The following is a 115,343-nucleotide window of genomic DNA, read 5'->3' as shown; positions in this document are numbered from 1 at the left end:
CCTGTGCGCGGCCGCTGACCCAGACCAGGCCGAAGTTGCGCACCGAGGCGCCGCGCGCCTCGGTCTCGCGCTCCAGGTGGACGACCTCGTGACCGCGTTCGACGGCCTGCCAGGCGTGCATGGTGCCGAGCACGCCTGCTCCTACGACGATGACTCTCATGCGGCCAGGCTGGTGCGCCCAGGTGTCCCGAGGGCGTCCCGGCAGCGTCCCGCAGATGAATCACCCGAAAAGTTGTACAGACAACACGGGGAGAACCGGCTCCCGGAGCCTAGGACCGCAGCACCCGCGCCCGCAGGTAGTTGCGCCGCCCGAAGTTCGGCTCGTCCACCGCCGTCAGCTCCTCCACCTGGAACCGGTACAGCGCCGCCGCCCCGCCCCCGGTGAGGAACTGCCGCCGCACCTGCTCGTCCTGCGCGAAGGACGGGTACCGCCCCTGGTAGGCCGCCAGCGCCGCCTCGGCCTGCCGCCCCCAGGCCTCCCTCGCGCCGCCGGTCAGTTGCAGGCCGCGCAGTTGCTCGCCGAAGACCGGCGGCGGGAGGAAGACGGTGGCGGCGGCCCGGGCCTCCTCGGCGAGGTGGTGGCTGTGCCGGGTGGAGCGCTCGCTGACGAAGTACAGGACGAGGTCGTCGTCGTACGCGAAGAAGGCCAGGTTGGCGTGCGGGCCGTGCTCGTGGCCGGCGGTGGCGAGGGTGAGCACCATGGCCTCGGCGAGCAGGCCCTCGACGCCCTTGTGCGGCGACTCGCCCGGCCAGTCCCCCTGCGTGATGTCGAGTCGGTACGGCATTGGCACTCCCTCCGCTGGCACGCCCGGCGCTCCCGCGCCCCGGCACGACTGAGCCGGGCGGGTTCCCCGCGAAGGGGCCCCACGCCCGGCTCACATGCTCTACCCGCCATCCCGGCCAGACAAGGGTCGGACGGGCTACGGGGAGGCTACGGAATCAGCGCCGTCGGGTCTCGCCGTCGGCACGGTCGGCTCGCGCCGTCAGTGCTGCCGCGTCCCGTACGAGGCGTGGCGGCCACCGGCCATGGCCGGCACCGAGCCCGGCCCGAGCAGCGGGCGCAGCGCACCCGCCCGCATCCGGTCCACCAGCGGCCCGCAGCGGCCGGCGAGCGGCGCCAGCACCATCGCGACCAGGAGGCCGACCAGCGCGCCGACCGCCACGTCGTGCGGGTAGTGCACGCCGACCCAGACCCGGGAGGCGCCCATCAGCACCGCGAAGATCCCGGCGATCCAGCCGAGCCGCCGGTCGGCGAAGGCGAACCAGAGCGCGGTGGCGGCGGCGAAGGCGATCACGGTGTGGTTGCTGGGGAAGGACCAGTCACCGGCGCCCGGGCAGGTCTCCAGCGAGACGCTGCCGGGGATCTGGGCGCACGGCCGGACTTCTTCAACCATGCCCTTGAGCACCGAGTTGATGCCGTACGCGACGACCACGATCACCGGCGAGGCGAGCACCTTGGCCATCACGGCCGCGTCGGCGCCGCGCGCCCGCCACCAGGCGTAGACCATGAAGACCGCGAACAGGCCGAGGCCGAGCGCCGACCAGACCTTGATCAGCTCGTCGAGCCAGTGCGGGGCCGCTTCCGCCCACCCGTTGACCCGGGTGTAGAGGCTGCCGTCGATGCCACTGCCGTCGTAGACGGCGAGAGCCCGGGAGGGCGTCACTTGTCACCTCCGTGACGGCGCGCCCTACGGGCGCGGAACAGTTCGAGAACAATGGGGAGCACGGAGACAACTACTACCAGACCGATGATCGGGAGCAGATATCTGTCGATGCTGGGGATCGACGATCCGAGCCCGTACCCGGCGAGCACGACGCCGACGGTCCAGACGGCGCCGCCGGTCACCTGCCAGAAGGTGAACGAGCGGACCGGCACTTCGAGCACGCCGCAGAGCGGGTTCAGCACCGTTCGGACCACCGGGATGAAGCGGGCGAGCACGATCGCCTTGCCGTGGCCGTACGTGCCCAGCAGTTCCTCGGCCCGCTCGACGCCCTCCAGCAGGCTCTTGCGCTTGGTGCGGCGCAGCAGCGCGCGGCCGCCGCGCTTGCCGATCAGGTAGCCGACCTGGGCGCCGGCCAGCGCGCCGACCAGGGCGGCGGGCAGCACCTGGACGAGTTCCAGCTGCGGGCCCTTGGTGGCGCCGGGCACACACAGCAGGCCGGCGGTGAACAGCAGCGAGTCGCCGGGCAGGAAGAAGCCCACCAGCAGGCCGGTCTCGGCGAAGAGCACGACGGCGATGCCGAGTGCGCCGAAGGCGGCGAGGAGCGAGGACGCGTCCAGCGGGTTCACCGCGAGGTGAGCGGCCGGATCGGCGAGGAACTGGAGCAAGGCTGGCGGACCTCCCGTACGTTGGGGGGCGGTTCACAGCAGAACCCGCCCCGACCGTCTACAGTGACGTAGACGGTCTACATGACTGTAGACGAAACCTGGAGGAAGCGCCGCCATGTCCGACGTACCGTCCGCCCGCCGGCCCGCCGGGGAGCTGGCGGCCGAGGTGCTGGCCGCGCTCTGGTCGGCCCGGCAGCCGATGACCCCGCAGGACGTCCAGTCGGCACTCGGCGGGGACCTCGCCCGCACCACCATCGCCACGATCCTCGCCCGGCTGCACGACAAGGGCACCGTGGAACGCACCCGGGCCGGCCGCGCCTACGCCTACACCCCGACCGTCCAGGACACGGCGGGCCTCGCCGCCCGCCGGATGCACACCGAGCTCGGCCGCGAGGCCGACCGCTCCACCGTGCTCGCCCGCTTCGTCTCCGACCTCTCCGCCGAGGACGAGCAGCTGCTGCGCGACCTGCTCGGCGACGGCGCCCCGGGCGTCGGCGACGGCCTTCCGGGCCTCGGCGACGCCATCCCGGGCCTCGACGCCACCCCAGACCTCGACGCCATCCCGGGCCTCGACGCCATCCCGGGCCTCGGCAACGCCACCCCCGCACCCGGCCACCGCGCCCCCGGGGCGGCCGGGTCGTGATGGTCGCCGTCTGGGCCCCGCTGCTGCTGCCGTTCCTGGCCGCCCCGCTGGCCCGCCGCCTCGCCGACGCGCTGCCGCCCCGGGCCGCCGCCTGGATGCTCGCCGGGACGGCCGCCGTCCTGGCCACCGGCACGCTCTGCTCGCTCGGCCTGCTCGCCGCCGCCGGGCTGCTCCAGCTCCCGCCGGTCGCCGCGATCGGCCACCTGTCGCTGCCCTGGCTCACCGCCGCCGCGCCCGCCGCCCCGGTGGCGGCCGCCGTCGCCGGACTGGTGCTCACCGCGCTGAGCGCCCGGGCCATCCGCACCGCCCGCCACCACCGGTCGGAACTGCGCGAGGCCCGGTCCGCCCTCCCGCCCCGCCCCGCACCGGCCGGGGACCGGCATCCGGACACGCGCCCCCGGCCCGCCGCCGTGCGCCGGACGCGCACCCCGCAGGCCGTCCTGGCCTGCGCCCACGCCCTGCTCCAACCGGGCGAGCACCCGCTCGCCGTCCTCGACGACGAGCGCGCCGACGCCTTCGCCCTGCCCGGGCGCCTGCCCCGCCCCGGCCGACCCGGCGAGCCCGGCCGGATCGTGGTCACCTCCGGCATGCTGCGCATCCTCACCGGGCCCGAGCGGGCCGCCCTGCTCGCCCACGAGCGCGCCCACCTGACCGCCCGCCACCACCTCTTCCTCGCCCTCGTCGAGCACGCCGCCGGCCTCCACCCGGCGCTGCGGCCGCTGCGCGCGCCCCTCGGGTACCACCTGGAGCGCTGGGCCGACGAGGTGGCGGCCGCCCGGGTCGGCGACCGCGCCGTGACCGCCCGCGCGGTCGGCCGGGCCGCCCTGGCCGCCGGCCGCTCCCCGTGGCCGGGCCGGCCCCGGCTGGTCCCCGCCGCCCACTCCGGGCCGGTCCCGCGCCGGGTCGCCGCCCTGCTCCAGCCCCGCCCGGCAGCCACCACCGGCACCCGCCTGCGCGCGGTCGCGATCGCGCTGGCGGCCTGCCTGGCGCTGAGCACCGCCGCCTCCCTGGAGGCCACCGCCGACCTGCACCACACCGTGGAGGCGGCCCAGCGCGGTACCGGCGCGGAACGCTGAGCGACACCGGCACGGAACACTGAGCGACACCGGCACGGAACGCCGCCCCCGGCAAGATCCACCAAGCCCTCACAAGGTTGGCGCCGGGCCCGCACCGAGCCCGCATCAGGGCCGCACCAGGCCCACGCCAGGACCCGCACCAGGGCCCGCGCTAGCCATCACACCTCGGCATGTCCACGGTCATGCCGTCCGGTATGCCGAGTTGGCAGACCCCGTCCCCAGACACCCACCACCCCCGTACGCTTTCGTCAGCGCGTCGACCCCGACGCGGCCTCGAACGGCGGCGAGGAGCAACGCGAGTGCGGCAGACCGGACGGCAGTCCCGACGACCAGAACGCCGCACCGCGCCGACCGCGGCCGAGCTGGCCAGGGTCCACGACCGCACCCTCGCCGAAGCCGCCGCCCGCGAACTCGCCCAGCCCCCCTACCCCGACCCCGGCGCCCCCGGCCTGCTCGAACCCCGCCCCGAGATCGGCGACTCCTGGGCCCGGCTGCGCCGACTCGGACTCGACCCCGACGCCGGCGCCGCAGCCGTCCACCTCGGCCCCGCCGAGATCGAGCAGCGCCGTCGCACCAGTGGCCTGGACGCGGTCATGCCGGTGCTGCGCGACACCCTGCTCCAGCCGGTCGGCCAGACCCCACTGATCCTCGCCATCGCCGACGCCGAGGGCCACGTGCTGTGGCAGGAGGGCGAGCGCGCCCTGCGCCGCAGCGCCGACCGGATCGGCTTCCTCACCGGCGCCCGCTGGATCGAGGAGAGCGTCGGCACCAACGGCATCGCCGTCGCACTGCGCGCCCAGCGCCCGATGCACGTCCACTCCGCCGAGCACTACCTGCGCAGCCACCACTCCTGGACCTGCGTGGCCGCCCCCGTGCACGACCCGGGCACCGGACGGCTGGTCGGCGCGATCAACCTCAGCGGCCCGGCCCGCAACGTCCGCCCGTACCTGCTGCAGCTCACCGCCACCGCCGCCCGGCTCGCCGAGACCGAGCTGCGCGCCCACCGGCTGGAGGCGCTGCACCAGCTGCGCACCCTGGCCGCCCCGATGCTCGCCCGGGTGGCCGGCCCGGCCCTGGTGGTGGACTCCGCCGGGTGGACCGCCGCCGCGGCCGGGCTGCCGCCGCCCGGCCGGCTGCGGGTGCCGGTCGACGGCTGGGGTGCCGCCTCCGTGCACTGGGTACCGGGCCTCGGCGAGTGCGCCCTGGAACCGCTCGCGGACGGCTGGCTGGTGCGGCCGGTCCGGCCGCCCGAGGCGGACGACTCCGGCACGGTGACCGCCGAACAGGCCGAGGGCGCCCGGCTCCGGCTCGACCTGCGCCGTCAGGACCGCCCGGAGCTGACCGTACGGGGCACGGCCGGCAGCTGGTCGCACCCGCTCAGCCCGCGCCACGCCGAGCTGCTGCTCCTGCTCGCCACCGGACGCGAGGGCAGCACCGCCGCGCAGCTCGCGGAGGCGCTGTTCGGCGACGCGGGCCGGACGGTGACGGTCCGCGCCGAGCTGTCCCGGCTGCGCCGCTACCTGGGCGGCCTGCTGGCCCACCGGCCGTACCGCATCACCGAGTCGGTGCTGGTCACGGTGGACGGGCCGGACGACCCGTACGACCTGCTGCCGGCCTCCTCGGCCCCGGCCGTCCGGCGGCTGCGGGCCGGGCTGGCCGCGGGGACGGTCCGGCTGCCGGGCGCGGTGCCCGTCCCGCAGCCGCGCGGGCCCGCCGACGCCCCGACCGGGCCTCAGCCGCCCGCGAGCAGCGCGGCCAGCTGGGCGTCGGTCGGGCCGCAGGCGCGCTCCGCCTCGGCGGAGACCAGCGCGTAGGTACGGTCCAGCCACGCCTGCACCCGGGGCTTGGAGGCCTCCAGCAGGGCGCTGCCGTGCGGCGATTCGAGCGCCAGGTGCAGCGTCGAGCCGTGGCACGGGCAGTACGCCGGCCACAGTTTGACGTCGCCCTGGCCGCTCAGCGCCTGTAGGCCGTCACGCAGCAGCTCGCGCGAGAACACCCAGTCGGCCTCGTCCGGCCGCCCCAGATGGAAGGTCAGCAGCACCTCGTACGGGCGCGCGGCATCGAACCGGAACCGGGTGCGCACCTCCCCGACCACCTCTTCCCCCAGTGAGATCCGCAGCGTCAGCACCTCCTCCACCGCCGCCGGAGCGGCGGTGGAGCCGTCCCCATCGCCGCCCGTGGGGGTGGCGGCGAGGGGTGCACTGGAGGCTGCGGACAGCGGGTCGGGCGGCATGACGGTCTCTCCGGGACGGCGTGGGATGACCTCAGCCTGGGCCACTTCCGGCCGGGCGGGCAAGGGTTGCAAGGAGGTTGCATTAATCCCCGTTCGGGCGAACCGCCCACCACCCGACACATCGGACGGACCGTCAATTTTCGTTCGTCGAACGGGTGTCCACGAAATGGATCGAGACCGTTCAGGATGCGCCGGGCCGCTGGTACGCTCTCCCCCTCCCGGCGCGGGCCCCACCCGGACCCCGGCCGACCGACCCCGGGCGGCTGATGCCGCCCCGGTGGCGGCGCGTGGGAGAATACCGCGACCGCTACGGCGACTTCGGGGAGGGAGGGGTCCGGTGGCTGTGCGCGAGGACACTGCGCGGGACGTGCGGCACGAGCCCGAACGGCACGGCCGGCACGGGCGGCCGCGCCCGTTCGGCGGCCGGTTCCGGCTGCCCACCCTGCGCTTCTCCGGTGCCGCGATGGCGATGTCCACCGTCGTCGGCATCAGCATCGCCACCACCCTCCTGCTCAACGAGCAGCAGGGCGTGGGCCGGCGGGCCGGGGTCGCCCGGGTCGGCACCACCCCGCCGCCCACCCCCGCCGCGGGCGACCAGGCCGAGGCCGTCGCCGACCAGGCCCCGACCGCACCGAACCCGACCTCGCCGAACCCCGCCGACCTCCCGGCCACCGGCCGACCGCCCGCACCGCACCCCTCGGCGCACCGCCCGGCGGCGGCGGAGGGCACGGCCACCGGAGCGGCCTCGCCCAGCGCGCCCCGCACCCGGTCGGCGCCCCCGGAGCCGGCCGGCGGACAGGCCGCCGCCGAACCCGGGTTCGGCCGCAACCCCGACACCCGACCGGCCGGCACCGGCCAGCCCGCCACGCAGGCCGACGCCGCGACCGGGCCCTCGCCGTCGGCCCAGCCCGTCGCGCCCGCCGCCGAGCAGCCGGCCGCCCCCTCCTCGACCTCCCCCTCGCCGACCACGCCGCACGCGCCCGGACCCCGCCCGGCCGCCCCGCCCCAGCCCGCACCGCCGCCCGGCGCGGCCACCCCGGACACCGACGGCCCGGCCGCCGGCACCCCCGACCCGGCCCCCGACCCGGACGCCGACCAGGCCCTGGCCGGCGTCGCCACGGTCACCCCGCTCGGCCGCGACGGCCTCCGGCACCAGCTCGACCTCGCCGTCACCGAGCCGCTCACCGCGCTCCAGGCCGAATTCCGGCTCGCCCCGGGCGAGTTGGCTCCCGGCAGCGGCACCGCCTGGACCGACCTGCCCGGCGCGGTCGTCACCGCGCAACAGGACCGCGGCACCCTGGTCTACCGCTTCACCACCCCGGCCGGCACCGACGTCCCGCCCGGCCACTACACCTTCGGCGTGCGCGGCACCCGCCCGGCCGCCGGACCCTCGGGGCCCACCGGCCCGTCCGGCCCCTCCATCCCGTCCGGTTCGTCCAGTTCGTCCGGCCTGTCCAGCTCGTCCGGCCTGGTCCGCAAGGCCGCGGCGGCGGAGACCTGGAGCGCCGCCGCCTTCGGCATCGACCGCCCCCGGGCGGTCGCCGCGCTCGGCTCCTTCGGCCCGGTCGCACCGCAGCCGGCCACACCCGAGGCGCCCGGGCTCCCGCCGCGCCCCGGCACGCCGCCGGCGGCCATCGCGCCCCGCTGACGTCCGGGCCCCCGTCCGGCCCGACCGTCCGGCCCCGCCGTGCAGACCCGCCGTCCAGACCCGCCGTCCAGACCCGCCGTGCAGACCCGCCGTCCAGCCGTACCGTCCGACGATCCGACAGGTCACCGCCCCGGACGGGCTCATCCCGACACGCCCGTTCGTTACTGTGGGCAGCACCCGGCCCGGCGGTCCCAGCGACCCCGGCCGGCCGCCGTTCCGCACCCGAGGAGGAGTCCGTGTCCACCGTCCTGACCCAAGGCGGCAACGCCCCGCTGACCGCCGCGCGGGTGACTGTCGAGGTCACCGCACCCAAGGCGCTGGACGTCTCCGGTCTGCTGCTGACCGACGCCGGAAAGGTGCGCTCGGACGACGACTTCGTCTTCTTCAACGCCCCGCACGGCCCCGGCGTCAGTCACCGTCCGGCCGCCGCCGGAGCGCCGGACGCGATCACCGTCGACACCCTGGCCGTCCCGGCCGGCATCACCAAGATCGTGGTGACCGCCAGCCCCGCCGACCAGGCCTCCACCTTCGCCGGGATGGAGCCGACCGCCACCGTCCGCGACGCCGACACCGGGCAGGTCCTGGCCACCTTCACCCCGCCGCAGCTGGGCCAGGAGACCGCGCTCATCGTGGTCGAGGTCTACCAGCGCGGCGGTGCCTGGAAGGTGCGCGCGGTCGGCCAGGGCTACGCCAACGGCCTGGCGGGCATCGCCACCGACTTCGGCGTCGCCGTCGACGACTCCCCCGCTTCGACCCCGGCCCCGGCCCAGGCCCCCGCCGCTCCCCCCACGGCCCCGCCCGCCCCTCCGGCCCCTCCGGCCGCTCCCCTGGCTCCCCTGGCTCCCCCGGCGCCCCCCGTCGACCCGCGGATCGCCCTCGCCGCCACCCCGCCCACGCCCCCGGCCGCTCCGCCGGCCCCGCCCGCCCCCGCCAAGGTCACCCTGGACAAGGGCCGGGTCAGCCTGGTCAAGGGCAGCTCGGTCTCCCTGGTGAAGAACGGCCGCCCGTTCCTCTCCTCGGTCCGGATGGCGCTCGGCTGGGAGCCCGCCGGCCGCGGCCGCAGCGTCGACCTGGACGCCTCCTGCCTCGCCTTCGACGCCCAGCGCAAGAAGCTGGAGACGGCCTGGTTCATGAAGCTGACCGTCTTCAAGGGCGCGATCGCCCACTCCGGCGACAACCTCACCGGCGGCGGAGCCGGCGACGACGAGTCGATCACCGTCCACCTGGACGGCCTGCCGGCCGAGGTCACCGGCCTGGTCTTCGTCGTCAACTCCTTCTCCGGCCAGCGGTTCACCGAGGTGAAGAACGCCTACTGCCGCCTGCTGGACGCCCGGACGGAGGAGGAGCTGGTCCGCTTCGACCTCACCCACTCCGAGCCGCACACGGGTGTGGCGATGTGCAAGCTGGTCCGGCAGTCCTCCGGCGAGTGGGTGATGACCGCGCTCGGCGAGTACGTCGACGCCAAGACCGCCCGGGCGATGGTCGAGCCGTCCGCCGCCCTGCTCTGACCGACCCCGACGCCCGACCCAGGGCCGATCGGCCCAACGTCACGGCCACGCACGCGAATTCACCCTCCCGAGGCATCAAGTCGTCCACCCGTCGACTCGATCTACCTCTAGGGGGGTGAATCGCGCTCTCCCGCGCACTCGTTGAGGGAGAGACCGTGCCACGCTTCCTGTCCCGCCTCGCCGTCGCCGGCACCGCCGTCGCGCTCACCGCCGGCCTGGTCACCCCGTCCGCCGCCCAGGCCGCCGCCGTGCCGTCCGGCCGCGTACGGGCCCTCGCCTGGGCCGCGCTGGGCGACTCCTACACGGCCGGCGTCATCGAGGCCACCGGAGACGAGACCGCACCTCGCGACGGCTGCGCCCGCACCACCGGCTCCTACCCCGAAGTGATCCGCCGCGACCTCGGCGGGCTGGTCGACCTGCGCAACGTCAGCTGCGGCGGCGCCACCGTCAAGGACGTCTACCAGACCAAGGGGGCCCCGTCCGGCCGCCCGCTCCCGCCGTTCGGCACCGACCCGGACGCCCCCTTCGCGCCGGTCCCGCCGCAGATCGACGCCGTCCCCCCGGGCGCCGACCTGATCACCGTCGGGATCGGCGGCAACACCCTCGGCTTCGCCGAGATCCTCAAGAGCTGCATCGAGCTCGGCGCGACGAACCTCGGCCGGGGCACGCCCTGCAAGGACACGTTCGACGCGAGCCTGCCCGACCGCCTCAACCAGCTGCGCGGCGACTACGACCAGATGCTCGGCGCCCTGCACGCCAAGGCTCCGTCCGCGCGGCTGCTGGCCGTCGGCTACCCGCACCTCGTCCCCGAGGACGCCACCCGCTGCACCTACGGCAGCCTGGAACAGTTCGCCACCTTCACCACCGGTGACCTCGCCTGGGCCCGCACCGCCATCCTGGAACCGCTCAACGCGATCATCGCCCAGCGGACCACCGCCCACGGCGACACCTTCGTCGACCTCTACCCCTCCACCGCCGACCACAGCGTGTGCGACCAGGACCACTGGCTGGACGGCGTGCTGACCAGCATCATCCCGCTGCACTACGCGCTGGTGCACCCCAACGCCGAGGGCCAGGCCCACGCGGCCGCCCTGGTCGAGGACGCCATCCTGGGCTGACCCGCCGTCCGGTGCGCGGGGCAGGCCCCCAACCGCCCCGCGCACCGGAAGACGCACGCCGGAGGACGTGCCCCGGAGGACGCACACCGGAGGACGCACACCGGAGGACGCGCACCGGAAAACCAGTGGCCCGCCCCGCCCGCCGTGGATCATGCTGAGCGGATGCTCATCCGCGAAGCCGCCCCCGAGGACTGGTCGGCCATCTGGCCCTTCTTCCACGCCATCGTCGCCGCCGGCGGGACCTTCCCCTACCCCCTCGACCTCTCCTCCGACCTCGGCCGGGAGTGGTGGATACTCGCCGCACCCAACCGCACGGTGGTCGCGGTGGACGAGGCCGGCACGGTCGTCGGCACCGCCAACATGACCCGCAACCGCCCCGGCAACGGCGCGCACGTGGCCAGCGCCAGCTACATGGTCGACCCGGCGCAGCACGGCCGCGGCCTCGGGCGGGCCCTGGCCGAGTACACCCTCGACTGGGCCCGCGCCAACGGCTACCGCGCCATGCAGTTCAACGCCGTCGTCGCCAACAACCACCACGCCGTGAAGCTCTACCGGTCCCTCGGCTTCGACATCGTCGGCACCGTCCCCGAAGCCTTCCACCACCCCGTCGACGGCTACGTCGGCCTGCACGTCATGCACCGGCCGCTGTAAGGCGGTTCCGGTCAGGGAGTTCGCTACTCCTCGATCGCCCCGCCGACCCGCCGCAGCGTGTCGCCGGAGGCGATCCGCCCGGCCTCGAACTCACGCCATCGAGTGAAAACCCACCGTGCACCGCTCTACCTCCTCATCGACCGCGAGAAGTCGCGGGTCAGCCTCTTCAGCAAGCCCCACCGCGAGGAGTACACCGAGGTTCACCTGGCCGCCTTCGGCGAGCCACTCCCGCTGCCCGACCCCTTCGGCTTCGAGCTGGACACCGAGCCGTTCCTCTGACACGCGAAACGGCCCGCACCCCCCTTCCTCCAGGAGCGCGGGCCGTCGTCGAGCGGGCGCGCGGGTCAGCCGCGGGTGGCCATGGCGCGCAGGAAGAAGGTGAGGTTGGCCGGGCGCTCGGCGAGGCGGCGCATGAAGTAGCCGTACCACTCCTGGCCGTAGGGCAGGTACACGCGCATGGTGTTGCCCTCGCCGGCGAGGCGCAGCTGCTCCTCGGGGCGGATGCCGAACAGCATCTGGTACTCGAAGGAGTCGCGCTTGCGGCCGTTCCACTGGGCGAGCTGGCCGGCGATCTTGATCATGTTGGGGTCGTGCGAGGCGATCATCGGGTAGCCCTCGCCGGCCATCAGGACCTTGAGCGCGCGGACGTACGCGAGGTCGACCTCGTGCTTGCCCTGGAAGGCGACCGACTCGGGCTCCTTGTAGGCGCCCTTGCACAGGCGCACGCGGGAGCCGGGGCCGGAGAAATCGCGGCAGTCGGCCTCGGTGCGGCGCAGGTAGGCCTGGAGCACGACGCCCAGCCAGGGGAAGTCGGCCCGCAGCTCGCGCGCGATGGCGAGGGTGGAGTCGGTGGTGGTGTGGTCCTCCATGTCGAGGGTCACCGTGGTGCCGGCGTCGGCGGCGGCCTCGCAGATGCGGCGGGCGTTCTCCAGCGCGATCTTCTCGCCGTCCACCGGGAGGAACTGGCCGACGGCCGACAGCTTGACCGACACCTCGGCGCCGGCCGCGAGGCCGGTCTCCTTGAGCGCCTTGAGCAGGTGCTCGTAGGCCTCGGCGGTGCCGGCGGCCTGGGCGGCGTCCTGGGTGTCCTCGCCGAGGTGGTCCAGGGTGACCTTGCGGCCGGTGGCGATCAGGTCGTCGGTCGCGGTGACGGCGTCGTCGAGGACGTCACCGGCGACGAAGCGCTCGACTATCGCGTGGGTCGGCGGGAACTTCTCGACCACGGTGCGGACCTGCGGCGACCGGGAGGCCGCGAGAAGGGCGGAACGGAGCATCGTGACTCCTGGAGCTGGTGCTTCTAAGGGTGGCAGAAGGGGGCCGGGGCGGCGGGCGGCGGGTGGGTGTGCACCGCCGCCCCGGCGGGCGACGCCCGGCTGCGGGGCCGGGCGTCGCGGGTGACCGAGTGGTCAGGCGACCGGAGTGGTCAGGTGACCGGCGCGGCCACGTGACCTGGACGGTCAGGTGACCGGAGCGGTCGGGAGGGGCACTCAGCCCATGTGCGGGTAGCGGTAGTCCGTCGGCGGGACGAAGGTCTCCTTGACCGAGCGGGTCGAGGTCCACCGCGCCAGGTTCTGCTTGGCACCGGCCTTGTCGTTGGTGCCGGAGGCCCGGCCGCCGCCGAAGGGCTGCTGGCCGACGACGGCGCCGGTGGGCTTGTCGTTGATGTAGAAGTTGCCGGCCGCGAAGCGCAGCTTGTGCATGGCGTCCTGGGCGGCCGCGCGGTCCTGGGCGATGATCGCGCCGGTCAGGCCGTAGGCCGACGCCGACTCCATCTGGGCCAGCATCTCGTCGTACTTGTCGTCCTGGTAGACGTGCACGGCGAGGATCGGGCCGAAGTACTCCTCGCGGAAGTACTCGGCCGCCGGGTCCTCGCAGACCAGGACGGTCGGGCGGACGAAGTAGCCGACCGAGTCGTCGTAGGTGCCGCCGGCCAGGACCTCGACCTCGGGGTCGGCCTGGGCGCGGTCGATGGCGGCCTTGTTCTTGGCGAAGGCGCGGTCGTCGATCACGGCGGACATGAAGTTCGCCAGGTCGGTGACGTCGCCCATGGTGAGGCCCTCGACCTCGGCGGCGAACTCGTCCTTGAGGCCGGCCCAGATCGAGGCCGGGACGTAGGCGCGGGAGAGCGCCGAGCACTTCTGGCCCTGGAACTCGAAGGCGCCGCGGGTCATCGCGGTCTTCAGCACGGCCGGGTCGGCGGACGGGTGGGCGACCAGGAAGTCCTTGCCGCCGGTCTCGCCGACGATCCGCGGGTAGGTGCGGTAGCCCGCGATGTTCTCGCCCACGGAGCGCCACAGGTGCTGGAAGGTGGCGGTGGAGCCGGTGAAGTGGATGCCGGCCAGCGCCGGGTGCTTGAGCGCCACGGCGGAGACGTCCAGGCCGTCGCCGGTCACCATGTTGATGACGCCCTTGGGCAGGCCGGCCTCCTCCAGCAGCTGCATCAGCAGGTGCGCGGAGTACTGCTGGGTCGGGGACGGCTTCCAGAGCACCACGTTGCCCATCAGCGCGGGCGCGGTCGGCAGGTTGCCGGCGATCGCGGTGAAGTTGAACGGGGTGATGGCGTAGACGAAGCCCTCCAGCGGGCGGTGGTCGCTGCGGTTCCACACGCCGTCCGAGGAGATCGGCTGCTCGGCCATGATCTGGCGGGCGAAGTGGACGTTGAAGCGCAGGAAGTCGACCAGCTCGCAGGGCGTGTCGATCTCGGCCTGCTGGGCGGTCTTGGACTGGCCGAGCATGGTGGCGGCGGCCAGGGTCTCGCGCCAGGGGCCGGCCAGCAGGTCGGCGGCCTTGAGGAAGATCGCGGCGCGGGAGTCGAAGGAGAGCGCCTGCCAGGCCGGGGCCGCGGCCAGGGCAGTGTCGATGGCCTCCTGCGCGTCGGCCTGGGTGGCGTTGCGCAGGGTGCCGAGCCTCGCCGCGTGGTTGTGCGGCTGGACGACGTGGATCTCGGCGCCGCCGCCCATGCGGCGCTCACCGTTGATCGTCATGGTCAGCTGGACCGGCTCCTGGCCGCCCAGCTCCTTCAGCTTGGCCTCCAGACGGGCCCGTTCCGGGCTGCCCGGGGCGTAGCTGTGGACCGGCTCGTTCACCGGCGCGGGGACCTGGGTCACAGCGTCCATAGAGCGCACGCTCTCCTTCGTTGATGCGGGGGGATGCCGGCGCGGGTCGCACGCCGGCCACAGCACGAACGCTATTCCTGCCCCAGGGGCCACTTGATTGGCCGGGCGGCTAAATTCCCCCGTACGGCGTTGTCCGGCCCGACGAAGGGGTCACGGCGCGGTCACAGCGCGCCCTTGACGGCCCGTCTCGCCGGAGGCCACCCGGTGGCACCCGCCGGTTCACGAAAGCCGGGCCGCGACGCTGTCCGCCCGGCTAAAATCAACCACACGGCATTGTCCGAGCGGATGAAGGAGGCCCGATGACGACCCCCGGCCTCCCAGCCACCTCCGGCCCCCCAGCCGCCCCCGGCCTCCCGCCCGCCTCCGGCCTCCCGCTCCGCCGGCTGCTGATGTCCCTCGGCGAACCCCTGGTCGAACTCCAGGCCGCCCCGCAGGGCCTGGACGTCCCGGTCCGCGACGTCGCGATCCTCGACCCGGAGGACCCGCCGACCGCCGCCCCCGGCGAACTCGTCCTCGCGATCGGCGCCCGCGGCCGCGCCGCCCTCCCCGCCCTGCGCGCCGCCGGACGGGCCGGCGCCGCGGCGGTCGCGGTCAAACTGGACGGCCCCGGCCAGGCGGACGCACTGCGCGAGGCCGCCACCGAGGCGGGCGTCGCCCTGCTCTCGGTCCGCCGCGAGACCCGCTGGGAGCACCTCGACTCGCTGGCCCGCGCGATCATCGCCGGCCCGGACGCCCCGGACACCCCCGGCTCCCCCGAACCCAACGCGGGCGACCTCTTCTCCCTCGCCCAGACCGTCGCCGTGCTCACCAACGGCATCGTCTCGATCGAGGACACCTCCAGCCGGGTGCTGGCGTACTCCCGCTCCTCCGACTCGGACGAGGTCGACGACCTGCGCCGGCTCTCCATCCTCGGCTGGCAGGGCCCCGAGCCCTACCTGTCCAAGCTCCGCGAGTGGGGCATCTTCCAGCACCTGCGCACCTCGGACGCCCCGATCGCCGTCGAGCCGCACCCCGAACTCGGCCTGCGCCGCCGCCTGGCGATCGGCATCCGGGCCGGGGCGCAACCGCTCGGCACCATCTGGGTGCAGGAGGGGGCGCAGCCGCTGGCGCCGCTCGCCGAACCGGCCCTGGTCGGCGCCGCCCGGGTGGCCGCCGCCCAGCTGGTGCGCCGCCGCCGCGAGCTGTCCGCCGACACCCGGCTCACCCGGACCCTGCTCACCGGCCTGCTGGAGGGCTCCACCGGCCCGCAGTCGCTCGCCACCCACCTGGGCCTGGACCTGCGCCGCCCGGCCACCGTGCTCGCCTACAGCGCGCACACCACCGAGGCGCTGCACCGCTCCGACGTCACCGGCCTGATCTCGGTGCACACCGCCGCCCGGCACCGCACCGCCCTGCTCGCCCCGATCGAGTCCCGGGTGTACGTGCTGCTGCCCGAACTCCCGCCCGGCCTGCCGATGGCCACCGTGCGCGGCTGGGCGGACGAGGTGGTGGCGGCCGCCCGGGAGCACCTCGGCGTCCCGCTGCGCGCCGCGATCGGCTCGACCGTGGACGGCCTGGCCCAGGTGCCGGAGTCCCGCGCGCAGGCGGACCGCATCCTGGACGCGATGGGCCGCGGCGGGGTGGACCTCGACGTGGCGGCGCTGATCGACGTCCAGGCCGAGGTGCTGGTCAGCGAGATGCTCGCGCTGCTCCAGGAGCGCTCCGGCCTGCGCGACCCCCGGCTCACCGCGCTCGCCGCGTACGACCGCCGGCACGGCACCCGGCTCGCCGAGTCGGTGCTGGCCTGGCTGGACGCGCTCGGCGAGGTCCGGGTCGCCGCGGACGCCCTGCACATCCACCCCAACACCCTGCGCTACCGGGTGCGCCGCGCCGAGCAGTTGACCGGCATCGACCTCGCCCAGCCGCAGCAGCGCCTGCTGGCGATGCTGCAACTGCGGCTGCCCGCGGACGAGTAGTCCGCGGGCAGCCTCGCTTCACGCGCTGCGGCTCACTGGCCGTAGCCCTGGCCCCGCTTGTGCTCGTTCAGCCGGCGCCACGGCCCGGTGATGGCCAGCTGGACGCCCGGCACCTGGATGTTGGCGAACAGCGTCTTGCCGTCGTCCGAGAAGGTCACGCCGGTGAACTCGCTGAACTCGGGCTTGGCCGCGCTGCCGATGTTCAGCTCGTTGCGCGCGATCGGGTAGACCAGCCCGTCCTCGGTGGCGCCGAACAGGTGCGAGATGCCGTCGCCGTCCTCGGCGATCACGATGCCGCCGTACGGCGAGACGGTGATGTTGTCCGGGCCGTCGTAGTTGTCGTGGTCGCCCGAGACGTCGTTGTTGACGCCGAGCAGCACCTTCAGGGTGATGGTGCGGCGGGCCGGGTTGAAGAACCAGACCTGGCCGTCGTGCTGGACCGGGCTCTCCGAACGGGCGTAGCTGGAGACGAAGTAGAAGCCGCCGTCACCCCACCACATGCCCTCCAGCTTGCGGGCCCGGGTGACCTCGCCCGCCTTGAACTGCTTGCGCACCGAGACGGTCTTCGCGTCCCGGTCCTGGACCTTCACCCAGTCCACGCCGTAGACGGTGCCGACCTTGTCGGCGCGGGAGAGGTCGTCGACGAACGTGCCGCGCGAGTCGAAGACCTTGAAGGCCTCCAGCACACCGGCGTCCTCGGCGAGCTTGCGCAGCTTGTACCGGCCGTGCTTGAACCCGGCCGGCGGGGTCCAGCGGAACAGCAGGCCGTTGGGGTTGGAGGCGTCCTCGGTCAGGTAGACGTGACCGCGCTTCGGGTCCACCACGACGGCCTCGTGCGCGTAGCGGCCGAAGGCCTTGACCGGCTGCGGGTCGCGGTTGTAGTCGTCGTCGAAGGGGTCGACCTCGAAGATGTAGCCGTGGTCCTTGGTGAAGCCGTTCTTCCCGGCCCTGTCCTCGGTCTCCTCGCCCGACAGCCAGGTGCCCCACGGGGTCACGCCGCCGGCGCAGTTGGTGGAGGTGCCGGCGATGCCGACCCACTGCTCGACCGAGCCGTCCCGCTTGGCGTGCACGATGGTGCAGCCGCCGGCCGCGCCCGGGTCGTAGACGTGGCCCTCGGTCAGCGGCACCGGGTGGGGCCAGCCGGACCGCGCGCCGGACAGCTCGTGGTTGACCACCATCAGGTTGCCGCCGCGCTCGTCCTCGAAGGCGGAGGTGCCGTCGTGGTTGCTCGGGGTGAACTCGCCGGTGCGCAGCTTGGTCTGGCCCGCCCGGTTGAGCACGCGGTACGAGAAGCCCTTCGGCAGCGACAGCAGGCCGGCCGGGTCCTGCACCAGCGGGCCGTAGCCGATCGCCGTGCCGGCGGCCGAGTTGGTCCCGGCGGCGTCGGCGGGCGCGGCCGGCAGCTCGCCACCGGCCGGGGCGGCGATCGCGCCCGGGGCGCTGGCCAGCACCTCGGCGCTGCCGGCGATCAGCACGCCGGCCCCGACGAGGGTGGAACGGTTGACGAAGTCCCGGCGGGACAGCGACATGGCAGCAACTCCTGAGCGGTGAGCAGGGGCGTCGAGACGGGGCGCCGACGCCCAGCAGACTCCGCCGCGGGGATGAACCCGGCATGACGCCCACCTCACGCCGAGGAGGCCATTTGCCAACCGATGACCGACACATGACCTTTGCTTTGCCCAAGGCCGCCCTGGCGGGGTCACCCCGACCGCGTCGTCCGCCACTGCTCCCAGGCCGACAGCCACAGCTGCTCGGTGAGCCGGTGCTCCTCCCAGACCTCCGGCCCGCCGCCGCCCGACCGCTCCCGCGAGAGCTGCTCCCAGGCCCGCTGCGCCGGCAGGCTCGCCACCTCGCTGGCGAACACCGTGTACCGGACGACCTCCTCGACGGCCGCCGCGCCCTCCGGCGTGCCGATCAGCCAATGCGTGTGCCGGGCAAGCCGGTTGAGGTGGTTGACCATCGCGGTCAACGCCGCCGTCGCCTCCTCCCGGGTCTCGGTGGCGAGCCGCATCTGCTGGCGCACCGCCACCTCCCAGCGCACCGCGGAGGCGTCCCCGCGCGGGCTCCGCGGCGTCCGCCCGGACCGGACCTGCGCCTCGATCGCGGCGGACTCGGCGATGCTCTGCGCGATCAGCTCCCGGTGCGCCTCCAGCCCGACTGCGGGCGGCAGTTCGCGCTCCTCCACCGGGACCTGCCGGGCCCGCCGGGCGGCCAGTGCGCCCAGCAGTTCGGTCCGGCCGCGCAGGTACGGCTCGAAGTCCGCGATCCCGCCGAGTTCCACGCCGCCGGGCGACACCCCGCGCCCGCACACCGTCACGGTCAGCCCGCCGATCCGCAGCCGCCCGGCCCAGACCGGGCCGGCCCCGTCGGCGGTCGGCGCGCCCGGCCAGAGCACCGGCCGGTCCTCGTGCACCTCCACCGGGTACGGCTCGCCGTCCACGGTGATCCACTCGCGCAACGCCCGCACCCGGCCGGGCCCGTCGCCCTCGTCGACCCCCAGGTGCTCGTAGACCCGGTCCCGCTCGTCCTCGACCACGTCCTCCAGCTCGGGCAGGTCCTCGCCGTGCTCGGCGCCCGGCCGGTAGGTGCGCACGGTCACGTACGGGCCGGCCGCCGAGCCCCAGTCGCCGGACTGCACCTCGACCCAGGCGAGTTCGCCGCCGGAGGTCTCGAAGGCGGCCAGCGCGTCCCCGCCACCGCCACGGCCCGGCGTGTCACCCCCGCGGTCCGGTGCCTCCCCGCCACGGCCCGGAGCGCCCCCGCCACCGCCACCGCCCGGAGCGTCACCCCCGCGGTCCAGTCCGGCGACCACGCCGTACACCGGGAAGTCGGCCGCGGCGAGGGTCCGTCGGGAGAAGTCCTCCACCGCGGCGAGACGATCCTCCTGGGCCCTCGGGTCCGGGACGCGCGCAGGCGCCGTCCGCCCGACGTTCCACTCCGGAGGCCTGCCGCCGCTCTCCCGCATCATCCTGTGCCGCACCCCCGAGTCCTCGCGCCCGCACCGCCGACGCCACCTTAGTGCCCGGGACCTGCCGGGTCATCAGCTCAGGTGCCGGGCACCGGCGCAGGCCGTGTCAGGACGCGCGGTTGTCAGCCGCCCTCCCTACCCTGGCGGCATGACAGCAGACAGCAGCTTCCCGGCCCGGATCAGCATCGTCACCCTCGGGGTCTCCGACCTCGACCGCAGCACCCGCTTCTACGAAGACCTGGGCTGGAAGCGGTCCTCCGCCTCCAGCCCGGAGATCGTCTGGTTCCGCACCGCCGACTCGGCGCTCGGCCTCTTCCCCACCGAGGAGCTGGCCGCCGACGCGGGCGTGCCCGCCACCGGCGAGCCCGCCTTCCGCGGCGTCACCCTCGCGGTGAACCTGGAGTCCCCCGCGCTGGTGGACGCCGCCCTGAAGACGGCGGTCGAGGCCGGCGCCGTGGTGGTCAAGCCGCCGGTCCCGACCAGCTGGGGCGGCTACTCCGGCTACTTCGAGGACCCGGACGGCCACCTCTGGGAGCTGGCCCACAACCCGTTCTTCCCCTTCGCCGAGGACGGCTCCCTCGATCTCCCGTAGGTCCCGTAGGCCCCGTGGGCCCCGTCGTCAGCCCTTGGACCGCGCCTTGAAGGCCGCCTTGCGCGCCTCCTTGGCCACCGCCCGGTCCAGGTGCAGCTCTCCGACGGCCTCCAGGACGTCCGCCGTGTACGGGTGGTCGACCCGCCAGAGCTCGCCGAAGTAGGACGCCGGATTGCCGGTCACCGGCAGGTCCGCGATCAGCTCGCGCAGCAGTTCGGCGTCGCCGCCGCTGTCCAGCAGCTGGGCGGCGAAGGTGTCGACCACCGTCCACAGCGCCATCGCCCGCTCCGGCACCGGCACGTCCGTCGCCCCCTTCGAGGTCAGCCAGGCCCGGGCGGCGCCGCCCAGCTCGGGGTCGTCCAGCACGTCCCGCACGGCCGGCTCGGCGGCCGCGCCCAGCATGTTCAGCGCCGAGACGCCGAGCATCCGCCGCATCGGGGCGTACGCGTCGTCACCGCGCGCCGCCGCCAGCAGCTCGCGCGCCGCCGCCACCGGCTCCCGGCCGGTGATCCAGACCCTCAGCTCCTCGTCCGGCAGCACGTTGGCGGCCTCGCACACCGCACGCAGCAGCTCGGCCGCGTCGCCCTGGGCCAGCTCGCCGACCAGCGGCGCGTCGTAGCCGTCCTCCAGCAGCCACTGCCGGATGCCGTACTGGCCGAGCGGGGTGAGCCGGACCAGCCCGAAGCGCGCCGACTCCTCCTCGTCCAGCGGCGCCTCGCCGACGAGGGCGGGCTCCTCGTCCTCCGGGCCCTCCTCCTCGTCGAACAGCTCCGGGTCGATCGGCCGGTACTCCAGCAGGCCCAGCTCGGCCAGGTCGCCCAGCATCGGGTCCAGTGCGACCATCACATCGGTGATGTCGCCCAGCAGCTCCTCGCTCGGCTCCTCGCCCTCCGGGACCACCAGCAGCGCGGCCAGCACTCCCAGCGGCACGGTCTCGTTGCCCGGATCGGCGAAGGCGGTGGTCTCGTACAGCACCTGCAACGCCTCGTCCAGCAGCTCGGCGGCGGCGTCCCGGGCCTCCTCGACCTCGCTCAGGGCGTCCTCGTCCTCCTCCCCGGCCTCCCCGCCCTCGGCGGCCCCCTCCTCGGCGGCCTCCTCCTCCGGCAGCGAGTCGGCCTCCACGGCCAGCTCCCGGACGATCCCGGCGGCGGTCAGCCACAGCTCCAGGACGGTCTCCGGGTCCCCCTGCTCGGCGGGCTCCAGATCCGGGCCCGGCACGGCGACGTGCTCACCGGCCGCCGTCGTCCCGATCTCCACCAGGTCCAGGTCGCAGGCCAGCGACCAGGCCCGCATCGCCTCGACCTCCGCCTCCTCCGGCACCTCCCCCTCGGCAGGGGCCAGGCCCAGCAGCTGCGCCGCGGGCGCCCGGTCCTCCTCCACCAGGTCGCCGAACTCGTCCACCACCCGGTGCGGGGCGGCCCAGCGGGCCAGCGCCAGCGCGTACCCGAACATCGGTACGGCCTTCGCCAGCGCGGCCAGCTCCTCCTCGGCGGGCAACTTCACCGGCGGTACCAGCACCGCCGCGTCGTCCAGGTCCTCGTCGTCCAGCCCGTGCGCGGCGAACGCCCCGTACAGGTCCTGAAGCTCCAGGTCGGCGGGCAGAACCGCCTCGGCCGCACTCTCTCCCGCCGAAGCCCCGGCATTCTTCCGACGTCGTTCGGCCATCGTTGTGCGTTCTCCCTCAGCCAGTGGTCCGCCCATCAGCTCAGCGTCCCGATCCACCACCTCAGCGTATAGGCCGGGCACCCCCGATGCCCGGCCTCCAGGGGCGCGCGCCGCAACCGTGCGCCCACCCCTTATCCTTCGACTCGGTACCGTGCACACCCCGCACGGGCCATCGGGCAACGAAGCCCTTCGCCCTCCCCGCCCGACCCCGGGCAGGAGGAGCCCACTCAGCTCACCCGCTCCACCAGGGAGCCCCGCACCGCGGCCACCACCACAGCGCCTCAGGACGGGCGCGCCGGCACACCCCGCCGACCCCGGTGGTGCCCGGCCACAGGAGATCCCTGCCATGGCGGACCTCTCCCCCGCCGGCTCCGGCCTGCGCACCGCGCAGCTCGACGGACGCCGACTGTCGGAGGCCCTGCTTCCCCTGGAGCTCGCGCCGCGCGCCCAGCTCCAGCTCGCCGCGATCAGCCGCTGGAACGCCCTGCGGGGCGTACGCGTCGGCCTGGTCGCCGCCGCCCTGCTGTTCATGCTCATCGGTGCCAACCTGGCGACGCCGATCTACCCGCTCCTCCAGCAGCGTCTCGGCCTCGGCCCGCTCGACACCACGATCCTCTTCACGATCTACGTGTTCGCGCTGGTCCCCGTGCTCGCCGTGGTCGGCCACTGGTCCGACCACCTCGGCCGCCGCGCCCTGATCCTGCCCGCCGTCGCCCTGGCCGCCGCCGGCGACGTCGTGTTCGCCACCTCGGGCAGCTTCTGGCAGCTCGCCGCCGGCCGGGCCGTCCAGGGCATCGCCGTCGGCCTGTCCACCGGCGCCGCCGGGGCCGCCCTCGGCGACCTGCTGCCCGACCACCCCACGCTCGCCGCCAAGCTCACCCTGGCCTGTTCGGCCGGCGGCGTCGCGCTCGGCCCGGTGGTCGGCGCCCTGCTCGCCAACGGCGCGGACCCGCTGCTGACGCCGTTCCTGCTGCACGCCATCGCCCTGCTGGCGCTCTGCGTGCCGCTGGCCCTCGTCCACCCGCGGATGCCCGGCCGCAACCGCCCGCCGACCACCCCGCCCCGCATCACCACCCCAGCCCACCTGCGCCCGCGCCGACTCGCCCTGCCGGTCGCCGGCCGCCGCGAGTTCCTGCTCGCCTCCTCGGCCGGCTTCATCTCGTACGCGGTGTTCGGCGTCTACCTGGCGCTCGCCCCGGCCTTCTCCGCCAAGCTGCTGCACACCTCCTCGCACCTGACCGGCGCGATCGTGGCCGCCCTGCTGCTCGGCTCCTCCGCGCTGGCCCAGTTGGTCGTCCCGCCGACCTCCGACCGCCTGGTGATCGCCCTCGGCATGACCGGCCTGGCCGCCGGCCTGGCCCTGGTCGTCGCCGCCCAGTACACCGGCACGCCCGCCCTGCTCTTCATCGGCAGCATCCTCGGCGGCGCCTGCCAGGGCATCGCCTTCCGCTCCCTGTTCACCAGCGCGGCCGCCGCGATGGACCCGGAGCGCCGCGGTTCCGAGCTCTCCGCCCTCTGGGTCATCGTCTACCTCGGCAGTTCCCTCCCCATCGTGATCGTCGGCGCCCTGGTCCAGCACTACGGCCTCCTCCCCGCCGTCAGCGGCTTCGCCGCCGTCGCCGCCACCCTCTGCGCGGCCCTGGCCCTCGCCGTCGCCCGCAAACCCAGGCAGGCCTGACCACCCCAAAAAACGCCGCCGCCCGGGACCGAAGTCCCGGGCGGCGTTCGTACAGGGCTACTCAGCCCAAGGGGCCCAGTCACCGGTGTTGATCTCAAGATCAAAGGGCTTGGGCAACCGAACTGGCTCGCCGAACTTCCACTGACCCAGCACCTGGTAGGTCCCCTCGCCGCGGTCCGGCTCGCCGAACAAGGTGACGCCGGGCTGCCGCGGGTCACGGTCGACCAACAGGTAGTACGGGATCCCGGTGCGTGCGTAACCACTCCATTTGGTGGGCTTCACCTGTCGACCGAACATGGGGCGCCGGTCATGGCGCGCGTTGGACGCGGAGGTCACCTCCACCACCAGCTCAAGATCGACCGGGTGGACGTACAACACATCCTTGGCCCGCTTCTCTGCATCGACGTCCCTGCGCACGATCACCATGTCCGGGATGTAACCGCCCTCGATCTCGACCAGGTCCAGGTTGACCGTCCGGACGGCGCGCCATTGGAACGTCGCGTCAGCGATTTTGCCTGCCAGCACCGACTCCTGAATGTCCGTGAGGATCCCCTCATGGAGGTACACCGGGGCTGGTGACACAACGATCTCCCCTCCGATCACCTCAACCCGTGTGCCGTCATCCGGGAGCCGGAGATACTCGCCGAGTTCTCCCCGGACCCACATGGCGTACGGCGAGTCAGGCAGAAGCAACTGCGCGAACGCAACTACCGACATGACTTCGCTCCCTCCGAGGTCGCGGCTCCAGCCTGGCCGCCCGCTGGCAGATATACCACTGCCGCACAAACCTTTCCCCCGAAGGAGAGGTTTGCGCGGCAGCGGGTTGACGGAAAAGCCGTCCGTCAGACGTTGAAGCCGAGGGCGCGGAGCTGGTCGCGGCCGTCGTCGGTGATCTTGTCGGGGCCCCACGGCGGCATCCAGACCCAGTTGATGCGCAGGTCCTGGACCAGGCCATCGGTGGCGGTCTTGGCCTGGTCCTCGATGACGTCGGTCAGCGGGCAGGCCGCCGAGGTGAGCGTCATGTCGATGGTGGCCACGTCGGACTCGTCGATGTGGATGCCGTAGATCAGGCCCAGGTTGACGACGTCGATGCCCAGTTCGGGGTCGACGACGTCCATCAGGGCCTCGGTCAGGTCCTCCACGGACACGGTGCCGGCGGTGGTGCCGACGATGACGACGCCGTTCGGCTGGTCCTCCGCAGCGGAGGGGGTTTCGTCACTCATGGTCTGTCCTCCTCTGCGGGTCAGTCGTTCACGGCGGGGTGCTGGGCGAGCGCCTGGGCGGTGGCGTCCTTCCAGGCCATCCAGCTGAGCAGGGCGCACTTGACCCGGGCGGGGTACTTGGAGACGCCGGCGAACGCGACCGCGTCCTCCAGCACCTCCTCGTCGCCCTCGCCCTGGCCCTTGCTCTGCATCAGCTCCAGGAAGGCCTCCTGGACGGTCTGCGCCTCGCCGACGGTCTTGCCCACGACCAGGTCGTTCAGCACCGAGGCGCTGGCCTGGCTGATCGAGCAGCCCTGGGACTCGTACGAGACGTCGGCGACCGTCGAGCCGTCGAGCCGCACCCGCAGGGTGATCTCGTCACCGCAGGTCGGGTTGACGTGGTGCACCTCGGCGTCGCCGTCCCGCAGCCCCTTGCCGTGGGGGTTGCGGTAGTGGTCCAGGATGATGTCCTGGTACATCGAGTCGAGCTTCATGTCCTGCCCTGTCCCGTCAGCCGAAGAAGTTCCGGACGTGGTGCAGGCCGTCGATCAGCGCGTCGACCTCGCCCGGCGTCGAGTACAGGTAGAACGACGCCCGCGTGGTCGCCGGAATTCCGTACCGCAGGCAGACCGGCCGCGCGCAGTGGTGGCCGACGCGCACGGCGATGCCCTGCTCGTCCAGCACCTGGCCCACGTCGTGCGGGTGGATGTCGCCGAGGGTGAAGGAGATCGCGGCGCCGCGGTCGACGGCCGTGCGCGGGCCGATGATCCGCAGGTCCGGGACCTCCAGCAGGCGCTCGACCGCGTACGCGGTGATCGCGTGCTCGTGCGCGGCGATCTTCTCCATGCCGATGTTCGACAGGTAGTCGATGGCCGCGCCGAGCCCGACCGCCTGGGCGATCGGCGGGGTGCCGGCCTCGAACTTGTGCGGCGCCGGGGCGTAGGTGGACGAGCCCATGGTGACGGTCTCGATCATCTCGCCGCCGCCGAGGAACGGCGGGAGGTCCTCCAGCAGCTCCTGGCGGCCCCAGAGCACGCCGATGCCGGTCGGGGCGAGCATCTTGTGGCCGGTGAAGGCGACGAAGTCGGCTTCCAGCGCCTGGACGTCCAGCACCATGTGCGGGGCGGCCTGCGAGGCGTCGATGACGACCAGTGCGCCGACCGACTGGGCCTTGCGGACGATCGTCTCGACCGGGTTGACGGTGCCGAGCAGGTTGGAGACCAGGGTGAAGGAGACCACCTTGGTCTTCTCGGTGATCAGCTCGTCGATGTCGGACAGGTCGAGCCGGCCCTCGTCGGTGAGCCCGAACCACTTCAGCTTCGCGCCGGTGCGCTGCGACAGCAGCTGCCACGGGACGATGTTGGAGTGGTGCTCCATCTCCGTGATGACGATCTCGGAGTCGGCGTCCACCCGGTACGGCTCGTCGGCCCAACCGAGCATGTTGGCCACGAGGTTGAGCGACTCGGAGGCGTTCTTGGTGAAGATCACCTCGTTGCGGCTGGGCGCGTTGACGAAGGCCGCGACCTTGTCCCGCGCGCCCTCGTAGAGCGCCGTGGCCTCTTCGGCGAGCACGTGCACGCCGCGGTGGACGTTGGCGTTGTGCCGCTCGTAGTAGTTGGTCAGGGCTTCCAGCACCTGGCGCGGCTTCTGCGAGGTGGCCGCGTTGTCCAGGTAGACGAGCGGCTTGTCGTCGTGCAGCAGGCGCTGCAGGACGGGGAAGTCCTTGCGGATCGCGTCGGTGTCGAGCAGGCCCGTCAGGGGCGCCGACTCATGGGCATGGGTCACTCGGAAGCGCCACCCTTCACATACGCCTCGTAGCCCTCGTTCTCCAGCTTGTCGGCCAGCTCGGCACCGCCGGACTCGACGATGCGGCCGGCCGCGAAGACGTGGACGTAGTCGGGCTTGATGTACCGCAGGATGCGGGTGTAGTGGGTCACCAGCAGGGTGCCGACCTCGCCGGTCGAGCGGACCCGGTTGATGCCCTCGGAGACGACCCGCAGCGCGTCGACGTCCAGGCCGGAGTCGGTCTCGTCGAGGATCGCGATCTTCGGCTTGAGGAGCTCCAGCTGGAGGATCTCGTGGCGCTTCTTCTCGCCGCCGGAGAAGCCCTCGTTGACGTTGCGCTCGGCGAAGGCCGGGTCCATCTGGAGGGCGGCCATCGCCTCCTTGACCTCCTTGACCCACAGGCGCAGCTTGGGGGCCTCGCCGCGGACGGCGGTGGCGGCGGTGCGCAGGAAGTTGCTCACCGAGACGCCCGGGACCTCGACCGGGTACTGCATGGCCAGGAAGAGGCCGGCCTTGGCGCGCTCGTCGACGGACATCTCCAGGACGTCCTCGCCGTCCAGCAGCACCGAGCCGCCGGTGACGGTGTACTTGGGGTGGCCGGCGAGCGAGTAGGCCAGGGTGGACTTGCCGGAGCCGTTCGGACCCATGATGGCGTGGGTCTCGCCCTGCTTCACGGTCAGGTCGACGCCCTTGAGGATCTCGCGCGGGCCGTTCTCGGCCTCGACGGAGACGTGCAGGTCGCGGATTTCAAGCGTTGCCATGGGTACTCAGGACTCCTGGTTGACGGAGACGAGCACATCGTCCCCTTCGATCTTTACGGGGTAGACAGCGACCGGCTTGGTGGCGGGCAGGCCGGAGGGCTTGCCGGTGCGCAGGTCGAAGCTGGAGCCGTGCAGCCAGCACTCGATCATGCAGTCCTCGACCTCGCCCTCGGAGAGCGAGACGTTCGCGTGCGAGCAGGTGTCGTTGATCGCGAACACCCCCTCGTCGGTGCGGACGACGGAGACCGGCACACCGTTGAGGTCCACGCGCTTGGGCACGTCCTCCTGGAGGTCGCTCAGCGCGCAGGCACGGAGGAAGGTCATCGGGATCAGACCGCCGCTTCCAGCTCGGCCTCGATCTTCTCCATCAGCTGGTCCTGGATCTCGGCGACGCCGATCTGCTGGACGAGCTCGGCGAAGAAGCCGCGGACCACCAGGCGGCGGGCTTCGTCGGCCGGGATGCCGCGGGCCTGCAGGTAGAACAGCTGCTCGTCGTCGAAGCGACCGGTCGCGGAGGCGTGGCCGGCGCCGACGATCTCGCCGGTCTCGATCTCCAGGTTGGGGATCGAGTCGACCCGGGCGCCGTCGGTGAGCACCAGGTTGCGGTTGAGCTCGTAGGTGTCGGTGCCTTCGGCGGCGGCGCGGATCAGCACGTCGCCGACCCAGACGGCGTGCGCGTCCTGGCCCTGCAGCGCGCCCTTGTAGACCACGTTGGAGCGGCAGTGCGGCGTGTCGTGGTCGATGACCAGCCGGTGCTCCAGGTGCTGGCCGGCGTCGGCGAAGTAGAGGCCGAACAGCTCGGCCTCGCCGCCGGGCGCGGCGTAGTTGACCCGCGGGTGGATCCGGACGAGGTCGCCGCCGAAGGTGACGACCACGGACTTCAGCGAGGCGTCCCGGCCGACCAGCGCGGTCTGCTGGGCGACGTGGACCGCGTTGCGGTCCCAGTCCTGGATCGAGACGAAGGTGAGCTTGGCACCGTCGCCGACCAGCAGCTCGACGTTGGCGGCCCGGGTGCCGGTACCGGTGTGGTTGATCACCACGACGGCCTCGGCGAACGGCTTGACGTCGACCACCACGTGGGCGAAGCGGGTGCCGCCCTCGCCGTGCACGTCGATCTTGACCGGCGCGGTGAGCACCGCGTCCTGGGGGACGGTGACCACGAGCGCCTGCTCGAAGGCGCTGAACGCCTGCGCGGCGACCCGGTCGACGGGCTTGCCGGCCCTGCCCAGGCGGGCGTCGTCGCGGCCGACGGTCTCGGCGGTGACGCCGTCCGGCAGGCCCAGCTCGACCTTGTCCTCGCCCTTGGCCGCCTCGGCGGCGGTGCCGTCGTGCAGGCCGCCCAGGCGGTGCATCGGGGTGAACCGCCAGTCCTCCTCGCGGCCGGTGGGCACCGGGAAGTCGCCGACCTCGAACGAGGGCTTGACGGCGACCCGGGCGTCGATCGGCTGCTGGACGGTGGCGCGGCCGGTGCCGGGGCCGGCGAGCTGGGCGCCCGCGCCGGCGGTACCGACCTCGATCGAACCGGCGGTGGTGGAGCCGGTGGTGGTGTTGACGTCAGCCATGGCTGTCGTGGTGCTCTCTTCCTCGAAAACTCAAAAGTCGGTGGACGGCGGAGCGGCTGGACGTCAGCCGACCGCGCCCTCCATCTGCAGCTCGATCAGCCGGTTGAGCTCCAGCGCGTACTCCATCGGCAGCTCGCGCGCGATCGGCTCGACGAAGCCGCGGACGATCATCGCCATCGCCTCGAACTCGGTCATGCCCCGGCTCATCAGGTAGAACAGCTGGTCCTCGCTGACCTTGGAGACCGTAGCCTCGTGGCCCATGGACACGTCGTCCTCGCGGACGTCCACGTACGGGTAGGTGTCCGAGCGGGAGATGGTGTCCACCAGCAGCGCGTCGCACAGCACGTTGGACTTGGCGCCCTTGGAGCCCTCACCGATCTCGATCAGACCGCGGTAGGAGGTGCGGCCACCGCCGCGCGCCACCGACTTGGAGACGATGTTGGAGGAGGTGTTCGGCGCCATGTGCACCATCTTGGCGCCGGCGTCCTGGTGCTGGCCCTCGCCCGCGAAGGCGATCGACAGGGTCTCGCCCTTGGCGTGCTCGCCCATCAGGTAGACGGCCGGGTACTTCATGGTGACCTTGGAGCCGATGTTGCCGTCGACCCACTCCATGGTCGCGCCCTCGTACGCCACGGCACGCTTGGTGACCAGGTTGTAGACGTTGTTCGACCAGTTCTGGATGGTCGTGTAGCGGCAGCGGCCGCCCTTCTTGACGATGATCTCCACGACCGCGGAGTGCAGCGAGTCGGAGGAGTAGATCGGCGCGGTGCAGCCCTCGACGTAGTGGACGTACGCGTCCTCGTCGACGATGATCAGCGTCCGCTCGAACTGGCCCATGTTCTCGGTGTTGATCCGGAAGTAGGCCTGGAGCGGGATGTCGACGTGGACGCCCTTGGGCACGTAGATGAACGAGCCGCCGGACCACACCGCCGTGTTCAGCGCGGCGAACTTGTTGTCGCCGGCCGGGATGACGGTGCCGAAGTACTCCTTGAAGATCTCCGGGTGCTCGCGCAGTGCGGTGTCGGTGTCCAGGAAGAGGACGCCCTGCTCCTCCAGGTCCTCGCGGATCTGGTGGTAGACGACCTCGGACTCGTACTGGGCGGCGACACCGGCGACCAGGCGCTGCTTCTCGGCCTCCGGGATGCCCAGCCTGTCGTAGGTGGCCTTGATGTCCGCGGGCAGGTCCTCCCAGGACTCGGCCTGCTTCTCGGTGGAGCGGACGAAGTACTTGATGTTGTCGAAGTCGATGCCGGAGAGGTCGGAGCCCCAGGTCGGCATGGGCTTCTTGCCGAACAGCTTCAGGCCCTTGAGACGCAGGTTCAGCATCCACTCGGACTCGTTCTTCTTCGCGGAGATGTCGCGGACGACCTCCTCGCTGAGCCCGCGCTTGGCCGCGGCACCAGCGGTGTCCGGGTCGGCCCAGCCGTACTCGTAGGTGCCCAGGCCCTCGAGCTCGGGGTGCGAAACGGTGTCAGTCATGCGAGCTTCCTAACGCGCGGACGCTGAATCTTCGGTGGACGTACCGGCAGTCGGCACTGCATCGGAGCCGCGGCCCGGGGAACGCCGGGCAGGCGACGATGCGGCACCGGGTGCCGGCACATAGGTGGTGCAGACCCCGTCGCCGTGGGCGATGGTGGCCAGCCGTTGCACATGGGTGCCCAGCAGTTGGGAGAAGACCTCGGTCTCCGCCTCGCAGAGCTGCGGAAACTGCTCGGCGATGTGCGCGACCGGGCAGTGGTGCTGGCAGAGCTGGGCGCCCGCCGGGGCCTTCGCCACGGCCGGCGGGACCCGCCGCACCGTGGCAGCGTACCCGTCCGCGCTCAGCGCCTGGGCGAGCGCCTCGGTGCGCTCCCCCGCCTCGGCCAGCCGCAGGCTCTCCAGGTACTTCTCGCCCTGCTTGCCGAAGCGGGCCCGGGCGAAGGCGGCGACCGCCTCCTCGCCCGCCTTGCCGCCGCCGACCGAGTCGGAGATCCAGCGCAGCGCGTCGGCGGCGAGCTGGTCGTACGCCTGGTAGAAGGCATCCCGGCCGCCGTCGGTGAGGGCGAAGACCTTGGCCGGGCGGCCCCGGCCACGACTGCCGTAGACCCGCTGCTCGCGGGACTCGACCAGGCCGGCGGCGGCCAGTCCGTCCAGGTGACGGCGGACGGCGGCGGCGGTGAGGCCGAGCCGGCTCGCCAGGTCGGCGGCGGAGGAGGGGCCGTGGTCGAGGATCGACCGGGCGACCCTGTCCCGGGTGGCCCGGTGGCCCTCCAGCAGCACCTCAGCCGCCGTCACGGGCACGTCGCACCCGGGGGCCGACTCGGCCTCCTGGGGCGTGGCGTGCTCGCGCATGTTTTTCACAACACCAGTGTTGCGTAATTACTTCCGGCAGGACAAGCCGTGATGCAGGCCTCACTCGTGTCATCTGTCACGCAGGTAAGCCTTACCTGACCTGCAAAAACGATCACCGAGGCGCCGTCCGGGCCCGGCGTCGGAGCCTCTTACACTCGCCGGTATGCACTCCGAACCCGCGGTGAAGATCGCCGGGCTGGTCAAGCACTACGGCGCCAAGCCCGCGGTGGACGGCCTCGACCTCACCATCGCACGCGGCGCGATCACCGCCGTCCTCGGCCCCAACGGCGCCGGCAAGACCACCACCATCGAGACCTGCGAGGGCTACCGCCGCCCCGACGCCGGCACCGTCCGCGTCCTCGGCCTCGACCCGGTCGCCCAGAACGCCGAGCTGCGCCCCCGGATCGGCGTCATGCTGCAGTCCGGCGGCGTGTACGCGGGCGCGCGCGCCGTCGAGATGCTGCGCCACACCGCCGCGCTGCACGCCCACCCGCTGGACGTCAACGCGCTGGTCGAACGGCTCGGCCTCGGCTCCTGCGGCCGCACCACCTACCGGCGTCTGTCCGGCGGACAGCAGCAGCGGCTCGCCCTGGCCATGGCCGTGGTCGGCCGCCCCGAGCTGGTCTTCCTGGACGAGCCCACCGCCGGCCTCGACCCGCAGGCCCGGCGCGCCACCTGGGAGCTGGTCCGCGACCTGCGCCGGGACGGCGTCACCGTGGTCGTCACCACCCACCACATGGACGAGGCCGAACAGCTCGCCGACCAGGTCGCCGTCGTCGACCGCGGCCGGGTGATCGCCACCGGAAGCCCCGAGGAGCTGTGCCGCGGCGGCGCCGAGAACGCCCTGCGCTTCGACGGCCCGCCCGGGCTCGACCTCGGCCCGCTGCTCAAGGAACTGCCCGAGGGCGCCACCGCCACCGAGACCGCCCCCGGCAGCTACCGCGTCGAGGCGCCCGTCGACCCGCAGCTGGTGGCCAGCGTCACCGGCTGGTGCGCGGCCTCCGGCGTCCTGCCCGAACGGCTGTCCGTCCAGCGCCGCAGCCTCGAAGACGTCTTCCTCGACCTGACCGGACGGGAGCTGCGCTCGTGAGTGCGACCACCGACTACTCCCCCAAGCCCGGCCCGGCCCCGGTCAGCCGGATGCTGCTCGCCCAGACCGCCTTCGAGACCAGGATGCTGCTGCGCAACGGCGAGCAGCTGCTGCTCACCGTGATCATCCCGACCGTGCTGCTGGTGCTGTTCTCGGCCGTGGACATCGTCGCGGTGGACGGCCCCGGCAAGCGGGTCGACTTCCTGGCCCCCGGCCTGCTCGCGCTGGCCGTGATGTCCACCGCCTTCACCGGGCAGGCCATCGCCACCGGCTTCGAGCGCCGCTACGGCGTGCTCAAGCGGCTCGGCGCCAGCCCGCTCCCGCGCTGGGCGCTGCTGACCGCCAAGACCGGCTGCGTGCTGGTCACCGAGGCGCTGCAGGTCGCGCTGCTGTCGGTGATCGCGCTGGCACTCGGCTGGTCCCCGCAGGGCAACCCCCTAGTGGTCGTCGCCCTGCTGGTCCTCGGCACCGCGGCCTTCTCCGGGCTCGGCCTGCTGATGGCCGGCACGCTCAAGGCGGAGGCCACGCTGGCGGCCGCGAACCTGGTGTTCATCCTGCTGCTGCTGGCCGGCGGGGTGATCGTGCCGCTGGGCAAGTTCCCCTCGGCCGTGCAGTCGGTGCTGGAGCTGCTGCCGATCTCCGCCCTCTCGGACGGCCTGCGGTCGGTCCTCCAGCACGGCGCCGGGGTGCCCTGGTCGGACCTCGGCATCCTGGCCGGCTGGGCCGTCCTCGGCCTGGCCGCCGCGGCCCGCTTCTTCCGCTGGGAGTAGCCGGTCCCGCACGTGAACCGCCCCCCGGCCGAAGCGGCCGGGGGGCGGTTCACGTCACCGACGAACGTCAGCTCTGGTTGCCGCGACGCTTGCGGGCCAGCAGGACGAGCGCGCCGCCGACCAGCAGCACGCCGCCGCCGGCCGCCGCGATCATCGGGGTGGCGTCGTTGCTACCGGTCTGGGCGAGCGCCGGGCCACTGGTGGTGGGCGTCGGGACCGGGGTCGGGGTCGCGGTCTTGCTCGCGGTGGGCGAGGCCGACGGGGTCGGGGTGGCCGACGGGGTGGTGCTCGGGGTCGGCGTCACGGTCCGCGACGGAGTCGGGGTCGGGGTGGGTGTCGGGGTCGGGGTGGGCGTGGGAGTGGGGGTGGGCGTCGGAGTCGGCGTGTGGCACGGCTCGATCGTCTTGGTCTCGTCGATGTTCCACCCCTTTTCGTTCGGGGTCTCCGTGGTGTTCACCACCAGGTGCGCCTTGACGGGGGCGGAGTGGTCCTTCACCGGGAAGGTGCCGTGGAACTCCTTCGGGAACGTCTTGCCGTCCAGCACCTTCTCACCGTCGATGGTGAGGCTGACGGTGTTCGTCACCTCGGACTTGGGGCTGTAGTTGATCAGATCGACCACGATCTTGTCGCAGGTCACCGACCAACTCGGCACGTGCGCCGAGGCGTTGCCGGCCAGTGCCAGGGGCAGGAGAATTCCGGCCGCCGCCGTACCGGCGAGTGCCGCCGCGCCGATCCGCATGTGCCGCTGCTGTCGCGCCATTTACGCTGTTCCCCTCCGAACGGTCTTGCGCAGCAGGCGTGTTGAAGGTTTCGCGGTGGCCCGCTACGACTGTCCGGGGGACTCTACCGGCACTCCCGCACCTCTCCACACCCCGCCGTACGACCGAATTTCGTCTGTTGGTCCGTCGTCTGATGTGTATGACCAGCCCATCACAGCCGCCACCTCGCAGAACGCGGATTCGGCAAACTTGAATGAACTTCGTCACCTGACTGAAAAACGTGCGCCCCCGGTGATCAGGTTCAATCACCGAGGGCGCAGCACCGGTCGACCGGCGAAACCGTCAGGCCTTCCTGGCCGCCCGACGCCGAGTGGCGACCACGATCGCGCCACCGGCCGCGAGCACCACCGCGCCGCCGATCGCCAGCGGCACGACGGGCCCGGAGCCGGTGTGCGCGAGGTCGCCGCCCGCGTTCGCCTGGGCGGACGGGCTCGCCGAGGCGGCCGGCACACCCGCCGAGGCGGTGGCCGACAGGCTCGCCGAGGCACCCGCGCTCGGCTTGCCGCTCACCGGGGCTGAGGGCGTGGCCGTGGGGCTCGCCGAGGTCCCGGGGGTGGCCGACGTGCCGGGCGTCCCGGGCGTGGTGGAGGCCGACGGCGTCCCGCTCGGCACCACCGGCGGCACGGTGGGCGTGGTGGACGGCGTCGGGACGACGACGCCGGGCAGGCAGCCGGCGAACGGGTAGTGGTGCGTCTCCGCGCCACCCTTGCCGGTCAGCGAGGCGGCGATCACCGAGCCGTTGACGGGGCCGCCGCTACCGAGGTCGAAGGCGGCGTTGGGCGCCAGCACGGTGCCGGCCCAGGCGGCCTGACTGTTCTTGACCACCTTGGTCGCGGTCGGGAAGTTCCAGAGCAGCTTGGCCCGGACCGCCCCGCCCGCCGCGCTCTGGTTCTTGTCGTCCAGGACGAAGGACGCCTTGGCCTCGTCCCACAGGTGGAAGCCGGTGGTCCCGGCGGCCGCCATGTCGTACGAGCCGCCGGTCACGGTGACCACGGTGACCGAACCGGCCGGCACCTTGAGGAAGACGTCCTTGGCGCCCTGCAGCTTCGCGGCGTCGACGGTGAAGCCGTTGTACTTCGCGTCGCCGCCGGTGAACGTCAGCTCGGCGCCCTCGGCCCGGACGGTGGCGCCGGCGGTCTGCGGCACGGCGGCCAGCGCGGTCGAGGCGGCGCGCAGCTTGGCGAACTCGGCCTTGAAGTCGATCGGGGAAGGGCCCTGGGTGATCTTGCCCTGGTGCGCCTCCAGCACGCCGGACAGCTTCCCGGCGTAGACGCCGTTGCCCTTCATCACCTGGGTGTTGTGGCCGTTCAGGTTGCCGGCGACCACGAGGGCGTTGCCGCCAGGCAGCGCCGCGACCTGCTCAGGGGTGAGCTCCTGGCCGACGGAGAAGCTCTTTGGCTCCTTCGGGTTGTCGCCGGCGAAGTAGGCGTTGCCACCCACCGCGACGGCGCCCTCGGCGTCGGGAACATGGTGGTCGTCGCCCTCGATGAACTCGCCGTAGAGGTTGGCGACCCCGAGGCTGCGGCACTCCTGGCCGGGGTCGGCGGCGTGGGCGGCGGCGGGGGCGATCAGGCCAGCCAGTGCGAGCGAGCCGCCGACTGCGAGCGCGGCGGCGGACGTAGGTATGCGCATGTGCAGGATCTCCGCTTACGTGCGGGAGGAGTGGGAGAGGTCCGAAAAATGGTATGGACCAATCCGCACTCTTTCGGCCGAACGGGTGATTGGTCAAGACCATTGACCGCCTTGCCCGAACAGTCCGCTTTGCTCCCCGCGCGCCGCACCCCGCGCCCCGCCCCAAGATCGCCCGTAAGGCCGCCTACGATGGAGCGCGTGCCTAACCCCTTCTCCCTGCTCGCCGACCGCTGGCAGCCGTCCGCCGCGATGGTCCGGCGCGCCGCGTTCGCCGCGCTGGTGATGAGCGTGGTGATCGTCGTCACCGGCGGCGCCGTCCGCCTCACCGCCTCCGGCCTCGGCTGTACGACCTGGCCCCGCTGCACCGCCGACAGCCTGACCCCGACCGCCGAGATGGGCTTCCACGGCATCGTCGAGTTCACCAACCGGATGCTCACCTACGTGCTGAGCGCTGCGGTCGGCTGGGCGATCCTGGCCGCCCGCTGCCACCGGCCGTGGCGGCGCAGCATGACCAAGCTCGGCTGGGCGCAGTTCTGGCTGGTGATGAGCAACGCGGTACTCGGCGGCATCACCGTGCTGACCGGCCTCAACCCGTACACCGTCGCGCTGCACATGATCGCCGCGATGGCGCTGGTCTGGGTCGCGCTGCTGATGTGGGAGCGGTCGAAGGAGGGCGACGGCACCCCCGAGCTCTCTGTGGCCCGCCCGATCCACCAGCTCTCCTACGTGCTGGTCCTGGTCGTCGGACTGCTGGTCGCGGCCGGCACCCTGGTCACCGGCGCCGGCCACCACCCGGGCACGCCGAAGGACAACAAGATCGTCCCCCGGATCCCGATCGACTACGACAGGCTGGCCCAGTTCCACGCCGACCTCGCGTTCGTCTCGGTCGGCCTGACCATCGCGATGATCTTCGTCTTCGCCGCCATCAAAGCCCCGCCGGCGGCGAAGGCCCGCACCAGGGAACTGCTGGCGGTCCTGCTCCTCCAGGGCGTCCTCGGCTTCATCCAGTACTTCACGGACGCCCCCGAGCTGATGGTCGGCCTCCACATGCTCGGCGCCACCCTCACCTGGATCGCCGCCCTCCGCATCCCCCTCGCCCTGCGCACCCGCGCCGACGAGGCCCCCGCCCCCGAGCAGTTGCCCGCACAGACCCCGCAGGCTGCCACCGTCTGAACCTCGTCGAAGGCCCCCATCCTCGGATGGGGGCCTTCGACGTGTCACAACAGCCGCCGCCCGTCGTGGCTCCGGATACTCGGCGACGTGTCCCCCCGAAGCGCGTCCAACACCCGCACGGCATAGACCTCCGCCATGCGCACGGAGACCTCGGCCGGGGTGAGCCAGTCGACCTCGACCGACTCGTCCGAGGGCCGCTCGGCACCGCTCTCCGGTCGGCAGCGGAAGACGAGGGCGACGATCCCTCGGCTTACGTTCTTGTACACGCCGGTAAGCCGCTCGACGGTGACCTTGACCCCGGTCTCCTCGTAGACCTCGCGTCGCACGCCGTCCTCGATGGCCTCGCCCAGTTCCAGCACGCCACCCGGAGGTTCCCAAGCCCCGTTGTCGGCCCGGCAAATCGCCAGCACCCGGCCGTCCTCCCGCACCACCACCCCCGCGACGGACACCGAGTGGAGCGGCGTTGACTGGAACTTCCCGACGCTGTTACTCATGTGCAGGAGGATAGGAGCCCTGAAGGACTATGGCGAGTAGTGAGGTGGCCTCGTCGGCCACGACGAAGTACCTGCAGATCGCGGCTGATCTTGCCGCGCAGATCAAGTCGGGCGCTCTCGCTCCCGGTGCGACCGTGCCTAGCGAGGCCGAGCTCATGCAGCGGTACAAAGTCGCATCCGGGACAGTTCGCAAGGCCATCGCCGAACTCCGAACGACTCAGCTCATCGAGACGCACCATGGTCGAGGCTCGTTCGTCCGCTCGCGCCCGCCGGTTCAGCGCAAGTCTGCGGACCGATTCCGCCGCGCCCATCGCAACGCCGGCAAGGCCGCGTACCTCGCAGAGGCAGAGACCTCCGGCGGCATCCCGTCCGTGACCGTGCTGTTCGTGGGCCCCACAGCAGCACCTCCCGCGATCGCCGATCGCTTGGGACTTCCCGCCGGTACCCAGGTGCTGGCCCGCAAACGCCGGTACTTCCGAGATGGGGTGCCCACCGAGGAGGCCACGTCATACCTGCCGTGGGACGTGGTCAAGGACATCCCTGAGGTTTTCGCCGAGAACCCCGGTGGCGGCGGCATCTACGCCCGGCTCGAAGAACACGGCCACTCCCTTGTCGAGTTCACCGAGTCCGTACGGGCCAGACTCGCGACCAAGCCGGAGACCAAAGCACTCACCCTGAGCCCCGGCGCGCCGGTGATCCATCTCGTTCGCGATGCCATCACCGCGGATGGCCGAGTGGTGGAGGTGTGCGACACCGTCATGGCGGCAGACCAGTTCGTTCTCGACTATCGCTTTCCCGCGTATGACTGACTAACGATCAACTCTCCCAACCCGTCACGAGATTCCTCCCGCGACGGGTTGACTCATGTATAGGAGTCGGGCACTCTTCTACTCATCACTCATGTACATGAGTGCATGGAAACACCTCATTTAGAGGAGATGGTCGTGTTCGAGGCCGACGTCCTGGAAGTTCCCATGCAGCACGCTTCGACGGAGAGTCGCGCGACTCCCGACACCAACTCAATGTCGGTGTCGACGGCAGCGGAGCTGTCGCTGCCCTACCTGCCGGAGTCTGTGGGCGCTGCCCGCCGGTTCGTCCAAGCCCAGCGGCGGCAAGCACGGCGGAAAGAAGGACCCCGGCACGAGCAAGCCGTCCCCCGACGGACAGAACCCGGCGCCCGACCCGAAGCATAAGAAGGACGAGGGCGACAAGTGACGGACCCTGTGCATCGACCGGAGCAGGCCGCCGTGCGCGGCCTGCTCCGGGCCGTCGGCGAAGCGCTCGGCGGCCCCGCCCCTCACGAGTGGCAGGAGGCGATCAAGGCGGTCCCGCGCCATCGCTTCCTCCCCGAGCGGATCTGGCTGGAGGACGACCGGGGCGGCTACGAGCCCTGCAACCTCTCGACCGACCACCAGCGCTGGTTCGAGGCGGCCTACACCGACGCCCCCGTCGTCACCCAGGTCAATGACGGCCAGGCATCAGCCGATCCGCCCGACCCAGCCGACGTTTGGCCCTCCTCCTCCGCCTCCGCCCCCTCGATCGTCGTCCGCATGCTCCACGACCTCGACGTCCGACCCGGAATGAACGTCCTGGAGATCGGCACCGGCACCGGCTGGAACGCGGCCCTCCTCGCTCACCGCCTCGACTCCGGACACGTCACCTCGATCGAGATCGACTCCGAGGTCTCCGAGCAGGCGCGGGCGTCCCTGAACGCGTCGGGCCTAGATGGACCTGATCTGCGGAGACGGCTCCCTCGGCTGGCCCCGACGTCAGCCGTACGACCGGATCATCTCCACCTGTTCGGTCCGCCGCGTGCCCTGGGCCTGGATCGAGCAGACCCGGCCTGGAGGCATCGTCCTCACCCCCTGGGACACCCCTATGCTCTGCTGGGGGCTGCTCAAGCTCACCGTCGAACGCGACCGGGCCCAGGGACGCTTCAGCCCTCACTCCGCGTTCATGCTGATGCGCAACCAGCGGCAGGACCTGCGGATCTTCCGCGATGTCGTCCGCGACGACCACGTACCGAAGGAATCCGAAACCACGCTGCCACCGTGGAACATCACGGGCGACCACTGGGAGGCCCGGTTCGCCCTCGGCCTGCGGCTGGGCGACGTGTGGACCGCCTGGGAGGACGAGCCGGGCGTCGACGGCGTCGCCGCCCGGCTCTGGGTCGCGGCCACCGATACCCGTTCGTGGGCGGCCGTCGACCACGACGGCCGCCCGAGCGAACGCTTCACCGTCTGGCAGCACGGCCCTCGTCGGCTCTGGGACGAAATCGAAGCCGCCCACCGCTGGTGGGAGGAGCACGACCGCCCGGCACCCCAGCGCTTCGGGCTCACCGTCACCACGGAGAGGCAGTGGGCCTGGCTGGACCGACCCGCCCGACTCGTCCGGGTGCTCGACCGCGAGGAGCTGCCCCGTTGAGCCCACGGCAACGGCCCGGCTCCCCCAGGCGGGGAGCCGGGCCGTCGCCGTGGGCGCCGAAGTGATCAGCCGCCGAGCTGGATGCCGGCCATGCGCTTCCACTCGTACGGGCCGGTCTTCACCTTGAGGGCCAGCTCGCCCTCGAAGTCGTCGTGCAGGGTCAGCCCGGCCAGTTCGGCGGCCCGGCGACCGACGGCGTAGCTCGGGGCCACCTGGTCGCCCCAGGCGCCGTCCGCGCCCACCACGACGATCCGGGTGGCCACGGCGCCGACGTACTCGACGACCGCGTCGGCGCCGCCCCCGTGCTGGCGGGCGAAGCTGCTGAGGTGCTTGGCGATGCGCTTGGCGCGGCGCTCGGTACGGGCGTCCGGCGCGGTGGCGGTGGCGGTCTCTGCGCTGCTCATGCCCGCATGCTACCCACCGGTAGTCGAGCTGGCGACGGGAGCGCCCTGTGCACCGGGCCACATACTGGAGGCGTGACCTTCTCCGGCTGGTCGGCCGAGGCGCTCGACTTCTACGAGCACCTCGAAGCCGACAATTCCAAGACCTTCTGGCAGGCCCACAAGGAGCAGTACGACAACGACGTACGGACCCCGATGGAGCTGCTGCTCGCCGAGCTGGAACCGGAGTTCGGGCCCGGGAAGATCTTCCGTCCCAACCGCGACGTCCGGTTCAGCGCCGACAAGTCCCCGTACAAGACGCACATCGGCGCCCACCTGGAGACCGGCGGCTACGTCCAGCTCTCCGCCGACGGCCTGGCCTGCGGCAACGGGATGTACCAGCTCGCCCCCGACCAGCTGGACCGCTACCGCGCCGCCGTCGCCGAGGACGTCAGCGGCGCCGAACTGGAGCGGGTGATCGCCGCGGTGGAGCAGGACGGCCCCCAGGTGCACGGCCGGGACTCCCTCAGGACCGCTCCGCGCGGCTTCCCCAAGGACCACCCGAGGATCGAGCTGCTGCGCCACAAGGGCCTGGTCGCCTGGCAGGAGTGGGCGCCCGCGAAGTGGCTCGGCACCCGCGGCGCCCGCACCCGGATCACCGCCTTCCTGCGCGCCTCCCAGCCGCTCCGGGACTGGCTGGACGACCACGTCGGCCCGTCCGAGCTGCCGGCCCGGTGAGAACGCGAAGAGCCCCGGTCCGGTGGACCGGGGCTCTTCGACGTCGGACGGGCCCTACTTCACGAACGGGTCGATCGCGCACACCACGAACAGCAGCGACAGGTAGGTGATCGACCAGTGGAACAGCCGCATCTCCTTCAGCTTCGCGCCCACCACCCCGGCCTTGGCCCGGCCGTACAGCGCGTGCGCCTCGCGCAGCCAGAACGCGCCGAGCAGCACCGCGGCGACGGGGTACAGCCAGCTCATGTGCCCCAGCGGCCACACCGCCAGCGAGGTCGCCACCATCACCCAGGAGTAGGCGACGACCTGCTTGCCGACCGCGACGTTGCCCTTGACCACCGGCAGCATCGGCACACCGGCCCGCTGGTAGTCCTCGCGCACCTTCATCGAGAGCACCCAGGTGTGCGGCGGCGTCCAGAAGAACACCACCAGGAACAGCGCCACCGCCGCCCAGGACACCGAGTTGGTGACGGAGGACCAGCCGATCAGCACCGGCATGCAGCCGGCGATGCCGCCCCAGACGATGTTCTGCGAGGTGCGCCGCTTGAGCCCCAGCGTGTAGACGAACACGTAGAACAGCAGCGCGCCGAGCGCCAGTCCGGAGGAGAGCCAGTTGACGCCGAAGCCCAGCAGCAGGGTCGAGACGACCGCGAGGACGATGCCGAACACCAGCGCCTCGCGCGGCGACACCATCCCGGTGACGATCGGCCGCCGCTCGGTGCGGGACATCACCGCGTCGATGTCGCGGTCGATGTACATGTTGAGGGCGTTGGCGCCGCCCGCCGAGAGGTAGCCGCCGACCACGACCTTCAGCACCAGCAGCATGTTCGGGACGCCCTGCTGGGCCAGGAACATCACCGGCACCGTGCTCATCAGCAGCAGTTCGATGATCCGTGGCTTGGTCAGTGCGACGAAGGCGCCGACACGGGCCCCGATGGGCCGGTGCGCAGGAGTCGCCCCGGTGACCCCGGCGGGACGGGTTTCGACGGCGGTCACTAACACCCCAACTGAAGATGAATCCTCGCAGGCGTCCACAGGAACGAAGGGTCCCAAATCGTCCGCTCTGCGCGTACCACGCCACCTTAGACGCTCCATATATCCCATCCGGCTCCGGGGTCCCCCGGCGAGGCCGATGGCACACCCCCGGGTGAACCGACCGGGTGAAGCGGCGAAACCGCTCCGACGCGCCGCGCTCCCCCGTCCTGACCACTGGAGCGGCAGGGTGCCGTAAAACAGGAGAGCCTGGGACAAAACCAGGCAGACCGCCCTAGTGGGAATCACCCTACGGAATTCCTGGTTGTCCCAGCACGGAGGGTGAGCCCCGGCCCGGACGGTAGGCTCGCCCGGAGAAGCGGGATCTACCCTCCGTGACCGGCACCACCCAGCGTCGAGACCACAGCGCCGTGGCCGACCCGGTCCCCATTCACGGGGTCACTCTTCACAACGGAAGGAGCCCTGAGACAGGGTGAGCACGACGCCGACGAACGCATTCGAGTGGTCCGAACTGGATGAGCGCACGGTTGACACAGCGCGGGTCCTGGCCATGGACGCCGTCCAGAAGGTCGGCAACGGACACCCCGGGACGGCCATGACGCTGGCCCCGGCGGCGTACCTGATCTTCCAGCGGTTCCTGCGCCACGACCCGACCGACCCCTCCTGGGTCGGCCGCGACCGGTTCGTCCTGTCCCCCGGGCACACCAGCCTGACCCTCTACACCCAGCTGTACCTGTCGGGCTACGGCCTGGAGCTGGACGACCTCAAGGCCTTCCGCGTCGCGGGCAGCCGCACCCCGGGCCACCCGGAGCACGGCCACACCGCAGGCGTGGAGACCACCACCGGCCCGCTCGGCCAGGGCATCGCCAACGCGGTGGGCATGGCGATGGCCGCCCGTTACGAGCGCGGCCTGTTCGACCCGGACGCGCCCGCCGGCGAGTCCCCCTTCGACCACACCATCTGGGCCATCGTCTCCGACGGCGACCTGGAGGAGGGCATCTCCGCCGAGGCCTCCTCGCTGGCCGGCCACCAGAAGCTGGGCAACCTGGTCGCCCTGTACGACGACAACCACATCTCGATCGAGGGCGACACCGAGACCGCCTTCTCCGAGGACGTCCTCAAGCGCTACGAGGCGTACGGCTGGCACGTCCAGCGGGTCACCCCGAAGGCCAACGGCGACATCGACGTGGCCGCCCTGGCCGACGCGCTGGCCGCGGCCAAGGCCGAGACCGCCCGTCCGTCGATCATCGCGATGCGCACGATCATCGCCTGGCCGGCCCCGGACGCCCAGAACACCGCCAAGGCGCACGGCTCCGCGCTCGGCGCCGCCGAGATCGCCGCCACCAAGAAGGTCCTGGGCTTCGACCCGGAGAAGACCTTCGAGGTCTCCGACAAGGTGATCGAGCACGCCCGCGAGGTGATCAAGCGCGGCAAGGCCGCCCACGCCGAGTGGGAGCAGTCCCTGGAGGCCTGGCGCGCCGCCAACCCGCACCGCGCCGCCGAGTTCGACCGCATCCAGGCCGGCGAGCTGCCCGAGGGCTGGAAGAAGTCCGTCCCGGTCTTCCCGGCCGGCAAGGACGTCGCCACCCGCAAGGCCTCCGGCGAGACGCTCAAGGCGCTCGGCGCGGTCATCCCGGAGCTGTGGGGCGGCTCGGCCGACCTCGCCGAGTCCAACCTCACCACCATCGACGAGGACAGCTCGTTCCTCCCCGAGGGCAACCCGCTGAAGAGCGCCAGCCCGTACGGCCGGACGATCCACTTCGGCATCCGCGAGCACGCCATGGGCTCGGCCATGAACGGCATCGCGCTGCACGGGAAGACCCGCGTGTACGGCGGCACCTTCCTGGTCTTCGCCGACTACATGCGCCCGGCCGTCCGCCTGGCCGCGCTGATGAAGCTGCCGGTCACCTACGTCTGGACGCACGACTCGATCGGCCTCGGCGAGGACGGCCCGACCCACCAGCCGGTCGAGCACATGGCCTCGCTGCGCGCCATCCCGGGCCTGTCCATGGTCCGCCCGGCCGACGCCAACGAGACCGCCGTCGCCTGGCGCACCGTCATCGAGCGCCAGACCACCAACCCCGGCCCGGTCGGCCTGGCGCTCACCCGCCAGAACGTGCCGACCTTCGACCGCGAGGTCTTCGGCTCCGCCGAGGGCACCGCGAAGGGCGGCTACATCCTGGCCGAGGCCTCCACCGGCGACCCGCAGGCGATCCTGCTGGGCACCGGTTCCGAGGTCCAGCTGGCCGTCAAGGCCCGCGAGGTGCTGGAGGCCGAGGGCATCGCCACCCGGGTGGTCTCGGTGCCGTCCTTCGAGTGGTTCCAGGAGCAGGACCAGGCCTACCGCGACAGCGTGCTGCCGCCGTCGGTCAAGGCCCGGGTGTCGGTCGAGGCCGGCATCGGCCAGGGCTGGCGCGAGCTGGTCGGCGACCACGGCCGGATCGTCTCGCTGGAGCACTTCGGCGCCTCCGCCGACTACAAGGTCCTCTTCGAGGAGTTCGGCCTGACCGCCGAGCGCGTGGTGGCCGAGGCCCACAACGCCCTCCGTTCCCTTGAGGCCGTCAACCGCTGACGCCCCCTTGGGCCGTGCGCCCGCCCGCACGCGGGCGCACGGCCCCCCCTGACTACCCCACGAAGCAGCAGAAAAAAGGACTGAAGCACCATGACTGACGCACTGAAGCGCCTCAGCGACGAAGGCGTGGCGATCTGGCTGGACGACCTCAGCCGCAAGCGGCTGAACACCGGCAACCTCGCCGAGCTGGTGCAGAACAAGCACGTGGTGGGTGTGACCACCAACCCGACCATCTTCCAGAAGGCCATCGGCGGCGGCGACGACTCCTACGACGGCCAGCTGCGTGACCTCGCCGTCCGCAAGGTCACCACCGACGAGGCCGTCCGCATGATCACCACCTCGGACGTGCGCGACGCGGCCGACGTGCTGCGCCCGGTCTACGACGCCTCCAACGGCCGCGACGGCCGGGTCTCCATCGAGGTCGACCCGCGCCTGGCGCACGAGACCGCGGCCACCGTGGCCGAGGCCAAGCAGCTGTGGTGGCTGGTCGACCGCCCGAACGTCTTCATCAAGATCCCCGCCACCAAGGCCGGCCTGCCCGCGATCGGCGAGGTGATCGGCCGGGGCATCAGCGTCAACGTCACGCTGATCTTCTCGCTGGAGCGCTACAAGGCCGTCATCGACGCCTACCTGACCGGTCTGGAGGCCGCCAAGGCCAAGGGCCTGGACCTCTCCCAGATCGAGTCGGTCGCCTCCTTCTTCGTCTCCCGCGTGGACACCGAGATCGACAAGCGCCTGGACAAGGTCGGCGGCGACGCCCGGAACCTGCGCTCCAAGGCCGCCCTGGCCAACGCCCGCCTCGCCTACCAGGCGTACGAGGAGGTCTTCGGCTCGGTCGACGGCAAGTCCGCCGGCAGCGCCCGCTGGCGCTCCCTGGAGGCCGCCGGCGCCAAGCCGCAGCGCCCGCTGTGGGCCTCCACCGGCGTCAAGGACCCGGCCCTGCCGGACACCCTGTACGTCACCGAGCTGGTCGCCCCCGGCACGGTCAACACCATGCCCGAGGCCACCCTGGACGCCACCGCCGACCACGGTGTGGTCACCGGCGGCACCATCGTCCCCAACTACGCCGACGCCAAGGCCGTGATGGACGCCATCGCCGCCGCCGGCGTGGACTACGACGACGTGGTCCAGGTGCTGGAGGACGAGGGCGTCGAGAAGTTCGAGCAGTCCTGGAACGAACTGCTCGACACCGTCACCGCCTCGCTCGCCTCCTTCGCCGGCGAGAAGTGACCGTTCGCTCACACAGCCAGCGCACGAAAGCGGAGCCCATCAAGTGAGCACTGATTTCCCCGAGTTGACCTCGGAGTCGGACGCGGACGATCTCCCGCCGGCCCCCGTCAACCCGCTTCGTGACCCGGCCGACCGACGGCTCCCGCGCATCGCGGGGCCGTCCGGTCTGGTCATCTTCGGAGTCACCGGCGACCTGTCCCGCAAGAAGCTCATGCCGGCCATCTACGACCTGGCCAACCGCGGTCTGCTGCCGCCGGGCTTCTCTCTCGTCGGCTTCGCCCGGCGCGAGTGGGACGACGAGGACTTCGCCAAGGAGGTCCACGACGCGGTCAAGGACCACGCCCGCACCCCGTTCCGGGAGGAGGTCTGGCAGCAGCTCGCCAAGGGCATGCGCTTCGTGCACGGCACCTTCGACGACGACGACGCCTTCGACAAGCTCCGCGAGACCATCGAGGAACTGGACAAGGCGCAGGGCACCGGCGGCAACTTCGCCTTCTACCTGTCCGTCCCGCCGAAGTTCTTCCCGACCGTCGTCCAGCAGCTGAAGAAGCACGGCCTGGCCGACCCCCCGCAGGGCTCGTGGCGCCGCGCGGTCATCGAGAAGCCCTTCGGCCACGACCTGGAGAGCGCCCAGGAGCTGAACCGGATCGTCCACGAGGTCTTCCCCCGGGACGAGGTCTTCCGGATCGACCACTACCTGGGCAAGGAGACGGTCCAGAACATCCTGGCGCTGCGCTTCGCCAACCAGATGTTCGAGCCGATCTGGAACCGGTCGTACGTCGACCACGTGCAGATCACCATGGCCGAGGACATCGGCATCGGCGGCCGGGCCGGCTACTACGACGGCATCGGCTCCGCCCGCGACGTCATCCAGAACCACCTGCTCCAGCTGATGGCGCTCACCGCCATCGAGGAGCCGGCGTCCTTCCACCCGAAGGCTCTGGTGGCCGAGAAGCTCAAGGTGCTCAGCGCCGTCAAGCTCCCGGCCGACCTCGGCCGGCACACCGTGCGCGGCCAGTACGCGGCCGGCTGGCAGGGCGGCGAGGAGGTGGTCGGCTACCTGGACGAGGACGGCATCGACCCTGACTCCAAGACCGACACCTACGCGGCCATCAAGCTGGAGATCAACAACCGCCGCTGGGCGGGCGTCCCGTTCTACCTGCGCACCGGCAAGCGGCTGGGCCGCCGGGTCACCGAGATCGCGGTGGTCTTCCAGCGCGCCCCGTACCTGCCGTTCGACTCCTACGCGACCGAGGAGCTGGGGCAGAACGCCCTGGTCATCCGGGTCCAGCCGGACGAGGGCGTGACGGTGCGGTTCGGCTCCAAGGTGCCGGGCACCTCCTTCGAGGTCCGGGACGTCACGATGGACTTCGCCTACGGCGAGTCCTTCACCGAGTCCAGCCCGGAGGCGTACGAGCGGCTCATCCTCGATGTGCTGCTCGGCGACGCCAACCTGTTCCCGCGCCACCAGGAGGTCGAGCTCTCCTGGCAGATCCTCGACCCGATCGAGAAGTACTGGGACACCCACGGCAAGCCCGCCCAGTACTCCGCGGGGACCTGGGGCCCGGCCGAGGCGGACGAGATGCTCGCACGAGACGGCAGGAGCTGGCGCCGGCCATGAAGATCGACCTCACCAACACGACGTCCAGCAAGATCAACGCCTCGCTGATGGAGGCGCGTCGGGCCAGCGGCTCCACCGCGGCCGGCATGGTGCTCACCCTGGTGATCGTGACCGACGAGGGCAGCGCGTACGACGCCCTCAAGGCCGCCAACGACGCCTCCCGCGAGCACCCCTCGCGCACCCTCGCAGTGATCAAGCGCGCCGGGCGCTCGCCCCGGGCCCGCGCCGAGACCCGCCTGGACGCCGAGATCCTGGTCGGCACCGACGCCGGTTCAGGAGAAACGGTCATCCTGCGCATGCACGGCGAACTCGCCGCGCACGCCCAGTCGGTGGTCCTGCCGCTGCTGCTGCCGGACGCCCCGGTCGTCGTCTGGTGGCCCGACAACGCGCCGCTGCACCCGGCGCAGGACCCGCTGGGCGCGCTCGCCCAGCGCCGGATCACCGACGCCGTCACCGCCGAGTCCCCGGTCGGCCAGCTCGCCCAGCGGGCCCAGAGCTACACCCCGGGCGACACCGACCTGGCCTGGACCCGGATCACCGGCTGGCGCTCGATGCTGGCCGCCGCGCTGGACCAGCGACCGGCCGCGATCACCTCCGCGGTGGTCGAGGGCGAGTCCTACAACCCCAGCGTCGAACTGCTCGGCCTCTGGCTGCACAACCGGCTGAGCGTGCCGGTCGAGCGGGTCGTCACCGGCGGTCCCGGCATCACCGCGGTGCACCTGCGCACCAAGGACGGCGACATCACCCTGGACCGCCCGGACGGCCTGATGGGGACGCTCTCCATGGTCGGCTCCCCGGACCGCCAGGTGGCGCTCAAGCGGCGCGAGACCTCGGAGCTGATCGCCGAGGAACTGCGCCGGCTCGACCCGGACGACATCTACGCGACGGCCGTGCGCACGCCCGTCGACCAGCTGCGCGAGCCGGACACCGCCGAGACGGCGGCGGCCGAGCGGGTCGCCCGCGCGGCGGTCGCCGAGGCCGCGGTGGCCAACCCCGCCCGGGTGACCGCCAAGGACGCGACCGAGGCCACGCCCGAGGACGCCGAGAAGGCTCCCGCCAAGAAGCCCGCCAAGCGCGCCGCCAAGGGGAGCGCATGACCAACGCGACCCCGCAGCTGGTCGTCCACCGGGACAAGGAGCTGATGGCCCAGGCGGCCGCGGCCCGGCTGATCACCCGGATCGTGGACGCCCAGGCCGCCCGCGGCACCGCCTCGGTGGTGCTCACCGGCGGGCGCAACGGCAACGCCCTGCTGGCCGCGATCGCCGCCTCCCCGGCGCGCGACGCGGTCGACTGGGCGCGGCTGGACCTCTGGTGGGGCGACGAGCGCTTCGTCCCCGCCGGGGACCCGGAGCGCAATGCCGTCCAGGCCCGCGCCGAACTGCTGGACGCCGTCCCGCTCGACCCGGCACGGGTGCACGAGATGCCCGCCTCGGACGGTGCGGACGGCTCGAACGTGGAAGCCGCCGCCGCCCGCTACGCGGAGGAGCTGGCGAAGGCGGCCGGCCCGGGCGACCGGCTCGGCGTCCCGGCCTTCGACGTGCTGCTGCTCGGCGTCGGCCCGGACACCCACGTCGCCTCGCTCTTCCCCGAGCACCCGGGCGTGCGGGAGACCGAGCTGACCGTGATCGGCGTGCGCGGGGCCCCCAAGCCCCCGCCGACCCGGATCTCGCTCACCCTCCCGGCGATCCGGGCGGCCCGCGAGGTCTGGCTGCTGGCGGCCGGCGCGGACAAGGCGGGCGCGGTCGCGATGGCCCTGACCGGCCCCGGCGAGCTGCAGGCGCCCGCCTCCGGCGCGTACGGCCGCAGCCGCACCCTGTGGCTGCTCGACCGGGCCGCGGCGGAGCAGATCCCGCCCCAGCTGTACCCGCCGGCCTCGGCGTAACGGGCCCGGCAACGCGGAAGGGGGGGCCCCCCCCGGCGCCGGGGGGCCCGCCGGGGGGGGGGGGCGGCCGCGCCCCCCCCCGAGGGCCGGGGCGCCGCGGGGGTAGCCCCCCCCGCGGCCGGCGGGGGCCGCCCCCGCCCCGTGGGGCTGCGCGCGGGGCCCGGGGGGTCCCTCACCCCCCCCCCCGTGCCCCCGCCGGCGGGGGCGCCCGGGCCCCGGCCCGGGGGGGGGGGGCCCCCCGGGGGGGGCGGGGGCCGCCCTTCTGTCGTCCGGGTCAGATCTCGCCGCGCAGCTTGGCCAGTGCCTCGGCGAGGATCGCCTCGCCGTCGGCGTCGGTGCGCCGCTCGCGGACGTAGGCGAGGTGGGTCTTGTACGGCTCGTTGCGCGAGGGCGCCGGCGGGTTGTGCTCGTCCTGCCCGGCCGGGAAACCGCACCGCGGGCAGTCCCAGGTGTCCGGAATGACGGCCTCGGCGGCGAAGCTCGGCTTGGTCTCGTGCTTGTTGGCACACCAGAAGGAGATCCGGTTGCGCGGGGCGGACTCACCGCGCTCCGCCTCACCCATCGGGCCCGCTCCGACCCTGCTGCCACGGATGGCGTTGCCACTTGCCACGGTCTGACTCCCTGCGTGCTGGTGCGCCGACCCGCCGCGGTGCGCGTCGGTGGCGAAAGTCGTCCTAGTGTAAGCAGGAGTTAAGCGTCCGCCGCCATCGCCTCCGCCCCCGACCGTCCCAGGATAGGCGCTCGGGCGACGGGGCGTCAGGGTTACGTCAGCTCTTGTACTTCAGCACCAGGCCCAGCACGATGATGCAGGCGAACCAGGCGAGACCGACCACGATCGTGATGCGGTCCAGGTTGCGCTCGGCCACCGCCGAGCCGCCGCCGGTGGACATCGCGCCGCCACCGAACATGTCCGACAGGCCGCCGCCCTTCCCCTTGTGCAGCAGCACCAGAAGGATCATCAGCAGACTGAAGATGATCAGGGCAATCGAGAACCCGAGAACCACGACGGGACCAACTCTCTCGTATCTTCGGCGACGGGGCCGGGCCGCTGACGGCGGTCCGGCCCCAAAGCCTACGTTGCTGCGGCGGCGTTAGCCTACTGCCTGCTCACGGTAGCGCACGATCTTGACGAACTCGTCGGCGTCCAGCGAGGCACCACCGATCAGGCCGCCGTCGATGTCGGGCTTGGCCATCAGGCCGGCCGCGCTCGACGACTTGACCGAACCGCCGTACAGCACGCGGACCTTCTCGGCCAGCTCGGCGTCGTACAGCTCGGCGATCCGCTTGCGGATGGCGGCGCAGACCTCCTGCGCGTCCTCCGGGGTGGCCACCTCGCCGGTGCCGATCGCCCAGACCGGCTCGTAGGCGACCACGATGGACTCGGCCTGGTGGGCCGGGATGTCCGCCAGGGCGCCGTCCAGCTGGGCGAGGGTGTGCTCGACGTGGGTGCCCGCCTTGCGGACGTCCAGCGGCTCGCCGATGCACAGGATCGGGGTGATCCCGGCCCGGTAGGCGGCCTTGACCTTGGCGTTGACGATCTCCTCGTCCTCGCCGTGGTACTGGCGGCGCTCCGAGTGGCCGATCACCGCGAAGGTGCACTTCAGCTTGGCCAGCATCGGGCCGGAGACCTCACCGGTGTAGGCACCGGAGTCGTGCTGCGAGATGTCCTGCGAGCCGTACTTGATCTTCAGCTTGTCGCCGTCGACCAGGGTCTGCACCGAGCGCAGATCGGTGAACGGCACCAGGACGGCGACCTCGACGGCCTCGTAGTCCTTGTCGGCCAGCGCGAAGGCCAGCTTCTGGGTGTGCTGGATGGCCTCAAGGTGGTTGAGGTTCATCTTCCAGTTGCCCGCCATCAGCGGGAGACGCTCAGTCATTGCTTTCAGCCTTCCAGGGCGGCGAGACCGGGGAGGGTCTTGCCCTCCAGGTACTCGAGGCTGGCGCCACCGCCGGTCGAGATGTGTCCGAATGCGTTCTCGTCGAAGCCCAGGATGCGGACGGCCGCGGCGGAGTCGCCGCCGCCGACCACGGTGAACGCGTCGCTGTCCAGCAGGCCCTGCGCGACGGCCTTGGTGCCGTTCGCGTAGTCCGGGTGCTCGAAGACGCCCATCGGGCCGTTCCAGAACACCGTCCCGGCGTCGGCCAGCTTCGCCGCGAAGAGCTCGCGGGTCTTCGGGCCGATGTCCAGGCCCTCCTGGTCGGCCGGGATCTCGTCCGCGGCGACGACCTCGAAGCTCGCCGGGGCCTTGGTCTTGAGGTCGGGGAAGTCCGCCGAGACCAGGACGTCCACCGGCAGGACGAACTCGACGCCCGTCTCCTCGGCGCGCTTCAGGTAGTCCAGGACGACCGGGATCTGGTCCTCCTGCAGCAGCGAGATGCCGACCTCGTGGCCCTTGGCCTTGAGGAAGGTGTACGCCATGCCGCCGCCGATCAGGATCCGGTCGGCCTTCTTCAGCAGGTTGTCGATCACGCCGAGCTTGTCGGAGACCTTGGCACCGCCGAGGACGACCACGTACGGGCGCGTGACCTCCTCGGTGAGCTTCTTGAGCACACCGACCTCGGTGGCGATCAGGTCGCCAGCCGCGTGCGGCAGCAGGCCGGGCAGGTCGTAGACCGAGGCGTGCTTGCGGTGCACGGCGCCGAAGCCGTCGCCGACGTACAGGTCCGCGAGGGCGGCCAGCCGCTCGGCGAAGGCCTTGCGCTCGGCGTCGTCCTTGCTGGTCTCGCCGGCGTTGAAGCGCAGATTCTCCAGCAGCGCGACCTCGCCGTCGCCCAGCGCGGCCACGGTGGCCCGGGCGCTCTCGCCCACGGTGTCGGTGGCGAAGGCGACGTCCTTGCCGAGGATCTCGCCGAGGCGCTCGGCCGCCGGGGCGAGCGAGAACTGCGGCTCCGGCGCACCCTTGGGGCGGCCCAGGTGCGAGGCGACGACGACCTTCGCGCCGGCCGCGGCGAGCTTGGCGATGGTCGGGGCGACGGCGCGGATCCGGCCGTCGTCGGTGATCGTGCTGCCGTCCAGCGGGACGTTCAGGTCCGCGCGGACGAACACGCGCTTGCCTTCGACTCCGGCTTCGAGGAGCTCTTCGATGGTCTTCACGGGGATTGGCTCTCCTGGGGAGATGGTTGATGCGCAGAGGCGGCACGGCGCAGGGGCCGCCTGGGAAGTCCTTGTGCGCAGAGCGAGGGCCCGGTCGGCACAGTGCGCCAGCCGGGCCCTCGCCCCTACATCACGTCAGCTCCCGCTGCGTCAGAGCTGGCCGCCGACGAGGGAGGCCAGGTTGACGAGGCGGTTCGAGTAGCCCCACTCGTTGTCGTACCAGCCGAGCACCTTGACCTGGTTGCCCTGGACCATGGTGAGCTGGGAGTCGAAGATGCAGGAGGCCGGGTCGTTGACGATGTCCGAGGAGACGATCGGGTCCTCGGTGTAGGTCAGGATGCCCTTGAGCGGGCCCTCCTGCGAGGCCTTCTGGAAGGCCGCGTTGACCTCGTCCTTGGTGACCTCGCGCTCCAGGGTCACGACCAGGTCGGTGATGGAGCCGGTCGGGACCGGGACGCGCAGCGAGGTGCCGTCCAGCTTGCCCTTCAGCTCCGGCAGGACCAGGGCGGTCGCCTTGGCGGCACCGGTCGAGGTCGGGATGATGTTCTGCGACGCGGCACGGGCGCGGCGCAGGTCCTTGTGCGGGAAGTCCAGGGTCACCTGGTCGTTGGTGAACGCGTGGACGGTCGTCATCAGACCCTTGACGATGCCGAAGTTCTCGTGCAGCACCTTGGCCATCGGCGCCACGCAGTTGGTGGTGCACGAGGCGTTGGAGATGATCGAGTGGTTGGCGGCGTCGTACTTGTCGTCGTTGACGCCCAGGACGATGGTGACGTCCTCGTCACTCGCGGGCGCCGAGATGATGACCTTCTTGGCGCCGGCGGCGAGGTGCTTCTTCGCGGCCTCGGCCTTGGTGAAGATGCCGGTGGACTCGACGACGATGTCGGCGCCCAGGGCGGCCCACGGCAGGTTGGCGGGGTCACGCTCGGCGGTGACCTTGAAGGTCTTGCCGTCGACGGTGATGCTGTCCTCGGTGTGCGAGACCTCGCCCGGGAAGGTGCCCAGGGTGGTGTCGTACTTGAGCAGGTGAGCCAGGGTCTTCGTGTCAGTCAGGTCGTTGACACCGACGATCTCGATGTCCGCGCCCTGCGCCTTGACCGCGCGGAAGAAGTTGCGGCCGATGCGGCCGAATCCGTTGATGCCTACCCGGATCGTCACGAACCGATCTCCTCGTTAGGTACGCCGGAGCTAAGCCGACGGGGGTGAGATTTGGGAAGTCCCCGACCGCCTATGACCCTACCCCTCCCAGGCCTGGGACGGCACATCGCGCCACGTGCGACGACCTGGCGTGGCGCGAAATCAGGCCGACCGTCCTTGGCCGTCAGGGCAGTTGGTCCCGACCCAGTGGTCTCTACCAATTTGCGCGAACCGGCGCGCCGGGCACCGCGTCCGGAGACGACCGCGGCCGGTGCCCGGAATCCGGACACCGGCCGCGAATCGGTCACGCAGCGTGGCGGTCAGTTCATCGCCATCTCGTCGGTGAGGTTGGCCTCGGTGCTCGGCAGGCCGAGTTCGGAGGCGCGCTTGTCGGCCATCGCCAGCAGGCGGCGGATCCGGCCGGCCACCGCGTCCTTGGTCAGCGGCGGGTCGGCGAGCGCGCCCAGTTCCTCCAGCGAGGCCTGCTTGTGCTGCATCCGCAGCTGGCCGGCCGCGGCCAGGTGCTCGGGCACCTCCTCGCCGAGGATCTCCAGCGCCCGCGCCACCCGGGCGCCGGCCGCCACCGCGGCACGGGCCGAACGGCGCAGGTTGGCGTCGTCGAAGTTGGCCAGCCGGTTGGCGGTGGCCCGGACCTCGCGCCGCATCCGGCGCTCCTCCCAGGCGAGCACCGACTCGTGCGCGCCGAGCCGGGTCAGCAGCGCGCCGATCGCGTCGCCGTCGCGGATCACCACCCGGTCCACGCCGCGCACCTCGCGGGCCTTGGCCGGGATGCCGAGCCTGCGGGCCGCGCCGACCAGGGCGAGGGCGGCCTCGGAGCCGGGGCAGGTGATCTCCAGCGAGGAGGAGCGGCCCGGCTCGGTGAGCGAGCCGTGCGCCAGGAAGGCCCCCCGCCAGGCCGCCTCGGCGTCGCAGGTGGCCCCGGAGACGACCGCCGGGGGCAGGCCCCGGATCGGCCGACCGCGGCCGTCCACGAGGCCGGTCTGGCGCGCGAGCAGCTCGCCGTCCTTGACCACCCGGACGACGAAGCGGCTGCCGCGCCGCAGCCCGCCGGGGGCCATCACCACGAGGTCGGAGGAGTGTCCGAAGATCTCCAGCAGGTCCTTGCGCAGCCGTCGCGCCGCCGCGCCGGTGTCCAGCTCCGCCTCGATCACGATGCGGCCGCTCACGATGTGCAGTCCGCCCGCGAACCGCAGGATCGCCGACACCTCCGCCTTGCGGCAGCAGGCCCGGGTGACCGGGAGCCGGCTGATCTCGTCCTTCACCGCTGGAGTCATCGCCATGGCCCGATCCTTCCATGTGTCCGGAAAATCCGGTCGTACGCGGCCGCCAACAGCTCCGGGTCGTGTCGCGGGGTGCCGTCGGTGCGGGCCACCCGGCCCAGTACCAGGGCGGCGCCCATCCGCTCGGCGGCCTTCTCCAGGCCGGCCAGGTCCGCCTGGCCGAAGGCGCCGCCGGTGACGGCGCGCTCGTCCACCAGGATCGCATCCACCGCGAGGCCCGGGGCGTGGTCGGCGATGACCTCCAGGTGGCGCTGCGGGGTGAAGCCCTCGGTCTCGCCGGGCTGGGGGGCCAGGTTCAGGGTGAGCAGGCGGCGGGCGCGGGTCTCGGTGAGCGCCTTGGCCAGCTCCGGCACCAGCAGGTGCGGCAGCACGCTGGTGAACCAGGAGCCGGGCCCGAGCACCACCCAGTCCGCCTCCCGGACGGCGGTGACCGCCTCCGGGACGGCCGGCGGCCCGTCCGGCAGCAGCCGGATCGACTGCACGGTGCCGGGCGTGACCGCGACGTTGGCCTGGCCGCGGACGGCCGACAGCTCGCCGGGGCGCTCCGGGTCGTGGCCGCGCACCGTCGCCTCGATGTCCAGCGGCACCGCCGACATCGGCAGCACCCGGCCCTGGACGTTCAGCAGCCGGCCGACCCAGTCCAGGGCGGCCACCGGGTCCCCGAGCTTCTCCCAGAGCGCGACGATCAGCAGGTTGCCGACGGCGTGGCCGCCCAGCTCGCCGGTGCCGGTGAAGCGCTGCTGGATCACCTCGGACCAGGTGCGCCCCCAGTCGTCGTCCCCGCACAGCGCGGCCAGCGCCTTGCGCAGGTCGCCGGGGGGCAGCACGCCCAGCTCGGTGCGGAGCCGGCCGCTGGAGCCGCCGTCGTCGGCGACGGTGACCACGGCGGTCAGGTCGCTGGTGAGCCGGCGCAGCGCGGAGAGCGAGGCGGACAGCCCCTGGCCGCCGCCGAGCGCGGTGATCCGGGGGGCCGGGTTGGCCCGGGCGGGGCTGCTGCGCGGCCGGCTCGGGGCCGACGGCCGGGCCGGGCCACCCGCCCGGTCGGCACTCCTGTTCTGCGGCTGCCGCCCGGGCACGTATCCCGCCACACTCACCTCGCGTTCCTCGCCGCGGCCGCCGGCCCCGCCGGCGGCCCGGCTAGGAGGCGGCGGTCACTCCCGTCCCATGTCACGGTGGACGAGCACCGTCTCCACTCCGTCGGCGATGAGACGCTTGGTCAGGCGCTCGGACATCGCGACGCTGCGGTGCTTGCCACCGGTGCAGCCTACGGCAAGCGTCATGTAGCGCTTCCCCTCGCGGCGGTACCCCTCGGTGATGATGCGCAGGAGCTCGGCGTAGCCGTCCAGGAACTCGTTGGCGCCGGGCTGCTGGAACACGTAGTCGGCGACGTCCGCGTCGGTGCCGGTGCGGGCTCGCAGTTCGGGCACCCAGTGCGGGTTGGGCAGGAAGCGGCAGTCCACCACCAGGTCGGCGTCGACCGGCAGGCCGTACTTGAAGCCGAAGGACATCACGGTGGCGCGCAGCTCGGGCTCGTCGTGGTCGGCGAACTGGGCGTCCAGCTTGGCGCGCAGCTGGTGCACGTTGAGGTTGGAGGTGTCGATCACCAGGTCGGCCTCGCCGCGCAGGTCCCGCAGCAGGTCGCGCTCCTGGGCGATGCCGTCCACGATCCGGCCGTCGGCCTGCAACGGGTGCGGGCGGCGCACGCTCTCGAAGCGGCGGACCAGCGCATCGTCGGAGGAGTCCAGGAAGACCACGCTGAGCCGGACGCCGCGCTTCTCCAACTCGTCGAGCGAGGTGAGCAGGTCGTCGAAGAACTGGCGGCCCCGGACGTCCACGACCACGCCGATCCGGGCGACGTTGCCCTGGGAGCGGGCGCCCAGGTCGACCATGGTCGGGATCAGGGCCGGTGGCAGGTTGTCCACCACGAACCAGCCCAGGTCCTCCAGGCACTTCGCGGCGGTGGAGCGGCCGGCTCCGGACATGCCGGAGATGATCACCAGCTCCGGCGCGTTCTCGGCCACGTCTGACACGGTCACTTCGGTTCCCCGCTCTCGGTCTTCCTACTGAGGAGAACGCGCACGGCGCGGCCGCCCTTCCCCTGCCCGGACAGGCGGGCGGGGGCTGGGCGCGCCGTCTGACGGTCGGCGTCGACCGTCATGGCGTCTCCTGGGATGGTGCGGTCTGGGATGCTGCGGCCACCGGCTCGGCGGCCGGTTCGGCCCCGTCCTCGATGATCTCGCCGGTAGCGGTGTTCACCGCTGGTGCGACGGGTGTACGGGAGGACAACGCCGCCGCAACAGTCTCCGCCGTACGGCGTCCGATGCCGGGTACGGCGCAGAGTTCGTCGACGGTGGCGGCCCGGAGCCTCTTCAGCGAGCCGAAGTGCTTGAGCAGCGCCTGGCGGCGAGTCTCGCCGAGGCCCGGGACGGAGTCCAGTTCCCCGGCGGTGAGTCGCTTGGAACGCTTGCTGCGCTGGTAGGTGATCGCGAAGCGGTGGGCCTCGTCGCGGACCCGCTGGAGCAGGTAGAGGCCCTCGCTGGAGCGCGGCAGCACGACCGGGTCGTCCTCGCCGGGCAGCCAGACCTCCTCCAGGCGCTTGGCGAGGCCGCACAGCGCGACGTCGTCGATGCCGAGTTCGTCCAGGGCGCGCTTGGCGGCGGCGACCTGCGGCTGGCCGCCGTCGACGACCAGCAGTTGCGGCGGGTAGGCGAAGCGGCGCGGGCGGCCCGTCTCCGGGTCGATCGGGCCGGCCGGGGCCCCGGTGCCGTCGGCCGCGGCGCCCGGGTCGTCGGCCTCGGGGACGGCCCACTCGCCGGTCTGCTCGCGCTCCCGGAGGTAGCGGCGGAAGCGGCGGCCGATCACCTCGTGCATCGAGCGGACGTCGTCCTGGCCCTCGAAGCCCTTGATCTGGAAGCGCCGGTACTCGCTCTTGCGGGCCAGGCCGTCCTCGAAGACGACCATCGAGGCGACCACGTCCTCGCCCTGGAGGTGGGAGATGTCGAAGCACTCGATGCGCAGCGGCACCGAGTCCAGCTCCAGCGCGTCGGCGATCTCCTGCAGGGCGCGGCTGCGGGTGGTGAGGTCGGAGGCGCGCTTGGTCTTGTGCAGTGCCAGCGCCTGCTGGGCGTTGCGCTGCACGGTGGCCATCAGGTCCTTCTTGTCGCCGCGTTGCGGGATCCGCAGGTCGACCTGGCTGCCGCGCAGGCCGCTCAGCCAGTCCCGGACCGGGCCGGCCGGCTCGGGCAGCGCCGGGACCAGCACCTCGCGGGGGACGGACTCGTTGCGCTCGTCCGGGTTGGCGCCGCCGTAGAGCTGCTGGAGGGCGTGCTCGACCAGGCCGGCGGTGTCGACGTCCTCGACCTTGTCGGTGACCCAGCCGCGCTGGCCGCGGACCCGGCCGCCGCGGACGTGGAAGATCTGGACGGCGGCCTCCAGTTCGTCCTCGGCGACGGCCAGCAGGTCGGCGTCGGTGGCATCGGCGAGCACGATGGCGTTCTTCTCCATCGCGCGCTGGAGGGCGCCGATGTCGTCCCGCAGCCGGGCCGCCTTCTCGTACTCCATCTCCTCGGCGGCCTCCCGCATCTGCTCTTCCAGCCGGCGCAGGTAGTTGCCGGTGCGCCCGGCCATGAAGTCGCAGAAGTCCTCGGCCAGCGCCCGGTGTTCGTCCGGCGAGACCTTGCCGACGCAGGGTGCGGCGCACTTGCCGATGTAGCCGAGCAGGCAGGGCCGGCCGACCTGCCGGGCGCGCTTGAACACGCCGTTGGAGCAGGTGCGGACGGGGAAGACGCGCAGCAGCAGGTCGACCGTCTCGCGGATCGCCCAGGCGTGCCCGTACGGGCCGAAGTAGCGCACGCCCTTCTTGTGCGCCCCGCGCATCACCTGGACCCGCGGGTACTCCTCGTCGAGGGTGACGGCGAGTTCCGGATAGCTCTTGTCGTCGCGGTACTTGACGTTGAACCGCGGGTCGAACTCCTTGATCCAGGAGTACTCCAGCTGGAGCGCCTCGACCTCGGTGGCCACCACCGTCCACTCCACCGAGGCGGCGGTGGTGACCATGGTCGCGGTGCGCGGGTGCAGGCCGGCCAGGTCCTGGAAGTAGGACGACAGGCGCGGCCGCAGACTCTTGGCCTTGCCGACGTAGATGACCCGCCCGTGGGCGTCACGGAACTTGTAGACGCCCGGTGAGGTCGGGATCGCGCCCGGCGCCGGGCGGTAGGTGCTCGGGTCAGCCATGTGTCCACCGTACCGAGTGGGGTCGGGGCCGCGAAGGGGAGATCAACTGGGCGGAGATCGACTGGGCGGAGATCAACTGCTTCAGCTCGGGGTCACCTTGAGGTTCCCGCCGTCGACCGTGACGGCGTAGGCGGGCAGCGGCCTGGGGGCCGGGCCGTCCTGGACGGCGCCGTCGGCGATGGCGAACCGGCTGCCGTGGCAGGGGCACTGGATCTGCTGGTTCTTCACCTGGTCGACGACGCAGCCGGCGTGGGTGCAGACGGCGCTGAAGGCCTTGTACTCCCCCGCGGTCGGCTGGGTCACGACGATCTTCTGGTTGCGGAAGACCTTGCCGCCGCCCTCCGGCACCGCCGAGGCCGGGCCGAGGTCCACCGGGCCCTTGGCCGCGCCGCTGACGCCGGAGGAGCCCGAGGAAGAGCCCGAGGAGCCCGAGGACGAGCCGCAGCCGGCGACCGCCACGGTGCCGCCGGCCGCCAGGACGGCCGCGGCGCCGCAGAGCACGGTGCGGCGGGGGGTGGCGGGGCGGGTCTCGGGGGCCTCTGACATCGGTGCGCTCCTGCGGTTCGGCTTTCTGCGTGGGACGTCGGAAAGTCTATGCGGCACCGGCACCGCCGCCTTGGTGGGTGGGGCGGCGGGGCCGGTGTCGCGGGCTGCTTCTCCTGCTTCGCTACTTCTTCGCCGCGGCGGCGCGCTTGCGCGGCGCCTTCTTCACCGGGGCGACCGGGGCGTCCGCGAACTCGCCCGGCAGGATGTCCCGGAGGAACTTGCCGGTGTGGCTCTCAGGGACGGCGGCGATCTGCTCCGGGGTGCCCTCGGCGACCACCATGCCGCCGCCGGAACCGCCCTCGGGGCCCATGTCGACGACCCAGTCGGCGGTCTTGATCACATCGAGGTTGTGCTCGATGACGATCACCGTGTTGCCCTTCTCCACCAGCCCGCTGAGCACCTTGATCAGCTTGCTGATGTCCTCGAAGTGCAGGCCGGTGGTGGGCTCGTCCAACACGTAGACCGTCCGCCCGGTGGAGCGCTTCTGCAGCTCGGAGGCGAGCTTGACGCGCTGGGCCTCGCCGCCGGAGAGCGTCGGCGCGGACTGGCCGAGCCGGACGTAGCCGAGGCCGACGTCGTTGAGCGTCCTGAGGTGCCGGGCGATCGCCGGGACGGCCTCGAAGAAGGCCAGCGCCTCCTCGATCGGCATGTCCAGCACCTCGGAGATGGACTTGCCCTTGTAGTGCACCTCCAGCGTCTCCCGGTTGTACCGGGCGCCGTGGCAGACCTCGCACGGCACGTAGACGTCCGGCAGGAAGTTCATCTCGATCTTGATGGTGCCGTCGCCCGAGCAGTTCTCGCAGCGGCCGCCCTTGACGTTGAAGGAGAACCGGCCCGGCAGGTAGCCGCGGACCTTCGCCTCCTGCGTCTCCGCGAAGAGCCGGCGGACGTGGTCGAACACCCCGGTGTAGGTGGCCGGGTTGGAGCGCGGGGTGCGCCCGATCGGCGACTGGTCGACGTGCACCACCTTGTCCACCAGGTCGGTGCCGGTGATCCGGGTGTGCCGGCCGGGCACGCTGCGGGCGCCGTTCAGCTCCCGGGCGAGGTGGGTGTAGAGGATGTCGTTGACCAGCGTCGACTTGCCGGATCCGGAGACGCCGGTGATCGCGGTGAAGGTGCCGAGCGGGAAGCCGACCGTGACGTCCTTGAGGTTGTGCTCGCGGGCGCCGTGGACGGTCAGCTGGCGCTTCTTGTCCCGGTCGCGGCGGCCCGCCGGGATCGGGATGGACCGCTTGCCGGAGAGGTACTGGCCGGTCAGCGACTCCTTGTTGGTCAGCAGCTGCTTCAACGAGCCGGAGTGCACCACCTTGCCGCCGTGCTCGCCGGCGCCCGGGCCGATGTCGACCACCCAGTCCGCCGTCTTGATGGTGTCCTCGTCGTGCTCGACCACGATCAGCGTGTTGCCGATGTCGCGCAGCCGCACCAGCGTCTCGATCAGCCGGTGGTTGTCCCGCTGGTGCAGGCCGATGGACGGCTCGTCCAGCACGTACAGCACGCCGACCAGGCCGGAGCCGATCTGGGTGGCCAGCCGGATGCGCTGGGCCTCGCCGCCGGACAGGGTGCCGGCCGCACGGTTCAGCGAGAGGTAGTCCAGGCCGACGTCGACCAGGAAGCGCAGCCGCTCGTTGACCTCCTTGAGGACGCGCTCGGCGATCTGCTTGTCCCGGTCGTTGAGCTTCATCGCGCCCAGGAACTCGGCGCAGTCGCTGATCGACATCGCCGAGACGTCGGCGATCGACTTCTCCTCGACGGTGACCGCGAGCACCACCGGCTTGAGCCGGGTGCCCTCGCACGTCGGGCAGGGCACCTCGCGCATGTAGCCCTCGAAGCGCTCGCGGCTGCTGTCGCTCTCCGCCTCGGTGTGCCGGCGCTGGATGAACGGGACGGCGCCCTCGAAGCCGGTGCTGTACGAGCGCTCGCGCCCGAAGCGGTTGCGGTAGCTGACCTGCACCTGGTGCTTGTGCCCGTACAGCAGCGCCTTCTTGGCGCGGGCCGGCAGCCCGGCCCAGGGGATGTCGGTGCGGAAGCCCAGTTCCCCGGCCAGCGCGTCGATCAGGCGCTGGAAGTACTCCTTGGCGTGGCCGGCCGACCACGGGTGGATCGCGCCCTCCTCCAGCGAGCGCTCCTGGTCCGGGACGACCAGCTCCGGATCGACCTCCATCCGGTTGCCCAGGCCCGAGCAGTCCGGGCAGGCGCCGAACGGCGAGTTGAAGGAGAACGAGCGCGGCTCCAGCTCCTCGAACGACACGTCGTCGTACGGGCAGTAGAGGTGCTCGGAGTACATCCGCTCGCGCTCCGGGTCGTCCTCCGCGAGGTCGACGAAGTCGAGCACGACCATGCCGCCGGACAGCCGCAGGGCCGTCTCCACCGAGTCGGTGAGCCGCCGCTTGGCGCTCCCCTTGACGGTCAGGCGGTCGATCACCACCTCGACGGTGTGCTTCTCCTGCTTCTTGAGCTTCGGCGGCTCGGCGAGCTGGATCGTCTCGCCGTCCACCCGGGCGCGCGCGTAGCCCTTGGACTGGAGGTCGGCGAAGAGGTCGACGAACTCGCCCTTGCGCTCGCGCACCACCGGGCTGAGCACCTGGAACCGGGTGCCCTCGGCGAGCTCCAGCACCTTGTCGACGATCGCCTGCGGCGACTGCTTGGCGATCGGGCGGCCGCAGTGCGGGCAGTGCGGCTTGCCGATCCGGGCGAACAGCAGGCGCAGGTAGTCGTAGACCTCGGTGATGGTGCCGACGGTCGATCGGGGGTTGCGGTTGGTGGACTTCTGGTCGATCGAGACGGCCGGGGAGAGGCCTTCGATGAAGTCCACATCGGGCTTGTCCATCTGCCCGAGGAACTGCCGGGCGTAGGAGGACAGCGACTCGACGTAGCGGCGCTGGCCCTCGGCGAAGATCGTGTCGAAGGCGAGCGAGGACTTGCCGGAGCCGGAGAGGCCCGTGAAGACGATGAGGGAGTCGCGGGGCAGGTCGAGCGAGACGTTCTTGAGGTTGTGCTCGCGAGCACCGCGGACGATGAGGCGGTCGGCCACTGCTTCTGGCGCCTTTCTCCGGGGCGAGAGGACTTGCGGGGAGATGTGTGCTTCTTCCAGGATGCGGCAGCCAGCCTACTAGCTCAGACGTTCGAATATCGACCTTGTCCAGCGGAGTCCACCCGAACGAGTGAGAGCGCCTCTCGGACCCTCCGTACCCGGACCGAAAAAGGCCCTGCTCAGCGGCCGGATTCGGCGGTAGCGTCAGCTGGTCAACGAGCGGAGCCCCCCGCGGGCAACGCGCCGTCTCCCACAGAAGGCCGATTCGATGACCGACCCGCAGACCGCCGCCGCCTCCGCCGCGCAGTACCTGGCCCAGGTCGAGGAGAGCACCCGGCACCTGCTGCACACCGCCGCCGAGCTGAAGCCCGAGGCCGTCGCCGGGCCCTCCGCCCTGCCCGGCTGGACCCGCGGTCACGTGCTGGCCCACATCGCCCGCAACGCCGACTCCCTGGTCAACCTGCTGAACGGCGCCCGCACCGGCACGGACATCCCGCAGTACGCCAGCTCCGAGGCCCGCGACCGGCAGATCGAGGAGGACGCGCCCCGCCCGGTGGACGTCCAGCTCGCCGACCTGGAGGCCAGCCACCGGCGCTTCGCCGCGGCCGCCGCGCCGCTGCCCGCCGAGGCCTGGACGACCGAGGTCCGCCACCGCACCGGCTACGTCTTCCCGGCCTCCGACATCCCCCGGAAGCGCCTGCTGGAACTGGAGTACCACCACGTCGACCTGGACGCCGGGTACACCCCCGCGCACTGGCCGGAGGCCTTCGCCGTCGCCGAGTTCCACAAGCTCGCCGAAGGCCTGGCCGGCGACGCCGAGCTGCCGGCCGTCCAGCTGGTCGCCGACGACACCGAGGACCGCGCCGTGATCGGAGCGGGCACCCCGGCCCTGACCGTCGAGGGCCCCGTCCGGGCGCTCACCGCCTGGCTCTCCGGCCGCTCCGACGGCGCCACCCTCCGCCGCACCCCCGGCACCGCGCTCCCCCAGCTTCCCCCCATGGGCTGACGGCGCGAGGATGATGCTGACCCCTGCAGTCGGACGAGGAGCGGACGGATGACGTACCACGGAGCGGTCAAGGTCGGCGGGCCGCCGGACGTGCGGGAGCTGGCGCACCTGATCATCACCAAGGTGGCCGTGGGCCCGTACGACAACAACGCCTACCTGCTGCGCTGCCGGGCCACCGACGAGCAGTTGCTGATCGACGCGGCCGCCGACGCCCCGGTGCTGCTGGAGACCGTCGGCGACGAGCTGGCCACCGTGGTCACCACCCACCGGCACCACGACCACTGGGCCGCGCTCGCCGAGGTGGTCGCGGTGACGGGGGCCCGCACCGCCGCCGGCGCGTACGACGCCGAGGGCGTCGACGTGCCCACCGAGCTGCTGCTCGCGGACGGCGACCGGCTGCGGGTCGGCCAGGTCGAGCTGACCGTCCGGCACCTGGTCGGACACACCCCGGGCGCGATCGTGCTGGTCTACGACGACCCGCAGGGCCACCCGCACGTCTTCACCGGCGACTGCCTCTTCCCGGGCGGCGTCGGCAACACCTGGGGCGACCCGGAGGCCTTCCGCACGCTCCTCCGGGACGTCACCGAGAAGGTCTTCGACGTGCTGCCGGACGAGGCCTGGGTCTACCCCGGCCACGGCAACGACACCACCCTCGGCGCCGAGCGCCCGCACCTCACGGAGTGGCGCGAGCGCGGCTGGTGACCTCGGCCACCGGGCACGGCGAGGCCCCCGCGACCTTTCCGGGTCGCGGGGGCCTCGCCGTCGGGAAGCCTCGGCCGTCGGGGGGTCAGGCGTCCAGCTTCTGCGTCTCGCGCTCGGCCTGCTTCTTCGAAGCGATCAGGCTGGTCACCGTGGTGACGGCCAGCACGACCACGATGACGCCCAGCGAGAGCGGGATGCCGATCTCCGGCACGTTCGCGCCCGCCTCGTGCGCCGCGTGCAGCACCAGCTTGACGCCGATGAAGCCGAGGATCACCGACAGGCCGTACGACAGGTGGACCAGCTTCTTCAGCAGGCCGCCGATCAGGAAGTACAGCTGGCGCAGGCCCATCAGGGCGAAGGCGTTGGCGGTGAAGACGATGTACGGGTCCTGGGTGAGGCCGAAGATCGCCGGGATGGAGTCCAGCGCGAACAGCACGTCCGTGGTGCCGATCGCCAGCATCACGATCAGCATCGGGGTCATCAGCCGGCGGCCGTTCTCCCGGATGAACAACTTCGTACCGTGGTACGTGTCGGTGGACGGGAAGCGCCGCTCGATCGACTTGAGCAGGCGGTTCTCCTCGAACTCGTCCTCCTCCTCGCCGGCCCGGGCCTCCTTGATCAGCTTCCAGGCCGTCCAGATCAGGAAGGCGCCGAAGATGAAGAACACCCAGGAGAACTGGGTGACCAGCGCCGCGCCGCCGGCGATGAAGACCGCCCGCAGCACCAGCGCGATGATCACACCGAACATCAGCACGCGCTGCTGGTAGATCCTCGGCACCGCGAACTTGCCCATGATCAGGATGAAGACGAACAGGTTGTCGACGCTGAGCGACTTCTCCGTGATGTAACCGGCGAAGAACTCACCGGCCGGCTGCGCGCCGGAGTGCCACCAGAGGAACCCGCCGAAGATCAGCGCCAGCACGATCCAGACCGCGGTCCAGATCCCGGCCTCCTTGACCGAGACCTCGTGCGGCTTGCGGCCCCCGATGAAGAAGTCCGCCACGATCAGTGCGATCAGCACACCGATCGTGGTGACCCACATGGCTATGGAAACGTCCACTACTGCTCCTCCGGCAGGTAGGCGAGACAGTCATCGTCACTGCCGGAGGTCTCTTCCGCCCGTCGGGCCCGCTCTCGGGGCGTCCGCACGGACCAGCGCCCCGGGGCGCCGCTCGTGGGCGCCCGTGATGACGGGGACAACTGCGGGGGAATACTCCCCTCCGCTGCCATCGAGAGTAACAGGAAGCCCAAAGAAAGGTAAAGAAGGTAAAGAACCGTCAGGGGCGACGTCCGGGGTGCCCGCCAGAGGTGCCGTTGGAGGTGCCGTCAGAGGTACGGCTCGATCGCCGGCAGCAGGTCCTGGAAGGTCCGCCCCTTGGCCGGCGCGCCGATCGCCTGCATCTCCCAGCCGCCGGCCCCGTCACGGAACACCTTCGCCATGATCTGCCCGGTGTGCGACCCTCCCCCGGCCAGCTCGTACCGGGCCAGTTCCTCGCCCGTGGTCTCGTCCACCAGCCGGCAGTGGGCGCCCCGCACCTCCGCGAAGGTCTGCCCGGTGTACGAGCTCACCGTGAACACCACCTGGGTGATGTGCGCCGGCACGTGCAGCAGGTCCACCAGGATCGCCTCGTCGTCCTCCGTGCCCGAGCCGCCCTCCAGGTTGTCCCCGGTGTGCCGGACGGAACCGTCCGTGCTCTCCAGGTGCTGGAAGAACACCACGTCGGACGGGGTCTTCTCGGCGTACAGGAGCGCCGACGCGTCCAGGTCGATCGTCCTGGTGCGGCTGCCGAACAGGCCCCGCTTCGGCGCGGCCTGCCAGCCGAGCCCCATCCGGACCACGGTCAACGCGCCGCCCGGACCCTTCTGGAGACTGACCCGCTGTCCCTTGGCAAGGTTCACCGACACGGCGTTGTCCTCTCTACCCGGCCACGCGGTCGCTCCCCGCGCGGCGCCACGGTGGAACACCCCGTGCCGTCCCCCGGCTGAGGCCCCCTGTTGCTGTCGCACCACCCCGTCCCGAGGTCGATGCCGCAGGCCAGCCTAGGGCCTGCGGCACCCCGCACCTCCCGGCGGTCGCCGCATTGTGGCAAGGCTGAGACACCGCCGGGCTTGACCGGTGTCACACCGGCCCGGCCCGACGGCCGCCTCGACCCGCCTCAGACCCCCGTCGGCCCCTCGACCCCCGCTCAGGCCACGCCGGCCTCCCGCATCTGGCGCAGCTCCCGCTTCAGCTCCTTCACCTCGTCGCGCAGCCGGGCCGCGACCTCGAACTGGAGGTCGGCGGCGGCCGCGTGCATCCGGTCCGTCATCGACTGGATCAGCTCCGCCAGCTCGGCGGCCGGCAGGCTCTCGCCCTGCTTGCGCTCCATGCCCAGGGCCGGCACCGGGGCCTTGCCCTTCCCGGCGGCCCCGCGGTAGCCGGTGGACAGCAGCTCGTCGGTGTCCACGTCCTCACGGGCGAGGGTGTCCAGGATGTCGCCGATCTTCTTCCGCAGCGGCTGCGGGTCGATCCCGTGCTCCTTGTTGTACGCCTGCTGCACGACCCGGCGGCGGTTGGTCTCGTCGATCGCCTTCTCCATCGACGGGGTGATCCGGTCCGCGTACATGTGCACCTGGCCCGAGACGTTGCGGGCGGCCCGCCCGATCGTCTGGATCAGCGAGGTGCCGGAGCGCAGGAAGCCCTCCTTGTCCGCGTCCAGGATCGCCACCAGCGACACCTCCGGCAGGTCCAGGCCCTCGCGCAGCAGGTTGATGCCGACCAGCACGTCGTACCTGCCCGCGCGCAGCTCGCGCAGCAGCTCCACCCGGCGCAGGGTGTCCACGTCGCTGTGCAGGTACCGGACCCTGATGTCCAGGCCGAGCATGTAGTCGGTGAGGTCCTCGGCCATCTTCTTGGTCAGCGTGGTCACCAGGACGCGCTCGTCCCGCTCCACCCGCTTGCGGACCTCGTGCACCAGGTCGTCGATCTGGCCCTCGGTCGGCTTGACGATCACCTCCGGGTCGATCAGACCGGTCGGGCGGATGATCTGCTCGACCTGGCCGTCGCCGCGGGACAGCTCGTACGGGCCGGGCGTCGCCGACAGGTACACCGTCTGGTCGATCCGCCCCAGGAACTCCTCCCACTTCAGCGGGCGGTTGTCCATCGCGGAGGGCAGCCGGAAGCCGTGCTCCACCAGGGTGCGCTTGCGCGAGGCGTCGCCCTCGTACATCGCGCCGATCTGCGGGACGGTGACGTGCGACTCGTCGATGACCAGGAGGAAGTCCTCCGGGAAGTAGTCGAGCAGGGTGTTCGGCGGGGAGCCGGGCTCGCGGCCGTCGAAGTGCATCGAGTAGTTCTCGACGCCCGAGCAGGTGCCGATCTGGCGCAGCATCTCGATGTCGTAGGTGGTGCGCATGCGCAGCCGCTGGGCCTCCAGCAGCTTGCCCTGCTTCTCCTGCCGGGCGAGCGTCTCCTCCAGCTCCTTCTCGATGCCGGTGATCGCCCGCTCCATGCGCTCCGGGCCGGCCACGTAGTGCGAGGCGGGGAAGACGTACACCGACTCGTCCTGGCTGATGATCTCGCCGGTGAGCGGGTGCAGGGTGTACAGCGCCTCGATCTCGTCGCCGAACATCTCGATCCGGACGGCCAGCTCCTCGTAGACCGGGAAGATCTCGATGGTGTCGCCGCGGACCCGGAAGGTGCCGCGGGTGAAGGCCACGTCGTTGCGGGCGTACTGGATGTCCACGAAGCGGCGCAGCAGGACGTCCCGGTCGATCTCCTCGCCGACCTTGAGCGGGACCATCCGGTCCACGTACTCCTGCGGGGTGCCGAGGCCGTAGATGCAGGACACCGACGCGACCACGATCACGTCCCGCCTGGTGAGCAGCGAGTTGGTCGCCGAGTGCCGCAGCCGCTCGACCTCCTCGTTGATCGAGGAGTCCTTCTCGATGTAGGTGTCCGTCTGCGGGACGTACGCCTCGGGCTGGTAGTAGTCGTAGTACGAGACGAAGTACTCGACCGCGTTGTTCGGCAGCAGCTCGCGGAACTCGTTCGCCAGCTGGGCGGCCAGCGTCTTGTTCGGCGCCATCACCAGGGTGGGCCGCTGCAACCGCTCGATCATCCAGGCCGTGGTGGCCGACTTGCCGGTGCCGGTGGCGCCGAGCAGGACGACGTCCTTCTCCCCGCCCTTGACCCGCCGCTCCAGCTCGGCGATCGCCGCCGGCTGGTCCCCGTTCGGCTGGAAGGGACTGACGACCTCGAAGGGCGTCACTGACCGCTCAATACTCGTGATGGGTCGCACGAGTCCACCGTACGACCCACCACCGACAAGCGGCGCAGGTTCCTCAGGCCGCGTGCGCCTCGAACGTTATGGCGGGCTCGCGGGCCGGGTCGATGCGGACGACCGAGTCGAAGGCGGCGGCGAGGCGCTCGATCAGCGGCAGGGTCGGCCCGATGCCGCTCTCCTCGATGCTCTCGACGGTCTCCCCGTCCAGCCCGGCCCGCTCCGCGAGCTCGGCGAGGGTCCAGCCGAGGGCGGAGCGGCGGGCGTACACGGCCTCGACCAGTCGGTCCGCCGCACGCTCGACCGCACGGCACTCGGGGAGCGGACACTGCTGTAGCCACTCGCGTACCTCGGGTTCGATCTCGATCGAGTAGCCCGCTGCGGGCCTGCCACCGGCCATGCGTCCCCCTCCGCTCCGCGAGGGAACAGCGCCCGAACGGGGCGGAGGTTACGGACTCAGGACTCAGCCCTTCGCGCTGTCGCGGGCCAGGGCGACCAGGCGGGAGACGGCGCGGAGGTACTTCTTGCGGTAGCCGCCGCGGAGCATGTCGTCGGGGAAGACCTGGTCGAAGGGCAGGCCGGAGGCGGTGATGGGGAGTTCGCGGTCGTACATCCGGTCGGCGAGGACGACCAGGCGCAGGGCGGTGGACTGGTCGTCGACCTGGCGGACGCCGCGCAGGCAGACGGCGGTGACGTCGTCGAGCAGCGCGCCGTAGCGGCTGGGGTGGACGGCGGAGAGGTGGGCGAGGAGGGTGTCGAAGTCGTCCAGGGAGGCGCCGGGGGTCCGGGCGGCGACGGCGTCGACGGCCGCGTCGGGGTAGGGCGGCGGGGCGTCCGGGAGGCCGCGGTGGCGGTAGTCCTGGCCGTCGATCCGCATCGGGCGGAAGTGCGCGGACAGGCCCTGGATCTCGCGCAGGAAGTCGGCGGCGGCGAAGCGGCCCTCACCGAGCTTCTCCGGCAGGGTGTTCGAGGTGGCGCAGAGCTTGACGCCGTTCTCGACGAGGCGGCCGAGCAGGGTGGAGACCAGGACGGTGTCGCCCGGGTCGTCGAGCTCGAACTCGTCGATGCACAGCAGCGTGTGCCCGGAGAGGGTCCGGACGGCCTGCTGGAAGCCGAGCGCGCCGACCAGGTTGGTCAGTTCGACGAAGGTGCCGAAGGCCTTGGGGCCGGGGGCGGCGTGCCAGAGCGAGGCGAGCAGGTGGGTCTTGCCGACGCCGTAGCCGCCGTCGAGGTACACGCCGGCCGGGCCGGTGGGCGCGGGGGCGGAGCGGCGGAACCAGCTGCGCTTGGGTGCGGAACCGTTTCCCCCGCCGAGGGTGGCGGCGAACTGCTCCAGGACCTGGACGGCCTCGTACTGGCTGGGCTGGTTCGGATCCGGAATGTACGTCCCGAAGCTCACGTCGGAGAACCGGGGCGGCGGGACCATCTCGGCGACCAGCCGCTCGGCGGGCACGACGGGGCGGCGGTCGGCGAGCGCGATCGGGGAGCCGGCCGCACTCGCGGCGGCTATGGACTCGGTCGCGGTGTCGGGGCGGGGGGCTGCTGGCACGTTAGTAGAGGGTACGCCTGGTGGAGACCCCCTCGGGACGGGCGGCCGGTGGAAGACTGGTGGCATGCAACAGTTGATCAGCCCGCTGGACGAGCCGGTCGCCGACCCGGCCTCGCTGGAGTCGCTCGCCGCCGTCTACGCGTACCCCGACCAGGTGAATCGGGGGCGGCCCTGGCTGCGCGCCAACATGGTGGCCGGCCTGGACGGCGGGGCGAAGCTGGAGGGCCTCTCGGAGGGCCTGTCCGGGGACGCCGACAAGCGGATCTTCGGTGTGCTGCGCGCGCTGTCGGACGTGGTGCTGGTGGGCGCGGAGACGGTCCGCGCGGAGGGCTACCGGCCGGCCCGGGCCCGGGCCGAGTTCGCGGCGGCGCGGGCGGCGGCCGGGCAGGCCCCGGCTCCGGCGATCGCGGTCGTGAGCCGTTCGCTGACCCTGGACCTGACCGCGCCGCTGTTCACCGCCCCGTCGGTCAGGACGGTGGTGATCACCACCGCGGACGCGCCCGAGGAGCGCCGCCGGGCGGTCGCCGAGGTGGCCGACCTGGTGCTCGCCGGGGAGGGGTCGGTGGACCTGCGGGCGGGCGTGTCGGCACTGGTGGAGCGGGGCTGGACGCGGTTGCTGAGCGAGGGCGGCCCGCGGCTGCTGGGACAGCTGGCGGCGGCGGGTCTGCTGGACGAGTTGTGCCTGTCACTGGCTCCGTTGATCACGGGCGGCGACGCGCCGCGCATCATCCACGATGCGGAAATGCCTGACGTGCAGCGGATGCGGCTGGTCTCATTGATCGAGCAGAAAGGATTCCTCTTCACCCGCTACCTGCGTCCGCCGACCCCGTGACCGACGGGTCGTGATCCCGTTAATGCGATGCCGGGGCCCGGGGGCCGGTCACTGGAAGGGACTCACGTGTTCAAGACGGTACTGATGATCGAAAAGGCTCTCTCCGCCGCGGACGTGGAACTCGTCACCACGCTCCACAGCGACGAGAAGGTCTCCTTCGTCGTCCTGATGCAGCCGCGCGGCAAGCAGGACGAGCTGCTGCGGGCGCTGGACGACGTGGCGCTCGGCCACCTCGACAAGGTGGTGCACGAGCACGACGAGTCCGAGTCCGAGCCGACCGTGGCCTCCGAATCGCTCGAACACAGCCTGCGCCACCTGCGCGCGGCCGGGGCCGAGGCGGTCGGCGAGCTGGTCGAGGAGAAGCCCCTGGACCGGCTGCGGACGGCGGTCGAGGAGCACCGGGCGGACGAGGTGGTGGTGCTCACCTCGCCGCACTTCGTGGAGGAGTTCTTCCACCGCGACTGGGCCTCCCAGGCCCGGCACAAGGTGGGGGTCCCGGTGCTACGGCTGTTCGCCAGCGACTCCTAGGGATCCCGGCCGGTGGTGCAGAATCGTCCTTGCGGTCCGCCCGCGAGGACGATTCCCCATCCCGTCCGCCCGACCATTCCGCCCCCGCCCTACGGAGCCCCGCCTTGAACGACGCCGCGCACGACCTGCACGCCCCGCACTTCATCGGCATCGGCGGCGCCGGGATGTCCGGCCTGGCGAAGATCCTCGCGGTGCGCGGCGCCAGCGTCTCCGGCAGCGACTCCAAGGAGTCCGAGACCGTCCTCGCGCTGCGCGCCCTCGGCGCGACCGTGCACGTCGGCCACGCCGCCGAGCACGTGCCGGACGGCACCAGCAGCGTGGTGGTCTCCAGCGCGATCCGCGCCGACAACCCGGAGCTGGCCGCCGCCCACGAGCGCGGCATCCCGGTGGTGCACCGCTCCGACGCGCTGGCCGCCCTGATGGGCGGCCGCCGGGCGCTGGCGGTGGCCGGCACCCACGGCAAGACCACCACCACCAGCATGCTCGCCGTCGCCCTCGGCGAACTGGGCCTGGACCCGTCCTACGCGATCGGCGGCGACCTCGACACGCCCGGCTCCAACGCCCACCACGGCGCCGGCGAGATCTTCGTCGCCGAGGCCGACGAGAGCGACCGCAGCTTCCACAAGTACGCGCCCGAGGTGGCGATCGTGCTCAACGTGGAGCTGGACCACCACGCCAACTACGCCTCGATCGAGGAGATCTACGAGTCCTTCGAGACCTTCGTCGGCCGGATCACCCCCGGCGGCACCCTGGTGGTCTCCGCCGACCACGACGGCGCCCGCGAGCTGACCGCCCGGGTGGCCGGCCGCGCGGGCCTCACCGTGGTGACCGTCGGCGCCGCCGAGGACGCCGACGTCCGGGTCCGCTCGGTGGTCGCCCGCAGCATGACCAGCGAGGTCACCGTCGAGCTGGACGGCGCCGAGCTGTCCTTCACCGTCTCGGTGCCCGGTCGGCACTACGCGCACAACGCGGTCGCCGCGCTGGCCGCCGGCGTCGCGCTGGGCGTCCCGGCCGCCGACCTGGCCAAGGCCCTCGGCGCCTACACCGGCGTGCGGCGCCGGCTCCAGCTCAAGGGCGAGGCCGGCGGCGTCCAGGTGATCGACTCCTACGCCCACCACCCCACCGAGATGACCGCCGACCTGGAGGCGATCCGGGAGGGCCTGGAGGGCGAGGGCCGGGTGCTGGTGGTCTTCCAGCCGCACCTGTTCAGCCGCACCCAGCAGCTCGCCGAGGAGATGGGCCGGGCGCTGGCGCTGGCCGACGCCTCGGTGGTGCTGGACATCTACCCGGCCCGCGAGGACCCGATCCCCGGCGTGACCAGCGAGCTGATCATCGACGCCGCCCACCGGGCCGGCGCCGACGTCACCGCCGAGCACTCCTTCGCCGCCGCCCCCGCCGTGCTGGCCGGCCTGGCCCGCCCCGGCGACCTGCTGCTCACCATGGGCGCCGGCGACGTCACCAACCTGGGCCCCGCCATCCTGGACGAGATCCGGGGAAGCGTGCAGCACCTCTCGAACGTTGCCTCCAACGTCTGACGTACCCCGACCGGGAGCCGTGATGAGCTACGAGATCGAGAAGACCGAGGCCGAGTGGCGGGACGAGCTGAGCCCCGAGGAGTACCACGTGCTCCGCGAGGCCGGCACCGAACGCCCGTTCACCGGTGAGTACACCGACACCAAGACCGTCGGCGTCTACGGCTGCCGGGCCTGCGGCGCGGAGCTGTTCAGCTCCGAGACCAAGTTCGACAGCCACTGCGGCTGGCCGTCGTACTACGCGCCGCTGGCCGGGGACCGGGTCCAGTACATCGAGGACACCACGCTCGGCATGCGCCGGGTCGAGGTGCGCTGCGCCCGCTGCGGCGGGCACCTGGGCCACGTGTTCGAGGGCGAGGGCTACGGCACGCCGACGGACCAGCGCTACTGCATCAACAGCGTCTCGCTGACGCTCAAGCCGGCCGAGTAGCACCGGCGATCAGCACGAAGGCCCGGGCACGCGCCCGGGCCTTTCCGCTCATCCGGCGACCGGGGCGAAGCGGACCGGGAGGTGGACCAGGGCGCGGTGGAACGGGCCGGGGCGCCAGAGCAGGTCCTCGGCCGGGGTGGCCGGTTCGAGGTCGCTGAGCCGGCTGGTCAGCTGCTCGATCGCGGTGATCGCGATCAGCAGCGCCGGGTCGCGGGCCGGGCAGCCGTGCGGGCCGGCCGCCCAGGCCAGGTGGGCGCTCTCGCCGCTGCGCAGTTCGGTGCCGTCGGTGGGCGGCGCGGCCTGCGAGTTGGCGGCCGCGTAGGAGACCAGCACCAGGGTGCCGGCCGGGATCTCCCGGCCGTGGAAGGTGATGTCGTAGCGCGGGTAGTGGGCGGAGAGGTTGGCCAGCGGCGGCTCGTGCCAGAGCACCTCGTCGATCGCCTGGTAGGCGGTCATCGCGCCGCCGATGAGGGAGCCAGCGTAGCGGGCGTCGGTGAGCAGGCGCAGCAGGGCGTTGCCGATCAGGTTGGTGGTCGGCTCGTGCCCGGCGATCATGGTGAGGGTGATCTGCCGGATCACCTCGTCGTCGTCCAGCCCGGCCGGGTGGGTGACGAACCAGGAGGTGAGGTCGTGCCGGGGCCGCTCGCGCCGTTCGACGACCATGGCGGTGACCACCGCGACGAGGTCCCCGTACGCGGCGACGGCCTTCTCGGTGGACTCGATGCTCCCGGCGATCCCGGCGACCAGTCGGGCGCGGTGCTCCTCGGGCACGCCGAACCAGGTGGTGAGGACGAAGGCCGGCAGCTGGCGTGCGTACTCGGCGATCAGGTCGGCGGTGCCGGCCGCCTCGAAGCGGTCGATCAGCTGGTGGGCGACCTCGGCGACCCGGCGCTGGAGCCGGTGCGGTTCGAGCAGGGCGAGGCCGTCGGTGATCACCGCGCGGTAGCGCGCGTGCACCTCGCCGTCGCTGAACAGGGCGGTCGGGCGGTAGCCGAGCACCGGCAGCAGCGGGTTGTCGGGGGCGACGGTACGCTGCCAGGCGCGGGAGTCCTTGGAGAAGGTGTCGGTGTCGCGCAGCAGGTCCAGGGCGGCCTGGTAGTCGGTGACCAGCAGGGCCTCGACGCCGGGCGCGATCTCCACCGGGGCGACCGCGCCGTAGCGGCGCAGCCGGTCGTAGACCAGCTGCGGGTCGGCGGCGAAGACCGGGCCGTAGATCGGGGTCGGGCGGGTGTCGGTGGTCACGGGCGCTCCTCGGCGGCGGAGGCGGCGGGGTCGGCAGGGGCGGCGGGGTCGGCGGCGTCCACAGGGTCGGCGGCGGGATCGGTGGGCAGGCCGTCGAGGACGTGCTCGGCCAGCGCGATCAGCGCGTCCAGGCTGGCACCGCGCTCGCGGGCGTCGCAGAGCAGCAGCGGGGTGGCGGGGTGCAGGTCCAGGTGGGTGCGCAGCACCTCGACCGAGTGGACCGGCGCGTCCGGGAAGCAGTTGACGGCGACGGCGTAGGGCAGGCCCTGTTCCTCGACCATGTCCATGATCTCGAAGGAGTCGGCGAGCCGGCGGGTGTCCGCGAGCACCAGGGCGCCGAGGGCGCCACGGGCGATGTCCTGCCAGAGCGGGAAGAAGCGGCGCTGGCCGGGGGTGCCGAACATGTAGAGCACGAGGTTGCCGGGCAGGGTCAGTCGGCCGAAGTCGACGGCGACCGTGGTGGTGGCCTTCTCGGGCAGGCCGGCCAGGTCGTCCACCGGCCGTCCGGTCTCGGTCATCGCCTCCTCGGTGTGCAGGGTGGCGATCTCGGAGAGGGTGCGGATGAGCGTCGTCTTGCCGACCCCGAACGGGCCGGCCACCACCAGCTTCATCAGCGTCTGGTCCCGGTCGGGCAGGTAGCCCACCCGGCTCGGCCGGTCGGCCGGGCTACCGGAGCGCACGGAGTCCAACGAGGAGCCTCTCGACGATGGAGCGGTCGGTCTGCTGGGCGCGCGGGATCGGCGCGCGGGCGCGCAGGCAGCCCGCCTCGACCAGGTCGGCCGCGAGGAAGACGGTGGCGCTGACCGGCAGGCACAGGTGCGCGGCGGCCTCCACCACGGTCAGCGCACCGGGGCGCAGCAGTTCCCAGAGCCGCTGGTGTTCGGGTTCCAGCTCGCGGGGCGGTTCGGTGCTGTCCGCGAACAGCACGGTGAGCCGGTCGAAACCGGCGCTGCCGGGGCGGCTGCGCCCACCGGTGGCCAGGTAGGCGGGCACCATCCGCCTGCGGGGTACGGCGGTCATGACCGGACGGTGGTGTCCTGCTGCCGGGTCGGGCTCGCGAGGGCGCGGCCCAGGGCGGCGACCTGCACCTGCATCTGGTAGGCCACGTTGCCGAGTTGGGCCTCCGGGGAGGTGAACACGGCGAGCGAGGTGTTCTCCCCGGCCGGGACGACGACGGCGTAGCCGAGGTCGGACTCGACCACGGTCTGGGCCAGCCGGGGCCGCTCGGTGCCGGTGAAGGCGCTGGTGAACGCGCGGGCGGCGGCGTGCACGGTGGCGGTCATCGCGGCGACCCGCTCGGCGGAGGCGCGGTCGAGCCCGTCCGAGGCTCCCTCGACGAGGCCGTCACCGGTGGCGATGACCGCGTGCAGCACCCCCGGCAGCTCCAGCAGCGGGGTCAGCACCCACGAGATCTCGTCGGTGGTGGTCGGGCTGGGTGTGCTGCTCACTGCTCGGCTCCTTCGGGGGTCGGGGCGGGCGGGCGGCCGGTGGTGTGGACACCGGCTTCGCGGGCGGCCGCGGTCGGGCCGCTCCCGCCGGTCGTGCTGGTCTCGCGGGCGGCCTGCGCGACGGCGGCGCGGCCGGAGTCGGTGCCCTGCTGGAGCGCCTGCCAGTGGGCGGCGGCGCGTTCGGGCGTCCGCTCGGGGGCCCGGGCGGGCGGCTCGGCCGGGGCGGCGGACGGCCGGGCGGCGGGCTCGGGGGCGCCGGGGCCGGGGCCGGGGCCGTCGGCGGTGACCGGTCGGCGCCGTCGTCGGCTGGGCAGGCCGGTGCCGTCGTCGACCGGGCCGGCGGGGCCGGCCGGCGCGTCGGGCACCGCGTGGATGGCGGGCGCGGGGTGCGGGCCCGGCTGGTTGTGCCGGTCGGCGAGCGGGGGCGGGCCGTCGCCCTCGTCGGCGTCGCGCATCGGCGGGACGGCCTGGACGGTGGGCGCGGGGGCCGGGCCGGCGCCGGCCCGCAGCGGCAGCGGGGTGAGCACCGACAGCGGCTGCTCGTCGTCGACGACGGTCACCAGTGCGGCCGGGATGCGCAGGATGGTGCGCATCCCGCCGTACGGCGAGGGCTCGATGTGACAGGAGAAGCCGTACTGGCGGGCCAGTTTGCCGATCACCGCGAAGCCGGTCTTGGGCGGGTTGCCGAGTTCGGTGAGCAGGACGTCGGGCGGGCCTGCCAGCAGCCGGCGGGCCCGGCGCAGCTGGTCGTCGTCCATGCCGATGCCGCTGTCGTCGATGATCACCAGCGCGCCGCGGCCGCCCTGCTGGACGGTGACCGGGATGTCGGTCTCCGGGTGCGAGTAGGCGGAGGCGTTGGCGAGGAGTTCGGCGACGGTGATGGCCAGCGGCTCGGCGGCCCGCGCGACCACGGCGAGGCGCTGCTCCCGCAGGTGGTTGGCGACCTTGATCCGGGCGTAGCCGGGCACCCGGGAGAGTGCGCCGACCACCACTTCGGCGAGCGGCGAGTCGGTGCGGGCCAGGCCGGGCCAGGCCTCGCAGAGCACGGCGACGGTCTGGATCCGGCGCAGCGCGACCTCGTTGCGGAAGTCGACCTCCAGCAGCCGGGGGTCGTCGTTGTCGTGCTGGAGCTGCTGGACCAGGCTCTGGATCTGGTACAGCAGGGTCTGGATCCGGGAGGTGGCGCCGCGCATGGCGGCGCGGGCGGCGGCGTCGACCCGTTCGCGCTCGTCGGTGAGGGCGGCGGAGGCGGCGTCCAGGACGGACTGCAGCGCCCGGACGGCCTCGGGGCCGACGGCCTGCGGGTCCAGCGGGCCGACCAGCGGGGCGTTGGCGTGGCTGAGCCTGACGGCGGTGGCGGCCACCCGTTCCTGGGCGAGGTGGCCGATCTCGGCGAGCAGGGCGGCGGTGTGCTCCTCGGCGGCGGTGAGCCGCCGTTCGGCCTCCCCGGCCCGGGTGCTCGCGGCGGCGGCCCGCTGGTCGGCCTCCCGGGTGGCGTCCTCGGCGGCGCGGGCACGGCTCTCGGCCTCCCGGGTGCGCTCCTCGGCGGCCCGGTAACGGCTCTCGGCGTGCTGGGCCTCCTCGGTGGCGCGCCGGGCGGCCTCCTGCGCCTCGCGCAGTTGCTGCTCGGCGCGGGCCAGTCGGCCTTCGGCGGTGCGGGCGCGTTCCTCGCCGTGGCCGCGGGCGGTCTCGGCGGCGACCGCCCGGGTGAGGGCCCGGGCCCGGCCGCGGGCGAGCACGCCCGCCGTCGCGGCGGCGACCAGCGCCAGGGCGATCAGCGCGATCTGCGTCATCGAAGTCCTCGGGGGTCCTGGCGGGTTGGCTGCTGGGGCCGGGGCCGGTGGTCCGCCCCGGGCGCGGCGGGCGGTCGGGCCCGGGAGATCAGTCCCGGGCGGCGGCGTGCGGGCGCGGGCTGCGGGCGGCGTCCTCGGCCAGTTCGCGGGCCACCTGGGCGACCTGGCCCATGGCCTCCAGGACGTTCGGCACCTCGGTGCCGTCCAGGTGCCGGTACTCGGCGGCGACGGTGAGCACCAGCCGCTCGGGCAGGCCGAGTTCGGGGTGGCGCTGCTCGGCTATCACCCGCCGGGCGGCGTCCAGCGCGGGTATTCCGGCGGTGTGCAGGGCGTGCGCGCGCTCCCGGACGTACGTCAGGTAGGCGATGTGGTGGCGGACGCCGTCGCGGTCGAGCACCGGGCCGTGGCCGGGGACGAAGATCTCGGCGCCGGTGGCCAGGATCCGCTCGCAGGCGGTGATCACGTTCTCCAGCGGGCCGGCCCAGTGCACCGGGTGGTCGCCGGGGTACTCGGGGGTCGAGCCGAAGATCACGTCGCCGGTGAAGACGGCGCGCTGGTACGGGAGGTGGACGATCAGGTCGCCGCCGGTGTGGGCGGCGGGCAGGCCGGTCACCTGCACCGGGTACTCACCCACCCGCAGTTCCAGCTCGCCGGTGAAGACGGTGTCCGGGTGCACGGGGTCGGTGGCGGACCAGTCGAACCGCCCGAAGTGCTCCCTGAGGTAGCCGCCGAGCGGGGAGTCCGGGTCGCCGCCGACGACGAGGGCGTGCTGCTGCTGCGGGGTGGGCTCGTAGTGGATGTGCTCCAGCGCCTCGCGGGTGGAGATCACCTCGGCGTCCGGGACGACTCCGGCGCCCCACAGGTGGTCGCCGTTGGCGTGGGTGACGATCACCCGGTCGACCTCGACCCCGGCCGGCAGCAGGCGGCGGCTGGCGGCGAGGAACTCCCCGGCCAGGGTGGGGTCGTAGGGGGTGTCGATCCAGAGCGCGGTCTTCGCCGAAACCAGCAGCCCGCAGTTGGCCAGGCCCCAGCCCCGCTTCGGGGGGAGCCACACGTGCAGGTCCTCGGCAATCGCGCTCACGTTCGCACGGTTGATCGTCATGTGCGCGATTATGCCCAAAGCGTGTCAGGGTCGGGGCAAAACCTGTGCGGACAGTAGGAGTTACTGCCCCAAACTCTCCCGAGCTGTCCGGTTTCGCCCCCTGTGGTCGAGACCAATCGTCTCAACCGTCGGGACGGCCCGTGGACACCTCGCCCCGGAATCCCGACGGGACGTCGGACCGGGGCGCGGGCAGGGTGCGGCAGACCTCGACCGTGACGTCGACGGTGTCCAGGCCTATCACCCGCCCCTCCACCGCGACGAATCCTTTCTCCCCCGAGCGGAAGAGCGCCGCCAGCGGGGAGTTGCGGCTCGCCGCGGCCAACGCCTCCACCGCCATCGCGGAGCCGAAGGCGAACACCCCGCACAGCACGACGCAGGGCGCCTGCCGGGGCGTGCGGGTCACGAAGATGAAGCCGTGGTCACGGATCAGCTCCCCGGCCGGGTTGTACAGCGCCTCGAAGGTCATTCCGCCCCACCGGGCCCGGGCCTCGTCCGGGTACTCGATGGCGAAGTCCGGGAACACCGCGTCCAGCACGCCGGCGGAGTAGGAGTTGACGCTCGGGCCGCCGATCGAGAAGGTCGGCATCCGCGGGTCCTGCGCGCCGGCCACCACCAGTTCGATCGTCGCCTTCCGGTTGACCTTCCGCAGCAGGTCGGTGAGCCCCGCTATCGCCCTGGCCTCGGCCATCGGCATGAACAGCACGTTCTTCGGCCCGCGGCTGGTCAGCTGGCAACCATCCGTGGTGAACGCGAACTCCGCGACCTCGATGCTCGGCGTGATGATCTGCACCCGGCTGTACGGCGCCAGCAGCGCCCGCAGGAAGCCGTAGCGCAGGAACAGTCTGGTCCGGGCAAGGGAGCGGGCCGCGAGGAATCCGATCACGGCCGGAACCGATGCGATGAACACCTGGAGCAGGATCTCCATATCATCCCCACGGAGGAAGACTCGACCACGAACTGTGTGCCCTGGTTAAGTCCCCGCCGTGGCCGAAAATACCCACCTCACGGCAATACCGAGCGTCAGAATCACCGCACCGAGGGTTACTTCAAGCGCTTGATCCCCTTGCGCTCCCCGGCGCACCGCTCGTACCCCAGCCACGCGTTGATCGCGAGCATCGGCGCATTGGTCGCGTCGTTGGAGGTGTACGCGCGCCGGTAGCCCGCCGCGGCCGCCAGGCGCAGCGACTCCAGCTTGGCCAGCTTGCTCAGCCCGCGCCCGCGGAACTCCCGGCGGCAGGCGGTGAACGCGGACCAGTAGCGGTCCACCCCGTCGGTCTGCGCCAAGCTGAGCGCGGCCGGCTCGCCGTCCACCACGGCGACGACGGTCAGCTCCCGGTCCAGGTCCGGTCGGGCCCAGTCGCCCCGCAGCCAGTCCTCGTAGTCCAGCGCGTCCATCGGCACCTCGCCGGGCTCGTCCCGGATGGCGTCCGCCTCGACCAGGAACAACGGGCGCGGGTCGGCCGCCCAGTCGGCGGCCGGACGCAGCTCGACGCCGGCCGGCCGTACGGGTGCCTGCGGCAGCGGCAGCGTCAAGTCCCGTCCGCCGAACTGCGCCGAGCGCCCGAGCTCGTAGCCCCGGGCGGCGGCGAAGGCCGACGAGCCGGGATCGTCGTCCACCCAGGTGTGCAGCTCGACCACCCCGTGCCCGGCCAGGTGCCGTTCGGCCGCGGCCAGCAGCGCGGTGGCCGCGCCGAGCCGCCGGAACTCCGGCAGCACGCTGCCGTTGGCGTACCCGACGCCGGTGGTCGTCGTCCCGAGCACCACCGCACAGCGCACCGCGCCGACCACCCGGCCGTCCAACTCGGCGACGAAGGTGCGGAAGTGTTCGCCCGGGCTCTGCCGGTCGTTCAGCCAGAGCAGGGCCTCGGCGGTCATCACCAGGTGTTCGCGCCCGGCCCGGTGGGCGGCGGCCACGGCCTCGGCGTCGTCGGGGCGGAAATCACGGATCGTCAAAGAAGTCATGGGTTCCCACGCTAGCCCCGCCGACCCGTCCGGCGCCTCCGAATTTCCCCCCGCCGGTGCGCCCCACCTGCGGCAACGCCCCCGGCTCGGGACCAAAGTCCCTCACCCCCGCGGCGGCAAGCTCAAATAATGCTCTGAGAAGACCGGGCGGGGCTTGGCAACCACCCCACCCGGGGACATCCTCTGCAACACGGCCGCGCGGTCCTGGCGACGAAGCCCGCACCGCCCGACGGCCTCCCCACCCGGCCCTCCGAAGGGGGCGAACCGATGACCTCCCCTGCTCTGGACCTGCCCGGCTCCGCCACCCCGGCGCGGGGCGGCGCACCCCGCCTCGGCGTCGGCCTCGGCTGGCGCAGCGAGATCGACACCGTCGTCGAACGCCAACCCGGCCTGGACTGGGTCGAGGTGGTCGCCGAGAACATCTGCGCCGACCACCTGCCCGAGTCCCTGACGGTCCTGCGCGCCCGTGGCGTCACCGTCATCCCGCACGGCGTCGCGCTCGGCCTCGGCGGCGCCGACCTGCCCGACCCCGCCCGGCTCGCCAAGCTCGCCGGGGCGGCGCTCGCCCTCGACTCCCCGCTGGTCACCGAGCACCTGGCGTTCGTCCGGGCCGGCGGCCTGGAGGCCGGCCACCTGCTGCCCGTCCCGCGCACCCGGGACTCGCTGCGGGTGATCGCCGAGAACGTCCGGATCGCCCAGGACCAGCTCCCGGTGCCGCTCGCCCTGGAGAACATCGCCGCCCAGCTGGCCTGGCCCGACGACGAGCTGACCGAGGGGCAGTTCCTCGCCGAACTCGTCGAACGCACCGGCGTCCGACTGCTGATCGACGTCGCCAACCTGCACACCAACCGGGTCAACCTCGGCGTCGACCCGGCCGCCGAACTGGACCGCCTGCCGCTGGAGGCGCTCGCCTACGTCCACGTCGCCGGCGGCACCCTGGTCGACGGTGTCTGGCACGACACCCACGCCCACCCCGTCACCGAGCCGGTGCTGGAGGTCCTGGCCGAACTCTGCGCACGGGTCGCACCACCCGGCGTCCTGCTGGAGCGGGACGCCGACTTCCCGCCGCCGACCGAACTGGCCGGCGAACTGGACGCCATCCGCCGGGTGCTGGAGGGGAGCACCCGGCGGATGGCCGACCCGGCCCCCCGCGACGCGCCTCGGGAGGCCTGGTCCCGCCACCCCTCAGTCGCGTGCCCGAGCGGCTCCCGTGCCAGGCTGGCGCGGCGCCAGGAGGACCTGCTCGCCGCCCTGGTGGCCGGCGGGCCCGTCCCGCCCGGCTTCGACCCGGACCAGGTCCGCGCCCAGTCCACCGGCCTGGCCACCAAACGGCGGGACACCGTCGCCAAGGTGGCCCCCGAACTGCCCCGCCTGCTCGGCCGGCCGTACGGGCCGCTGTTCCTCGACTACGCCCGCCGGCACCCGCAGACCGGCGGCTACCGCGCCGACGCCCGGGCCTTCGCCGCCTGGGCACTCACCGACGGCGGCCCGCTCGCCGCCGACCACCGCCGGGCCCTGGAGCAGTGGCTCCGCCCGGCCCCCGAGCGGGCACCCGGCCCGCTCGCCCGCCTGCGCCAGGCCCTGCGGCGCTGAGCATCCGCCTTCACCGCACACCGCGGCCGCGTACTCGTCTTCACCGCACACCTCGGGGGAACCGCCCATGTGGCACAACACCTACTTCGTCATCCCCGCCGTCCTGCTGGCGGCGGCCTCGCTGTACGCGTCCCGGACCAGGCAGCGGGTCGGCCACGTCCCGCACGTCCAGGGCCTGCCCGGCCGCGGCCTGCCGCTGATGGACGCCGCCTTCCTGTCCGGCGGCCCCGGCCGGGTCTTCGACACCGCCCTGGTCCGGATGCACCTCTCCGAGCGGGCCGTGATCAGCCGCGCCGGCCTGGTCACCCTCACCGGCCACAAGCCGTACGACGCCGTCGACCAGGCCGTCCTGGACGCCGTCGGCCCGGGCGGCAGCCGTGAACTCGCCCCGCTGCGCCGCGCCGTGATGCGCTCCGCCGCCGTGCAGGAGATCGGCGACCGGCTCGCCGACCGCGGCCTGATGCGCCGCCCCGAGCGGCTGCGGCGGGCCCGCACCGCCCGGCGGCTGCTCTGGCTCGCCCTGCTCGGCGCCGTCGTCTCCACCGTCCTCGCCCACGTGCTGGACGGCGCCGGCTCCGACCGCCCCGCGCTGTGGATCCCGGTGCTGCTCCTGCTCATCGGCGGGCTCAGCCTGCTCGTCACCCGGCCGGCCAAGGGCCGGATCACCCCGGCCGGGGAGCGCCAGCTCTCCCTGATGAAGATCGGCACGCCGTGGACGCCGAGCGCCGGCCTGTCCCCGAAGATGACCGGCGGCGTGCTGCTGGGCGCCCTCGCGCTCGGCGGGCTGGCCGCCGCCGGGCTGGAGGACGACGAGCTGCAGTCCGCGATGCTGGCCGCGGCCGCCCAGGACGAGGCGATGAAGTCGGCCGCCGCGAGCTCCTACGCCTCCGCCTCGACGAGCTCCTCCTCCAGCTCCTCCACCGGTGGCTCGTCCGGGTCCTCCTGCGGGGGCTCCGCGTCCTGGTGCGGCTCCTCCCACTCCGGCTCCTCCGGCTGCGGGGGAAGCAGCAGCAGCTGCGGATCCTCGTCCTCCAGCTGCGGCTCCGGCTCCAGCAGTTGCGGCTCCTCCTCGTCGAGCTGCGGGTCGTCCTCCTCCAGTTGCGGGTCGTCCTCGTCGAGCTGCGGTGGCGGCGGCGGCTGCGGCTCCTGACGTCACAGTTCGGTATCGCGGTCCGGGAAGCCGTTCCCCGCGCCATCGGCCCAGGCATACAACAAGCCCATGTGGTTGCTGTTCCTGATACCGGCGTGCGTCGCGGCGGTCCTCTCGTGTCTCCGGCTGGTCCGGACGACCGCCACCGCCGACGCCCTGACCGAGGCGGACGGCCTGCGCCCGCCCGAGGCCGTCGGGATCGGGCTGTACGAGACGGCCTACCTGGCCGGCGGCCCGGACCGGGTGGTCGAACTCGCCCTCGTCCTGATGGCCGGCCGGGGCCGGCTGCACCTGGCGCACACCGGCTGGACCACGGTGGTCGACCCCAGGGGCCGCAGCCGCCTGGAGCGCGCGGTCATCGCCACCGTCGGCCCCGACGGCCAGTGCCGCACCGACGAGCTGCGCCGGGCGATGGCCGAGCACCCGACCGTCCTGGAGATCGGCGCCCGGCTCTCGCTGGCCGGCCTGGCCACCCCGGCCCTGGTCCAGCGCAGCACCGTCCTGGTGGTCCGGCAGGTGCGGCACGCGCTGCTGCTGACGCTCCTCCTGCTGGCCGCCGCGCTGGCCCTCAGCGGCTTCACCGGCGGCGACACCGTCGCCCCGGTCGCCTGGTTCTCGCTGCCGCTGGTGCTCACCTCGGGCACCCTGCTGATGGCCCGGGTCGACGTCTACCCCTACACCCGCTGGGCGTCCCCGGTCGGCCAGGAGGTGCTGCGCGAGGTCCGTCCGGCCCGCCAGCGCGGCCTCGCCGACGACGAGGAGCGCGAACTGCTCACCGCCGTCGCCATGAACGGCCCCGCCGTCCTCCCCGACCCCCGCCTGCGCGCCGCCCTCCGCCCCCACCGGACGTGACACGCGAAACGGGGCCCGCCGAAGCGGACCCCGTTCACCGATCCCGCGGAACTCAGGCCAGGCCGTTGAGCAGCTCGCTGACCGGCTTGCGGCGGCCGGTGAAGAACGGCACCTCCTCGCGGACGTGCAGCCGGGCCCGGGAAGGGCGCAGGTCGCGCATCAGGTCGACGATCCGGTGCAGCTCGTCCGCCTCGAAGGCGAGCAGCCACTCGTAGTCGCCGAGCGCGAACGAGGCCACCGTGTTGGCCCGCACGTCGGGGTAGCCACGGGCCATCTGGCCGTGCTCGGCGAGCATCGCGCGCCGCTCGGCGTCCGGCAGCAGGTACCACTCGTAGGAGCGGACGAACGGGTACACGCAGACGTAGTCGCGCGCGCGCTCGTCGGCGAGGAACGCCGGGATGTGCGACTTGTTGAACTCGGCGGGGCGGTGCAACGCCATGTTGGACCAGACCGGCTCCAGCTGGCGGCCCAGGCCGGTGCGGCGGAAGCGGTTGTACGCCTCCTGCAGGTCGTCCGAGTCCTCGGCGTGCCACCAGACCATGAGGTCGGCGTCCGCACGCAGACCGGACACGTCGTACGTGCCGCGCACCGTCACGTCCTTCGCGGCCAGCTGGGCGAACAGCTCGTCCACCTCGGCGGCCAGCGCCGTGCGGTCCTCGGGCAGCGCGCCCTTGAGCTTGAACACCGACCACATGGTGTAGCGGATGACCTGGTTCAGGTCGCGCGCCTTCTTCTTCTCCGGCTGCTGCTCAACGGTCTCAGTCATGCGCCCATTGTCCTCTCCGTGGAACCTTCCCCGGTTGCCGGGGTCAACAGTTTGTCGAGGGCGGCCACCGCGGCGGCCGCCGAGCCGATGCAGGCCGGAATGCCGACCCCGTCGTACGCGGCACCGCACAGCGCCAGTCCGCCCACCCCGGCCGCCGCGGTCCGAATCCGGGCCACCCGGTCCAGGTGGCCCACCGGGTACTGCGGCAGGCCCGCCCGGAAACGCGAGACGGCGGTGTCGTACGGCCGGGCGGTCAGGCCGATCGCCTCCCCGAGGTCCGCCAGCGACCGGGCCACCAGTTCCTCGTCCGGCAGTTCCAGCGCCTCCTCCTCGCGGTAGCGGCCCAGCGAGGTGCGCAGCAGGAACGCGTCCGGGGCGGAACGCTCCAGCCAGCCCCACTTGTTGGAGGAGAAGGTCGACGCCTTGATCCGCCTCCCGTCCACCGGCGGCACCAGGAACCCGCTGCCGACCGGCAGTTCCGCCAGGTCGGCCCGGCGGAACGCCAGGGTCACCAGCGCCATGCCCGCGTACTCGACGGTGTCCAGCTCGGCGGCCGCCGTCGGCGCGTCCGCGCGCAGCAACCGGGCGGCGGCCGGCGCCGGGACGGCCAGCACCACGGCGTCCGCGTGCAGCACCTCGCCGTCGCCGGTCACCACCCGCCAACCCCCGGGGGTGCGGCGCAGTCCGTCCACCGGCGCACCGGTGCGCAGGTCCACGCCCGCCTTCCGGCAGGCGGTGGCGACGGCTTCCGGCAGGGTGCCGAGCCCGCCGCGCAGGCCCTGGAACACCGGCGCACCAACCACCTTCGGCCGCGAGGCCAGCTCGTGCACCCCGTCGACCAGCGAGCCGCCGCCCCGCGCGATCGCCAGCAACTGCGGTACGGCGGCGCGCAGCGAGATCTCGTCGGCCCGCCCGGCGTAGACACCGCCCAGCAGCGGCTCGACCAGCCGGTCCACCACCTCCTGGCCCAGCCGGTCGGCGACGTAGCGGCCGATCGCCACGTCCTCCCCGACCTCGGTCGCGCCCTCGTGCCGGGCCCGCTCCAGCCCCTCGGCGGTGAGCACCCCGGAGGCCGCCAGCGCGTCCAGATCGCCCGGGACGCCCATCACCTGCCCGCCCGGCAGCGGACGCAGCGCGCCCCGCGTCCAGATCGAGGCCTTCGCGGTGGTCGGCGGCTCCAGTTCCTCCCCCAGCCCGACCGCCCGTGCCAGCTCCACCGCCTCCGGCCGCCGCGCCAGCATCGACTCGGCCCCCAGGTCCACCCGGACCCCACCGACCTGGCCGCCCCACAGCTTCCCGCCGACCCGCTCCGACGCCTCCAGCAGCGTCACCCGCGCCCGCACCGGCCCCCCGGCCGCCCCGCTCAGAAAAGCGGCCGCAGCCAGCCCCGCGATCCCACCACCGACGACGACGACCTGTGCATCCGACATGCCCCGCAGTCTCGCAGGTCTTTACACCGGGCCCTCAATCCGCTGCACGCCGCCCGGCCGGCACCAGCCCGTCCAGATCAATCGTGATCGGGAACGGCACCGGGCGTTCGAGCTTGCCGCGAAAGATCCCGGCCGGAACGTAGGAGGACGTCGCCGGCTCCAGCTCGAAGACGTGCACGACCGGCAGGCCGTCCTCCTCCTCGACGATCCAGTAGTGCGGGATCCCGGCCTCGGCGTACTTGCGGACCTTGACCGTACGGTCGCGGTGCGCGGACTCGGGGGAGACGACCTCTACGACGAGCGCCACGTCAGCGACGGCGAACCAGGTACGGCCGGTGGCGTACTCCGCCGTGGCAACCACCACATCCGGCTCCGGCCGGTTCCACCGGTCAAGCTTGACCGTCATCTGGTCCTCGGCCATCGTCCCGTCCGGTGCCAACGCCTCCAGCGCAGCGGTCAGGTTTCGCACGACCCTGCCGTGAAACGAACGCTGCGGAGACATCATGAAGACCAGTGCCCCATCGATCAGTTCGGTGTGCCGCGGCGCCTGCGGCAGGTGGTCGAGGTCATCGGCAAACCAGCCCTCGTCTCTGGGCGCGTACATCCAGTCCGGCAGCTCGCTCATGCTCCCAAGATAGCGAGTTCCGAGGCCCTGCGAGCCGCTGCCTAGGCTGTGTGCTATGGAACCGATCGTGGTGAGTGCGTGTCTGGCCGGGGTGCCGTGCCGGTACGACGGGCGGGCGAGGACCTCGCCGGACGTGGTGGGGCTGGTCGAGGCGGGGCGGGCGGTGGTGGTGTGCCCGGAGGGGGCGGGCGGGCTGCCGACCCCGCGGCCTCCGGCGGAGATCGTGGGCGGGGACGGGGCGGACGTGCTGGACGGGCGGGCCCGGGTGGTGGACGCGGCGGGCGCGGACTGTACGGCGGAGTTCGTGGCCGGGGCCCGGGCGGCGCTGGCGGCGGCCGAGACGGCGGGGGCGCGGCGGGCGGTGCTGATGGCGCGCAGCCCGTCCTGCGGCTGCGGGCGGGTGTACGACGGGACGTTCACCGGGGAGCTGCGCCCCGGGGACGGGGTGACGGCGGCGCTGCTGCGGCGCGCGGGGATCGAGGTGGAGGCCGGGTAGCGGAGCGCCACCCGGCCTCGGACTCACCGCGGGGGTCAGCGGGCGCTGGCCTCGTGGACGAAGGCGACGAGGCGGGAGAGGGCGTCCGGGTCCATGGACGGCAGGACGCCGTGACCGAGGTTGAAGATGTGGCCGCTGGTGCCGAGGGCCTGGGCGGCGTGCAGCACCTCGCGGGCCTTCGTCTCGACGACCTTGGTGGGGGCGAACAGCACGGCCGGGTCGAGGTTGCCCTGAAGGCCCTTGCCGGGGCCGACGCGCTCGGCGGCGACGTTCAGCGGCACCCGCCAGTCGACGCCGACGATGTCCGCGCCGGCCTGGCCCATCAGGCCGAGGAGTTCGCCGGTGCCGACGCCGAAGTGGATCCGCGGCACGCCGTAGGAGGCGACGGCGTCGAAGACCTTGGTGCTGGACGGCATGACCGAGCGGCGGTAGTCGTCGGGGGCGAGCGAGCCGACCCAGGAGTCGAAGAGCTGGACGGCCGAGGCGCCGGCCTCGATCTGCACCTTCAGGAAGGCGGAGGTGATGTCGGCGAGCCGGTCGACCAGGGCGGCCCACAGGTCGGGCTGCCCGTACATCATGGCCTTGGTGTGCTCGTGGTTCTTGGACGGGCCGCCCTCGACCAGGTAGCTGGCCAACGTGTAGGGGGCGCCGGCGAAGCCGATCAGCGGGGTCTCGCCGAGCTCGTCCACCAGCAGGCCGACGGCCTCGGTGATGTAGGGGACGTCGTCGGGCTCCAGCGGGCGCAGCCGCTTGAGGTCCTCGGCGGTGCGGATCGGGTCGGCGATGACCGGGCCGACGTTGGGCTTGATCTCGACGTCGATGCCGACGGCCTTGAGCGGCACCACGATGTCGCTGAAGAAGATCGCCGCGTCCACCTTGTGCCGGCGGACCGGCTGGAGGGTGATCTCCTTGACCAGCTCGGGCCGCATGCAGGACTCCAGCATGGGGATGCCCTCGCGGACCTTCAGGTACTCGGGCAGCGAGCGGCCGGCCTGGCGCATGAACCACACCGGGGTGTGCGGCACGGGCTCGTGCCGGCAGGCGCGCAGGAACGCGGAGTCGTACGCGGCGCCGCGGCGCGCGGGGGTGGTCCGGCCGTCGGGGGTGGCCGCCGTGGTGTCTGCCGTAGTCTCGCTCACGGTCCAAATCTTCGCATGCGCCTCGGGGCGCTCCTCCCGGCCGGTCTCGTGGGTTCCTCCAAGATCTGGCCGGGTTTGCCGTTCCGGCACGCCGCTCGGACGGAAGTTGCGGCCTTAACCACGGTTTTCGACCTAGTCTTCGGGGCATGGCAGCGGTCGGCGGGCACCCCGCGCAGGGTGGCGGAGCAGGTGGCGGAACAGCTCGGGAGGGGGCGCCGAGCGAGTTCCGGGCTGCCGTGGAGGCCCTCGACGGAGCACGGCTGCGGCCCGAGGTCCAGCTCTCCCCCGCGCCGGCCCCGCGCCGGCTGGCCCCGCACGCGTTCGCGGTGACCGCCTCGGTGGAGGTGGACGGCGAGGAGTTGGCGGACGGCCGGCTGGTGCTGCTCTACGACCCGGCCGGGCAGGAGGCCTGGAACGGGGAGTTCCGGGTGGTGACGATGACCCGGGCGGAGCTGGAGCCGGAGATGGCCGGCGACCCGATGCTCTCGGAGGTCGGCTGGGCCTGGCTGCTGGACGCGCTGCAGGCGCACGGCGCCGGGTACGCGGAGCCGTCCGGCACGGTGAGCCATTGCGCCTCGCAGTACTTCGGCGGGCTGTCGGACCGTCCGTCCTCGACCGAGATCGAGATCCGGGCCTCCTGGACGCCGGCCGACGGCCGGTTCGAGCGGCACCTGGCGGCCTGGGGGGACCTGCTGTGCATCAGCGCCGGCCTGCCGCCGGCCGCGCCGGCCCCGCAGGCGCCGGCCGATGTGCCGTCACTCGGTGGGGTGGTCCCGATGCCCGCGCGGCGGCGTCCGCGTTCGCACTGAGGAGTGGCGCCCGGGGCCGGACGACACCGGCCGGCCCGATGCCACCCCCAGGACTGACGGAGTGTGACTTCGATCCCGCTCCGGGTCAATTAACCGGCCGAAACCGACCGATCAGCACCAGATCTGATCTATTTTGTGCGAATTCGGGGCGGGTCGCATCACTCATATGCGCGATTTGTCCGTATTGTTACTCACTAGATCGTGATCTTTCGCTAAAGCCCGGCACGGTAGCTGCCGAAGCAGACTGTGACCCTTTCCGAACGCGGAACACTCCGACCGCCCCCATCGGGGTTCCGTCCGCCACTCCCCGCAGGAGGCCTGGTGTCGGTCCTTCTTGAGCACCCCGCAAACGTGGTCGCCTACCGCCCGACCAAGCCCACCGCCATGGTGGTCATCGCCGATCCTCGCGTCCGAAACACCGTCACCCGCCATCTGTGGGCGCTCGGAGTCCGGGACGTGATCGAGGTGTCCTCGATCGCCGAGGCCCGCCCCCGGGTCTCCACCCCACGCGACATCTGCGTCGCCGACGTACATCTGCCGGACGGCTCCGGCCTGACCATCCTGGCCGAGACCCGCGCCGCGGGCTGGCCCAACGGCCTGGCCCTGTCCGCCGCCGACGACATCGGCGCCGTCCGCAGCGCGCTGGCCGGCGGTGTCAAGGGCTACGTCGTCACGGGCACCCGCACCAACGTCGCGATGCCCGGCCGCCCGGGCCTGCCGCTCGGCGCCGCCGGGCTGGCCGGGCGGATGCGCCGCCCCGGTATGCCGGGCGTGCCGGGCGCCGTGGGGGCGCCGGGCGCCCACGGAGCCCCCGGCGCCCCCGGTGCGCCGGGCGCGCAGCAGTCCGCCTACCGCGAGCTGTCCGGCCGTGAGGTCGAGGTGCTGCGGCTAGTCGCCGAAGGACAGTCGAACAAGGCGATCGGTGTGGCGATGGGCCTCTCCGCGCTCACCGTCAAGAGCCACCTCGCCCGGATCGCCCGCAAGCTGGGCACCGGTGACCGCGCCGGGATGGTCGCGGTCGCGCTGCGCACCGGCATCATCCACTGAGTCCTCGAACGGGCCCGCTGCGGCGGTCGAGGAGGAACGTTTCCTCCTCGACCGCCGTAGCCGTGTCCCGCAGCCACCGCCCGGGCCCCGTGGCATAGTCACGGACCCGGTCTGACCAGTCCGACAACACTCCCGGCCGCGAGGACCGTCGTACCCTTGGTGGGTGACCGACGCCGTAGCAGCCATCCCAGAAGAAGCAGCCCCGGTCCCGCTCCTCGAACCGAAGGAGGGGATCCCGCCCGTCGTGGCGGACGAGCAGGCGCTGGCCGCCACCGTCGCCGCCTTCGCCGAGGGCACCGGACCGGTCGCCGTCGACGCCGAGCGGGCCTCCGGCTACCGCTACGGGCAGCGCGCGTACCTCATCCAGCTGCGCCGCGCGGGCGCCGGGAGCGCACTGATCGACCCGATCGCCTGCCCGGACCTCAGCGGCCTGGGCGACGCCCTCGCCGACACCGAATGGGTGGTGCACGCCGCCACCCAGGACCTGCCCTGCCTGGCCGAGGTCGGCATGAGACCCCGGCAGTTGTTCGACACCGAGCTGGCCGGGCGGATCGCCGGCTTCGCCCGGGTCGGCCTCGGGCCGATGACCGAGAGCGTGCTCGGGCTGAGCCTGGCCAAGGAGCACTCCGCGGTGGACTGGTCCACCCGCCCGCTGCCCGAGCCGTGGCTGCGCTACGCCGCTCTGGACGTCGAGGTGCTGGTCGAGCTGCGCGACGCACTCGAACAGGAGCTGGACGCCCAGGGCAAGCTCGGCTGGGCCCTGGAGGAGTTCGCGGCGATCGCCGCCGCACCGCGCCCGGCCCCGCGCACCGACCCGTGGCGCCGCACCTCGCAGCTGCACAAGGTCCGCCGGCGCCGCCAGCTGGCCGTGGTGCGCGAGCTGTGGCTGGCCCGGGACCGGCTGGCGCAGGAACGCGACGTCTCCCCCGGACGGGTGCTCTCGGACGCCGCGATCGTCAACGCCGCGCTGGCCATGCCGCTGAACATCGCCGCGCTCCAGGGCGTCCAGGGCTTCGGGCCACGAGTGCACCGGCGCCAGCTGGAGCAGTGGCTGGCCGCCGTCCAGCGGGGCCGGGAAGTCCCGGAGAACCAGCTGCCGCCGGCCTCCGCGCCGCACGACGGGCCGCCGCCGCCGCGGGCCTGGGCCGAGAAGGACCCGGTGGCCGCCGCCCGGCTGTCCGGGGCGCGCGCCGCGGTCGCGGACCTCGCCGAGCGGCACAACCTGCCGGCCGAGAACCTGATCACCCCGGACCTCGTCCGCCGGGTCTCCTGGGAGCCGCCGGCCGATCCGGCCGCCGCGGGCGTGGCAGCCGCGCTGCGCCGGCTCGGCGCCCGGCAGTGGCAGGTCGACCTGGTGGCGCCGGTGGTGGCCGCCGCGTTCGCCGCGGCCGCGGCCGCCCAGGCCTGACCGAGTCCTCCCGGAGGGGGCGCCGTCCTCGCGACGGCGCCCCCTTCGGCGTATCCGGGGTCCGTCTTCCGGCTCCCGCCGGTCGGACGTGTCGCGGGACACACGGGGTGAACCCTCCGTGAGGCCTGGGCAGGTTGGTTACCGACCGGTAGCATGACGGTGGAGCGGCGCCGCTCGGGTCTTCACCGGCGGCAGCCTGCCCACCTCAAATGTTGGTCCCTGGGAGGAGAGCCCCCGTGCCTCGTACCGCGAGGGACGTCGTCTTCGTCGATGGCGTCCGCACCCCGTTCGGCAAGGCCGGCCCGAAGGGCATCTACCACGAGACGCGCGCCGACGACCTGGTCGTCAAGTGCATCCGGGAGCTCGTGCGCCGTAACCCGAACCTGCCCGTCGAGCGCATCGACGAGGTCGCCATCGCGGCCACCACGCAGATCGGCGACCAGGGTCTGACCATCGGGCGCACCGCCGCCCTGCTGTCCGGCCTGCCCAAGTCCGTCCCCGGCTACGCGATCGACCGCATGTGCGCCGGTGCGCTCACGGCCGTGACCGCCACCGCCGGCGGCATCGCCTTCGGCGCGTACGACGTGGTCGTGGCCGGCGGCGTCGAGCACATGGGCCGCCACCCGATGGGCGAGGGCGTCGACCCGAACCCGCGCTTCGTCTCCGAGAAGCTCGTCGACGAGTCCGCCCTGTTCATGGGCATGACCGCGGAGAACCTGCACGACCGGTTCCCGCACCTGACCAAGGAGCGCTGCGACGCCTACGCCGTGCGCTCGCAGGAGAAGGCCGCCAAGGCGTACGCCAACGGCGACATCCAGCCCGACCTGGTGCCGATCTCGATCCGCAACACCAACCCCGAGGTCGGCGAGACCGGCTGGGGCCTGGCCACCGTGGACGAGCCGATGCGCCCGGGCACCACGATGGAGAGCCTGGCCGGTCTGAAGACCCCCTTCCGCCCGCACGGCAACATCACCGCGGGCAACTCGGCCGGCCTCAACGACGGCGCCACCGCCTCGCTGCTGGCCGCCGAGGATGTCGCCGAGGAGCTCGGCCTCCCGGTCAAGATGCGCCTGGTCTCCTACGCCTTCGCGGGCGTGGAGCCCGAGGTCATGGGCATCGGCCCGGTGCCGGCCACCGAGAAGGCGCTGGCCAAGGCCGGTCTGACCATCGACGACATCCAGGCCTTCGAGGTCAACGAGGCCTTCGCCGTCCAGGTGCTGTCCTTCCTGGACCACTACGGGATCGCGGACGACGACGAGCGGGTCAACCCGTACGGCGGTGCGATCGCCTTCGGCCACCCGCTGGCCTCCTCCGGCGTGCGCCTGATGAACCAGCTGGCCCGCCGCTTCGAGCAGCGCCCGGACGTCCGCTACGGCCTCACCACGATGTGCATCGGCTTCGGCATGGGCGGGACCGTCATCTGGGAGAATCCCCACTTCGAGGGTGGTAAGTGACCATGACGAGCACCACTGAGCTGCTGCAGCACGGCGCCGAGCTGTTCCCGGGCGAGGTCGTCACGACCGCGCACGTACGCCACCTGGACCTGCCCCTGCAGGCCGGCAGGCTGGCCCTGATCACCCTGGACAACGGCTTCGACCACACCAAGCCGACCACCTTCGGCCCGGGCTCGCTGCTGAAGCTGTCCGCCGCGCTGGACCAGGTCGAGGCCGAGGCCGCCGAGGGCGAGGTCGTCGCCGTCGCGATCACCGGCAAGCCGTTCATCTTCGCGGTCGGCGCCGACCTCAAGGGCGTCGAGCTGCTCAAGGAGCACGCGGACGCGCTGGCCATCGGCAAGGGCGGCCACGAGGTCTTCAAGCGGATCGCCGCGCTGCCCGTCCCCTCCTTCGCCTTCTACAACGGCGCGGCGATGGGCGGCGGCGTCGAGGTCGGCCTGCACGCCACCTACCGCACGGTCAGCGCGGGCGTCCCGGCGTTCTCGCTGCCGGAGGTCTTCCTGGGCCTCGTCCCCGGCTGGGGCGGCTGCTCCCTGCTGCCGAACCTGATCGGCCCCTCGAAGGCGATCAAGGTCATCATCGAGAACTCGATGAACCAGAACAAGCAGCTCAAGGGCAAGGACGTGTTCGAGCTGGGGATCGCCGACGCGATCTTCGAGCCGGCCGACTTCCTGGAGCAGTCGCTGCTGTGGGCCGCCGAGGTCCTCAAGGGCGACGTCGTCGTCGAGCGCGAGGACATCGACCGCGGCAAGGCCTGGGACGACGCCGTCGCCTGGGGCCGCCTGGTCGCCGACGCCAAGGTGCACGGCGCCGCGCCGGCCGCCTACAAGGCGCTGGACATCATCCAGCAGGTCAAGGACTCCGACCTGCAGGCCGGTTTCGACGCCGAGGACGCGGCCCTGGCCGACCTCATCATGAGCGGCGAGCTGCGCAGCGGCATCTACGCCTTCAACCTGGTGCAGCGCCGGGCCAAGCGCCCGGTCGGCGCGCCGGACAAGTCGCTGGCCCGCCCGGTCAGCAAGGTCGGCGTCGTCGGTGCCGGTCTGATGGCCTCGCAGCTGGCGCTGCTGTTCGCCCGCCGTCTGGAGGTGCCGGTGGTCCTCACCGACATCGACCAGGAGCGCGTCGACAAGGGCGTCGGCTACGTCCACGCCGAGATCGACAAGCTGCTCGGCAAGGGCCGGATCGGCCAGGACAAGGCCAACCGCCTCAAGGGCCTGGTCAGCGGCTCGCTCGACAAGGCCACCGCCTTCGGCGACGCGGACTTCGTGATCGAGGCCGTGTTCGAGGAGATGGGCGTCAAGCAGACCGTCTTCGCGGACCTGGAGAACGTCGTCTCGCCGACCTGTGTGCTGGCGACCAACACCTCCTCGCTGTCGGTCACCGAGATGGCCTCGAAGCTGAAGCACCCCGAGCGGGTCGTCGGCTTCCACTTCTTCAACCCGGTCGCGATCCTGCCGCTGCTGGAGATCGTCCGCGGCGAGCAGACCGACGACGCCTCGCTGGCCACCGCCTTCGGCGTCTCGAAGAAGCTGAAGAAGACCTCGGTGCTGGTCAAGGACGCCCCGGCGTTCGTGGTGAACCGGATCCTCACCCGCTTCATGGGCGAGATCCAGACCATCATCGACGAGGGCACCCCGATCGCCACCGTCGAGAAGGGCGTCGAGCCGCTCGGCCTGCCGATGTCCCCGATCGTGCTGCTGGAGCTGGTCGGCCCGGCGATCGCGCTGCACGTCTCGGAGACCCTGCACGGTGCGTTCCCGGAGCGGTTCGCCGTCTCCGAGAACCTCGGCAAGGTGGTCAAGGCCGGCAAGCGCGGCTTCTACACCTGGGTGGACGGCAAGCAGGTGCTCGACCCCGAGGTGCTGGAGCTGCTGTCCTTCGGCGACACCGTGCTGACCGAGGAGCAGGTCCTGAACCGCTCCCTGGAGGCCGTGGCCCAGGAGATCGGCCTGATGCTGGAGGAGGGTGTCGTCGCCGAGGCGCAGGACATCGACCTCTGCATGATCACCGGTGCCGGCTGGCCCTTCCACCTGGGCGGGATCACCCCGTACCTGGACCGTGAGGGCGTCTCGGAGCGGGTGAACGGCAAGCGCTTCCTCGCCCCCGGCGTGGCCTCGGTGCCCGCGTAACGCATGGCGCCACCGCACGCCGGATCCCCGGTGACCTGGACGGTCACCGGGGATCCGGCGTGTGCGGGGGGCGTGGTCAGCGCTTGAGGCGGTAGACCACGGTGTCGGCGAAGACGCCGACCATCTCGTAGTGGGTGTCCAGCAGGTTCTCGATCCGCGGGACCAGCACCGGCTGGTACGGGGCGATGCCGGAATCGTCCACCACGACCTCGGGCAGGCCGTTGGCGAGCTCCTTGTCGAAGGTCTGCCAGGCGTTGCTGACGCTGAACTGCTCGCCCACGTTGGCGTTGCCGTCCTTGCCGCCGCTGTAGTTGGTCAGGAAGCCGGCGGTCAGGTAGCGGGTGGCGGGCTTGCGGTCGGCCAGCCAGTACAGCTCGGGGTGCATGCCCCAGACCAGCACGGTGTCCTTGGTGGTGGTCTGGGCGGCGACCGCGGTGGCGACCTCGGTGGTGCGGTTGAGCCGCTCCCCCGGCCAGGCCAGCGCCAGCGCCCAGAAGACCGTCGAGGCGACCGTGGTGTACACCAGGACGGGCTTCCAGCGGACCGCCGAGGTGGCCACCGCCCCGGTGCCCAGCAGCACCAGCGGGGGGATCAGCTGCAGGTAGTAGTGGCCGAAGAAGTGGAAGCCCACGCTGACCGCGACGACCGAGGAGGCCAGCCAGACCCACAGGTCGCCGGTGGAGCCGTGCTCCTCCCCGGCGACCGGCAGCGGGCGGTGGCGGTACTTGAGCCACAGCCGGCGCCCGACCGGGAGCAGGAAGCCCAGCCCGGCCGCGACCAGGATGGCCGAGTTGCCGAGTGCGCGGCCGACCATCTGGAGCCAGGCGCCGCCGAAGGAGGCGTAGTCCCCGCTGCCGGTGACCACCCAGAACAGGAAGCCCTTGGGCTTGGTCAGGATGACCGCGACCAGCGCTATCGGCAGGGTGAAGCCGAAGCCGATCTTGAACAGGGCGGGCGGCCAGCGCACCCCGCGCCGACGGGCGTCCTGGAACAGCATCCAGAGCACCGGCAGCAGCACCGCGCCGCCGGTCTGCTTGGTCAGCGAGCAGAGCGCCACCGCGATGCCCGCGGCCAGCCAGCGGCGGCGCTCGGCGTACCGGAACGCCGCCACCATGGCGGGGAGCATGAAGACCTCGAAGGTCGCCGCCTGGGTGTCCTCCGGGGAGAGCCCGATGGAGACCAGCAGGTAGAGCAGCCCCGCGCCGGCCCCGGCCCGGTTGCCCCAGCGGCCGCGGGCGATGGACGCCAGCAGGATCGCGGTGACCAGGTGGGCGCCCACCGCCAGGGTGCGCAGCGGCCACAGCGAGGCGGAGCCGAAGACCGTGAAGCAGGCCTGGTAGAGCCAGGGCAGCAGCGGCGGCTTGCGGTCCACCACGGTGTCGTACAGCACCCCGCCGTCGGCCAGCATCCGGGCCTGGGTGGCCAGGAACCCCTCGTCGGGGCTCCAGACGGGCCGGGCGAAGGACGGGATGTGGGTGAGCAGCGCGACCAGCGCGAGCACCGGCACCAGCCTGGTCCAGTACCCGGTCTGCACATGGGTACGGACGCGCTCGGGCAGGCGCTCGGCCAGTCCGGCGAGGCGGAAGCGGGTGGGGGTGGGCACGGATGACAACCTACCGGGCGGGATCGGCGCGGGCGGCGCCGGTCCCGCCTTTCGGTGCGATTGTCAGCTTGTTTCGTGACGAACTGTTACGGACTTACGACGAACCGTCGTCGGCGGAACAGGTTCGGGGCCCGCTCTCAGGCCTCGACCGGAGCCGCGTCCAGGCTGGCGACCAGGGCCGTCACCTTTCGGGCGATGTCCGGGGCGTTCAGGCCGATCTCGGCCAGGATCTCGTTCCGGCTCGCGTGGTCCAGGAACTCCTGCGGAATCCCGAAGTCGCGCACCGGCAGATCCACGTCCGCGTCGCGCAGCGCCTGCGCCACGGCGGCGCCGACACCGCCCACCCGGCCGTTGTCCTCGATCGTGACGACCACCCGGTGCTCGGCCGCCAGGCCCGGCAGGGCCGCGTCCACCGGCTTGACCCAGCGCGGGTCCACCACGGTGGCGGTGATGCCCTGGGCGGCCAGCAGGTCCGCGACCTCCAGGCTGGTGGCGGCCATCGCGCCGACCGAGACGACCAGCACGTCCGCGCGGTGCGTGCCGCCCGGCGCCTCGGCGGCGCGCAGCACGTCCATGCCGCCGATCCGGCCGACCGCCGGGACGGCCGGGCCGACGGTGCCCTTGGAGTAGCGGACCACGGTGGGGGCGTCCTTGACCTCGACGGCCTCGCGCAGCTGGGCGCGGACCTGGTCGGCGTCGCGCGGGGCGGCCAGCCGCAGGGTCGGGACGACCTGGAGGATCGACATGTCCCACATGCCGTTGTGCGAGGCGCCGTCGGTGCCGGTGACGCCGGCCCGGTCGAGCACGAAGGTGACGCCCAGCTTGTGCAGGGCGACGTCCATCAGGACCTGGTCGAAGGCCCGGTTCAGGAAGGTCGCGTAGACCGCGAAGACCGGGTGCAGCCCGTTGGTGGCCAGGCCGGCGGCGCTGGTGACGGCGTGCTGCTCGGCGATGCCGACGTCGAAGATGCGGTCCGGGAAGGCCTCGGCGAAGGGCGCGAGGCCGACCGGGTGGAGCATGGCGGCGGTGATGCCGACGATGTCGTCCCGCTCGTGGCCGAGCGCGACCATCTCCTCGGCGAAGACCGAGGTCCAGTCCTTGCCCGAGCTCTTGATCGGCAGGCCGGTCTCCGGGTGGATCACGCCGACCGCGTGGAAGCGGTCCTCGTCGTTGTTCTCCGCGGCGTGGTAGCCGCGGCCCTTCTCGGTGAGGCAGTGCACGATCACCGGGCCGCCGAAGCCGCGCGCCTTGGTCAGCGCGGACTCCAGGGCGGTCAGGTCGTGGCCGTCGATCGGGCCGATGTACTTGAGGCCGAGGTCCTCGAACATGCCCTGCGGGGCGATGAAGTCCTTGAGGCCCTTCTTGGCGCCGTGCAGCGTCTCGAACAGCTGCTGGCCGACCACCGGGGTGCGCTGCAGCGCGTCCTTGCCCCAGGAGAGGAAGCGCTCGTAGCCCTGGGTGGTGCGCAGCGTGGCGAGGTGGTTGGCCAGGCCGCCGATGGTCGGCGAGTAGGAGCGCTCGTTGTCGTTGACGACGATGACCAGCGGGCGGTCCTTGGCGTCGGCGATGTTGTTGAGCGCCTCCCAGGCCATGCCGCCGGTGAGCGCGCCGTCGCCGATGACGGCGACGACCGGGTCCGGCTTGCCGAGGATCTTGTTGGCCTTGGCCAGGCCGTCGGCGTAGGAGAGGACGGTGGAGGCGTGCGAGTTCTCGATCACGTCGTGCTCGGACTCGGCGCGGGAGGGGTAGCCGGACAGGCCGCCCTTCATCCGCAGCATCGAGAAGTCCTGGCGGCCGGTGAGCAGCTTGTGGACGTAGCTCTGGTGGCCGGTGTCGAAGAGGATGCGGTCGCGCGGCGAGTCGAAGACCCGGTGCAGCGCGATGGTGAGCTCCACCACGCCGAGGTTGGGTCCGAGGTGGCCGCCCGTCTTGGCGACCTCGGTCACCAGGAAGGTCCGGATCTCCTGGGCCAGCGCGGCCAGCTGTCCGGGCGTGAGCCGGTCGAGATCGCGCGGTCCCCGAATGCGGGTCAGCAGGGCCACCCGTTCCTCCTCGTTCAGTGTTCGCGGACCGCGGGCGGTCCGACGGGCGTCGCTGCCCGGTCTGGCGGCGGGCCGGCGGTCGCGGCCGGTGCCGACCGGTCGAGTCTAATGTCCGCTTGCCGGACACCGAGCGGCGCGGCCGGTGCCACCGATCCGTTACCGCCATTCCCGGAGGTCGGCCGGGGGTCACGCGTCACCTTTTCATTGACGAATGGATGTTCGGGTGCGATCCGGGCTGCGGCTCAGCCGCGTCCCAGCGCCCCGGACTCCCCCATCTCGCTCATCACCAGGGCCAGCGCGCCGAGCACCTCGGCCCGGCCGCCCAGGGTGCCGGGGACCACCGAGAGCTGGCGGGCGGCGCTCGGGATGGCGTAGCGGGCCACCGAGTCGCGGATCGGGGCGAGCACCAGCTCACCGGCCTCGGCGAGGTCGCCGCCGAGGATCACCCGGCGCGGGTTGAGCAGGTTGCACAGGGTGGCGACGCCGGTGCCGATCTGCCGGCCGGCGTCCGCGATCACCCGGCGGCAGCCGAGGTCACCCTGATGGGCCAGCTCGACCACCCGGGGCAGGGTGAGGTCCGGTCCGAGGGTCGAGGTGAGCAGGGAGAGCAGGTAGCGGGAGCCCACGAAGGTCTCCAGGCAGCCCCGGTTGCCGCAGCGGCAGACCGGCCCGGCCTCGTCCAGGGTGATGTGCCCGATCTCACCGGCGGTGCCGCCCGGCCCCCGGTAGATCTGGCCGTTGACCACCAGGCCGGCGCCGACCCCGCTGGCCACCTTGATGTACGCGAGGTCGCTCAGCCCCCGCCCGGCCCCCCAGACCAGCTCGCCGAGCGCGCCCAGGTTGGCGTCGTTGTCCACGTGCACCGGCATGCCGAGCCGCTCGGTCAGCTCCCGGCCCGGGGCGATGCCCGTCCAGCCGGGCAGGATCGCGGTGGAGCCCAGCGCACCGGTCTCCACGTCGATCGGGCCGGGCACGCCGAGGCCGACGCCGATCACCTTCTCCGGGCGGAACCCGGCCTGCCGGAGCAGCCGCTCCACCATCGCCTCGGCCCGGTCGAAGCCCTGCGCCGCAGAGACGTCCACGTCGATCGGGGCGCTCTCCTCGGCGAGCACCCGGTGCGCGAGGTTGCCGACCGCGACCCGCAGATGGGTGTGGCCGAAGTCGATGCCCACCACGATGCCCGCGTCCCCGCTGAGCGAGACGCTGCGCGCACGCCGGCCGCCCGAGGAGGTGTCGGCGACCACGACGGTGCCGCTCTCCTTCAACTCCCGCACGATGTTGGACACGGTGGCCGCGGACAGCCCGGTGCCGCGGGCGATCTCCGCCTGGGTCAGCGAACCGGCCGTCCGCACCGCGCGCAGCACCCGCTCCAGGTTCGCCCGGTGCAAGGACGACTGCGAGCCCGGTGTGTCCGTCGACATGATCCACCCTCCCAGGGCGGGGACCCCTCCGCCGGGCGTCCCCTTCAACTCCTGAAGGGTAGGGCCTGTGCCGTGGATCGGTGCGGATCGGGCCGCGGGCGGCGCCTCCCGGGCAAGCGCTGGGCGGGGCGGCCGGCGGTACCGGCGGTAGGGCCGGGAGCTGCGGAAACGGGCTACCGGCGTCCTGGGTTCGACCGAAAACCACTCACCACTACCATGGTGCCCTATCTCACGCGTCCCCCCGGACCGCGGGACGGTACGGGCAGGGGGATGCTTCCAGACATGACGGGGAATCAGATGGCAGGGGATCACCCTACGCCGGGGGCAGGCGAAGCGCCGGGCAGCGGCCCGCAGGACAATCGGGGCGTCTCGTTCGGGCGCCCGCCCGGCGGCGTGGACCCGGCCGCCGTGGCGGACCAGATGACACAGCTCGACGGCGCGACGATCCCGGGCCCGGCCTCGCCCGCCGGGCCGCCGCCTGCCCAGCCGCCGGCTCCGCCCGCGCAGCCGCCCGCCGCCGGTGCCGGCTACCAGCCGTACGCACCGACCGCGGCCGCCTTCCCCAGCCAGGCACCGCCGCCGCCGGCCGGTGCGCCGGTCGGCCCGTACGACCCGACGCCCGCCGGCGCCTACGGCGCTCCGGACGGCGGGCAGGCCTACGGCGCCGGCTACGGGTACCCGCAGCAGCAGCCCGGGTACTACCCGGGTGCGCCGGTGCCCCCCGCGCCCAAGCAGCGCAACCCCGTGATGCTCTGGGGCGGGATCATCGGCGGCGTCCTGGCGATCGCCATCGTCGCCGGGCTGGTCGTGCTCCTCAAGGGCAACGACCCCGACCCCGCGCCGAGCGCGAGCTCCGGCGGCACCACCACGTCCGGTGGCACCAGCACCTCCGGAGGCACCGTCACCAGCGCCCCGACCGTCGACGGCACCAGTGGCAGCACCGGCGGCAACACCGGTGGGGCCGGCTACAACGTCGCCTGGAGCGCCGCCAAGGCCGCCAACTCGGACAGCAGCTCGCAGATGCTCGGCATCTGGGGCAGCGACAAGGTCGCGGTGCGCGCCGACAGCACCGGCATCCGGGCGTTCAACACCTCGGACGGCAAGGAGGCCTGGAACATCCCCGTCCCGGCCGGCAGCAAGGAGGTGTGCACCGCCTCCTACTCGACCAACGCGAAGAACATCGCCGCCGTCTCCTTCAACACCGGTGACAGCGACTGCTCCACCGTCGGCGCCATCGACGTCAGCCAGGGCAAGCTGCTCTGGGCCGTCAAGGTCTCCAACGACCGGATGTCCTCGCCGACGCTCAGCGTCACCGACAAGGTGGTCGCCATCGGCGGCAACGTGGTCGGCGGCCTGAACATCGACAACGGCTCGGCGGCCTGGCAGTTCCAGCCGCGCGACAAGGACTGCAGCCTCTACGGCCGCGCGGCCGGCAGCCAGATCGCGGTCAGCGACCGCTGCTACGGCGGCTCCGGCCCGAAGTCGCAGCTGGTCGTCGTGGACGCCGACAGCGGCAAGGCCGCCAGCACGCCGATCACCCTCACCGGCAGCATCGAGCGCATCGACAAGGTCGTCCAGGACCAGCCGCTGGTGCTGCTGATGAGCAGCGGCCCGAACGGCGACTACATCCTGCCGTTCGACAAGAGCAACAAGCCTGGCAACCAGATGTCGGTCAAGGAGCCCGGCGCGGACAGCCTGCGCCTGTCCGGCCAGTCCGACGCCTACACCCAGAACGTGGTCAACGGCACCACCCTGTACGCCCAGATCACCGGCACCAAGTCGGCCGTCAACGCGTACGACCTGAACACCGGCAAGCGCATCTGGTCCGCCGCCAGCCCCACGGCCAACCAGGACATCCGGCTGGTGTCCGGCACCGACAAGGACGGCAAGGTCCGCGCCATCGTCAGCCAGGGCTACAACAAGCCCGCCCGGCTGGTGACGCTCTCGCCGACCGACGGCTCGATGACCGACCTCGGCACCATGGCCATGCCCAACGGCCTGGACATCGGGATGAGCTCGTCCGAGTACGTCGTCTCCAGCGACGGCAGCGCCGTCTACGCCTTCCGCCGCGGCAGCTCCGACGCGCCGCTGACCAAGTGGAAGAAGTGACACCGGGGGGCTGACCCCTCTTCGGACGCGGGCCCTCGGGGCGCGCCCCGAGCGGGGCGGGAACGGGCGAACAGCCCGGGCCCGCCCCGCTGCGATTTTTCCGGGAGCTCATCCGTTGGGTCATGGGAGGATTCGCCCCATCAACCTGACGAAGGAGTGCAGCGAGTGCCCGGCACCAACCTGACCCGCGAGGAGGCCCGCACCCGGGCCGACCTCCTCCACGTGGACGCGTACGACATCGAGCTCGACCTGAGTTCGGCCCGCGAAGGTGGCACCTTCCGGTCCACCACCGTGGTCCGGTTCACGGCCACGACCCCCGGCGCGGACACGTTCATCGACCTCGTCGCGCCGAGCGTCGAGGAGATCACCCTCAACGGCGCGCCGCTCGACCCGGCGAGCTTCGCCGACAGCCGGATCCCGCTGCCGAACCTGGCCGCCGAGAACGAGCTGCGCGTCGTCGCCGACTGCGCCTACACCAACACCGGTGAGGGCCTGCACCGGTTCGTCGACCCGGTCGACGGCGAGACCTACCTGTACACCCAGTTCGAGGTGCCGGACGCCCGCCGCGTCTTCGCCTCCTTCGAACAGCCCGACCTGAAGGCCGCGTTCGCGTTCACCGTGACCGCTCCCACGGGCTGGGTCGTGGTCTCCAACTCGCCCACCCCGACCCCGGTCGGCGAGGGCGCCGCGCAGGTCTGGACGTTCGAGCCCACCGGCCGGATCTCCAGCTACATCACCGCGCTCATCGCCGGCCCGTACGTCGGCGTCTTCGACACCTACGAGAACGGCGCGCAGAAGGTGCCGCTGGGCGTCTACTGCCGCCCCTCGCTGCGCGAGTTCCTGGACGCCGAGGACATCTTCGCCGTCACCAAGCAGGGCTTCGACTACTTCCAGGAGAAGTTCGACTTCCCCTACCCGTTCGCGAAGTACGACCAGCTGTTCGTCCCGGAGTTCAACGCCGGTGCGATGGAGAACGCGGGCGCCGTCACCCTGCGCGACCAGTACGTGTTCCGATCCAAGGTCACCGACGCCGCCTACGAGGCCCGCGCGGCGACGATCCTGCACGAGCTCGCCCACATGTGGTTCGGCGACCTCGTCACCATGGAGTGGTGGAACGACCTCTGGCTCAACGAGTCCTTCGCCACCTTCGCCGAGGCCGTCTGCCAGGCCGAGGCCCCCGGCTCCAAGTGGCCGCACTCCTGGACCACGTTCGCCAACCAGATGAAGACCTGGGCCTACCGGCAGGACCAACTGCCGTCCACCCACCCGATCATGGCCGACATCAACGACCTGGAGGACGTCCAGGTCAACTTCGACGGCATCACCTACGCCAAGGGCGCCTCGGTGCTCAAGCAGCTGGTGGCGTACGTCGGCCAGGACGCCTTCTTCCAGGGCGTGCGGGCCTACTTCAAGCGCCACGCCTGGGGCAACACCCGGCTCGCCGACCTGCTCGGGGCCCTGGAGGAGGCCAGCGGCCGCGACCTGCGGACCTGGTCCAAGGCCTGGCTGGAGACCGCCGGCATCAACGTGCTGCGGCCCGCCATCACGCTGAACACCGACGGTGAGATCGAGTCCTTCGCCGTCCTCCAGGAGGCCCCCGCGCTGCCCGCCGGCGCCAAGGGCGAGGCCGTGCTGCGCCCGCACCGCATCGCCATCGGCCTGTACGAGCTCGCCGACGGCGCGCTGGTGCGCACCGACCGGATCGAGCTCGACGTCGACGGCCCGCGCACCGAGGTGCCCGAGCTCGTCGGCCGGCACCGCCCGGCCGTCGTGCTGCTCAACGACGACGACCTCTCCTACGCCAAGATCCGGCTCGACGAGGACTCGATGGCCGTCGTCACCGAGCACCTCGGCGGCTTCACCGAGTCGCTGCCGCGCGCCCTGTGCTGGGCCTCCGCCTGGGACATGACCCGCGACGGCGAGCTCGCCGCCCGCGACTACCTGGCGCTCGCCCTGTCCGGCATCGGGCGGGAGAGCGACATCGGCGTCGTGCAGTCCGTGCAGCGCCAGGTCCGGCTCGCCCTCGACGCCTACACCGACCCCGACTGGCGCGAGCAGGGCCTCGCCCGGTGGGCCGCCGCCGCCGAGGAGCACCTGCGCGCCGCCGAGCCCGGCAGCGACCACCAGCTCTCCTGGGCCCGCACCCTCGCCTCCGTCGCCCGCACCGACGGGCAGCTCGACCTGCTCGCCGGCCTGCTCGACGGCGCCGCCGAGGTCAAGGGCCTCGCCGTCGACACCGAGCTGCGCTGGACCCTGCTCACCCGGCTCTGCGCCACCGGCCGCGCCGACGAGGCCGCCGTGACGGCCGAGCTGGCCCGCGACAACACCGCGGCCGGCCAGGAACACGCCGCCACCTGCCGCGCCGCCCGGCCCACCGCCGAGGCCAAGGCCGAGGCCTGGACCGCCGTGGTCGAGTCGGACACCCTCACCAACTACGTCCAGGAAGCGACCATCGCGGGCTTCCAGCAGTCCGACCAGCGCGAGCTGCTCGCGCCGTACGCGGCCAAGTACTTCGCCGCCGTCAAGGAGGTCTGGGAGACCCGCAGCCACGAGATCTCGCAGCAGATCATCGGCGGGCTGTACCCGGCGCTGCAGGTCACGCAGGCCACCGTGGACGCGACCGACGCGTGGCTGGCCGAGGCCCAGCCGGCGCCGGCGCTGCGGCGCCAGGTCGTCGAGGCCCGGGCCGGGATCGAGCGCGCGCTCAAGGCCCAGGCGGTCGACCGGGCGGCGGGCGCCGCCCGCTGACCCGTTGAGGCGCCGTCGGGGCGCTGGAACGCCTGAAGGGGCACCGGAGGTCTCCGGTGCCCCTTCGAGGGTTGTGCGGGTCCTTGGTGGACGCGGTGGGTTACTTCTTCCTGCCCTTGCCGTACGGCAGGCCCGCGAGGGCGGCGATGATCACGAAGGCGGCGAGCGGGATCAGCACGTACAGGCCGATGGTCTGGCCGACGCTCAGGCCAGGACCCGGGTCGTCGCCGTCGTCCCTGGTGAGGGCCATGGCGGGCGACGACAGCAGCATCATCAGCGTGACCGTTGCGGAGACCGCGCCGGCTCGCAAAGCGTTCCTCTTGTCCACGTTTCCAACTTACCCGCCGCTTATGACCCCCCGCGCGTCGGGGTCGGCCTTCCGGAACGGGGCCGTCCGGCGGTGCCGGGGCCGCCCCGGGATCAGACGGCGGGGTGGGGGCCGGGCGGGGCCAGCAGGTGCGCGAGCAGGCGGGCGGACGGGGTCGCGGCCAGGCGGTCGAGGGTGACCGGGTCGCCGGCGCCGTCGGCGACCGGCAGGCGCCAGTTCGGGTACTGGTCCCAGGTGCCGGGCAGGTTCTGCGGGCGCGGATCGCCGACCAGGTCCGGCAGCCAGACGCCGACCAGCTCCGCCGGGGTCGCGCGCAGGAAGCGGTACAGCACCGGCATCGACAGTGGCTCGCCCGGCGCGAGCAGCCCCCGCCCGGTCAGCTCGGCCCGCCAGTCCGCCAGCTCGGCCGCCGCCTCCTCCTGCTCCTCGCCCAGCGGGCGGGCCAGCAGCCCGAGCCGGTGCCGCAGCTCGACGTGCTCGCCGGAGAGCCGGGCCGCGGTGCTCGGCAGGTCGTGGGTGGTGAGGGTGGCCAGGCAGCCCGCGCGCCAGCGGTCCGGGGCGAGGATCTCTCCCGCCGCCTGCCAGTCCCGCTCGAACCAGAGCACCGAGGTGCCGAGGATCCCGCGCGCCGCCAGCTCCTCCCGGACGCCCGGCTCCACCGTGCCCAGGTCCTCGCCGATCACCACCGTCCCGGCCCGGTGCGCCTCCAGGGCCAGCACACCGAGCATCGCCTCGGCGTCGTAGCGGACGTACGCGCCCTCGGTCGGCGGGTGGCCGTCCGGCACCCACCAGAGCCGGAACAGGCCCATCACGTGGTCGATCCGGACCGCGCCCGCGTGCCGGGCCGCCGCGCGCAGCAGCTCCGCGTACGGGGCGTAGCCGGCCGCGGCCAGTGCGTCCGGGCGCCAGGGCGGCAGGCCCCAGCCCTGGCCGTGGGCGTTGAAGGCGTCCGGCGGGGCACCGACCGAGATCCCGCCGGCCAGCACGTCCTGGAGCACCCAGGCGTCCGCGCCGCCCGGGTGGACGCCGACGGCCAGGTCGTGGATCAGGCCCACCGGCATGCCGGCCTGCCGGGCCGCGCGCTGGGCGTCGGCGAGCTGCTGGTCGACCTGCCAGGCGAGCCAGCGGTGGAACTCGACCCGGTCGGCGAGCTCCCGGGCCGCCTGCTCCACCTGTGGGCCGTCCGGGTGACGCAGCCCCTTCGGCCAGCCGTGCCAGTCGGCGCCGTGCACCTCGGCGAGTGCGCTCCACAGCGCGTGCCGGCGCAGCCAGTCGCCCTCGCGGCGCTGGTAGGCCTCGTACGCGGCCTGCCGGCCGGGCCCGCGCGGCACCTCGTGCAGCAGTTCCAGCGCCTCGCGCTTGAGCGCCCAGACGGCGTCCCGGTCGATCAGGCCGTCGTGTCCCAGCACCTCGTCGCGCAGCCGGGCGGCCCGGCGGCCCAGCTCCTCGGCCTCGGCCCGCTGGTCGCCCGTCAGGTAGGCGTACTCGGGGACCGCCTCGACCCGCAGGTGCACCGGGTCGGCGAAGCGGCGGGAGGAGGGGCGGTAGGGGGACGGGTCGGCGGGGGCGGCGGGGGCTGCGGGCAACGCCTGGTGCAGCGGGTTGATCTGGACGAAGCCCGCGCCGAGGCCGGCGCCCGCCCACTGGGCCAGTTCGGCGAGGTCGCCGAGGTCGCCCATGCCCCAGGAGCGGTCGGACAGGACGGAGTACAGCTGGGCGAGGAAGCCCCAGCTGCGGCCGGGCAGCGGGGGCAGCTTCTCCGGCGCGACGATCAGCACCGCCTGGGCCTTGCCCTCGCCGCTCTCCGCCCTGAGCGCGTGCCGCCCGAGCGGCAAGTCCGCCGGCAGCCAGTGCGAGTGACCGCGCGGCAGCTCCCACACCCCGCCGTCCTCCAGCTCCACGTGCAGCCGCGCGTCGGCCGGCACGTCCAGCGCCGTCCGCCGCCCGGCCCGCACCACCACGCAGGGTGGCAGCAACCTGGCCTGCTGTGCGGACCGGTGACGCTCCAGCGCCTCCCGCGCCTGCTCCGGCGTGCCCGCCGCCACCCCCAGCGCCCCCAGCACCGCGACCAGCGTGCGCGCGCCCACGGTCACGCCCCCCGTCCCGGGATACCGGGTGTCCACCCCGTACGCCTGCGCCAGCGCCACCAGTTCGGGCGGTGGCGGCGGCGCGTCCTGCGTCGGCACCCTCAGCCCGTCGGCTCCGTCACGGTCGAGATAAGCGGCCACTCGCGACTCCTGCGATGTCTCGGCAACGCCTGGTCAGGACGACCACAGTCCTACCCGGGTGACGGCCCGACGACGCTGCGCGACACGACCGGGCGGGCGGATCGGCCGGGCGGGCGGGAGCTGCCGCGGCCCCGGACCGAACTCCCGAACCAGGGCAAACCAGGCATAGCCGTCGGTCGCGTTGACACCGCGTTGGGTAGCTGGTGGGGTTGCGGCGATGTGGTTCAGGCCTGGCGAGGAGGCTCCTGTGCAAGCCCGAGTGTCCGTTGTGGCCGGGCGGCGGCTGCGGCAGCAGTTGGAGCAGAGTGCGGCGTTGCGGGAGGTGCTGCACCACCCGGCGGCGCTGGCGGCCCGGCGGGCCACCGCGCGGACGTGCCGTCAACTGGCGCCCAGGGCAGCGGATCGGCTGATCGCCGACCTCAAGGGGACGGAGCCGCTGCTGGCGTCGGTGCGGGCGGAGCGGGCCGGGCGGGCGGCGGGGCGGCCGGGGCGGCGGACCCTGCGGATCGCGGCGGGCGTCGCGGCGGCGGCGGTGGTCGGCGGGCTGCTGGCCGGGCCGATGCCGTCGGCGGCGTACGCGGCGTCGGCGGGGCCGGACGTGGTGAGCAGCGCGCCGCAGACGCCGCTGGGGAGCGTGACGAACCCGCAGGTGTTCCCGCAGCCGCAGGAGCAGACGGTGGCCGGCAAGCCGGTCGCGGTGCCGGCCGCGGTGACGCTGGTGACGGCGCCGAAGGCGGACCCCGGGGCGGTGGACGCCGTCCGGGAGGTGCTGGAGGTCGCCGGGGCGACGACCGTGACGCCGCAGCCGGACGCCGACGCGCCGGCCGCCGGGTCGCTGGTGGTGTACGTCGGCGGGCCGGCCGAGGGCGCCGGCGGCGGGGTGGACCGGGCGCTGCGCGCACTGTCCGCCGCGGCCGGCGGCAAGGACGGCGCCGCCCCCTCGACCGCGGGCATGCCGGCCGGCGGGTACGTGCTGTCGGCCGGTCAGCTGCCCGCCCAGGGCGGCGGGACGTACGGCGCGGTGGTGCTGGCGGGCGCGGACGCGGCGGGCACCTTCTACGCCGCGCAGAGCCTGCGCCAGCTGCTCGCCGCCGTACCGGCCGAGCAGGGGCAGGCGCCGGGCGCCGCCGGGCTGGGCCTGCCCGGGATCACGCTGCGGGACTGGCCGAGCGGCGCGCCGGTGCGCGGCACCGCGGAGGCGTTCTACGGTGCCCCGTGGAGCGCGCAGCAGCGGCTCGACCAGGTGGACTTCCTCGGCCGCTCCAAGCAGAACTTCTACCTCTACGCCCCCGGTGACGACCCGCTCCGGCTCTCCCGCTGGCGTGACGCCTACCCCGCCGCCCAGGCCGACGAGCTGCGCGAACTGGGCTCCCGGGCCCGGCAGAACCACGTCACGCTCGGCTACGCGATCGACCCGGGGCAGTCGCTCTGCTTCAGCTCCGGCAAGGACGTGGACGCGCTGGTGGCCAAGCTGGACGGGCTGCGCAAGCTCGGCTTCACCGCCTTCCAGCTCCAGTTCCTGGACGTCAGCTACGACGAGTGGCACTGCGGCGACGACCGCGACACCTACGGCACCGGGCCGGCTGCGGCCGCCAAGGCGCAGGCCGCCCTGGTGGCCAAGGTGCGGGACCGGCTGATCGCGCGCAACCCGGGGCTGGCGCCGCTGTCCGTCGTGCCCACCGAGTACCACCGGCAGGGCGTCACGCCGTACCGCAAGGCACTGGCCGCGGCCCTGCCGGAGGGGGTGCAGGTGGCCTGGAGCGGGGCCGGGGTGATCCCGGAGAAGATCACCGGCGCCCAGGCCGCCGAGACCGGCGACCTGTACGGCCACCCGCTGGTCACCATGGACAACTACCCGGTCAACGACGCCAGCCCGGACCGGCTCTTCCTCGGCGCCTACACCGGGCGCGAACCGGAGGTGGCCACCCGCTCGGCGGTGCTGCTGACCGGCGCCATGCAGCAGCCGGTGGCCTCCCGGATCGCCCTCGCCACGGCCGGCGACTTCGCCTGGAACCCGGCCGGCTACAAGCCGGAGGACTCCTGGCAGGCCGCGGTGCGCTCGCTCGCCGGCCCGACCGGCGCGGGCAGCACGCCCGCCGGCACCGCCCTGTCCGCGGTCACCGCGCTGGCCGGCAACAGTTCCTCCTCGCCGCTGTCCAAGCAGGAGTCCGGCTACCTGACACCGCTGCTCGACCGGTTCTGGGCCGCCGCCGAGCCCACCTCGGGCACCGCGTCGGACCTCGCCAAGCTGATAGCGGCCGCCGCGCCCCTGCGGGACGCCTTCGCCGCGATGACCACCGCCCAGCGGACCCTCGCCGACACCCAGGCCACCGCCCAGCTCGCCGCCGAGGCCGCGCCCTGGCTCGCCCCGCTGCACGACTACGGGCTGGCCGGGCAGTCCGCGCTGGACATGCTGCTGGCGCAGCACGGCGGCGACGGCACGGCCGCCTGGAAGGCCCGGGTGCAGCTCAACGGGCTGCGCGAGCAGCTGGCGCAGAGCCCGGCCACGATCGGCGCGGGCGTGCTCGACCCGTTCCTGGAGCGCGCCGTCCTGGCCGCCGACAACTGGGCCGGGGTCGCCGGCGGCGGGATCACCCCGACCACCACCATGGGCACCGCGCACGACCACCTGCCCGCGCTGATGACCGACGGCGTGGCCGACACGTTCTACTGGAGCTCCGCTCCCCCGCAGCCCGGCGACGCGGTCGGCGTCGACCTCGGCGGCGGGCGCCCGGTCGGCGCCGTCACCGTGCTGATGGGCTCCTGGGGCAGCGGGCCGGACGGCCGCAACGCGGTCGACGACTACATCCACGACGGCGTGCTGGAGTACAGCACCGGCGAGGGCGGCTGGAAGCAGCTCGCCGTGGTCAAGAACCAGAAGACGGTCAGCGCCCAGCTGCCGGCCGGCTCGGTGGTCCGGGCCGTGCGGCTGCGGGCCACCGCCGCCCAGAAGACCGCCGTCGCGGTGCGCGAGTTCACCGTCACCGCGCCCGACGACGCCCCCGCCAGCGTCACCGGCGGCCCCGACGCGCTGCCCGGCTCCTCGGCGTCCGCGGTGCTGGACGGCAACCCGGACACCGCGTACCGGGCCGCCAAGGCGCCCACCGCGCAGGACGAGCCGCTCACCGTCGAACTGGGCGCCGCCCGTCCGCTGGACCGGCTCACCGTGCTCACCGACCCGGGCGTGCACGCCACCGCCACCGCCTCGGTGCACCGGCCGGACGGCGGCTGGACGGACATCGGCACCGTGCAGCCCGGCTACAACGAGCTGCCGGCCGGCGGGCAGGCCGCCGACGCGTTCCGGCTGACCTGGAAGCCGGGCGGCGACCCGCCGGTGGTCAACCAGGTGATCCCCTGGTACGCGGACGTCCCGGCGGCCCGGCTCAGCCTGTCCGACCCGACCCTGGACGTGGTGACCGGCGCGGCCGCGCCCGCCCAGACCCGGGCCACCGTCGAGGCCGGCCGCCCCGAGGGGACCAGCGGCGAGCTGCGCACCGAGGTGCCGGCCGCGGCCAAGGGCCTGACCGTGACCCCGGCGGCCGGGGTGACCGTGCCGCGTGGCGGCCGCATCGGCGTGCCGCTGCTGGTCAGCGCCGCTCCCGAGACGCCGTTCGGGACGTACCGGGTACCGGTGCAGTTCGTGGCCGGCGCCACCACCGTGAAGCAGGTGCTCCAGGTGCGCGTGGTGCCGCCGACCAGCGGTCCGGACCTGGCGCTCGGCGCGAAGGCCACCTCCTCGGGCGACGAGACGTCGGACTTCCCCGCCTCGGCGGTCGCCGACGGCGACCCGAAGACCCGCTGGTCCTCCCCCGCCAAGGACGACGCCTGGGTGCAGCTGGAACTGCCGCAGGCGACCCACCTGGGCGCGGCGGTGCTGCACTGGCAGGCCGCGTACGCCGCCGCCTACAGGCTCCAGGTCTCGGCGGACGGGACCACCTGGACCGACGCGGCGACGGTGGACAACGGCAAGGGCGGCGACGAGACCGTGCGCTTCGACGCGCCCGGCGCCCGGTTCCTCCGGGTGCAGGGCGTGGCCCGGGCCAACAAGTACGGCTACTCGCTGTGGGGCGTCGAGCTGTACGCCGTCACCCCGCCCGCCCAGCCGCAGCCGCCGACCGTGCCCCCGGCCCAGCCGGGCGGCACCACCGCCCCGCCCCCGACCACGCCGAGCGCCCCGGCCTCACCCCCGGCGGGCGGGACGACGGGCGGGACGGTGCCGAAGCAGTAGCCGGGCCCGTTGTGCCGGGGCTCCCCGGACAACGCGGCGGGCCGCCGTGCTCCCCGGTGGGGGCGCGGCGGCCCATGAGGCGTACCGACGGTATGACGGGCTGGCCCTTGTGGAGCGGGGTCAGGCGGAGAGCGGTTCGGGCTGCTCGCCGCGGCGGGCTGGGGCGGAGTGGGCGGAGTGGGCCCGGCCGAGCGGGGCGGGAAGGCCCTGCTCGATATGGTCGTGGTGCTCGTACTCGCTCCACTGGGGGGCGCGCAACTGGTCGGAGCCGCCGTACGGCTCCAGGTAGGGGCGCCAGCGCGGGTCCTTGATGCCGGTGCCGATGATCCGCCAGGCGAGGCCGCTGGGCGGGGCCGGCGGGCGCTTCATCCGCCAGCCGAGTTCGGTGAGGTGGCGGTCGGCCTTGGTGTGGTTGCAGCGGCGGCAGGCCGCCACCACGTTGTCCCACCGGTGCTGGCCGCCCCGGCTGCGCGGGATGACGTGGTCGACGCTGCTGGCGGCGGCCCCGCAGTAGACGCAGCGGCCGTGGTCACGGGCGAACAGCGCCCGGCGGGTGAGCGGGACGGGCCCGCAGAACGGGACCCGGACGAAGCGGGTCAGGCGGACGACGGACGGCGCCGGAAGGGCGCTGGTGGCGCTGTGCAGAGTGACTCCCGAGTCCTCCAGGCTGACCGCCTTGTGGTTGAGGACCAGGATGAGTGCGCGGCGCATCGATACGACGCCGAGTGGCTCGTAGGACGCGTTGAGGACCAGGACATGCGGCACGGATGCCTCCTTGGACGCCTGCGGCGCGTGGCTCGCGCCGGGACGAGCGGTTGGATCACCCAGCAGGTGGGTGATCTCCCCCAGTGTCGCCTTACGCCTTTGTACGGCGCCACCACTCCTGTGTAACGGACCTGACGTGAACTTCGGGTGTGGCTTCTGTCATAGCCGGTATGCCCTGGGGAAGGTCGGGTTGCACCCGGGTGCCGTCGGGGTGCCGCCCGGTGGCCCTCCCGGGGGACCGCTCGGCCGGTCGGAGCAGCGGCGACCCCGTCGTCCGGGGGAGCGCACCGGTGCGCTGACGGGGCGTTCACGTTGTCCCGCACGCCCTCCGGCGAGTCCGGTCGGGTGTTCGGTGCCGGATAGGCTAGGGCGGACGGTCCGCGGGCCGCGTGCCGCGGCGCGGGCCCGCCACGCCCCCTGCAGGAAGGCCCGCACGTGTTCCGCTCCGGCGCCACCGGTATCGCCGACGCGTCCTCGACGCTCTCCACTCCGACACCGGCGCCCAGCCCGACCGCGCCGCAGCTGCCGCAGCTGGACCTGAAGATCCCGACCAGCGCGCAGGAGGTCAGCGACACCACCAAGCAGGCCGCCAGCTGGTTCGACACGCACTGGCAGGGCTGGCTGGCCGGCGGGGTGCGGATCGTCTTCATCGTGCTGCTGGCGCTGGTGCTGCGCGCCGTGGTGCGCAAGCTGATCACCCAGCTGATAACGCGGATGGCGCGCTCGCACGAGCACCACGAGGAGAGCCGGCTGGGCGGGCTGCTGGCCAACACCGGGGTGGTGAACCCGGAGCGGCGCCAGCAGCGGTCGGAGGCGATCGGCTCGGTGCTGCGCAGCGTGGCGTCGTTCTCCATCCTGGGCACGGCCGCGCTGATGGTGCTGTCCGCACTGGGCGTGAACCTGGCGCCGCTGCTGGCCAGCGCCGGTGTGGCCGGTGTGGCGATCGGTTTCGGCGCCCGCAACCTGGTGACGGACTTCCTCTCCGGGGTCTTCATGATCATGGAGGACCAGTACGGCGTCGGCGACGAGATCGACACCGGGGTGGCCACCGGCACGGTGCTGGAGGTCGGCCTGCGGGTGACCAAGCTGCGCGGGGCCAACGGCGAGATCTGGTACATCCGCAACGGCGAGGTGAAGCGGATCGCCAACATGAGCCAGGGCTGGTCGACCGCCTCGGTGGACGTCCAGGTCGGGTACAAGGAGGACCTGCTGCGGGTCGAGGACCTGATCCGGGAGACGGCCGAGGCACTGTCCAAGGAGTCGCCGTACGACGAGCTGGTCTGGGCACCGGTGTCGGTCCTGGGCGTGGAGTCGGTCGCGGCGGACTCGGTGATGGTGCGGATCGAGGCGCGGACCGCGCCGGGCAAGGCGCCGGCGGTGTCCCGGGCGCTGCGCCAGCGGCTGAAGACGGCCTTCGACCTGGCCGGGATCAAGGTCAAGGAGGAGGTTTCACCGGTGGCCGCCGCGGCGACGGCGGCCCCGGCCACCGGGGTGGTGATCTCCCCCGCGACCGAGCCGGCGCCGCCGTCCGCGCTCTCCGACCCGACCTCGCCCCGGTACCGGGCGACCGAGCCGATACCGGCGCCGAGGCCGGCCGACGACCTCGCGAAGCCGTAGGGCGGGTCCGGCCTCCCCGGGCCGAACCGGACGAAAGCCCCGCTCCCAAGAACTCAAGGCCCTTGGGAGCGGGGCTTCGTGCTGCCCGGTAACGCTTCGGCATCCTCCGGGCTGCGGACCATTGACACCCCGCTGACGGGGCCCGTACGGTCCTTCCCAAGCGACTGGAAACTTTCCTAACAGTTCGGCTCCCCGAACCGGAGGGTTCACCCTCGTCGCACCCCCCACCAGCCGGAAGAGGAGGATTTCGCGCGTGACCAAGACCTCCGCCAAGGCCCCCCTCGCCGGCACCCCCAGCCTGCTGCGCGCGATCAACGACCGCGCCGCCCTCGAACTGCTGCTGGAGAACGGCCCGCTCTCCCGCACCCAGATCGGCACCCTGACCGGCCTCTCCAAGCCCACCGCCTCCCAGCTGCTGGCCCGCCTGGAGGCGGCCGGACTGGTCCTGCCGGTCGGCACCACCGCCGGCGGCCCCGGCCCCAACGCGCAGCTGTACCAGGTGAATCCGGCCGCCGGGCACGTCGCCGGGCTGGACGTCACCAACAGCGAGATCAGGGTCGCCGTCGCCGACATCACCGGCTCCACGCTGGCCGAGCACACCGTACCGACCAAGGGCGTGCCGGCCGCCGAGACCGTCGCCAAGGTCGCCGCCACCGTCGCCGAGACCGTCCGCGCCGCCGGACTGGCGGCGGACAGCCTGCGCACCGCCGCGATCGGCGTCGGCGGCGCCCCCGATCCGGTCACCGGCAAGCTGCGCTACGCCTCCCACCTGCCCGGCTGGCACTCGCCGCGGCTGGTCGAGGAGCTCTCCGAGGCGATCGGCGCGCCCGTGTCGATCGAGAACGACGTGAACCTCGCCGCCGTCGCCGAACAGGCCTCCGGCGCGGCGCGGGGCTCCGAGGACTTCGTCCTGCTCTGGGCCGGCGCGGGCACCGGCGCCGCGATCGTCATCGCCGGCCGGCTGCACCGCGGCTTCACCGGCGGCGCCGGGGAGGTCGGCTACATGCCGGTACCCGGCTCGCCG

100 protein-coding genes and 1 pseudogene (2 of these 101 cut by a window edge) are annotated in these 115,343 nt (G+C 72.8%); 43 read left to right on the top strand and 58 right to left on the bottom strand.

All coding sequences use genetic code 11. From position 1 onward, the window contains the following. The 4 genes from ACIPLC_RS07910 to ACIPLC_RS07895 all read right to left on the bottom strand — a co-directional run. Positions 1–160, bottom strand: the 5' portion of a protein-coding gene (locus ACIPLC_RS07910; protein WP_400472074.1) for a TIGR03364 family FAD-dependent oxidoreductase. The gene continues 962 nt to the left of window position 1, outside the view; 160 of the gene's 1,122 nt are visible here — the first part of the coding sequence; its start codon is at positions 158–160; its stop codon lies off the left edge, out of view. 109 nt (positions 161–269) lie between these two features. Then, positions 270–785, bottom strand: a complete 516-nt coding sequence (locus ACIPLC_RS07905) for a pyridoxamine 5'-phosphate oxidase family protein (protein WP_400472073.1) — start codon at positions 783–785, stop codon at positions 270–272. A gap of 198 nt (positions 786–983) precedes the next feature. Further along, complete coding sequence (locus ACIPLC_RS07900; protein ID WP_400472072.1) at positions 984–1,664, bottom strand: phosphatase PAP2 family protein; 681 nt, start codon at positions 1,662–1,664, stop codon at positions 984–986. Beyond that, positions 1,661–2,329, bottom strand: a complete 669-nt coding sequence (locus tag ACIPLC_RS07895; protein ID WP_400472071.1) for a DedA family protein — start codon at positions 2,327–2,329, stop codon at positions 1,661–1,663. Before ACIPLC_RS07895 ends, ACIPLC_RS07900 begins: the two co-directional genes overlap by 4 nt. Positions 2,330–2,444: 115 nt before the next feature. Between ACIPLC_RS07895 and ACIPLC_RS07890 the strand changes: the two genes are divergently transcribed. The 3 genes from ACIPLC_RS07890 (at position 2,445) to ACIPLC_RS07880 (ending at position 5,862) form a co-directional block, all read left to right on the top strand. Further along, positions 2,445–2,972, top strand: a complete 528-nt coding sequence (locus ACIPLC_RS07890) for a BlaI/MecI/CopY family transcriptional regulator (RefSeq protein ID WP_400472070.1) — start codon at positions 2,445–2,447, stop codon at positions 2,970–2,972. Next, positions 2,972–4,048: a M56 family metallopeptidase gene (locus ACIPLC_RS07885; RefSeq protein ID WP_400472182.1), complete on the top strand. Its 1,077-nt coding sequence runs from the start codon at positions 2,972–2,974 to the stop codon at positions 4,046–4,048. The genes ACIPLC_RS07890 and ACIPLC_RS07885 overlap by 1 nt, the downstream gene beginning before the upstream one ends. A gap of 299 nt (positions 4,049–4,347) precedes the next feature. Further along, positions 4,348–5,862: a GAF domain-containing protein gene (locus ACIPLC_RS07880; RefSeq protein ID WP_400472069.1), complete on the top strand. Its 1,515-nt coding sequence runs from the start codon at positions 4,348–4,350 to the stop codon at positions 5,860–5,862. On the opposite strand, the gene ACIPLC_RS07875 is transcribed toward ACIPLC_RS07880, so the two are convergent. After that, on the bottom strand, positions 5,781–6,281 hold the full coding sequence (locus ACIPLC_RS07875) for an SsgA family sporulation/cell division regulator (protein WP_400472068.1): 501 nt from the start codon (positions 6,279–6,281) through the stop codon (positions 5,781–5,783). The two genes, ACIPLC_RS07880 and ACIPLC_RS07875, sit on opposite strands and share 82 nt — an antisense overlap. 337 nt (positions 6,282–6,618) lie before the next feature. On the opposite strand from ACIPLC_RS07875, the gene ACIPLC_RS07870 reads away from it, so the two are divergent. From ACIPLC_RS07870 to ACIPLC_RS07850, 5 genes are all read left to right on the top strand, one after another. Further along, positions 6,619–7,929, top strand: a complete 1,311-nt coding sequence (locus ACIPLC_RS07870; protein WP_400472067.1) for a hypothetical protein — start codon at positions 6,619–6,621, stop codon at positions 7,927–7,929. 248 nt (positions 7,930–8,177) lie between these two features. Next, positions 8,178–9,437, top strand: a complete 1,260-nt coding sequence (locus tag ACIPLC_RS07865; RefSeq protein ID WP_400472181.1) for a TerD family protein — start codon at positions 8,178–8,180, stop codon at positions 9,435–9,437. A 155-nt stretch (positions 9,438–9,592) separates the two neighbouring features. Next, positions 9,593–10,555 carry an SGNH/GDSL hydrolase family protein gene (locus tag ACIPLC_RS07860; protein ID WP_400472066.1) on the top strand — a complete coding sequence of 321 codons (963 nt, stop codon included), beginning with the start codon at positions 9,593–9,595 and terminating at the stop codon, positions 10,553–10,555. Between the two features lie 162 nt (positions 10,556–10,717). Next, a complete protein-coding gene (locus ACIPLC_RS07855) occupies positions 10,718–11,206 on the top strand; it encodes a GNAT family N-acetyltransferase (RefSeq protein ID WP_400472065.1) in 489 nt (162 codons plus the stop codon). Positions 11,207–11,308: 102 nt separating this feature from the next. Then, positions 11,309–11,485: a hypothetical protein gene (locus ACIPLC_RS07850; RefSeq protein ID WP_400472064.1), complete on the top strand. Its 177-nt coding sequence runs from the start codon at positions 11,309–11,311 to the stop codon at positions 11,483–11,485. 65 nt (positions 11,486–11,550) lie between these two features. Here ACIPLC_RS07850 and ACIPLC_RS07845 read toward each other — a convergent pair whose 3' ends face one another. Beyond that, positions 11,551–12,480: a proline dehydrogenase family protein gene (locus ACIPLC_RS07845; RefSeq protein ID WP_400472063.1), complete on the bottom strand. Its 930-nt coding sequence runs from the start codon at positions 12,478–12,480 to the stop codon at positions 11,551–11,553. Between the two features lie 213 nt (positions 12,481–12,693). Continuing rightward, positions 12,694–14,322: an L-glutamate gamma-semialdehyde dehydrogenase gene (gene pruA, locus ACIPLC_RS07840; protein WP_400472062.1), complete on the bottom strand. Its 1,629-nt coding sequence runs from the start codon at positions 14,320–14,322 to the stop codon at positions 12,694–12,696. Positions 14,323–14,621: 299 nt separating this feature from the next. On the opposite strand from pruA, the gene ACIPLC_RS07835 reads away from it, so the two are divergent. Beyond that, on the top strand, positions 14,622–16,277 hold the full coding sequence (locus tag ACIPLC_RS07835) for a PucR family transcriptional regulator (protein ID WP_400472061.1): 1,656 nt from the start codon (positions 14,622–14,624) through the stop codon (positions 16,275–16,277). Between the two features lie 32 nt (positions 16,278–16,309). On the opposite strand, the gene ACIPLC_RS07830 is transcribed toward ACIPLC_RS07835, so the two are convergent. Continuing rightward, positions 16,310–17,806: an alkaline phosphatase PhoX gene (locus tag ACIPLC_RS07830; protein WP_400472060.1), complete on the bottom strand. Its 1,497-nt coding sequence runs from the start codon at positions 17,804–17,806 to the stop codon at positions 16,310–16,312. 170 nt (positions 17,807–17,976) lie between these two features. Next, entirely contained in the window at positions 17,977–19,143 is a 1,167-nt protein-coding gene (locus tag ACIPLC_RS07825) for a hypothetical protein (RefSeq protein WP_400472059.1), read from the bottom strand. A gap of 250 nt (positions 19,144–19,393) precedes the next feature. On the opposite strand from ACIPLC_RS07825, the gene ACIPLC_RS07820 reads away from it, so the two are divergent. After that, a complete protein-coding gene (locus ACIPLC_RS07820; protein ID WP_400472058.1) occupies positions 19,394–19,837 on the top strand; it encodes a VOC family protein in 444 nt (147 codons plus the stop codon). Positions 19,838–19,864: 27 nt separating this feature from the next. Here ACIPLC_RS07820 and ACIPLC_RS07815 read toward each other — a convergent pair whose 3' ends face one another. Then, the gene (locus tag ACIPLC_RS07815; protein WP_400472057.1) at positions 19,865–21,502 is read right to left on the bottom strand and encodes a hypothetical protein; all 1,638 of its coding nucleotides are present in this window, start codon (positions 21,500–21,502) and stop codon (positions 19,865–19,867) included. A 346-nt stretch (positions 21,503–21,848) separates the two neighbouring features. Here ACIPLC_RS07815 and ACIPLC_RS07810 point away from each other — a divergent pair, with 346 nt between their 5' ends. Then, positions 21,849–23,180 (top strand): MFS transporter, encoded by a 1,332-nt coding sequence (locus tag ACIPLC_RS07810; protein WP_400472056.1) that lies wholly within the window; start codon positions 21,849–21,851, stop codon positions 23,178–23,180. Positions 23,181–23,237: 57 nt separating this feature from the next. Here the strand turns inward: ACIPLC_RS07810 and ACIPLC_RS07805 are convergent, their stop codons facing one another. The 9 genes from ACIPLC_RS07805 to ACIPLC_RS07765 form a co-directional block, all read right to left on the bottom strand. Beyond that, positions 23,238–23,897 carry a Uma2 family endonuclease gene (locus ACIPLC_RS07805; protein ID WP_400472055.1) on the bottom strand — a complete coding sequence of 220 codons (660 nt, stop codon included), beginning with the start codon at positions 23,895–23,897 and terminating at the stop codon, positions 23,238–23,240. A gap of 125 nt (positions 23,898–24,022) precedes the next feature. After that, positions 24,023–24,403, bottom strand: a complete 381-nt coding sequence (locus ACIPLC_RS07800; protein ID WP_350880450.1) for a metal-sulfur cluster assembly factor — start codon at positions 24,401–24,403, stop codon at positions 24,023–24,025. A gap of 20 nt (positions 24,404–24,423) precedes the next feature. Further along, entirely contained in the window at positions 24,424–24,876 is a 453-nt protein-coding gene (sufU, locus tag ACIPLC_RS07795; protein WP_063349529.1) for a Fe-S cluster assembly sulfur transfer protein SufU, read from the bottom strand. A gap of 16 nt (positions 24,877–24,892) precedes the next feature. Continuing rightward, positions 24,893–26,140: a cysteine desulfurase gene (locus ACIPLC_RS07790; protein ID WP_400472180.1), complete on the bottom strand. Its 1,248-nt coding sequence runs from the start codon at positions 26,138–26,140 to the stop codon at positions 24,893–24,895. Positions 26,141–26,163: 23 nt separating this feature from the next. Continuing rightward, the gene (gene sufC / locus ACIPLC_RS07785) at positions 26,164–26,928 is read right to left on the bottom strand and encodes a Fe-S cluster assembly ATPase SufC (RefSeq protein WP_400472054.1); all 765 of its coding nucleotides are present in this window, start codon (positions 26,926–26,928) and stop codon (positions 26,164–26,166) included. Between the two features lie 6 nt (positions 26,929–26,934). Beyond that, on the bottom strand, positions 26,935–27,252 hold the full coding sequence (locus ACIPLC_RS07780; protein WP_063349526.1) for a bifunctional 3-phenylpropionate/cinnamic acid dioxygenase ferredoxin subunit: 318 nt from the start codon (positions 27,250–27,252) through the stop codon (positions 26,935–26,937). Positions 27,253–27,257: 5 nt separating this feature from the next. Beyond that, the gene (gene sufD / locus ACIPLC_RS07775; RefSeq protein ID WP_400472053.1) at positions 27,258–28,490 is read right to left on the bottom strand and encodes a Fe-S cluster assembly protein SufD; all 1,233 of its coding nucleotides are present in this window, start codon (positions 28,488–28,490) and stop codon (positions 27,258–27,260) included. Between the two features lie 63 nt (positions 28,491–28,553). Beyond that, positions 28,554–29,969: a Fe-S cluster assembly protein SufB gene (sufB, locus tag ACIPLC_RS07770; RefSeq protein WP_063349524.1), complete on the bottom strand. Its 1,416-nt coding sequence runs from the start codon at positions 29,967–29,969 to the stop codon at positions 28,554–28,556. Positions 29,970–29,978: 9 nt separating this feature from the next. Further along, positions 29,979–30,821 (bottom strand): helix-turn-helix transcriptional regulator, encoded by an 843-nt coding sequence (locus ACIPLC_RS07765; protein WP_400472052.1) that lies wholly within the window; start codon positions 30,819–30,821, stop codon positions 29,979–29,981. Between the two features lie 163 nt (positions 30,822–30,984). Between ACIPLC_RS07765 and ACIPLC_RS07760 the strand changes: the two genes are divergently transcribed. Both ACIPLC_RS07760 and ACIPLC_RS07755 read left to right on the top strand, forming a co-directional pair. Then, positions 30,985–31,911: an ABC transporter ATP-binding protein gene (locus ACIPLC_RS07760; protein WP_400472051.1), complete on the top strand. Its 927-nt coding sequence runs from the start codon at positions 30,985–30,987 to the stop codon at positions 31,909–31,911. After that, positions 31,908–32,681, top strand: a complete 774-nt coding sequence (locus ACIPLC_RS07755; protein WP_400472050.1) for an ABC transporter permease — start codon at positions 31,908–31,910, stop codon at positions 32,679–32,681. Before ACIPLC_RS07760 ends, ACIPLC_RS07755 begins: the two co-directional genes overlap by 4 nt. A gap of 67 nt (positions 32,682–32,748) precedes the next feature. On the opposite strand, the gene ACIPLC_RS07750 is transcribed toward ACIPLC_RS07755, so the two are convergent. Beyond that, positions 32,749–33,441: an LAETG motif-containing sortase-dependent surface protein gene (locus ACIPLC_RS07750; protein ID WP_400472049.1), complete on the bottom strand. Its 693-nt coding sequence runs from the start codon at positions 33,439–33,441 to the stop codon at positions 32,749–32,751. A 301-nt stretch (positions 33,442–33,742) separates the two neighbouring features. After that, a complete protein-coding gene (locus ACIPLC_RS07745; protein ID WP_400472048.1) occupies positions 33,743–35,092 on the bottom strand; it encodes a choice-of-anchor A family protein in 1,350 nt (449 codons plus the stop codon). A 189-nt stretch (positions 35,093–35,281) separates the two neighbouring features. On the opposite strand from ACIPLC_RS07745, the gene ACIPLC_RS07740 reads away from it, so the two are divergent. Continuing rightward, positions 35,282–36,265 carry a heme A synthase gene (locus ACIPLC_RS07740; protein ID WP_400472047.1) on the top strand — a complete coding sequence of 328 codons (984 nt, stop codon included), beginning with the start codon at positions 35,282–35,284 and terminating at the stop codon, positions 36,263–36,265. A 44-nt stretch (positions 36,266–36,309) separates the two neighbouring features. Here ACIPLC_RS07740 and ACIPLC_RS07735 read toward each other — a convergent pair whose 3' ends face one another. After that, positions 36,310–36,771 (bottom strand): NUDIX hydrolase, encoded by a 462-nt coding sequence (locus tag ACIPLC_RS07735; RefSeq protein ID WP_400472179.1) that lies wholly within the window; start codon positions 36,769–36,771, stop codon positions 36,310–36,312. 17 nt (positions 36,772–36,788) lie between these two features. On the opposite strand from ACIPLC_RS07735, the gene ACIPLC_RS07730 reads away from it, so the two are divergent. The 3 genes and pseudogenes from ACIPLC_RS07730 to ACIPLC_RS07720 all read left to right on the top strand — a co-directional run bounded on the left by ACIPLC_RS07730 (position 36,789) and on the right by ACIPLC_RS07720 (position 39,183). Then, a complete protein-coding gene (locus ACIPLC_RS07730; RefSeq protein WP_400472046.1) occupies positions 36,789–37,568 on the top strand; it encodes a GntR family transcriptional regulator in 780 nt (259 codons plus the stop codon). A gap of 402 nt (positions 37,569–37,970) precedes the next feature. Then, positions 37,971–38,426: pseudogene (locus ACIPLC_RS07725) on the top strand (methyltransferase); the annotation flags it as partial. Between the two features lie 58 nt (positions 38,427–38,484). After that, positions 38,485–39,183, top strand: coding sequence for a hypothetical protein (locus ACIPLC_RS07720; protein WP_400472045.1), 699 nt, complete (start codon positions 38,485–38,487; stop codon positions 39,181–39,183). Positions 39,184–39,248: 65 nt separating this feature from the next. On the opposite strand, the gene ACIPLC_RS07715 is transcribed toward ACIPLC_RS07720, so the two are convergent. After that, positions 39,249–39,587 carry a hypothetical protein gene (locus ACIPLC_RS07715; RefSeq protein ID WP_350880471.1) on the bottom strand — a complete coding sequence of 113 codons (339 nt, stop codon included), beginning with the start codon at positions 39,585–39,587 and terminating at the stop codon, positions 39,249–39,251. Between the two features lie 72 nt (positions 39,588–39,659). On the opposite strand from ACIPLC_RS07715, the gene ACIPLC_RS07710 reads away from it, so the two are divergent. Next, positions 39,660–40,301: a DUF2461 domain-containing protein gene (locus tag ACIPLC_RS07710; RefSeq protein ID WP_400472044.1), complete on the top strand. Its 642-nt coding sequence runs from the start codon at positions 39,660–39,662 to the stop codon at positions 40,299–40,301. A 54-nt stretch (positions 40,302–40,355) separates the two neighbouring features. Here ACIPLC_RS07710 and ACIPLC_RS07705 read toward each other — a convergent pair whose 3' ends face one another. Then, positions 40,356–41,303, bottom strand: coding sequence for a heme o synthase (locus ACIPLC_RS07705; protein WP_400472043.1), 948 nt, complete (start codon positions 41,301–41,303; stop codon positions 40,356–40,358). A gap of 463 nt (positions 41,304–41,766) precedes the next feature. Between ACIPLC_RS07705 and tkt the strand changes: the two genes are divergently transcribed. From tkt to pgl, 5 genes are all read left to right on the top strand, one after another. Beyond that, positions 41,767–43,866: a transketolase gene (gene tkt / locus ACIPLC_RS07700; protein WP_400472042.1), complete on the top strand. Its 2,100-nt coding sequence runs from the start codon at positions 41,767–41,769 to the stop codon at positions 43,864–43,866. Between the two features lie 90 nt (positions 43,867–43,956). Then, positions 43,957–45,096: a transaldolase gene (gene tal / locus ACIPLC_RS07695; RefSeq protein WP_400472041.1), complete on the top strand. Its 1,140-nt coding sequence runs from the start codon at positions 43,957–43,959 to the stop codon at positions 45,094–45,096. A 64-nt stretch (positions 45,097–45,160) separates the two neighbouring features. Beyond that, positions 45,161–46,717, top strand: a complete 1,557-nt coding sequence (gene zwf / locus ACIPLC_RS07690) for a glucose-6-phosphate dehydrogenase (RefSeq protein WP_400472178.1) — start codon at positions 45,161–45,163, stop codon at positions 46,715–46,717. Then, complete coding sequence (gene opcA, locus ACIPLC_RS07685) at positions 46,714–47,814, top strand: glucose-6-phosphate dehydrogenase assembly protein OpcA (protein WP_400472040.1); 1,101 nt, start codon at positions 46,714–46,716, stop codon at positions 47,812–47,814. The genes zwf and opcA overlap by 4 nt, the downstream gene beginning before the upstream one ends. Further along, a complete protein-coding gene (gene pgl / locus ACIPLC_RS07680; protein WP_400472039.1) occupies positions 47,811–48,599 on the top strand; it encodes a 6-phosphogluconolactonase in 789 nt (262 codons plus the stop codon). Before opcA ends, pgl begins: the two co-directional genes overlap by 4 nt. 274 nt (positions 48,600–48,873) lie before the next feature. On the opposite strand, the gene ACIPLC_RS07675 is transcribed toward pgl, so the two are convergent. The 11 genes from ACIPLC_RS07675 to uvrA form a co-directional block, all read right to left on the bottom strand. Continuing rightward, entirely contained in the window at positions 48,874–49,161 is a 288-nt protein-coding gene (locus tag ACIPLC_RS07675; RefSeq protein WP_057240347.1) for an RNA polymerase-binding protein RbpA, read from the bottom strand. 205 nt (positions 49,162–49,366) lie between these two features. Beyond that, on the bottom strand, positions 49,367–49,603 hold the full coding sequence (gene secG / locus ACIPLC_RS07670; RefSeq protein WP_063349509.1) for a preprotein translocase subunit SecG: 237 nt from the start codon (positions 49,601–49,603) through the stop codon (positions 49,367–49,369). A gap of 87 nt (positions 49,604–49,690) precedes the next feature. Beyond that, the gene (gene tpiA / locus ACIPLC_RS07665) at positions 49,691–50,476 is read right to left on the bottom strand and encodes a triose-phosphate isomerase (protein ID WP_400472038.1); all 786 of its coding nucleotides are present in this window, start codon (positions 50,474–50,476) and stop codon (positions 49,691–49,693) included. 5 nt (positions 50,477–50,481) lie between these two features. Continuing rightward, complete coding sequence (locus ACIPLC_RS07660) at positions 50,482–51,693, bottom strand: phosphoglycerate kinase (RefSeq protein WP_400472037.1); 1,212 nt, start codon at positions 51,691–51,693, stop codon at positions 50,482–50,484. Positions 51,694–51,843: 150 nt separating this feature from the next. After that, positions 51,844–52,851: a type I glyceraldehyde-3-phosphate dehydrogenase gene (gene gap / locus ACIPLC_RS07655; RefSeq protein WP_400472036.1), complete on the bottom strand. Its 1,008-nt coding sequence runs from the start codon at positions 52,849–52,851 to the stop codon at positions 51,844–51,846. A gap of 299 nt (positions 52,852–53,150) precedes the next feature. Continuing rightward, a complete protein-coding gene (gene whiA / locus ACIPLC_RS07650) occupies positions 53,151–54,131 on the bottom strand; it encodes a DNA-binding protein WhiA (protein ID WP_063349505.1) in 981 nt (326 codons plus the stop codon). Continuing rightward, positions 54,122–55,219, bottom strand: coding sequence for a uridine diphosphate-N-acetylglucosamine-binding protein YvcK (gene yvcK, locus ACIPLC_RS07645; protein WP_400472177.1), 1,098 nt, complete (start codon positions 55,217–55,219; stop codon positions 54,122–54,124). The genes whiA and yvcK overlap by 10 nt, the downstream gene beginning before the upstream one ends. 63 nt (positions 55,220–55,282) lie before the next feature. Further along, positions 55,283–56,167: an RNase adapter RapZ gene (rapZ, locus tag ACIPLC_RS07640; protein WP_350885802.1), complete on the bottom strand. Its 885-nt coding sequence runs from the start codon at positions 56,165–56,167 to the stop codon at positions 55,283–55,285. A 118-nt stretch (positions 56,168–56,285) separates the two neighbouring features. Then, positions 56,286–58,364: an excinuclease ABC subunit UvrC gene (gene uvrC / locus ACIPLC_RS07635; RefSeq protein WP_400472035.1), complete on the bottom strand. Its 2,079-nt coding sequence runs from the start codon at positions 58,362–58,364 to the stop codon at positions 56,286–56,288. A gap of 81 nt (positions 58,365–58,445) precedes the next feature. After that, positions 58,446–58,910, bottom strand: a complete 465-nt coding sequence (locus ACIPLC_RS07630; RefSeq protein WP_400472034.1) for a Rieske (2Fe-2S) protein — start codon at positions 58,908–58,910, stop codon at positions 58,446–58,448. A 121-nt stretch (positions 58,911–59,031) separates the two neighbouring features. Continuing rightward, positions 59,032–61,941 (bottom strand): excinuclease ABC subunit UvrA, encoded by a 2,910-nt coding sequence (gene uvrA / locus ACIPLC_RS07625; protein WP_400472033.1) that lies wholly within the window; start codon positions 61,939–61,941, stop codon positions 59,032–59,034. A gap of 268 nt (positions 61,942–62,209) precedes the next feature. On the opposite strand from uvrA, the gene ACIPLC_RS07620 reads away from it, so the two are divergent. Then, on the top strand, positions 62,210–62,947 hold the full coding sequence (locus ACIPLC_RS07620) for a maleylpyruvate isomerase family mycothiol-dependent enzyme (RefSeq protein WP_400472032.1): 738 nt from the start codon (positions 62,210–62,212) through the stop codon (positions 62,945–62,947). A gap of 48 nt (positions 62,948–62,995) precedes the next feature. Further along, positions 62,996–63,649 (top strand): MBL fold metallo-hydrolase, encoded by a 654-nt coding sequence (locus ACIPLC_RS07615; protein WP_400472031.1) that lies wholly within the window; start codon positions 62,996–62,998, stop codon positions 63,647–63,649. Between the two features lie 85 nt (positions 63,650–63,734). On the opposite strand, the gene ACIPLC_RS07610 is transcribed toward ACIPLC_RS07615, so the two are convergent. From ACIPLC_RS07610 to zapE, 5 genes are all read right to left on the bottom strand, one after another. Then, positions 63,735–64,709 carry a TerC family protein gene (locus ACIPLC_RS07610; protein ID WP_400472030.1) on the bottom strand — a complete coding sequence of 325 codons (975 nt, stop codon included), beginning with the start codon at positions 64,707–64,709 and terminating at the stop codon, positions 63,735–63,737. A gap of 266 nt (positions 64,710–64,975) precedes the next feature. Further along, complete coding sequence (locus tag ACIPLC_RS07605) at positions 64,976–65,554, bottom strand: TerD family protein (RefSeq protein ID WP_363580422.1); 579 nt, start codon at positions 65,552–65,554, stop codon at positions 64,976–64,978. A gap of 281 nt (positions 65,555–65,835) precedes the next feature. Beyond that, the gene (uvrB, locus tag ACIPLC_RS07600; RefSeq protein ID WP_400472029.1) at positions 65,836–67,929 is read right to left on the bottom strand and encodes an excinuclease ABC subunit UvrB; all 2,094 of its coding nucleotides are present in this window, start codon (positions 67,927–67,929) and stop codon (positions 65,836–65,838) included. Between the two features lie 43 nt (positions 67,930–67,972). Further along, positions 67,973–68,311 carry a helix-turn-helix domain-containing protein gene (locus ACIPLC_RS07595; protein ID WP_400472028.1) on the bottom strand — a complete coding sequence of 113 codons (339 nt, stop codon included), beginning with the start codon at positions 68,309–68,311 and terminating at the stop codon, positions 67,973–67,975. Between the two features lie 63 nt (positions 68,312–68,374). Then, positions 68,375–69,526 carry a cell division protein ZapE gene (zapE, locus tag ACIPLC_RS07590; RefSeq protein WP_400472027.1) on the bottom strand — a complete coding sequence of 384 codons (1,152 nt, stop codon included), beginning with the start codon at positions 69,524–69,526 and terminating at the stop codon, positions 68,375–68,377. Between zapE and ACIPLC_RS07585 the strand changes: the two genes are divergently transcribed. The 4 genes from ACIPLC_RS07585 (at position 69,525) to msrB (ending at position 72,782) form a co-directional block, all read left to right on the top strand. Further along, a complete protein-coding gene (locus ACIPLC_RS07585) occupies positions 69,525–70,292 on the top strand; it encodes a pyrimidine reductase family protein (RefSeq protein ID WP_400472026.1) in 768 nt (255 codons plus the stop codon). The genes zapE and ACIPLC_RS07585 overlap by 2 nt on opposite strands. Positions 70,293–70,358: 66 nt before the next feature. Next, a complete protein-coding gene (locus ACIPLC_RS07580; RefSeq protein WP_400472025.1) occupies positions 70,359–70,820 on the top strand; it encodes an indole-3-glycerol phosphate synthase in 462 nt (153 codons plus the stop codon). Between the two features lie 104 nt (positions 70,821–70,924). Continuing rightward, a complete protein-coding gene (gene murC, locus ACIPLC_RS07575; protein WP_400472024.1) occupies positions 70,925–72,355 on the top strand; it encodes a UDP-N-acetylmuramate--L-alanine ligase in 1,431 nt (476 codons plus the stop codon). Positions 72,356–72,377: 22 nt separating this feature from the next. Next, positions 72,378–72,782, top strand: a complete 405-nt coding sequence (gene msrB / locus ACIPLC_RS07570; protein ID WP_063349491.1) for a peptide-methionine (R)-S-oxide reductase MsrB — start codon at positions 72,378–72,380, stop codon at positions 72,780–72,782. Positions 72,783–72,830: 48 nt separating this feature from the next. On the opposite strand, the gene ACIPLC_RS07565 is transcribed toward msrB, so the two are convergent. From ACIPLC_RS07565 to ACIPLC_RS07530, 8 genes are all read right to left on the bottom strand, one after another. Next, positions 72,831–74,024, bottom strand: coding sequence for a cytochrome P450 (locus tag ACIPLC_RS07565; protein ID WP_400472023.1), 1,194 nt, complete (start codon positions 74,022–74,024; stop codon positions 72,831–72,833). Continuing rightward, complete coding sequence (locus tag ACIPLC_RS07560) at positions 74,021–74,635, bottom strand: GTP-binding protein (RefSeq protein WP_400472176.1); 615 nt, start codon at positions 74,633–74,635, stop codon at positions 74,021–74,023. The genes ACIPLC_RS07565 and ACIPLC_RS07560 overlap by 4 nt, the downstream gene beginning before the upstream one ends. A 55-nt stretch (positions 74,636–74,690) precedes the next feature. After that, entirely contained in the window at positions 74,691–75,044 is a 354-nt protein-coding gene (locus ACIPLC_RS07555; protein ID WP_400472022.1) for a DUF742 domain-containing protein, read from the bottom strand. After that, positions 75,041–75,472, bottom strand: a complete 432-nt coding sequence (locus ACIPLC_RS07550; RefSeq protein WP_400472021.1) for a roadblock/LC7 domain-containing protein — start codon at positions 75,470–75,472, stop codon at positions 75,041–75,043. Before ACIPLC_RS07550 ends, ACIPLC_RS07555 begins: the two co-directional genes overlap by 4 nt. Next, a complete protein-coding gene (locus ACIPLC_RS07545) occupies positions 75,469–77,265 on the bottom strand; it encodes an ATP-binding protein (protein WP_400472020.1) in 1,797 nt (598 codons plus the stop codon). Before ACIPLC_RS07545 ends, ACIPLC_RS07550 begins: the two co-directional genes overlap by 4 nt. Positions 77,266–77,353: 88 nt before the next feature. Then, the gene (locus ACIPLC_RS07540; RefSeq protein ID WP_400472019.1) at positions 77,354–78,367 is read right to left on the bottom strand and encodes an MBL fold metallo-hydrolase; all 1,014 of its coding nucleotides are present in this window, start codon (positions 78,365–78,367) and stop codon (positions 77,354–77,356) included. A gap of 121 nt (positions 78,368–78,488) precedes the next feature. Next, positions 78,489–79,292 (bottom strand): hypothetical protein, encoded by an 804-nt coding sequence (locus tag ACIPLC_RS07535; RefSeq protein ID WP_400472018.1) that lies wholly within the window; start codon positions 79,290–79,292, stop codon positions 78,489–78,491. Between the two features lie 116 nt (positions 79,293–79,408). Beyond that, a complete protein-coding gene (locus tag ACIPLC_RS07530) occupies positions 79,409–80,329 on the bottom strand; it encodes a GNAT family N-acetyltransferase (protein WP_400472017.1) in 921 nt (306 codons plus the stop codon). A gap of 267 nt (positions 80,330–80,596) precedes the next feature. On the opposite strand from ACIPLC_RS07530, the gene ACIPLC_RS07525 reads away from it, so the two are divergent. From ACIPLC_RS07525 to ACIPLC_RS07515, 3 genes are all read left to right on the top strand, one after another. Beyond that, on the top strand, positions 80,597–81,922 hold the full coding sequence (locus tag ACIPLC_RS07525; RefSeq protein ID WP_400472016.1) for a DUF692 domain-containing protein: 1,326 nt from the start codon (positions 80,597–80,599) through the stop codon (positions 81,920–81,922). A 67-nt stretch (positions 81,923–81,989) separates the two neighbouring features. Then, positions 81,990–83,072, top strand: a complete 1,083-nt coding sequence (locus tag ACIPLC_RS07520) for a TIGR04222 domain-containing membrane protein (RefSeq protein ID WP_400472015.1) — start codon at positions 81,990–81,992, stop codon at positions 83,070–83,072. A 69-nt stretch (positions 83,073–83,141) separates the two neighbouring features. Continuing rightward, positions 83,142–83,924, top strand: coding sequence for a TIGR04222 domain-containing membrane protein (locus tag ACIPLC_RS07515; protein WP_400472014.1), 783 nt, complete (start codon positions 83,142–83,144; stop codon positions 83,922–83,924). A 52-nt stretch (positions 83,925–83,976) separates the two neighbouring features. Here the strand turns inward: ACIPLC_RS07515 and hemQ are convergent, their stop codons facing one another. From hemQ to ACIPLC_RS07500, 3 genes are read right to left on the bottom strand one after another with little or no spacing between them, the layout of a single operon-like run. After that, positions 83,977–84,690, bottom strand: a complete 714-nt coding sequence (gene hemQ / locus ACIPLC_RS07510; protein WP_400472013.1) for a hydrogen peroxide-dependent heme synthase — start codon at positions 84,688–84,690, stop codon at positions 83,977–83,979. After that, complete coding sequence (gene hemG / locus ACIPLC_RS07505; protein WP_400472012.1) at positions 84,687–86,120, bottom strand: protoporphyrinogen oxidase; 1,434 nt, start codon at positions 86,118–86,120, stop codon at positions 84,687–84,689. The genes hemQ and hemG overlap by 4 nt, the downstream gene beginning before the upstream one ends. Positions 86,121–86,154: 34 nt before the next feature. Further along, entirely contained in the window at positions 86,155–86,745 is a 591-nt protein-coding gene (locus ACIPLC_RS07500) for a Uma2 family endonuclease (protein ID WP_400472011.1), read from the bottom strand. A gap of 55 nt (positions 86,746–86,800) precedes the next feature. On the opposite strand from ACIPLC_RS07500, the gene ACIPLC_RS07495 reads away from it, so the two are divergent. Next, entirely contained in the window at positions 86,801–87,241 is a 441-nt protein-coding gene (locus ACIPLC_RS07495) for a DUF523 domain-containing protein (RefSeq protein WP_400472010.1), read from the top strand. A gap of 35 nt (positions 87,242–87,276) precedes the next feature. Here ACIPLC_RS07495 and hemE read toward each other — a convergent pair whose 3' ends face one another. Beyond that, positions 87,277–88,380 carry a uroporphyrinogen decarboxylase gene (hemE, locus tag ACIPLC_RS07490; protein WP_400472009.1) on the bottom strand — a complete coding sequence of 368 codons (1,104 nt, stop codon included), beginning with the start codon at positions 88,378–88,380 and terminating at the stop codon, positions 87,277–87,279. A 146-nt stretch (positions 88,381–88,526) separates the two neighbouring features. Between hemE and ACIPLC_RS07485 the strand changes: the two genes are divergently transcribed. The 5 genes from ACIPLC_RS07485 to ACIPLC_RS07465 all read left to right on the top strand — a co-directional run bounded on the left by ACIPLC_RS07485 (position 88,527) and on the right by ACIPLC_RS07465 (position 95,230). Continuing rightward, positions 88,527–89,189 carry a DUF3000 domain-containing protein gene (locus tag ACIPLC_RS07485; protein ID WP_400472008.1) on the top strand — a complete coding sequence of 221 codons (663 nt, stop codon included), beginning with the start codon at positions 88,527–88,529 and terminating at the stop codon, positions 89,187–89,189. Positions 89,190–89,510: 321 nt separating this feature from the next. Then, positions 89,511–90,236, top strand: a complete 726-nt coding sequence (locus ACIPLC_RS07480; protein WP_400472007.1) for a LuxR C-terminal-related transcriptional regulator — start codon at positions 89,511–89,513, stop codon at positions 90,234–90,236. 163 nt (positions 90,237–90,399) lie between these two features. After that, positions 90,400–91,644, top strand: a complete 1,245-nt coding sequence (locus tag ACIPLC_RS07475) for an HRDC domain-containing protein (protein ID WP_400472005.1) — start codon at positions 90,400–90,402, stop codon at positions 91,642–91,644. A 236-nt stretch (positions 91,645–91,880) separates the two neighbouring features. After that, positions 91,881–93,098, top strand: a complete 1,218-nt coding sequence (locus ACIPLC_RS07470) for a thiolase family protein (protein ID WP_400472003.1) — start codon at positions 91,881–91,883, stop codon at positions 93,096–93,098. Positions 93,099–93,100: 2 nt separating this feature from the next. Next, complete coding sequence (locus ACIPLC_RS07465) at positions 93,101–95,230, top strand: 3-hydroxyacyl-CoA dehydrogenase NAD-binding domain-containing protein (RefSeq protein WP_400472001.1); 2,130 nt, start codon at positions 93,101–93,103, stop codon at positions 95,228–95,230. 76 nt (positions 95,231–95,306) lie between these two features. On the opposite strand, the gene ACIPLC_RS07460 is transcribed toward ACIPLC_RS07465, so the two are convergent. The 3 genes from ACIPLC_RS07460 to ACIPLC_RS07450 all read right to left on the bottom strand — a co-directional run bounded on the left by ACIPLC_RS07460 (position 95,307) and on the right by ACIPLC_RS07450 (position 100,296). Beyond that, positions 95,307–96,833 carry an ArnT family glycosyltransferase gene (locus ACIPLC_RS07460; RefSeq protein WP_400471999.1) on the bottom strand — a complete coding sequence of 509 codons (1,527 nt, stop codon included), beginning with the start codon at positions 96,831–96,833 and terminating at the stop codon, positions 95,307–95,309. A gap of 137 nt (positions 96,834–96,970) precedes the next feature. Next, positions 96,971–98,875, bottom strand: coding sequence for a 1-deoxy-D-xylulose-5-phosphate synthase (gene dxs / locus ACIPLC_RS07455; protein ID WP_400471997.1), 1,905 nt, complete (start codon positions 98,873–98,875; stop codon positions 96,971–96,973). A 242-nt stretch (positions 98,876–99,117) separates the two neighbouring features. Beyond that, on the bottom strand, positions 99,118–100,296 hold the full coding sequence (locus tag ACIPLC_RS07450; RefSeq protein ID WP_400471995.1) for an ROK family protein: 1,179 nt from the start codon (positions 100,294–100,296) through the stop codon (positions 99,118–99,120). Positions 100,297–100,716: 420 nt separating this feature from the next. Between ACIPLC_RS07450 and ACIPLC_RS07445 the strand changes: the two genes are divergently transcribed. Together ACIPLC_RS07445 and pepN are read left to right on the top strand one after the other, a co-directional pair. Further along, positions 100,717–102,405, top strand: coding sequence for a PQQ-binding-like beta-propeller repeat protein (locus ACIPLC_RS07445; protein ID WP_400471993.1), 1,689 nt, complete (start codon positions 100,717–100,719; stop codon positions 102,403–102,405). A 165-nt stretch (positions 102,406–102,570) separates the two neighbouring features. Then, positions 102,571–105,153 carry an aminopeptidase N gene (gene pepN, locus ACIPLC_RS07440; RefSeq protein WP_400471991.1) on the top strand — a complete coding sequence of 861 codons (2,583 nt, stop codon included), beginning with the start codon at positions 102,571–102,573 and terminating at the stop codon, positions 105,151–105,153. 100 nt (positions 105,154–105,253) lie between these two features. On the opposite strand, the gene ACIPLC_RS07435 is transcribed toward pepN, so the two are convergent. Together ACIPLC_RS07435 and malQ are read right to left on the bottom strand one after the other, a co-directional pair. After that, complete coding sequence (locus tag ACIPLC_RS07435; RefSeq protein ID WP_400471989.1) at positions 105,254–105,481, bottom strand: hypothetical protein; 228 nt, start codon at positions 105,479–105,481, stop codon at positions 105,254–105,256. Between the two features lie 92 nt (positions 105,482–105,573). Further along, the gene (malQ, locus tag ACIPLC_RS07430) at positions 105,574–107,667 is read right to left on the bottom strand and encodes a 4-alpha-glucanotransferase (protein WP_400472175.1); all 2,094 of its coding nucleotides are present in this window, start codon (positions 107,665–107,667) and stop codon (positions 105,574–105,576) included. 289 nt (positions 107,668–107,956) lie between these two features. On the opposite strand from malQ, the gene ACIPLC_RS07425 reads away from it, so the two are divergent. Beyond that, a complete protein-coding gene (locus tag ACIPLC_RS07425) occupies positions 107,957–111,937 on the top strand; it encodes a beta-N-acetylglucosaminidase domain-containing protein (protein WP_400471987.1) in 3,981 nt (1,326 codons plus the stop codon). Between the two features lie 120 nt (positions 111,938–112,057). Here ACIPLC_RS07425 and ACIPLC_RS07420 read toward each other — a convergent pair whose 3' ends face one another. Continuing rightward, positions 112,058–112,702, bottom strand: coding sequence for an HNH endonuclease (locus ACIPLC_RS07420; protein ID WP_400471985.1), 645 nt, complete (start codon positions 112,700–112,702; stop codon positions 112,058–112,060). Between the two features lie 531 nt (positions 112,703–113,233). Between ACIPLC_RS07420 and ACIPLC_RS07415 the strand changes: the two genes are divergently transcribed. After that, entirely contained in the window at positions 113,234–114,319 is a 1,086-nt protein-coding gene (locus ACIPLC_RS07415) for a mechanosensitive ion channel family protein (RefSeq protein ID WP_400472174.1), read from the top strand. 253 nt (positions 114,320–114,572) lie between these two features. Then, on the top strand, positions 114,573–115,343 hold the 5' portion of the coding sequence (locus ACIPLC_RS07410; protein ID WP_400471983.1) for an ROK family protein. Its footprint extends 420 nt past the window's final position; only the first 771 of its 1,191 coding nucleotides appear in the window; it begins with the start codon at positions 114,573–114,575; the stop codon falls past the right edge of the window.

This window comes from Kitasatospora sp. NPDC086801, from assembly GCF_044745805.1.
Classification (GTDB): Bacteria; Actinomycetota; Actinomycetes; order Streptomycetales; family Streptomycetaceae; genus Kitasatospora.
Note: the sequence above shows the minus strand (reverse complement) of the source record. Positions and strands in the feature narration are given on the sequence as shown.

Coding starts and splice junctions, on each gene's coding strand:
- ACIPLC_RS07905 (WP_400472073.1), bottom strand. CDS start 785: ATGCCGTACCGACTCGACATCACGCAGGGGGACTGGCCGGGCGAGTCG.
- ACIPLC_RS07890 (WP_400472070.1), top strand. CDS start 2,445: ATGTCCGACGTACCGTCCGCCCGCCGGCCCGCCGGGGAGCTGGCGGCC.
- ACIPLC_RS07885 (WP_400472182.1), top strand. CDS start 2,972: ATGGTCGCCGTCTGGGCCCCGCTGCTGCTGCCGTTCCTGGCCGCCCCG.
- ACIPLC_RS07875 (WP_400472068.1), bottom strand. CDS start 6,281: ATGCCGCCCGACCCGCTGTCCGCAGCCTCCAGTGCACCCCTCGCCGCC.
- ACIPLC_RS07855 (WP_400472065.1), top strand. CDS start 10,718: ATGCTCATCCGCGAAGCCGCCCCCGAGGACTGGTCGGCCATCTGGCCC.
- ACIPLC_RS07845 (WP_400472063.1), bottom strand. CDS start 12,480: ATGCTCCGTTCCGCCCTTCTCGCGGCCTCCCGGTCGCCGCAGGTCCGC.
- pruA (WP_400472062.1), bottom strand. CDS start 14,322: ATGGACGCTGTGACCCAGGTCCCCGCGCCGGTGAACGAGCCGGTCCAC.
- ACIPLC_RS07835 (WP_400472061.1), top strand. CDS start 14,622: ATGACGACCCCCGGCCTCCCAGCCACCTCCGGCCCCCCAGCCGCCCCC.
- ACIPLC_RS07830 (WP_400472060.1), bottom strand. CDS start 17,806: ATGTCGCTGTCCCGCCGGGACTTCGTCAACCGTTCCACCCTCGTCGGG.
- ACIPLC_RS07820 (WP_400472058.1), top strand. CDS start 19,394: ATGACAGCAGACAGCAGCTTCCCGGCCCGGATCAGCATCGTCACCCTC.
- ACIPLC_RS07815 (WP_400472057.1), bottom strand. CDS start 21,502: ATGGCCGAACGACGTCGGAAGAATGCCGGGGCTTCGGCGGGAGAGAGT.
- ACIPLC_RS07810 (WP_400472056.1), top strand. CDS start 21,849: ATGGCGGACCTCTCCCCCGCCGGCTCCGGCCTGCGCACCGCGCAGCTC.
- ACIPLC_RS07805 (WP_400472055.1), bottom strand. CDS start 23,897: ATGTCGGTAGTTGCGTTCGCGCAGTTGCTTCTGCCTGACTCGCCGTAC.
- ACIPLC_RS07800 (WP_350880450.1), bottom strand. CDS start 24,403: ATGAGTGACGAAACCCCCTCCGCTGCGGAGGACCAGCCGAACGGCGTC.
- sufU (WP_063349529.1), bottom strand. CDS start 24,876: ATGAAGCTCGACTCGATGTACCAGGACATCATCCTGGACCACTACCGC.
- sufC (WP_400472054.1), bottom strand. CDS start 26,928: ATGGCAACGCTTGAAATCCGCGACCTGCACGTCTCCGTCGAGGCCGAG.
- ACIPLC_RS07780 (WP_063349526.1), bottom strand. CDS start 27,252: ATGACCTTCCTCCGTGCCTGCGCGCTGAGCGACCTCCAGGAGGACGTG.
- sufD (WP_400472053.1), bottom strand. CDS start 28,490: ATGGCTGACGTCAACACCACCACCGGCTCCACCACCGCCGGTTCGATC.
- sufB (WP_063349524.1), bottom strand. CDS start 29,969: ATGACTGACACCGTTTCGCACCCCGAGCTCGAGGGCCTGGGCACCTAC.
- ACIPLC_RS07765 (WP_400472052.1), bottom strand. CDS start 30,821: ATGCGCGAGCACGCCACGCCCCAGGAGGCCGAGTCGGCCCCCGGGTGC.
- ACIPLC_RS07760 (WP_400472051.1), top strand. CDS start 30,985: ATGCACTCCGAACCCGCGGTGAAGATCGCCGGGCTGGTCAAGCACTAC.
- ACIPLC_RS07750 (WP_400472049.1), bottom strand. CDS start 33,441: ATGGCGCGACAGCAGCGGCACATGCGGATCGGCGCGGCGGCACTCGCC.
- ACIPLC_RS07745 (WP_400472048.1), bottom strand. CDS start 35,092: ATGCGCATACCTACGTCCGCCGCCGCGCTCGCAGTCGGCGGCTCGCTC.
- ACIPLC_RS07740 (WP_400472047.1), top strand. CDS start 35,282: ATGGAGCGCGTGCCTAACCCCTTCTCCCTGCTCGCCGACCGCTGGCAG.
- ACIPLC_RS07730 (WP_400472046.1), top strand. CDS start 36,789: ATGGCGAGTAGTGAGGTGGCCTCGTCGGCCACGACGAAGTACCTGCAG.
- ACIPLC_RS07720 (WP_400472045.1), top strand. CDS start 38,485: ATGGACCTGATCTGCGGAGACGGCTCCCTCGGCTGGCCCCGACGTCAG.
- ACIPLC_RS07715 (WP_350880471.1), bottom strand. CDS start 39,587: ATGAGCAGCGCAGAGACCGCCACCGCCACCGCGCCGGACGCCCGTACC.
- tal (WP_400472041.1), top strand. CDS start 43,957: ATGACTGACGCACTGAAGCGCCTCAGCGACGAAGGCGTGGCGATCTGG.
- opcA (WP_400472040.1), top strand. CDS start 46,714: ATGAAGATCGACCTCACCAACACGACGTCCAGCAAGATCAACGCCTCG.
- pgl (WP_400472039.1), top strand. CDS start 47,811: ATGACCAACGCGACCCCGCAGCTGGTCGTCCACCGGGACAAGGAGCTG.
- ACIPLC_RS07675 (WP_057240347.1), bottom strand. CDS start 49,161: ATGGGTGAGGCGGAGCGCGGTGAGTCCGCCCCGCGCAACCGGATCTCC.
- tpiA (WP_400472038.1), bottom strand. CDS start 50,476: ATGACTGAGCGTCTCCCGCTGATGGCGGGCAACTGGAAGATGAACCTC.
- whiA (WP_063349505.1), bottom strand. CDS start 54,131: ATGGCGATGACTCCAGCGGTGAAGGACGAGATCAGCCGGCTCCCGGTC.
- uvrC (WP_400472035.1), bottom strand. CDS start 58,364: ATGGCTGACCCGAGCACCTACCGCCCGGCGCCGGGCGCGATCCCGACC.
- ACIPLC_RS07630 (WP_400472034.1), bottom strand. CDS start 58,910: ATGTCAGAGGCCCCCGAGACCCGCCCCGCCACCCCCCGCCGCACCGTG.
- ACIPLC_RS07620 (WP_400472032.1), top strand. CDS start 62,210: ATGACCGACCCGCAGACCGCCGCCGCCTCCGCCGCGCAGTACCTGGCC.
- ACIPLC_RS07615 (WP_400472031.1), top strand. CDS start 62,996: ATGACGTACCACGGAGCGGTCAAGGTCGGCGGGCCGCCGGACGTGCGG.
- ACIPLC_RS07595 (WP_400472028.1), bottom strand. CDS start 68,311: ATGGCCGGTGGCAGGCCCGCAGCGGGCTACTCGATCGAGATCGAACCC.
- ACIPLC_RS07585 (WP_400472026.1), top strand. CDS start 69,525: ATGCAACAGTTGATCAGCCCGCTGGACGAGCCGGTCGCCGACCCGGCC.
- zapE (WP_400472027.1), bottom strand. CDS start 69,526: ATGCCACCAGTCTTCCACCGGCCGCCCGTCCCGAGGGGGTCTCCACCA.
- msrB (WP_063349491.1), top strand. CDS start 72,378: ATGAGCTACGAGATCGAGAAGACCGAGGCCGAGTGGCGGGACGAGCTG.
- ACIPLC_RS07560 (WP_400472176.1), bottom strand. CDS start 74,635: ATGAAGCTGGTGGTGGCCGGCCCGTTCGGGGTCGGCAAGACGACGCTC.
- ACIPLC_RS07555 (WP_400472022.1), bottom strand. CDS start 75,044: ATGACCGCCGTACCCCGCAGGCGGATGGTGCCCGCCTACCTGGCCACC.
- ACIPLC_RS07545 (WP_400472020.1), bottom strand. CDS start 77,265: ATGACGCAGATCGCGCTGATCGCCCTGGCGCTGGTCGCCGCCGCGACG.
- ACIPLC_RS07540 (WP_400472019.1), bottom strand. CDS start 78,367: ATGACGATCAACCGTGCGAACGTGAGCGCGATTGCCGAGGACCTGCAC.
- ACIPLC_RS07535 (WP_400472018.1), bottom strand. CDS start 79,292: ATGGAGATCCTGCTCCAGGTGTTCATCGCATCGGTTCCGGCCGTGATC.
- ACIPLC_RS07530 (WP_400472017.1), bottom strand. CDS start 80,329: ATGACTTCTTTGACGATCCGTGATTTCCGCCCCGACGACGCCGAGGCC.
- ACIPLC_RS07525 (WP_400472016.1), top strand. CDS start 80,597: ATGACCTCCCCTGCTCTGGACCTGCCCGGCTCCGCCACCCCGGCGCGG.
- ACIPLC_RS07520 (WP_400472015.1), top strand. CDS start 81,990: ATGTGGCACAACACCTACTTCGTCATCCCCGCCGTCCTGCTGGCGGCG.
- ACIPLC_RS07515 (WP_400472014.1), top strand. CDS start 83,142: ATGTGGTTGCTGTTCCTGATACCGGCGTGCGTCGCGGCGGTCCTCTCG.
- hemQ (WP_400472013.1), bottom strand. CDS start 84,690: ATGACTGAGACCGTTGAGCAGCAGCCGGAGAAGAAGAAGGCGCGCGAC.
- hemG (WP_400472012.1), bottom strand. CDS start 86,120: ATGTCGGATGCACAGGTCGTCGTCGTCGGTGGTGGGATCGCGGGGCTG.
- ACIPLC_RS07500 (WP_400472011.1), bottom strand. CDS start 86,745: ATGAGCGAGCTGCCGGACTGGATGTACGCGCCCAGAGACGAGGGCTGG.
- ACIPLC_RS07495 (WP_400472010.1), top strand. CDS start 86,801: ATGGAACCGATCGTGGTGAGTGCGTGTCTGGCCGGGGTGCCGTGCCGG.
- ACIPLC_RS07485 (WP_400472008.1), top strand. CDS start 88,527: ATGGCAGCGGTCGGCGGGCACCCCGCGCAGGGTGGCGGAGCAGGTGGC.
- ACIPLC_RS07465 (WP_400472001.1), top strand. CDS start 93,101: ATGACGAGCACCACTGAGCTGCTGCAGCACGGCGCCGAGCTGTTCCCG.
- ACIPLC_RS07450 (WP_400471995.1), bottom strand. CDS start 100,296: ATGTCGACGGACACACCGGGCTCGCAGTCGTCCTTGCACCGGGCGAAC.
- ACIPLC_RS07445 (WP_400471993.1), top strand. CDS start 100,717: ATGACACAGCTCGACGGCGCGACGATCCCGGGCCCGGCCTCGCCCGCC.